We start from the raw sequence: 83193 nt of genomic DNA on the forward strand, positions 1-83193 counted from the left end.
TCCAGTTCTTTAAATTAGTATTATTATAGTGCAATTAACATTATTTGTAACGCTACAAAGCGCCTTAATTTGGAAAAAATAAAATAAAAACAAAATGCTTGCATTCTAAATCGATATAGATTATATTAATTGACATATCAACTATTGATACATCAAACATTTTTATTTTGATTGTAAAGGAGGGTTAATTTGACAAGTTCATGCTCAAAAGAAGCGATTATTTTATATAAATTACACTTTCTAAATAAAGAAGTAAGTTCGAAATTTGAAGGGTGTACGGGTATGAGCCAGTCTCGATTAGAGCTTATACTTCAGTTATATGAAGTAGGTGAAATTAGTCAAAAAGCACTTCAACAAGAAGTGAATATTGATAATGCTGCGATAACAAGGCATTTAAAGCAGCTTGAGGCCAATGAAATGATTGTAAGACGTAAAAATCCAGATGATAACAGAATTACGTTAGTTTCTCTTACTGAAGAGGGACGAAATAAAATTCAAGCATTTCAAGAGGAAAAAGAACGTTTTGCAGCATCTGCATTTAAAGGATTAAGTGAGGAAGAACGCGATAATCTTTTAAATATGTTAAATCACATTCAAGAAAATATAAAAGAATTATAAAAAAGGGAGAATACAACTATGACTAACTCAGTAAAAACAAATGATTTTAACGAAATTTTAACAGGACGTCGTTCAATTCGTAAGTACGACCCTTCAGTGAAAATTAGCAAAGAAGAAATGACAGAAATTCTTACAGAAGCAACACTTGCACCATCTTCAGTAAACATGCAACCATGGAGATTCGTAGTGATTGAAAGTGACGAAGCGAAAGCAACACTTGCGCCACTTGCGAAATTCAATCAATCTCAAGTAGAAACATCTTCAGCAATGATCGCTTTATTTGGTGACTTAAACAACTTTGATAACGCAGAAGAAATTTATGGTACAGCAGTAGAGCGTGGACTTATGCCAGCAGAAGTAAAAGAAGATCAAATGAAAAAACTTTCAGCTTACTTCTCTATGGTTACACCAGAAGTAATGAAAGATACAGTATTAATTGACGGTGGTCTTGTAGCGATGCAATTTATGCTAGCAGCTCGTGCTCACGGCTATGACACTTGTCCAATTGGCGGATTTGAAAAAGAACAAATCGCAGAAGCATTCGGATTAGATAAAGAACGTCACGTACCAGTAATGTTAATTTCAATCGGAAAAGCTGCTGACAGTGGTTACCAATCAGTACGCCTTCCAATTGAAAAAGTTGCTGAGTGGAAGTAATCTAATTAGGTCATAGAAATATATGGAATATGAAAGGGGAAACACCATGATTATTATTCACGCAATATTTCAAGTAGACCCAGCAAAACAACAAGCATTTTTAGAAGAAATTCGTCCGCTCATTCATAATTCAAGAGAAGAAAGTGGAAATGTATCTTATGACTTATATAAAGATACAGAAAAAGAAAATGTATATACAATGGTAGAAGTATGGAAAGATGAAGAGGCAGTTGCGGGTCATAATACGAGTGAACACTTCACATCTTTCGTTAGTAAAGCAGCACAGTTTTTAACTGCTCCATTAGATATAAAAGCTTATAATGGAGAGTTAGTGAAATAATAAGGTAGAAAAGATGACTTTAGCGTATAGCTGAGGTCATCTTTTTTGTATAAGTAGAAGCTACTTTTGACACAATTATGTTGAAATTATGTTCAGTAATAGTGGTGAATTGTATGTTAAATTCGAACATTTCGTTTATTGGAATATTTTTCCGTGTTATAATTTTCTTGAAAATATAAGGTAGAGGGGAGTAAGTGATGGGAGAATTTCAAAGTAATTTGCATAGGGCAACGCAACTTGCAACGAAAATGAGAAATGCTTCAGATCGAATGCAAAGTGCTACTAGTCGCTCTATAAATAAGGCAACGCGTACGACACTATCTGTGAACTCTAAAGCACAAGAAGCAAATCAACAAAATTTACAGATCACGACACAATTTTGCGCTGCTTTTCAACAAACGATTGATAATATCCATTCCGTAGCAAATGAATTTGAGAAAATGGATACCGGACTTCAAAAGACTTTTCAATAATGTAACAGCATACGTAAAGGGGAAAAGGTAGGGAGAAAAGATGAGTCAAGAAATTGAAACGAAAATCAGTCAATGTAATCAAAAATTACGAATTATATTTGAAGAACAAAATGAAAACCGAATGGTGCTGCAAAATCAAGAACGAGCTGAGGCTAGTTTTCATGAATGGAAAAATAAAAATAATCGTTTATTTAACCGAATACTAGAAACTTGGTATGGTGACAAAGAAGCATTTCACTTTTTTACGAATATGCGGCAAGAGATCGGGCAGTATGAAAGAAAACTTACATTCGAATTAGAAAACGAAAAAGAGACGTTGCTTAAAGAAAAACGGCATCTCAGTGAGAAAGAAAACAACCTTTCCTATGAACAGCAGCAACTACAAAGGGAGGCCAATACATGAGTTTAAACATGTATTTGGGAGAAGTACAAAGTCAAACTCAAAGTATGAACGCTATATGTAATGCTACGATTCAAAGTATGGAACAAGCCATTCAATCTATTGATGCCTTTGCGATAGACACAGTATTACAAGGACAAACATACAGTAGTGCAAAAGCCTACCTTGTCCAAACATTTCGGCCATTAGCACAAGGAATCATATGCTTATGTGAAGAATTAATGCGCCAAAACGAAGCATTTCCAAACGATTTTCAAGCAAAAGTTGCTTCAACAGATGTTATCGAACATGAAATAAGACAACAAATACAAGAAATCAATCAATCCATTGCAAGTATAGAAGCAATAGAAGTACTTACACCAATGCCTGGAGTAGACGCAATTATTGCAGTCTTAATTGCAATGAGAAAAAAACTAGAAGAAAAACTAGAGCGTCTATATGAATTCAATCATTCATCCAGCAACAACTACAGCACCGCCCTCCAATTAGCCGCTAGCATCACAGCCGGACTCGCTGAAGTGCAAAGCGGGAAAGGGTTTAGTCCTGTGAGTGGGACGTTTCATAGTGAAAAGTTAAATATGGAATGGGCAAAGCAAATTCAAATAATTATAGAAGAAAAAATACGGAAATCTGACAATGGTATTGGAAAAAGTGTAGATTTAGAGCACAATGTGTATAACGACTTTGAAGGAATAAGCAGCGAAAATCAATCTATCAATAATAGATTTACAAAAGATGAGATACAAGCGACACAAAAATACCTTGAAGGAATTAAAAATGGTACAATAAAAGGGAATATAGGTGAGGATTTCCAAGTTGAAACCGATGATTATGAAATGGAGCATAACATTTTTGGCCAGCCAGTCGGTGGTAGAAGACCAGAACTCGATCCTTTTTTAATCGGTTTGGCGAAGTTTGGATTCGATTTTCTCTTTGGTGACCTTTTCACACTCTTTGACCCAGAAGCTACCTATGGTGAAAAACTCCTAGCAGTTGGGATGATGACTCCATATGGGAAAGGTGTAAAAATAGTTGATAAACTTCATGATTTAAAAAAGGTTGGAGATGTGAAGAAAGCAACGTCTGGGAGTGCGGGGGTTGCTAAGGGGATAGATAATCCTTTACTACCAGGTGAAGGGAAAGTTGGAACATATGAAGAATTAATTGATGCAGGAACACGTGGAGACAATATAACTCCTCACCATATGCCGTCTGCAAAATATATGAAAACAAAAGCAGAGGTACATAAAAATGATGGAGTAAGTATGAATATGGAGCACCCTCATCCAGGGAAAGGGGGCAGGCACCGTCAAACTGAAACATACGGAATGACTGGTAAGAAATTAGATGCCTATCTTAACCTTGAACCACGTGACGCTTTAGCACGTGATATAATTGATGCAAGGAATATTTATATAAAAGAAGGACTTTACACTCCTGAGATACGTTCAGGACTATTGGAAGTAATAAAATTAAATAAAACAAAGTACCCAAATATTTTTGACAGACAATAGGAGGTGGGGAAAGTTGGACATTTTAGTCGAACTTACCGAATTAAAGAATAGTCGTTTATTAAGAGATGAGAATGAAGTAGAAAAATTTGAAAAATCTATTGGGAATATTTTAGAAATGGAGGATGTTAACCATATAGAAGTATTGTGTCAAGGCTTTGATGATTTAACTGAAAATGATGAAGTAATGTTTGGTTTAATTCATGCTATAGAGTCGTATGACAAGATTGTTAGTTCTGAAGTTTCGCTGAAAGTGTTAGCTAATTCTATTCCTAAGATGATTCCTCATGCTAAGGAATGGTTAAAGATACTTCACAAAAGAATATTGAATCATGAACCATCGAGGAATATTTATAAAAAAATCATCCCTACATTAAACAATGATATTCAGAAATATGTTGTTTCTCAATTAACTAGTATTAAAGAAAGAAACCCAAGTCGTTTTGAAGAAAGTGTAAATTCAATATTAGATTTTTTAAAGTAAGTTAAAAACCTTGACTGGCTAAATGCCTTTCAAGGTTTTTTAGTAAACTAAAAGGTTTTACTTTTTGAAAATTTCACATGTAAATCAAAACTTATAATAGTAAATTGATATTCAAATATAGCGACAAAACTTACAGAATAATAGTTATCTATTAAATGAAACTACAATTCATAAGTGTTGATTTCTTTTTCTACCATTTTAAAACAAATATTATATTACTCCTGAGATTAACACAAATAGCTACCACAATATTAGGCGATAAGGCACTAAATAAAGTAGGCCATATCACAAAAGGAGCAAAAGCATCAAGTGGAGTAAGTACATTTGCTAATGCAGTAAAACTAGCAAAAGAATTGAAGCCTACGCTTGAAATGTTACAATCATTTAAGAAAGAGGCTTCCTATGCATTCTCTAATGTTGGTGGAACTATTATAACCAAAATACCACAAGGCGAATTATTAGAAGCTTTTTATAAGTTTGCGAAGTCTAAAGATGGTGGTAAGGGTAAAACTGGTGAAAAACTATCTAAAAAGAAATCAATACCGGACTTTGTGAAAAAGCAATGGGAAGCAGGGAATAGATTTAATAAGGAAAATCGTCCTCGATATCCTTATAATGAAGTAGAGTTAGAGGCAAAGGAAATCAATGGGAAGAAATATGTTGTAGATTCTTATATTCCGGGTGAAGAAATTGTCTCGAGGAAATTTACCCAATTGGCTGAAGTAAAAGAAAAGACGGCATTAAGTTATTTAAGTGAGTTTACTAAAAAGTATTCTTCCGGTTCAGAAGTTTCTTCAGGTAAATTTAATCCTAATGCTTTAAAAGGTGGTCGACTAGATGGAGAGTTAATTTTGGAAATCCCTGTACAAACAAAGCCAGTTCCACAAAAAATTATTGAAGAGGCGAATGAGAAAGGGATTATTATTCGTGATATTAATGGGAAGGTGTATAATTAATGGGAATTTATTATTGTGATAAGTGGTCTAATATAAAAAAGAAGCCTTGGAATATTATTGATGAGAATACAGCCAAGACACTTCATGAAAATCGTCATTCTTATACTGCTGTTCTTAGTGATGGAGAGCAGCCAAAGTATTTAGTAAATGTCACTGAGAAATGGGTATCGGTAAGTTTTTTGGATGATTTTCTTCGTAAATATTTACACTACGATTTTATTGTTAAAGAAGATAATAGACTATTCCTAAGGACAATAATGTATTGGGAATATGACGGGGATACACAGTTAAAAAGTATGATTTTGGGGTATCAAGAAAATGGTCATATTGCTATGGAGCAAAAAGATTCTAAAACTGGAGAAGTAGAAGAGCGAGAGATAAAAGATGATGTATCTAGAAATTGGGATGCATTCCCTAAGTTTGGCCAATACTTATATTTGTGCAAAGAAGAGAGGTAATTCTTTTGAATATAAGAACAATAACTAGGCGAGATAGCTATTAGTGGGCTAAGAATATAAATAAATGGAATAAACATGAAACTAATGAATTCGTAAGTTTTAAAGATATTGTAAAGTTAATTGGAAATTTCCCCAAATAATCCTACTTAATAAACAGATGAACTTAAAGCACTTGATTGCTGAATAAAAGCAACAAGTGCTTTTTATTTCGGAATTACAATATTTGGTACGGTGAATTGTATATTCAAAAATACCAAAACAAAAGCTTCAAATAATGAAGTGCTTCCACAATTCTCTTTCATGATATGAAGAAGTTTTCAACGACTGGATTATCGTAGCAGTTTACTCTACGAGACATGCCAATCAATCGATTACAAGTATAGAAGCAATAGAAGTACTTACACCAATGCCCGGAGTAGGTGCAATTGTAACGGTATTAGGTGCAATGAGAAAAAAACTGGAAGAAAAACTAGAGCGTCTATATGAATTCAATCATTCATCCAGCAACAACTACAGCACCGCCCTCCAATTAGCCGTTAGCATCACAGCCGGACTCGCTGAAGTGCAAAGCGGGAAAGGATTTAGTCCTGTGAGTGGGACGTTTCATAGTGAAAAGTTAAATATGGAATGGGCAAAGCAAATTCAAATAATTTATAGAAGAGAAAATACGGAAATCTGATAATGGTATTGGAAAAAGTGTAGATTTAGAGCACAATGTGTATAACGACATTGAAGGAATAAGCAGCGAAAATCAATCTATCAATAATAGATTTACAAAAGAAGAGATACAAGCGACACAAAAATACCTTGAAGGAATTAAAAATGTTACAATAAAAGGGAATATAGGTGAGGATTTCCAAGTTGAAACCGATGATTATGAAATGGAGCATAACATTTTTGGCCAGCCAGTCGGTGGTAGAAGACCAGAACTCGATCCTTTTTTAATCGGTTTGGCGAAGTTTGGATTCGATTTTCTCTTTGGTGACCTTTTCACACTCTTTGACCCAGAAGCTACCTATGGTGAAAAACTCCTAGCAGTTGGGATGATGACTCCATATGGGAAAGGTGTAAAAATAGTTGATAAACTTCATGATTTAAAAAAGGTTGGAGATGTGAAGAAAGCAACGTCTGGGAGTACGGGGGGGATTAAAAATAGACCAACTTGGAGACAATCTGAAATTGATGTAGAGAAGGATTTCCCAGAGTATAATGCTCAAAAGTCTTTTAAAGATGGTAAAGAAGTACCTTATGGAGAAAAAGGTAGTTCTAGACCGGATTTGTATCAAGTTGGTCATAGTATCGAGGTGAAAAATTATAAGATTACTACCTCAAGTGGGCGGAGCAGATTGGCTAATAATGTGTCAAAACAGGTGGAAAAAAGATTAAGTGATTTGCCTAATGGTACCAAACAATCTGTTATAATTGATATTAGGGGACAAAACGTATCAGATGAAATACTGGATGAATTGTATGAAAAGATTATGAATAAAACAAATGGTAAAGTAGATATAAGATTTAAAACAAATTGATTGAGGTGGAATGAATGGCTGTGGGATTTAAGGTGAAATATTACTGGTATCAAGTTGGGCATGGCGATTTCTTGCACTCTTTTTTCTCTACAATAAGCTATCATTTAGAGAAAAATGGATGGGGCAGTGAATATCCTTTTTTATTAAATGAACTTTATAAAGGGAAACTTGAGAATAAGAATATTGATCGTGCAATAATTGAATTAAATGCAATTAAAAAAAAATTACAGAATTATAGTCCATCACAAGTTATATGGGACATTGAAGATTTATCTAAAAGACCACCTTGGGGTAATAATATTAGTAGGGATATCACAAACTTATCAAATTACTTTATAACAAGTGAAGGAGAAGACTTAATAGAATTGTTAATGAAGGCATTGGAAAATGGGATGAAAACTAATTCGGATGTTTTCATAGAAACCATATAAATAATAATATTTTCATTTGATGAGAGGAACGATAATAAGTTAAGATTAAATAAATTAGTGTATGTTCTAGTTAATTAAAAAAAGAATATGATATTCTAAAAATAATAATTGGTTATGAACCTGCAACTAATGAGGATACTTTGCTATTAGAAATTAATGATAAAGTAAATGATTATGACAAAAAATAGATGGAATATTTTCTTGATTTATGAACCTTAAGGTAATTACCTTAAGGTTTTTTATTGCTCTCAAATAAATATTTTCTTTAATCGAAATCTTTAGGTATGTTATTGTTTTTGTATAAATTAGATAGTGAATGTTAAACTGTACTGCAAGATAATAAACTTGATAGTAGCGGAAAGGTTAAAACATTTAAGATAGATGCAAAGGGTAACATCGTTGGAGAATGGCCATAATTTAGAAGCTAGGAGAAATTGAATGGTATGAGAGATTATTTATGTATAGAAGAAAAATGTAGAGAAGGAATAGAATATAATAAAGAGTTTATTGAGGAAAATAGAGAGGAGATTAAAAGTTTTGAAGAAGATGAAAGGAATGGTATTCAAAGAAAGGCTAAAGATAATAAAAGTCTTATAGAAGGAAGGTATCTATTAAATTTTAATTATGAGTTAGAGGATATTAACGCAAAATATTCCCTAGGAGAAGCTATCCATACAATAGAAGGAGATTTTGACAACGCTCTTATTGATTTGGGGCATATAGGGGAAAGAGAAGTTGGATATTTAAATCTAATTTGGATGATATCTCTAGGAATTTTATTAGAGACGGAGAAAAAGAATCTTGTAAGTTTAGCTAAGCTAGTTGAGAAGGAAAATGTGAATGATGCAGTAATCGATTTCCTCTTATGCGCTAGTGATATCGGATACACAAAAGTGACGAATAGATATTATAAAGAAAATCCATATGCAAAAACAAGAGAGATTATAGAACTTGCACAAACAGATAAAAAAGAAGCATCTAAAAGATTACAAACGTACATGGAGAAAGAATGGTTTAAAGGCCATTATGATTATGAATGGAAAAATGCGCATAAAGAACCTGGATATGTAGGGTATTGGAGCTTTGAGACAGCTGCAATAGTAAAGATACTCGGACTTGATGATACAAGTTTAAAAGATAATAATCATTATCCATATGATTTGGCACATTATAAAAATGAAATGAAATTCAAGCATATAGACCTAAGTGAATATCACTATGAAGATGAGACAGAAGAAATCGAGGATATAGTAGAAGGAATTGAACATAATCCTGCATTGGAAAATATTATTCCGCCAAAATGGCATTCATTGGTCAATGAATTGATTCATGACTATGAGAATATGGATGATAGTAGTTTTTATGAAAAATACAAAAAAACGATAGGAATAGGTCAAGTGTGGTTCTTACCACAAGAGTATGAAGAAGAAAATGAGCAAAAAAATCTATTAGGAAGTTTAATTGTGTTTGCCCTGACGGTAAGAGATTATATATTACAACTGGACTATAAAGAAGATTTAGAAGACTACATTGATAATCTTAAAAATTTCTGGAATGGATCAGAAACAAAGTTAATTCAATTTATTTTAGAGAATGATCAAAATTATTATGCATGGGTACCAAAAGAAGCAAACATCCCAAATATGTATGAAGTGAAGATTGAGAGTGTCGATGTAGAGGAAGTTCTATAATAAGCAAATTAAAACATTGTGTATCATGAGTAATGTTGAAAAACTAATTTATACGGAATTTAATGAATTAAGAGGTTAAAAATAGTGGTAGTTTGGAGAATCCAACTGCCACTATTTTTGTGTTTACGAATGGTTCTGTAAATTAAGTAGAGTATTTCAGAGTGTATATATTATGTAGGAGAAGTAAATAAGTTAAAGGCGCTAAATAAAATCGGTCATATCGCAAAGACATCAAGTGGAGTAAGTACATTTGCTAACGCAGTAAAACTAGCAAAAGAATTGAAGCCTACGCTTGAAATGTTACAATCATTTAAGAGAGAGGCTTCCTATGCATTCTCTAGTGTTGGTGGAACTATCATAACCAAAATACCTCAAGGTGAATTGATAGAAGCTTATTATAAGTTTGCGAAGTCTAAAGATGGTAAGACTTCAGAACCATACGATATAGTACCGTATAGGCCAAGCAATTCACCATTAGAAAATCATCATGGAGTTATGGATGTATGGGCTAAACATAATGTCCCTGATTATGTTAGTAGAGGGGCGAATACTCCAACTATAGCTTTAACTAAAGAGCAACACAATGCTACTAAAGCTGTTTATAGACAATGGCTCTTTGAAAAAACAGGGAAAAAGGTTGGAGGTAAAGTAGATTGGAAATCTGTTTCACCAAAAGAAATACATGAATTGACGGAAAAAATGTTTGATGCTGCGAATGTACCACGTTTAGCTAGACAAGAGTATTATAGGGCCTTTAATCAATATAATTTTAGGGAGTAATTTAGATGGAAAATATTAATCAGTTGATTAAAAAAGTAAAATCATTACCTAATTGTCGAGTTCAGGAGCCTACAAAATTACCGATAGTTGATAAGAATAAGCATATGCTACCAGGTGATTTAAAAGAATTTTATAGTCTTTGTGGTGGTCTAACTTTATTTGAAAATGAGGAATATCCTATTCATATTGTTACCCCAGAGGAGTTTATTTTGGCTAATCCCGTAATTGTAGGAGAGTTATGTGAAGAAGATATTTCATCAAATTGGTATATTATATGCAATGATGGTAAGGGTGAATATTTAACAATAAATCTTAGTGAAGAGAGATTAGGTAGATGTTATGATAGTTTCTTTGATCGACATGGAATAGTTGGGGAGACGCAAATTATCGCAACTTCATTCACTGAATTACTTGAAAAACTTATTAATAACAATGGACAATATTGGTATTGGCTAAAGAGTGAATTTGAATCGCTTGGAGATGCTTATGATGATGAAGAGTGAAAAAGAGAGTCTTTAAGTGGAATAAGAAAGTGAAAGGGTGTTTGAAAGTCAGTACTCTATGATGGTTGAAACATCATAGAGTACTATGTACAATGATAGAAAAGAAAAAGAGGTACGAGCTTAGGCAAGATGATATTTTACTGGGGGATGAATATTAAACTAATGAACTCGTACAAATTCGTAAGTTTTAACGTAGTAGTTGGCACGACATAGAAAAGGTAGTTGGAATGGAGAAAATCCAATTGAAGGTCGAGAATATTATGTCGAGTTAGAAATAGGAAATACAGTAGTGTGGGGAGAAGAGTTTTAATATTAGAAATATTATTGGTGTTTATAGCGAAAGTCTATATAAGGCAAGTTGAGGAATGTAGATTGAGTGAGCAAATTCAATAGAAGTGGAGAACATTTATTTGAAAACAATAATCAAAAATATAGGTAATAAAAATATAAAAGCTAAAGTAGAAGAACCTTTAATTTTTCATGCAGAAACACTATTTAATTTATTATCTAAAGTAGAAGATAAATTAATAGATGGATTTTCAATACAAATTGGATGGTCTGTTTATAGTTTATATAAGTATGAAGAGTATTATCAAATTATTACCCGGGATTATACTAAAAATCCTTTTAAAGATAAGACGGAAGACTTAACGATTGCATTATGGGTACAACTTGAGCAATCACATTGCTTACGCCGATTAAATATGGAGGGGGAATTAATAAAATTTAATGATAAGATTGTGATAGCGAAAGACGTGTTGCAACAAGAAGAGTTTTATTTACAAAGATCTAGTGGTTGTGATGAAGATGATTCGGGTTGGTATATAGGTCCTATCAATGAAGAAGTATCAGGAGAATTAGAGACCATATACGCCTACGAATTATTAAAAATGAAACCTGCAATTATTCAAGTACTAGCTTTACCTTATAATTATTTAGTAGTTTTTGAGAAAGACGAAATTAAATCGATTTTAAATGAAAGTGATATTGATATTTGGAGTGAAATAGAAAGATAGTGAATGTATATAAGGTGTTAAATACCCAATATGAAAATTACGTGAGTTAAGCACCTCATTGTCAATATACGACAATAGGTGCTTTTTTGCGTGCAATGAAGAAAAAATAAAAGATTTATTTTCACTCTATTTCATCTTCGAATTACATGTTATAATTTGGAAAAAATATATTCTTAATTTTTAGATAATTAAAAGGTGGTAGATTACTATATGAGTACATTAAAGAAAATTACTAATAATATTTCGAAGGTTATTATAGGAAAAGACGAATCGATAGAACTAGCAGCCATTGCTCTAATAGCAAGGGGACATATTTTATTAGAAGATGTACCTGGGACAGGAAAAACAACATTAGCGAAAAGTTTGGCTAAAAGTGTGGACGCTAAATTTCAAAGAATACAATTTACAGCGGATACTTTGCCTGGAGATGTTATTGGTCTTGAATATTTTCATGTAAAGGAATCGGATTTTAAAACAAGGTTAGGACCGATTTTTGCAAATATCGTATTAGTGGATGAAATTAATCGAGCTGTACCGAGAACACAATCTTCGTTACTTGAGGTTATGGAAGAGCGTACTGTTACAATTGCGAAACAGACACATTCATTACCAGAACCTTTTTTAGTTATAGCAACGCAAAATCCACTCGAATCAGCGGGCACATTTCCGTTACCAGATGCTCAGTTAGACCGGTTTTTACTCACAATACGCCAAGGTTATCCTACGAGAGAAGCTGAAAAGGAAATGATGAATCGGTTTCAAATGAATGATCCATTAGAAACGTTACATTCTATTATTTCAAGTGAAGAAATTATTACGATGCAAAAGCGTGCAAGAGAAGTGTTAGTAGGGAATGATGTGCAAGATTATCTCCTTGAAATTATTGAAGCAACTCGTAACCATGAGTTAATTGAAATTGGTGTAAGCCCTCGGGGAACGTTGGCATTTATGAGAGCAATTCAAGCACGGGCAATATTAAATGAAAGAGATTACTGTACGCCAGATGATATTAAGACGCTCGCTGCATCAGTTTGTGCTCATCGTTTAACGTTAACGATTGAGGGAGAGATGAAAACGACGAAAGAACAAATTATGAAAGAAATTCTTCATACGATTAGTGTGCCAGTGGAGAATGTACGATGAATCAACAGCTTGTGTATACACCTTTAGCGGAGCCTTTTGTAATGGGGGTTATGTCAGTTGTAGCCGTTATTTTAAGTGTATTTTCAAGTAATCTACTGTTTTTATCTCTCGTATTTTTATATGTAATTTTAATAGGTGCTATGCATGTATATATACGTAAAGTATCTCGTGTTGAATGGGAATACAGTCAAGGGAATTCGAACGTTTTTATAGGTGAAACGAATATGTGCAAAATGAAAATTTCAAACAAGTCGATATTTCCTATTCTTAATATCGTATTTCGATTTAAATGTGAAAATAAGCTAACTTGGAATCATGATGAAATAAACAAAAATCATAGTACAGGTTCAAATTATTATATGAATTTTAATTTAAAAGGAAGGGAGTCAGTTTCATTTGATTTGCAAGCTGTAGCGTTAAAAAGAGGCATCGCGAAATGGGAAGAAGTTGAAATTGTTATTACTGATCTCTTTGGATTTATAACGAACCATATAACATATAAACAAGTTGATACGCCCTCTTATTTAGTCTTACCAGCTGTTCCGAAAATACAAGTTCCTGAATTACAAGAATGGTCACGAGGATTTCGAAAAGCGATGTCTTCACCCTTATATGATGAAACGAAAGTAATGGGAGTAAAGTCTTATGAAAATGAAGATTTTCGTTCCATCCACTGGAGTGCAACAGCGAAAACAGGGACGATAACTGCGAAAAAGTATGAGCGAACACAATGTGATAAATACGCGATTTATCTCAACTTGCAAAATAAAAGTGGTGTTTCTTTGCGAAATGATATAGAGGAACTAATTGAATTAACAGCAGGTATATGCAAACAACTTCTTATGCAAAACTGTTCGTTTGAAGTATGGATCAATAGTGTAAAAGATAACGGTTTGCTACATATAAAAAATGGGGATAATCGGAAACATTTGCAAAATGTATTAAAGGTACTTGCCTCGATATCAGACCAAGATACGCCTATATCTTCTTCTTACTTTTACACAGCAGGCTTTCGTCGAAAGGAACTGGATGCGGTTCCTTTAATTATTGGTACTTCACCAAAGAAATACAGTAGAACGAATAAATGGATTGTAATGAAAGAATAAGAAGGGGCTTATGTCATGGTGAATAAGAAGCGGCATATGAAAGTGAAGTTATGGAGTGTAAGAACTTTAATCATACTTTTCTTTGCGATTAGTGCGATAACGTTATCACAAGGTGTTGTGTATGTACAAGACATAGTAAAAGAGCGTTTTTTCAGTAAGACTAAGACAATATCGGAAAGAAATTATGATTTTACTAGTATAGGTGAAAATTTCGATGATTCCAAAATAGATGAAGATGAATATGAAGAAGTAGAAGATACAGGTATAAGAACGAAAACGGGTAAAAAATTTCAACCTTTCGAAAGAGAAAGTCTATGGAGTGACGTGCTTTCTGTTCTTTCAAATATATGGATTACTATAGCTTTTTATGTGATAATTGCAATATCAATTATATATGCCATCTACAAGTATATTAGGAAAAAATTGACGAAAACAGAAATAGTACAGGAGAAAGAATTGGTTACAAAGCACACTGCGGTAAGAAGCATAAAGAATGAAAAAGTCATTCGTCAGTTAGAACAGCCGTTACCGACAGATAAGATAAGAAAAACGTTAGTTGAATGGGAAAGAACATTACCATTTCATGAACAGAGAAGATCCTATGAAACGATGCAACAATGGTTAAAAAGAATTTGTAGAACAAGGGATATTATCTCGTTATATGAGTCTGTTCGTTATGGTGAAAAGACGTATACGGATTTAGATGTGGAAGAAATAATGAAGTGGGTAGAGGGAGATGGGAAGGTGGATACATAAATATTCACCTTTTCTTTTTTATATGGAAATTTGATTAACATGAATTATTTTCTTATATGAAACCGTATTTAAATAGATAAACAAAATTAACTTTATTTACTTATACTTCATTACATGTTAACCTATACTTAATTTTTATAAATTATAATTAATTTTTAATTTTTTAAGGGTGTGAAAATGTAATGAAATCGGTATTAAAAAGCATACTTATTTCCTTTGTTTTTTCAGCAGTAGGTATGTGTTGGTTACTGTACGTATTATTCAAAGGGGACGGAGACTGGTTATTGTCTTGGATAGGTGTATTAATGGCATATTTATCTTTATATACTTTAATAGATTTATATTGTAAAAATACATACGATAAAAAAATAAATAAATGGCTTATAAAAACAGCGGTGACTAGTTTTAGTTTTTCTGTATTAGGAATCTCATTTTGTATCATACATGAGCTATTAACACCATGGAGTCTTAGTTTAATGGTGTGGTATTGGTTGCTAATGTTAGTATTATTTTTAACAACTATAATATCATTAATCAGTTTAGTATTTGTTAATCGTAAAAATCACAATTTCACCGTTGGATATAGAATGCTCATACTTCTAAATGTATTTCTTACACTAGGACCAGTATTATGGCCGCTATTACTTTCTATTATTGGAAATGGTATGAATGCTAGTGCGGGCTGTTAAAAAGGAATATAAATTAGTTGTGTAAAGAATAGGATGAAAAGTTGATATAGAATTTTAAATGTTTAAGAGAACATGTTTACATAAAAAATGAAAACATGTTCTCTTTTTATTTGCATGCATAACTCTTCCTCAGTTTACCGTATTTAAATTTAAACGTAAGTATTTCGTAAGGAATGGATAAGAAAAAAGAGAGATTTATCATATAGGATGAAAGTATAGCTTGAATCAATCCGATATTAATGGAGGAGAGAAAGCCTTATGAAAAAATGTAATTCAATTAAGTTAGCAAGTTTTGCAGTTTTATTAGCGGGTACTGCTCTATTCACACCTGGTTTTACTGTGACTGCAGAGTCAACTCAAAATATTTCTAGTTCGTCACAAGTACATGATCAAAAGAATCGTAATGGCTGGAAACAAGTAATGCAGGAAACAGTACAGCTTGGTGCTGTAGGAATATTAGCTAAGGCGTCTAATAACGGAAAAACTAGTAGTTTTACTGCTGGCGTGGCGGACTTAAGTACAAAGAAACCGGTGAATTCGGATTATCGCTTTCGGATTGGCAGTGTGACGAAGTCGTTTACTGCCACGACTATTCTTCAATTAGTAGGAGAAAAGCGCTTACAACTTGACGATCCAATTGAAAAGTGGCTACCGGGTCTCGTGCAAGGAAATGGGTATGATGGTAATCAAATTACGATACGACAACTTTTGAATCATACAAGTGGTATCGCTGAATATTTAAAGTCAAAAGACGCGGACATAATGAATTCGAAAAAAACGTATACAGCAGAAGAAATAGTGAAAATAGGCCTTTCGCTGCCTCCAGATTTCTCGCCGGGTAAAGACTGGTTGTATTCAAACACAGGATACGTAATACTAGGAATGCTTATTGAAAAAATAACTGGAAATAGTTATGCGGAAGAAATCGAAAAGCGAATTATTGAACCTTTGGACCTATCAAATACGTTTTTACCAGGAAATTCACCCGTCATCGCAGGAAAGAATCATGCTCGTGGATATGTAAAAATGGAAGGAACAGGCGAGTTGAAAGATATTACTTATTATAATCCGAGTTTAGCTAATGCAGCTGGAGATATGATTTCTAATGCGGATGATTTAAATAAGTTCTTTTCATCTTTACTCGGTGGTAAGTTACTGAAGGAACGCGAGCTAAAAGAAATGCTTACTACAGTTCCTATAGAAGGAAAAGGGGTTGGTGACGCATACGGTCTTGGAATCTATGAGACTAAACTTCCAAACGGTGTTTCAGTTTGGGGGCATGGAGGAGGAATTCCTGGATTTACAACTTTTGCTGGGGGAGTAATTGGAGGCAAACATACATTGGCTATCAGTCTCAACTCTATAGGTGGGGTCGATATTGTTCCGCAGTTTAATAAAATGATGCAAATTGAATTTAATAAATAGATGAAAAGAAAGTGAATGGAATTTTGTTATAGTTATATTTAAAAGAGGTGCTTTTTTAAGTTCGCAACTATGGACAGTAGTTGCATTTATGATATGGCATCAATTGTATTTCAAAGTGAAAATCAATCTTAATGCTTACGATAAAAATAAAAAGGATGTCAGTTACATGACATTCTTTTTATTTTGGATAAAAAAGGTATGTAGTTCTGAAAATTGTTATTTTTAAAATTATTAAATATAATGAAGGATATAGGGGCGCCAATAGGGGAGTTATGAATGGAAAATACTTTAGTTAGTTAATTATTTCTCGTTTTAATCAAAATAATTATGAGTTGATTTGGAGTTGAATACAATGGGAGAAAATCATTATAAATGGAGTAATAAACAATTACGAGAGCATGTTGAAGTAATAGATGGTAAAAGAAGTCCGCACATTTTATGTAAGAACGCAACTTATTTAAATTCCTATATGCGCGAGTGGATGCAAGCAAATATTTGGATCTATGATGACCGGATTGTTTATGTAGGGGAAAAGCTGCCAGTGCAACTGCATGAATGTGAAGTCATTGATTGTGATGGAAAGTATGTAGTTCCAAGTTACATAGAACCTCATGCACATCCATATCAATTATATAACCCTGAAACTTTAGCGAATCATGCGATGCAGTTTGGGACAACAACTTTTATTAATGATAATTTAACTTTATTTTTCACATTAAAGCGTGAAGAAGCATTTCGTTTATTAGATGAATTTGAAAAGATTCCAGCAAGTATGTATTGGTGGTGTCGTTTTGATGGACAAACTGAATTGCAAAACGGGGAAACTTTATTTAATCGTGAAGAAATAATAGAATGGCTTAAGCATAAAGTAGTTCTTCAAGGCGGCGAACTAACAGCGTGGCCAAAACTATTACATGGCGATGATGAAATGTTAACTTGGATGCAGGAAACGAAGCGATTGCAGAAGAAAGTAGAAGGACATTTTCCAGGTGCATCTGAAACGACTTTAGCGAAGTTAAAACTGTTAGGTACAGATTGTGATCATGAAGCGATGACAGGGCAGGAAGCTTTCACTCGTCTTATGCAAGGTTACACTGTTTCCATAAGAAATTCTTCAATCCGCCCAGATTTAGAAGTTTTACTGAAAGAATTGTTGGAACTAGGCGTAAAGCAGTTTGATAGATTCTTTTTTACAACAGACGGCTCACATCCTTCGTTTTATGAGAATGGAATGACAAACGTTATGATTTCTACCGCGATAAAACAAGGAGTGCCAGTAATAGATGCATACGATATGGCAAGTTATAATATTGCTCGCTATTATAATATGGAACATGTACATGGTTCGATTGCGACAGGTAGAATTGCTAATATCAATATTTTAGAAAGTAAAGAAAACCCAGTACCAATTAGTGTCCTTGCAAAGGGGAAATGGGTGAAGCGTGACGGTGTAAATACACATGAGGCATTACATATAGACTGGAGTAAACATAAAGTAACTCCATTATCATTAGATTGGTCAATAGAAAAAGAGGATATGATTTTCTCTAATAAAACGGGGATACACTTATTAAATAACGTTATTACAAAACCATACACTAGTGAAATCAATATAGAATGTGATGAATTGTCCACAGATCATGATGAATGTTTCCTTATCATGATTGCTCGTGATGGCAGTTGGCAAGTGAATATAGCTGTCAAAGGTTTTGCAAAAGAACTAGGTGGGCTTGCTAGCTCTTATTCTGGTACAGGTGACATCATTCTTATCGGAAAAAGAAAAGAAGATATGCTTACAGCTTTTCGTAGAGTAAAAGAGCTCGGTGGTGGAATGGTCATAGTAGAAAACAATGAAGTGTTACACGAAATAGCATTACCATTGCTCGGGATTATGTCTAATTTAAAAATGAGGGAATTAATACAGGAAGAGAAACAGATGGTGAAATTACTACAAGAGCGTGGCTACGCGTATGATGATCCAGCATTTACAATTTTATTCTTTTCTGCGACGCACTTGCCTTTTATACGAGTAACACCTATAGGATTATATGATGTGAAAAGTAGTAAGGTAGTTGCCCCGCCCGTGAATTTGATAAAGCAATATTAAAAGGAAAGATCCTATAAAAATTTTATTTTATAGGATCTTTCTTATTATTAGCATAAGAATATTGTAAGCCTCAAATGATATAGTATCTAAATCATTTGAGGTGATATGTAAATATGAAAAAAATATTTTACATTTTAAGCGTATTTATTCTGTGTGTATCGATACAACACGTTGTACATTCCCAATCAGATGCACCAGAGTTATCTTCGGATTGTCTCGAAGAAAGAAAAGTTAGAGATGAAAAGTATGTGAAGAATATAATACAGGACATTAAATCCACATTTAATTTAAATATTGATGAACATAGTTTTTGGGAAGTAAGTAAAAGAGATCTGGAGGCTGCTCATTTGATGTATGGTGGAAAGGAAAATGATTCTTATTATACTTCGCTAACTAAAATTTATGATAGTGGTGGATTTAGCGAACAGCCCAGCTTATTTGTGAGGGCGCAAGAAGCATTTTTACTTTATAAAGAAAAAGATAATATTAATGTAATGAAACGCCTTAAACTAGACGTTGAAAAAGGGGAATGGCTCGTTATAAAAACGAAAAAGAAGAAAGGGAAAAAAGTGAAATTCAAACCGTTGCAATGTGAAAAAGATTATCTAAAAAAGAGAAATGAATAACAAAATACTTATTAATACTATTTTTATTCAACGATATTTTGCTGTTGATTTGAAATAGAAAAAGGTAAACGAACATATTAGCTTTATGGAATATGTTTGTTTACCTTTTTTTGAGAGATTTAAAAATTGGGGATATTGTTAGTTGGAAATTTTTCACTGGCTAATGAACTTATAACATTCAATGAATTTGTTCTTCATAAACATTAGATTTTGTGTCAAATGATTTATACATTGCCGAAACACCTATGTATATTTTATTCTACAGTATTTATAAAAGAATGTTGGCTATTCGTAAGAAATATGATTGGCACGGTTTTTGCTTGTATTACATGTAAGGAAGGGAGATTGTATGTAAGGAATCTGTACTCGTAATAGTATAAAACAAGCTACTATTGCATTATTAATCATAGTTGTATTTATAGCGGAACTGTAAATACATACAAATAAGTGGTTTTTTTGATTTTAAAATTCTGAATTTTCATTTAAATTATCAGGGGGCAATGGTATGGTTAAATATTCGAAAATTTCTAAGTGGATTCTTGGTGTTGGATTAGTGACAATAACATGTAATGGTTTGCAAATTCAAGCAGAGACAAAAGAGAAAAACGTGAAGAACGTATTACAAATGGAGCCGGTAGGAATACAGAAATCTGTTGATGAATTGGCGCACCCTTCAAAAGTACAAGAAAATGAATCTTTTACAAAACGGTTAAAATTAGCGGATTTATCGCAGCGTCCACTAGCACCAACCGATAATATTAAGCCGTTAGCTGAAGAAAAAAAGTATTCGATGGCTGAGTTAAATCAATTAAATAATAAACAATTAACTGATCTTCTTGTGACAATTAAATGGTATCAAATTCCGGAATTATTTCAGTTTAATAGTGATAGTCTTAAATTCTATCAAGATGATAGCCGAATGCAAGCGATTATTAATAAACTAGCAGAACAAGGACAAGCTTATACGCAAGATGATTCAAAAGGGATTGAAACATTAGTAGAAGCTCTACGTGCAGCGTTTTATTTAGGTTTTTACCATGATGAATTAAGCAAACTAAATGAGCGTAGCTACCATGATAAATGTTTACCAGCTTTAAAAACAATTGCAAAAAATCCAAATTTCAAACTTGGTACATCAGAACAAAATAAAGTAATTGCATCATATGGAAAATTAATTGGAAATGCATCAGCAGATGTTGAAACGGTTTTATATGCAGGTGAAATTTTTAAACAATATAACGATAATCTTGCAACTTTCATTGAAGACCGAACAAAAGGAGACGCTATATATGAGTTGATGAAGGGAATTGACTTTGATATTCAGACGGATATGTACACGACTGGAAAAGAGCCAAAAGATACGATGTGGTTTCGAAATATTGATAACTTTATTAATGAAATAAATCGTTTTGCACTACTTGGTACAGTAACAAATAAAAACGGATGGTTAATTAATAATGGAATTTACTATGCTGGCCGATTGGGCAAGCTTCATAGCACGCCCACAAAAGGACAACAAGTTGTTACAGATGCAATGCGAATTTATCCATATTTAGGAGAGCAATACTTTGTTGCGGCAGAACAAATTACTACAAATTATGGAGGAATAGATGCGAGTGGAAAAACTGTAAATTTAGATCAAATTCGAGAAGAGGGTAAAAAGAAATATTTACCGAAAACGTATACGTTTGATGATGGTGCAATTGTCTTTAAAGCTGGGGATAAAGTTAGCGAAGAGAAAATTAAACGTCTATACTGGGCGGCAAAAGAGGTGCGTTCTCAATTTTATCGTACAGTTGGTAGCGATAAACCACTTGAAAGTGGACATGATGATGATGTGTTAACGATGGTTATTTATAATAGCCCAGATGAGTATCAATTTAATCGTCAACTGTACGGATATGAAACGAATAATGGTGGGATTTATATTGAAGGGACAGGGACTTTCTTTACATATGAACGTACACCAGAGCAAAGTATTTATAGTCTGGAAGAATTGTTCCGCCATGAATTTACGCACTACTTACAGGGAAGGTACGAAGTTCAGGGATTATGGGGCCAAGGGGAAATGTATCAAAATGAACGTTTAACATGGTTTGAAGAAGGGAATGCAGAGTTCTTTGCAGGTGCAACGCGATTAGATAGTGTAGTACCACGAAAAAGTATAATTGGTGGGTTATCTAATGATCCTGCAAAACGTTATACAGCATCACAAACATTAAATGCGAAATATGGAACGTGGGATTTTTATAATTATTCGTTTGCACTGCAATCATATATGTATAATAAGCGCCCAGAAATGTTCGATAAAGTACATGATTTAATTCGCGCAAATGATGTTTCAAGTTACGATGAATACCGTGCTACATTAAGCAAAGATAATAAGTTAAATGAAGAATATCAATCTTATATGCAAATGCTTATTGATAATCGTGATAAGTATACAATTCCACAAGTATCAGATGAGTATTTAACTCAGCATGATCCAAAATTGCTTTCGGACGTTACTTCAGATATTACGAATGAAGCGAAATTAAAAGATGTGAAAGTAACAAAGAATAAATCACAATTCTTTAATACATTTACACTACAGGGGACATATACAGGAAGTGCGGCTAAAGGAGAAGTTGAGGACTGGAAAGTGATGAATGAAGCAACGAATGATATGTTGAAACGTCTTTCAGGAAAAGAGTGGACTGGATATAAAACATTGACTGCTTATTTTGTAAATTACCGTGTAAATAATGCTGGGCAATTTGAATATGATGTTGTGTTTAGCGGAGTGAATACGGAAGAAGGTACGGCTGTAGAAAAAGAACCAAATAATTCATTTGAAACAGCAAACCCACTATCTTTGAATATTTTGTTAAGAGGAACCTTGAGCGATCAAGATCAGGGGGATAAATTTGTTATTGATGTAAAGGATCAAAAAGATTTACAAATTTCTGTTACGAACGAACAAAATCTTGGATTGAACTGGGTATTATATTCTGAATCAGATTTAAATAATTATGTAGCTTATGCAACAAAACGTGATGGAAACAAATTGCTTGGAAATTATAATGCAAAGCCAGGGAAATATTACTTAAGTGTATATAAGTATGGTGGTGGAACAGGGAATTATACGGTACAAGTAAAATAGTTTACTATAGTTTGTTTTGAAAGGCTACTTATTACATTTTTTAGCGAAATAAAGTATTTAATGTTAAACATTAAACTAATTCAACATATCCCTGTTCTAATTATAGAACAGGGATATGTTGGCTTTATATTTTTAATTTAAATAACCTCATTGGATTTTGATAAGAAAATAATTAATATAGATCTGAATTCTCATTCGTAAAGCATGTTTTAATCTTCTTAATGCTCTTTCATTTTTGTCTCAATGCTTGTTTTCAAATCAGTTGATACTTGATTGAAATACCCCAAAACGATCTCCCTAATATCATCGGATATAACTTTCAAATCACTAGCTAAGTTTTCAGCGAGATGTTCTTTTTCTATTGGCTGTAACTTCGTATAAAATTCACCAGCTTGTGTAAAGTCATCCTGTTTCGTTATAGAAGCTCTTTCAAGTTTACCTTCAACGTACCTTCCTTCACCGGTTGTAATTTGATTAGCAGGTGTCCAATCTTGCTGCTGGTTAATCGTTAATTTGCGAAATTCTGGACCAATTCTTCTTCTTTGTGAATCACTGTAAATGTTAGCGCGCCCTTGCAGCATTTTATCATCTGATAGTTCTGCACCATCCAGTAAATTAGAAGGAGAGAATGCGACTTTTTCTACTTGTTCCATAAAATTTTCAGGATTTTTATTTAATACCATTTTCCCGACTGGTATGAGAGGATACGTCTGTTCATCCCATACTTTTGTGTCATCTAAAGGATCATAAGAAAGGTGCGCTTCATCTTTCGGATCCATGAGCTGGACGTATAAACCATACTCCACTGGTTTACCATTTTCAATAGCATCATATAAATCTTTCCCACTATAATCAGGATTTTCGGCAGCTAGTTTAATTGCTTCTTTACTAGTAATGTACTGTACACCTTCAAACGGGTACCAATGATACTTTACATACTTTCGATTACCTTCCGCATTTCTCCATACATATGTATTAACACTATGCCCTGGAATGTGGCGAAGACTTTTGGCCGTACCATTATTAGAGTATAAACGGACAACAAAATGAATAGATTCAGGTGCTTTAGCGACAAAATTCCTAAATCTATTAGGGTCTATTAAGTTATTTTTAGGTGAAGGCAATAATGCTTGAATCGTTTCAGGGAAACGCATCGGATCACGGACAGAAAAAACAGGAATGTGATTACATAAAAGGTCAAAAATGCCTTCTTTTGTATAAAATTTTGTAGAAAAACCGCGTACATTTCTAGCAGTATCCGGTGTTCCTTTCGTACTAACAGCTAACGAAAATCGCACCATAACAGGAACTTTCTCATTAGAATTTTGTAAAAAACTTAATTTAGTATGTTCAGACATCGAATATATCGTTTGAAAATAACCGAACGCACCAAATCCTTTTACATGAACAGGTCTTTCTAAAATTTTTTCATGAATAAATTGTTGTAATGACTCATGTAGTACACTATCTTGCTCTAGTACGGGTCCACGTGAACCAACTGTTTGAGAGTGAAGGGTAGCTTGTTCATTACGTTCGCCTTTTTCATTAAAGTGATTCCCTAGTAAAGATTGCCCCTGTTTATCATAGTTTTCATTCATCGATATAGCCTCCAAATTTATTTCGTCTATTGTTACTAAATATGATTTTATAATCTTGATTATGTATGATATGCAAAGTAGTAACAGACCGCTAGATGAAAAAAACGTGTATGTAGTGGACCTGTTGAAATAGAAGAAATTATGGAAAAATGAATATCGTGAAGAAAATTACTATTAAAATTTTAATCTAAAAAATGAATTTATACATGAGTTTATAGAGAATGAACAGAAATAAACAGGGAAAATAAATAGGAGGAATTTAACATGTCGGATTGGTTTCAATTAGATAAAGAATATATGATGTCTACATATTGTCGTACAGAGGTTGCAATGGAAAGAGGAGAAGGATGTAAACTATATGATGTAGATGGTAAAGAGTATTTAGATTTATTTTCTGGCGTAGGAGTAAATGTATTAGGATACAATCATCCTAAAATTGTACAAACGACAATGGAGCAAGTTACAAAATCGTTGCATCTGCCGTTTCATTTTTTAAACCCAGTTGCGATTGAGTATGCAAAGAAATTAGTGGATTGCTCATTAAAAAACGGAAAGGTCTTTTTTACAAACTCTGGTACGGAAGCGACAGAAACAACTTTGAAATTAATTGATAAATATAGAGCTAATACGAATGAAGAACGTGAAGGAATTGTAGTGCTGAAGAATAGTTTCCATGGGCGTACGTTAGGGGCACTTCATTTTACGAGACAAGAAAATGTATATCAAAATTTCCCTAAAACATCGATTCCTGTATATGAAGTAGAGCGCGAAAATATAGAGCAATTAGAAGAAACAATTATTCATGAAAATCCAATTGCGATTATGCTAGAGCCGGTTTTAGGAAGCGGGGGGATTTATCCTTTATCGCGTGAATATTTACATGGCGTTCAAAACTTATGTGAGAAATACAATCTACTACTTATCGTTGATGAAATTCAAAGTGGTATGGGGAGAACCGGGAAACTGTTTGCGTATCAAAATTTTAATATCACACCGGACATTATTCAAATTGGTAAAGGAGCAGGAGGCGGGATACCGCTAGGAGGAATTATTGTAGGTGAAAAGCTATGTGATGTATTTGCACCTGGAGATCATGGAACAACATTTGCTCATTCATCAATGGGAACGGCTTTAGGGTTAACGGTATTAAACACATTGATTGAAGATGGTTTAATGCACGAAGCGTATGAAACGTCACTATATTTAAATGATAAATTACAAGAAATTCAGAAAGAAAATTCTTATTATATTCAGGAAGTACGTCATGCTGGTATGATGTTTGGAATTAGTTTAAATGATACAAATGAAAATGTGAAAAAATTACAGGTAGAGCTAATGGAGAAAGGGATATTAGTTGACGTAACACAAGGGAATATCATCCGTTTACTTCCTCCATATATAATTACAAAAGAAGAAATTGATACATTTATTACTCAATTTATTACTTGTATGGATAAGGTTGCTACTGTAGTAAGTGCTTAAAAATTAAAAGCTATATTTTATATAAAGTGCACTCTAATTGTTGGGGATAGTTTACAATTGGAGTGCATTTTTTATAGTTGAATTTTGTAAAATACAGTCGTTTGTATATGATAACGGAAAAATAGAAGGAATTTCGTTATATTTGAGTGGTGAAGAAAAGGGAAAGTATAAAGATAGTAGATAAAGCGGGTGGTTTAAATAACTAATGATAGAACGTTTTGAAAATAATAGCATACGAATATATAAATAATAAGAATGAGGTGATATATTGGAAAATAATGATATTCAATTTACTTCTTTACAAATGAGAACGGATAAATATGGTTGGGCTAGTATTCAATATACAAATAAAAAGCAGGCTATCTTATATACTCGAAACGGAGGAGTAGAATGGGATGTTGTCAATCCTCTTAATTCAATTGTATTATTTGGGTATCCAATAAACGCTCGAAGCTCTTGGGCATATGGTTTAACAAAAAAGAATGACGATTTATTGCCAGCTATATTTTATACAGTTAATAGAGGAGAAAGGTGGAGTGAGTTTATTTTACCGGTTGAAGAAGATTGGGAGAAATCGACTGATGTTCAAGTACAATTGCATGCTACGAATATGGATAGTATATGGATTGTATTATCTAGAAAGCTTGCATCAAATAAATTTGAACATAATTTATACTATTTGAAAACGAAAGGGAAAGTTTGGAAAGTAATAAAAAATATAAGTATTAGTGATAGTATTTCAGGGATAACATTTATAAACGATCTAATTGGGTTTATTTCACTACAAAAACATTATGAAACATCAACGGTATTTAAAACAATAAATGGTGGGGAAAGTTGGCATCCTATAAAAGATATTCCAAGTCTTGAAGGAATTAATAATGGGACTGCTATGGCTTATAAAGCAATCTATAAAAATAACTTATTAGTAATACCAACTAAAATGAATGATGATGTATTTTTAATGAATTACTCATTTGATAAGGGGAATTCGTGGCATATTTCAAATAAAACAATAAATACTAGTAAAGTGGCTGTTTCGTTTTTTAGTTCCTATTATGGCTGGGTTATAAATAGTGAAAATGGGAGTGGGTATCAAATAATAAAAAAAGGAGCAAAATGGATTAAAGTATCAAGCAATCCATTATTAAAAAATGTATTTTGTTTGCATTTTTTTAATCGGCGTAAAGGTTGGGCGTGTAATAAAAAAGAAATATTTACTACAAAAGATCGCGGTATAACATGGAAAAAGGTAGTATATAAAATTAATAATATTGATAAATTTATTTAAAAAAGTCCTAAAGAAATTAGGACTTTTTTTGTTTTTTATGGTGAGAGTTGTAACAAACAATGATAAGAGAAAGGAGGTAAGTGCAGAACTTATATTTTTAAAAATAGACGGTTGTTTTTACACAGTATAATTCACTTTTGAATATGTTAATAAAGTAGCAAATTCATAGGAAATGGTAATACTTAATATTTTATGTCACATAATGTGTAAAGGGGGCGTGTAATGAAATCGTTAACGGTTATTATTTTGTACAGTGAAAGAGAGCAAATGTTAGAAGAGTCAATTCAATCTATATGGAAGCTAAATCCTCTTGAAATTATAATTTTCGTTCCTAACGATAGAAGTAATTTGTATGAAATAGCAAAGAAACATAAATGCCATATTGTTTTGATGGATAAATATAGTACGTATTATGATGGGTATGAAGCTTCTGTAAAGGCAGCAAAAGGAGATGTATTGTTATTTGTAGATAGTAATTTTTTATTATCTTCAACTGAAATGAAGAATTTTATTGAGCCAGTTGTTACAAATCAGGCGGATGTAGTATTAAACAGAATAGATAAATTTATAGAAGTTGGTAAATGTCCGAATATGGATATTGTTTGGAGAAAAATGTTAAATGAAATTTTAAGTCGACCAGATTTAAAAAGCAATTCAATACTTTCATTACCATATGCACTTACGAAAGAAGTAGTGGTAAATATCGGCTTTGATTATATAAAAGATATCGTTCTAGCTCATATGAACATAGTGAATCAAGGCTGGCGGATTAACAATCAATATGCAATAAGAACGTTATCTAAAGATGAAATGTTAGAAGAAGAAGGGTATTTATTTAAAAAAGAATTATTAGAAAATGAAAAAGAGAAAGTGGAAAAATATTTAATTGGTATATCCAAATGGATAGAGAAAAAGGGAAGAAGAGTAGGATTTACTGATGCAGGAAAAAGAAGAGATATTATTCAAAGATTAGGTGAAAGCAAGCAGTATCCTTCGTATCATCGAGGCTGGGGAATGCATTCTTCAATTTATAACGGGAAACAACTTTCTGTCATTATACCAGTACAAAATGAAGAAGAGACTATAGAACAAGTAATACTTGAGGCGAGAAAAATAGAACCACTAGAAATAATTGTCGTTGTAAATGGTTCGACAGATCAAACGGCTAATATTGCTAAAAGACTTGGTGTTACTATTATTGAATATAACGAACGACTTGGTCATAATGTTGGACGTGCTATTGGAGCGCTTGAAGCTACAGGAGATATTCTTTTATTTATTGATGGTGATTTTAGTGTTTCAGGAAGTAATTTGCATCATTTTACAAAAGCAGTTTCAGCTGGTGTAGACATAGCATTAAATGATTTGAATCCGATGTTACATCCTCCGTTTTATGTTGTAGACGTCGTAAAATATATGCTTAATTTAGCATATAATCGACCAGAATTAAGCAATGGCTCATTAGTAGCAATTCCACATGCTATGAGTAGATCATGTTTAGATGCAATAGGCTGGGAAAGCTTACTATGCCCTAGTCTTGCACAAGTAAAAGCTATATTACAAGGGTATAGAGTAGAATGTGTACATTACGTTGATGTTGTAAAACCGAATAGAATTCGTTTAATGGAGAATGTAAGTTACAATGGACATCCTCCGGCAGTATTAAGAATAATTGGTGATCACGTTGAAGCTCTCTCTTACTTAATAGAACATCTTGAAATAGATGGAAAGGGTGATTAAACTGTTAGACCAGTACAAAAAAATTAACATTTCATATGAACAATTATGGCAAATGGATTTTCAAATTACAGAACCATTTATACTCAAGGTTGATTGGGATAAAGTAACGTATGAATTTTTAATTCGTATTAAGCCCGATGCTTCTAACACTATTGTTTTTGGATCTGGAGCAGGTGGGTTTCAAGAACAGCCAATTGGTCCACCTATTTTTCATCGACATTCTTGGATGGATGAATTTGAAGATACTGTTATATATTATAATGACCCTACGTTATATCTTGGAAAATTATCTTTAGGCTGGGGACAGGGAGAGTTAAATAGATTTTATTTACAAGATATAGCAAATATTTTAGAAATAGTATTTGCAAAGTTAAAAGTTGATTCGAAAAATGTGTTGTTTTATGGCAGTTCCGGGGGAGGATTTATGTCTTTAATTTTAGCTGGATTCGTTAAGGGCTCCACAGCTTTAATTAATAATCCTCAAACAAATTTATTAAAATGGATACCTGTACCAATAAATCTAGTTTTCGATTTGTCTTATCCAAATTTATCAAGAGAAGAAGTTGAGGAGAAATTTGGCGAAAGAATTAATGTTGTGAAATTTTTTAATCACATTAAATATGTACCGAATATTTATTTTTTGCAAAATTTCGCGTGTGAATTTGATGTGCAAAATCATTTGCTACCATTTATTTCCGAATTAGAGCAACTTGATAAAGACACGGAAGTAAATCAAATTATAATTGACTTATATTTTGATAAAAAAGCAGGGCATGCAGCTGTAGGGAAGAGTGAAACAATTGAATATATAAAAAAAGTAAAACCTAATCAGACTGTAAAAGAAGAACAAAAAGAAGTGGACCTATCAGTCGTTATAGTTTTAGGAGAAGAAAAATCAAAATTGAATCAAATTTTAAATAAAGTGCAGCATATAAAACCGATAGAAATTATTATTGTAGCTGATGATAGAATGAGTGCGATACAATCTATACCAACATTTGTTGAAAGTAACGTTGTTGTGATTGAGGAGAAAAGTAAACGGAAAGCACCAGTTCATGGGGCAAAAATCGCCAATGGTGATGTAGTCTTATTTTTAGATGGGGAAGATGTTATTTTTTCGGTAGAATTAGAGCGATTTATAGAACCGATACTGAAAAAGGAACAGGATGTAATCTTAAATAACATAGACTCCGTATGTTTTGAAAAGATGAGAGTAGAATGGCCAAGTATTGCTATGGTGTATAGAAAAATAGTAAACGATGTATTGGGGCGTATGGATTTAAAATATGATTCGATGTTATCTATGCCATATGCTATTACTAAAAAAGCAATTGAAGACATTGGATATGATATCTTGCAGAACCCTATTCTGTCCCAAGTAACTCTTATTGAGAAAGGGTGGCGACTACAATCCTCGTCAGCCATCACTAACACCTCCTTGAATAATATGCCCGCAAACAAAACCTCTTTCTATAAAAGTGAATTAACTAAATTAGAAGTATATGAGATTAAAGAAAATATAAAAGCTTTGGAGAGTTGGTTACAACGAAAAGATGATAGAGGTAACTATACAGATGGAGGAAGAAAAAGAGAAATTATAGAGCAGTTAAAAAAACAAAAGAATTATTCACGTTTCCATAAAGGATGGGGAATGAATTCATCAATTTATAATGGAAAACAGTTATCAATTATTATACCAGCACAAAATGAAGAATCAACGATTAAAGAAGTTATTCTTGAGGCAAGAAAAATTGAACCGAAAGAAATAATTGTTGTCATTAATGGGTCAACAGATCAGACAGAAGTAATTGCTAAGCAATCAGGGGCAACAGTAATTGTTTATGAAGAAAGATTAGGGCATGATGTAGGACGGGCAATTGGTGCACAAGAAGCCACAGGGGATATACTTCTCTTTATTGATGCTGATTTTGCTATTCCAGCAAAAGATCTTCATCCGTTAACGCAAGCTGTTGCGGATGGTGTTGATATGGTTTTAAATGATTTAAATTTAAATCTTAGATTTCCTCTATATATTGTAAGTTTATATAAATATATATTGAATATTGCTTGTAACCGTAAAGATTTAGGGGTAGGATCTACAATTGCTGTTCCCCATGCTATTAGTAGAAAATGTTTAGAGGGAATTGGCTGGGACACTCTTCACACAGCGTGTGTTGCACAAGTAAAGGCAATATTAGAAGGGTATAAAGTCGAATGTGTCCATTTTGTAGATGTAATGAAACCAAATCGTATTCGTCCAAATGAACACTTTGCAACAGTAGGACATCCACCAGCTGTATTGAGAATTACCGGCGATCATGTAGAAGGGTTTTCTTATTTACTAAAGAATAGGGATTTTAAAGATTTATTTTAATTTGGAAGCTACTTTATTAATCGGCTTGAAATAGCAACGGATAAAGTATGAGTTACGTATTGGGATAAAAACAAAATTTTAAAAATTGCTTTTTTAATTCAGTGTAAGTGAAAAGTAAAAACCTCTTCAAATACATGAAGAAGTTTTTACTTTTTTATTTCAATTTATTATAAGTATATAAAGTAAAGAGTAAATAAAGCAGTAACGAAATTAACTTAATATTAGATGTAAGAAAGGAGAGAATACCTTTTTTTACATCAATAAAAGGTATTTAAAGATTTATTTAGAAACTAAAGTCAATCCAAATGGTGGCGCAGAAATATTCGTAAGGTGCAATGATGAATGTATGTCTAATTTTAATGTAATACCATTTATCGCATGTATTTCTATTGCAGTGAAAGATGATTTGAGTTTCTTAGTTAATTTAGATAGTTTAATCAAACGTTAATTGCCTATAAAACGAATAGTAAAATAGCATCTAATTTATAAAATTTAGTAGGAGAGTCGTGTCCGAATTTAACTAACTGCATATATTGTTAAGAGAAAGGAGGGAGAGTTATGGCATGTACTACGAATAATGTTTGTTTAGATGTGTGTCTTAAAATTACAATTACCCCTGGTAGTGGAATTGATGCAGTAGTCGATTGTGGAGGCACATGTGGGACAAGTCCTACTATTGTAATTAGTCCTAGTGGATCAATTGTTATTACTTTACCATTAGTTGCATGTTTCTCAATTGCACTAAATGATGATTTAAGTGTTGACTCTTCATTAACAAGCCTCTCTTTTCAAACTTCTTAAGAAGATACAGAAATGAAAAACCTGCCTTCTACTTTTCTTTTGAATTGATGTAAAGACAAAAAAGATGGTTACAAACCATCTTTTTTATTCGGTCATATATTTAAAATGAAATAATATATTATTTGGTAGATTGGATGTGTAATTAAAAGCACTCTTTACCTCTTTTTTGTTCAATGAGGTAAGAAATTGCTTCTATATGATCACCAATGATTTGTTGTGTTGCTAATGAAAGGCAACCTTCCTGTGAGAAGTGTTTTTCAGGTCGAACACGATTCAGCTTATCGACGTCGACAGAATGGACATTTTGCACATGAAACCCTGCTAAAATTGTTTTCACTTGACTTAAGGTTGGAGAAAGAAGTGAATCAAACCCAATTGTATGAATGCATTTTCGACTAAAAGCATGAGGGACAGCAGTTGTGGATCCCATACCTAAATCTTTTCGATTACATGCTAAATTAACAGCATATTTACATGCGGTGACGATAGAATACGGTAGACGATACATATAGTAGTGCTCTAGTTTATTTAAAGCTAAGTCTGTGCCATTTTGAATAGATTGTACAAATGGTAATAAATCATGACTAGAAATTAAGAAATCTCCATCTATAAATAATAGTATTTCACCTTTTGCAAAAAAGGCACCAACAGCACGTCCTGTATCATTTCCAAGTGCTTCTTCGTAGCTTATAACTGTTGCACCGCAACCCTTCGCCAATTCCTCTGTTTTATCTGTTGATCCATTAACAATAATAATAATTTCAAAAGGTTTTAATTTTTGTACCTCAAAAATGACAGATTCTATCATTTTTTCTTCATTTTGAACAGGGATGATAACTGATAATTGTTGATCTCCATAAGTATTTGAATAAAACTCTTTACCTGTAATTATTTTTGGAATGGATTTTTGTTCTCCGTTTTGAAGCCCTAAAATAATATCCCGCTTTCGATTATTATCGGTATAGTTTCCTCTTGGATCTTGCATTTTACTTATCCAATTTGCAATGGCTTCAAGATGATAATGAATGAGTTGAGTTGAAGGAAAAGGGAGAACTTGAGGGATAGGAATGTTTAATTGATCGCAAATCCGAAATTTATGTTCAATAATTTTCATTTGTGCCAATATGGGATTTGATAAATTATCTGGATTAATTACCTCAAGTACTTCTTTTGTCATTGCATAGGGAGGAAATAATAAGGAGTTAATATTTAAATCTGGGCGATAAAAAAAATGATTTGTAACTTGCTGCCAAATCATTGCTAAATTGGGCTGTTGTTTTTGATAAAAAAAATCATCTAAATTATTTAATACGACGTCAGCACATCCATTTAGTAATGGTTGAAGAAATTGTATAAGTAAGGAGGGGGGAACCATGTAATTTTCATCTAAAAATAAGAGATACTGCCCCTTTGCTTTTTTTGCACCAATTACATAAAGATTAGGAGATTCTATCGGTTCTTCTAGTGTAATAATTTCACAATTGTAGGAATCTGCACTCCCAATTGAATCCTGGGTATATCCGTTAATAGTAAGGATAATTTCTAAAGGCTGTAGTTGTTCACATGCTTTCAAAATTCCAGTTAAATTTTTTATTTTATGTTGTATAGGGATAATAATAGAAATTGAATGTTTACACATAAGCAGTCTCCTTTTTAATCAGAGGTAGTTGTTAATAAGATTAGATAAAATAGGAGATATATTTTCCTTTTGTTATAAGCATAACAATCATTTGTTTTTATCAGACTCACAATTTTCATTACTTGAATTAGAGTTTTTATTTATTCCAGAAGCGAGCAAATTATTGAGAACACTAAGGTCTAATTGCAACGGGACGGAGTTCTCAGATGAAGTTTTCTCATTTTCTTTTTTTGTAGTTAATATAGTCTTTATATTTTTAATTTCTTTATATTGTTTTAAGGTAATGAAAAATCCAGAAATAATAAAGAGAAAAGAAACAGTAGCAAGTAAAAGTATTATTTCCAACATAAAACAACCTCCTTTAAAACTACAATAATATTAATAGTTGAATGTAATAAAACAGAATTCGAGCTAATGAGTTCACTTTTTAAATATATGCAAATCTTTAGTAAAAGTTACTGATTTCTAAGTTAGAGGAAGCAATTATAGAAACGTTATAAATATAAATAAATGAAAGGTTCATTTATAGTGTAAAGGTATATATTATATAGCCTAAACTTCATTTTATAAAAAGTTAAATAGGGTGTAAATTTATACAAAAAGAGCATTTAATTGGACAAATAATTAATTATGTGAAATAATAATAACAGACAAGGAGACGTTGATTTCCCTTAAGTGCTTCGAATTAATTTTATTCAATAAGAGAAGGTGTGCTTAAAGAAGTTAAATTAAAAAAGGAGCTGTTTTATTATATGCAACAAAATAATGATTTAAATTTTGAACCTCAAGACGTTAATATTGTCAATCCTAAACAAGCCAGGAAAGCAGTAATTGCTACTGGTATAGGGAACGCAATGGAGTGGTTTGACTTCGGATTATACGCGTATTTAGCGGTAATTTTAAGTCAATTATTCTTCTCAGGTGTTGATAATAGTGGATTGCAACTTGTACTTACATTCGGTACATTTGCAGCAGCCTTTCTTGTTCGACCAATCGGAGGTGTATTCTTTGGTAGAATAGGAGATAAGTACGGCCGAAAAATCGTGTTAAGTACTACTATTATTTTAATGGCACTTTCTACATTATTCATCGCATTACTACCAACCTATGAACAAATTGGTGTATGGGCACCAATACTACTTTTAGTTGCCCGAATGATTCAAGGCTTCTCTACAGGCGGCGAATATTCAGGAGCAATGGTTTATATCGCAGAATCTTCTCCAGATAAAAAGCGTGGTATACTCGGTAGTGGTCTTGAAATTGGAACACTCTCAGGTTACATTGCTGCATCGGTAATTGTTACCATTTTGACGTTATTGTTAACAGATGAGCAAATGCTCAGCTGGGGATGGCGTATTCCGTTCTTAGTAGCTGCACCAATTGGTTTGGTCGGTTTATACTTACGCCGTCATCTAGATGAATCTCCAATCTTTGAAGAGATGGAAAAAGCACAAGAGGAATCTGAAGACAATGAACAATTTTCATTTATGGACATTATTAAGTATCACAAAAAAGACTTCTTATTAAGCACAGTAATTGTCGCCTTCTTTAATATTACAAATTATATGATTCTTTCGTATATTCCTTCTTATCTAACTCAAGTACTTAAAGTCGAAGAAACAACAGGCCTATTAATTATTTCTATTACGATGGCACTTATGATTCCACTAGCACTATATTTCGGTAAATTAAGTGATAAAATTGGTAATAAACGCGTTGTGCAAATTGGTTTACTTGGTTTAACTGTATTTGCAATTCCAGCATTTTTACTAATAGGTAACGGACATATTGCAGCTATATTTGCAGGTATTTTCGTATTAGGTTTCTTTTTAAGTGTATATGAAGGAACATTACCTTCATTATTACCATCACTCTTTTTCACTGATGTACGTTATCGAGCACTTTCGATCTCATTTAATATTTCTGTATCGATATTCGGTGGAACAACACCGCTCGTATGTTCATACTTAGTTCATGCAACTGGTAACCCGCTCGCACCGGCATTTTATTTAGCAGGTGTAAGTATTATTGGATTAGTTGTATTTAGTGTACTATTCGTTACGACTTCAGGGCGTGCGCTAAAAGGTTCATATCCTACAGTAGAAACGAAAAAAGAAGCACACCTAATCGCTAAAGAAGACCCTGAAGAAACACTTTGGTGGCATGAAGAGTCATTAGAAATTGAAGCAGGGAAGAATGCTTCCATTTAAAAAGCAACGTAGAAGTATAAAAAGACTCCTATGAAAAAATAGGAGTCTTTTTATTACGTTATTTCTTTCGTTTCTTCAAACTTTTTTGATATGCATAAAGCTTATGAATCTCTTCCTTAAATTCATGTAGAAGTACAGTGTTTGCACCATTTGAATAACGCACAGTATTATAAGCATCTATAATAATATCACTTTGAATATTTACATCTTCTTCATCGTTTATTCTTTCTAGCCAAGTCTCAACAGTTTCTCCCCGTTTTCTATTTAAAGGAGGGGTTAACTTACTCTCTAGCTTGAAAATTTCCTTCCGAATTTCGTTATGTGGCGGTTTATTTCGTTTAAAAGGATTTTGGCTCATTCCTTCTTTATCAGTAATGATAGTAGATTCGAAGGCGGGCATATTTGGTAAACTTAAATGTTTTCGTTTTTTTACTATTTTCCAAACGACGTAAATAGCGATAGCTGTACAGACTATTATTGTAGCGCTATTTATGAGTATTGGATCAAAATCAGGAATTTTTTTTCCGTCTTCAATTTTTGGTTTTAAGAGATGTCCTTTATTTGCCCAAACATCTTCAGTATCTTTTAATTCCGCTGCTTTAATTAATGGCATTAAAGCATAGCCGACGCCTAATGCGACTACTTCCGTTATAAAACCAAAAATAAGTCGAATGAAAGGAAATATTTGAACAATTAATATACTCATTAAGCCAATCGTAATGATAGAAGCAAAACGTAATAGTTGTTGTCTGCGATTTGCCCCGGTTAACCAAAATGTAATCATAAGATGCAAGGCTAACATTAATAGTTTCCACAACGGTGAAAAGGGTGCATAAAATATAACTGAAACGATAAACCATACAATACCACCTAAAGATTTTTGAACTGGATATCCAGGTCCGACCACATGTACGATAAAGAAAAATAGTGGTAATATGATTGTGCCAAAAAGAGAAAAAGGTAAAAATAAAGAGAAAAGAACGATTTGAAGAACTAAAAATATTACAAATCCTGTTGTTTTTTTCTGCATAAATTTATGAATAAGAAATACTCCAATATAGCCTGTTGTTAAAAATATTGCAATACTAATTAGTTCATCTCTTTCTGTTAATAATGAAAGCAGGAGGAGCAGAATGAAATCATGAATGTGATATAGCCAAGTTTTCAACCGATTCCACCATCCCTTCACTAGTAATGAGAAACGTTGGCTGCGAGAGAAGAGGGAGTTCATTTCTTTGTAAACCAATGTATATCATTGTAGACGATCGTTCTCTCTTTCTCTTTACATAATGAAGGAATCCTTGTTTCGGAAGTAACGTACTATCATCTGAAATACGGGCTAATTCTTCTAAAGCTTTTGCATATTGTGTTTGTCCTTCATTTAACGGTACATGTAATGCACCGCCTTCTGCTAATACACTAATAAACAATTCAAACGGAATGTGGTGCTTCGTTGTGTACTGGAAAATGTATGTTGCATATGAAATAAGTTCTTCTACATTATCTTTCCAACCAAATCCACGATCGGCAGCTAAAGAAAGACAAATCGTCCAACTATAATTTTTTACAGGTTCATATTGCTTCGCTTGTAATTCCTGCATTTTAGCAGATGCCTTCCAATGAATAGAGCGGAAAGACTCACGCTCATATCGCTTTACACCGATAATAGATGTTTCATCATTGTAAAAAGAAAAATTCGTTCGATAAAATCCATTCAAAAGTTGCTGAAGTTCTTGCAAACCTGCTACTTCTTTAGGAGAAGGATACACAATAATTTCAGTCCTTAATTTATCAAAAACAGGTAAATGTACAGTTAATAGATGAAATGGATCTTTTAATACACATTCAAACTGTTCAATTTGAAACACACCACGCTTCGTTGCGGTTAATGTTAAACCCCATTTTTGTGCCGAATGTGCAGGTTGTGAAAATGGGAAAGAGAATAATGTTTTTGATATTTGTTCAATGCCTTGCTCTTTATGCGGTATAAGGGACGAATTTAAATGAAAGTAACAAACACCATTAACGAGCGGTATGCTGGCTCCATTTTTTAAATGAATAAAAAACTGTCCAGATTCCTCAGGAAAAAGCCGTGTAGTTTGTTTCTCATTTATGATTTGAAACTTCTTCTCTATGAAAGCCACATATTTATAAATAAAAATCGCAAATATATAATAGAAGAAAAAGAGAAACATAAGCATTCGTTGCGGGAAAAAGAATGTGAAAAGTAACGCGATTGGAACGGTTAGTTGAATAATATGGAGTTGAAAAAATAAAGGTACAGTTACAACACGCTGTCCATTCATGCTTGCTCAATCTCCACAGGTACGTCAACTTCTTTTAAAATACTTTTCATAATATCATTTTTTGTCGTACGTAATGCACCTTCCATTGATAAGACGATACGGTGATTCCAAACAGAAGGAACTAACAATTGTATATCTTCTGGTGTGCAATATTCTCTCCCATGTAAAAAGGCTAAAGCTTGAACAGCACGTACTAAAGCTAATGTGGCACGTGGGCTTACACCGTTAGCGATATAATCATGATTTCTTGTAGCATGAGCAAGTTTAATAATGTAATGTTCTAACGGTTCCGAAACAAATATTTCTTTTACTCGTTTTTGAGATTCTAAAATATCTTCTAATGAGATGACAGATGTGACACTTTCTAATGGTAAATCGTTCCGAAAACGTCGCATCATTTGTAGCTCATCTTTAGGAGTAGGATAACCGATTGAAATCGTCATTAAAAAGCGATCAAGCTGTGCATCTGGAAGAGGGAAAGTCCCTTGTGATTCAATTGGGTTTTGCGTCGCAATAACAAAGAACGGTTTTGGCAGAGGAGTTGACTGCTTCTCAAGCGTCACTTGTCGTTCTTCCATCGCTTCTAACAAACTCGACTGCGTTCTCGGCATTGCACGGTTAATTTCATCTGCTAGCAAAATGTTTGTCATAACTGGTCCAATTCTTAATTCGAATTCGCTTGTTTTTGGGTTGAAGTATTCAATACCTGTTACATCACTTGGAAGTACATCAGGGGTGAATTGAACGCGAGAAAAACTACCACCAATACTTTTGGAAATGGTTTTCGCCAGTAACGTCTTCCCAGTACCAGGCACGTCTTCGAGCAGTACATGTCCATCAGCAAGAAGTGAAACGAGCAGTAGATCAATAACATTTTCTTTCCCAACAAACACAGATCCGATGTTTTCTTTCAATTTATGTATCATATGTACCATTCCTTTCATTATAAAAGAGCTAATATTCCTATATTTTAACAAATTATTCAGAAAGTTTGTATCATTTTTTAATTCAAAGAAATGGATATTTAATTATTAAATTACTCTTGCATATTTTGGAATATGATTATAAAATATCGATATACGATGTATCGCTAGTCGATATATCATAAGGCGATGTATCGGAGGTAGTTATAATGAATGCGAAGGCGCAAAAATATATTCCGTTAACTGAGGCGACATATTACATACTGTTATCACTAGTGAAACCAATGCACGGATATGGAATTATGCAAATGGTAGAAGAGATGACAAATGGGGAAGTAAAGCTCGGTCCTGGTACTTTATACGGGAATACGACGAAATTACTTAAAGAAAAATTAATTGTTGAAGTTGCCTCTACAGATAGAAAGAAGTGCTATAAGTTAACGCCGTTTGGGAGAGAAGTGTTAGAGCTAGAATATAACAGATTGCAGAGATCTGTAAAGAATGGAAATAGTATATTAGGGGAGTGAATGGGAAATGGAGACAAAGAAGGTATTCAAACCTTTTGCGATATGGAGCTTGGAAAAAGAAGAAGCTTTTTTAAGAAAAATGCATCAAAAAGGATGGGCTTTACAAAAGTATAATGTAATGTATACGTTTAAGAAAACTGAACCAAAAGATGTAGTATATAAAGCGGATTTTAGACTGGATTATAAAGATTCAAAAGAAAAACAAAAAGAATATATTGAAATATATGAAATGTGTGGATGGAAACATGTAACGAGTTTTGCGAAGTGGAATTATTTTTGTAAAGAAGTAGACGAGGAAAATGAGTTACCTGATATTTATTCAGACAAAGAAACGAAGATACAAAAATTTGTTGAATTGATACAGTTCGTTGCAATTATGTTTGTAATGTTAATTCCAGTGCTTTACTTATGTTTTCTTGGAGTATCAGAATCAGGATTATATAAAGGTATGGTTGGGTTTTTAGTTTGTATATATTTATATGCGTTTATTAATTTATTTAGGAAGATTAAAAAGTTGAAAAAGGAAATATTTTAACAAAGAGTGATATTCTTAGAGAAGATATTGATGGGAATCAACTTCTCTAATTTCTATATATATTTATTTTGTTCATTCTTTTTTATATAATAAAAGACCAACTTTTTAATTCATAGAACTAACAGTTACAAAGATAATACCATAATACCAGTAACAACACCTAAAAAAATCATAAATGAAGAAGAAATAATCAATAATAACGAACTAGCAATTAATATTAATTTATTAGATTTTTAATTTTTAAAATGGTAGTAAAGTAAAAGACTATAAATAGTAGAAACAAACCATATTGTTAGACCGTAAGGAGTCGTTATTTTCTCCCAATCGAAGATCCAAAAGTAAAAGATGACTATATGGCAAGTTAATAGTAGAAATATTGATAGAAGCGTTATTTTTTTATTATTTGTTTTACCTCGCTTATGTAAACATTTCCAAAAGAGTGCGAAGTTTAACATATAATAAGGAAGAAATACATTTTTAATTAAGTTATTAAACGGAAAAATCCCTTATAGAAAAATCTATTTCTACAAGGGATAATCATGTTTTTATTAGAAAGACTGATTTTGCGCAGGTTTAATAAATTGTTCAGGGTTTTCAACAAGTCCGCATACAGCACATTGGACACGGTATGTAGGTCCTTGATAGGCCATATGAAAAGCATTCATCGTTTCATTTGTGTATTCTTCTTCTACTTGACCAGTTTGTGGATTTATTTTGACTGGTTTTACTTGTTGCTCAAGAATATTAAAGCGAGTACGATTCGTTTTACAGCTTGGACATAGCATTGGTTCCATATGTATACACCTCCATTTGTATCATTTCTTAAAATCTTTAATTTTATGCAAGCAAAAAACTTTCTCAATATAAATAGGTGTTTAATGTATTTAAAATTCAGAAAAAATAAAATATAATAAAAGTACGAACTGGTTATGTCCAAACCAAATCTCCTGTTTTATGCCAATAAGCTGGGGGGCCGAGAAATCGGCCTCATTTTTTTTGCTCATTACTACAAGGAACAAGGTTTTTGTGAGACTTTTGTCGAAATTTTAGGGATAGATACAAAGGGGGATGTAAAATGGATTTGAAAATGAAGTACATCATTTTATATGTAGAAAAGTTTGAGGAATGTTTAAAATTCTATAAAGATATTTTACAGTTACCTATAAAAGCAGAGCACGGTACATATATTGAATTTAATACTGGAACTACCATTTTAGCGATGAATACGCGGCAAGATGTGAAAGAATTAACAGGACTACCGCTTACAGAAGGTAAATTACAGTCTTCTCATTTCGAATTAGGATTCGTTGTTGAGAATGTATTAGAAACGATTGAGCAATTGAGCAATTTAGAGGACAAGGTATTAAGGTTTTAGTTGAACCAATTGTAAAACCGTGGGGGCAAACAATTGCCTACATTGCTGATCCAGATGGAAATTATATTGAAATTTGCAGTTCATTAGAATAGAGGGAGAAAGAGAGATGGGATTTCCGAAACTAGAAACAGAACGTTTACGATTAAGAGAACTTACACTATTAGATGCAGAAACGATGTTCCAATATTTTTCGAAAGAATCAGTTATACGTTATTTCGGAATGGATTCTTTTGAAAATATTGAGCAAGCGAAAACAACGATTCAAACGTTTAAAAATCGTTATGAAGAGGGCAGTGTATTTCGCTGGGGAATCGAGAAAAAAGGGACGGGCCAATTAATCGGAACGTGCGGATTTCATTTAATTAATAATAATCATAAACGAGCTGAAATTGGTTATGAATTAGATGATACATATTGGGGACAAGGATATGCATCGGAAGCATTACAAGCGATTTTAGCTTACGGATTTGAAATGCTGCAACTAATAAGAATCGCAGCGGTTGTATATGTAGAAAATAAATCTTCTCAAAAATTGTTAATAAAAGCAGGATTTCAAGAAGAAGGATTACTTCGAAAACATATGATTCAAAATGGAGTTGCTCATGATACTATTTTATATTCTTTATTAAAAGAAGAGTGGAAGAAGTAATGAGCACAAACGAACTTATAACGATTATGAAGAAGCATAGGGAAAATAGATTCATTTTAGGTATAGATGGTTTAAGCCGATCTGGAAAAACAACATTCGTAACCAATTTAAAAGAAAATATGAAACAAGAAGGCATTCCGTTTCATATTTTCCATATTGATGATCACATAGTGGAGCGTAATAAACGATATCATACTGGATATGAAGAATGGTACGAGTATTATTATTTACAATGGGACATTGAATGGCTAAGGCAGAAATTTTTTCAAAAGCTACAACATGAAACAAAATTGAAATTACCTTTCTTTCATGAAGAAACAGATATATGTGAAATGGAAAAAGTACAGATTCCTATTGTAGGGGTAATTGTTATTGAAGGAGTTTTTCTGCAGCGAAAAGAATGGAGAGATTTCTTTCATTATATGGTCTATTTGGACTGTCCAAGAGAGACAAGGTTTCTACGTGAGAGTGAGGAGACACAGAAAAACCTTTCAAAATTTGAAAATAGGTATTGGAAAGCAGAGGATTATTACTTAGAAACGGAATTGCCGAGGGATAGGGCGGATTTAGTCATTGAATGATTTGAAAATAGAAGGTGAATAGAATGAATATTTTATGGGATTTTGATGGGACGTTATTTGATACGTATCCTGCATATACAATGATGCTTTCTGAAATATTAGGTGACTCAGTAGAAAAACAAGAAATATACAAAAACTTAAAAATATAATACTCTCATGCAATTCAGTATTATAATATTTCATGCGAGCAGGAAGAAAAAATTAAAGTTTTGAAGGAGAAATTCACGCCAAAAGATATGAAACCTTTTGCAGGTGTCGAAGAGGTTTTGAAATTTGCAGATAAAAATGTGATTATGACCCATAAACATAGGGCAGGGGTTATGAACATTTTAAAATATTACGGCTGGGAAAAATACTTTGTAGATATGGTTACAATTGACGATGGCTTTCCCCGAAAGCCCAACTCTTTAGCTTATAATCATTTACATAAAAAACATAATATTGATTTAGCTATTGGAGATAGAGAATTAGATTTATTACCTGCAAAAGAATTAGGTATTTCAACATGTATGTTTCAAGGTGATTGTGATGTAGCGGATTATTCTTTATCACATTACTCGGAGTTTTTTAAGATAGTGAGTGATAGAGAGTTTTCTTTATAAAAAAAGTTATTAATAAAGACTGAATCTTTCATTTTAAAGGTACAGTCTTTATTTTTTAGAACTCTTTCATTTTATTCCGCAATAACGGGCAGCCTGATTGCTTCAACTAATAATCAGTGGAGGGTGAACAAAACCTCCACTGATTAAAGTTTCACTTTATTTTCTGTATATAATAATTACTAGAGGTTAAAGGATAATCGTCCATCTTTAATAAGGAAGTGGCCAGTTTGTTTTAACCAAATTATGGTTATTCATGTTAATATGAACTCATAGCTATATAGAAGGGGTGGGGTTAGTATGAAAACTGAAATAGTTCCTAAAAAGAAGTATAGTATAATAAGTTATGTATCTTTACTCATCGGCATTTTGTGTTTTCTATTCGTTTTTATAACGCCAACAAGGATAGCCAATGCAGGTAATATAGTTGGAGATTATATTACAATTGCCCTGACAGGTGTAGGTATCATGCTTTCAATAATCACAATGACGAAAAGAACAGAGAAGAAGGGAATTGCTATTCTTTCATTAATACTGTCCTCATCATTTTTTATATTTTGGATCATAGCAATTATCCTATTGTTTACTGGTCAAATTAGTTTTGCGCCGTAATGTGTAATAAAAAGAGTCCTTCTCGTATGATATCGGGTTCAGTTACGGGAGAGAAAATATAAAATAACACACAAATTAGGGATGTAAATCACATATGATTTAGCACCCTTTTTTTATTGTTATTATAGTGTTTAAGCACTTTTATATAGTTAAATAGTGTTCTAAATAAAAAGATAAATGGAAAATTATGTTAAAATAGTTGTAGAGATTATGAAAAAATGTTCTTAAACTAACAGTCAGGTTACTTTAAGAAGGTTTTTTCAAAGGAAATGGTAAATATCATATTTTGAAGGGGTGATTGCAGTGGAGTAAGTGATTTTTTTAATCTTAGTTAAATACTTTGAAGGAAGGCATTTATAACTATAAATACAAAACTAATAATAGTAGAAGGGTTACCTGGATTTGGAAAATCAACCACTGCAAAGCTAATAAATGAAATTCTAATCCAAAATAAAATTGAAGTTGAACTATTTTTAGAGGGAAATTTGAACCACCCAGCCGACTATGATGGTGTATCTTGTTTTAATAAATTTGAGTTCGATAGATTATTATCTAACAGTGGAGGTTTTAAAGAAGTGCTCCTTAAGAAAGTGCTAAAAAAAGGAAGCAATTATTTATTACCATACAGAAAGATAAAAAATGAGTTTGGTGACCAGTTTTCGGACGAATTATTTAACATTATTTTAAAAAATGATATATACGAATTACCATTCGATAAAAATGTTGAATTAATTGCTGACAAATGGAATGACTTTGCTGAAACCGCTCTAGAAGACAATAAGGTTTATATCTTTGAATGTTGTTTCATACAAAATCCATTAACTATTGGGATGATTAAATATGGTGAACAAAAAGAAAAAATAATAAATTATGTAATGAAAGTTGCAAAAATCATAGAGAATTTAAATCCAATGTTATTGTATGTAGAACAAGATAATCTTGAATTTTCATTTAGGAAGGCGTTAAAAGAAAGAACTCCAGAATGGTCCACAGGAATTATTGACTATTACACTAACCAAGGCTATGGGAAAGAACATAACCATTCAGGTGTAGAAGGAGCGATAAAAGTTCTTGAAGCTAGAAGGAATTTAGAATTAGAAATATTCGATATGTTAAAAATGAAAAAAGAAAAAATCAATAATACAAAATATGAAATTGACTCATATAGGTCAATGTTAAAAGATAAGTTAGCCATACAAATGGTGAAATAGCTTTTTACACTAACTGGTGCTTTAGTTGAAGAAGGAAATAAAAACGCTCAGAATATCTTCTGAGCGTTTTAGTTTGTTATTCCTAATGGTTATTAGCATTTTTCTCTTCCTACACTGAACCCATTACTCATATGAAGGACTCTTTTTACTCGGTATCTTCAGGTTGATATTCTAAAATATCCCCCGGTTGGCATTCTAATGCTTTACATATTGCTTCTAAAGTTGAAAAACGGACTGCTTTTGCTTTTCCATTTTTCAAGATAGAAAGGTTAGCCATTGTAATTCCAACCTTCTCCGAAAGTTCTGTTACACTCATTTTTCTTTTTGCTAACATTACATCAATATTAATAATAATTGCCATATTATTCACCTCAGACCGTTAAATCATTTTCTGATTTTATATCTATAGCATCTTTTAATAGTCTTTGGAGAACGGCAGCAAAGACCGCGATTACCATTGAAGCAAAAATCATAATCATTCCGATAATAATAATGCCAGGGGCGTCATCTCTCTCTGCCACGAGATAGAAAAGTGGCATACCTAATACATATAATACACTAATTGCCAATGCGCTGTACTTAATATTTTTTAAAGCTTGAACAGATAGCTCTGAGAATGCGTTATTTTTATCAATATAGTTTAAAAGCTTAAATGTTTGGTACAGTGCGAAGTAATAAGGTATTGCTGTTGCGTATAAATTGATAAATACAAGATATTTAATATATGCAATATCTGGATATAATTCTGCGGCAAAATTTCCTATTTTAGGGACTAAAAAAATGCACATAGCAAGAACGGGGATTCCGATCAGAATTACAACGGTCTTTAAAAAGAGTGTGGATCCTTGTTTCATAAAAAGCACCTCATTTATTTAATATCTTATTAATTTAACATGAAATTTATTGTTTAACAATAAATCTTTATTTCTTTTAATCGAGGATTTATTGTTAAACAAGTAATTAATGAAAAGGATGTTAAATCTTTTTTATAAGATAAATGATACATATCGATATTTAATTAAAGAAAGAGAAAGTAACTATTGTTAGCTTTATGAGAATTGGGAACTAATAAAACATATGTAGGTTTTGGTATGGAAAAGGAAATAAGGTGTATTGAAATGAATGCAAAGTTTATGGAGGAACAATCATGTTGAATTATGGTGTGAAGATGAAAAAGTTACTATTGGTGGGAGCTATAATAGTAAGCGTATTAAGTATGGAAAGTATGATGAATTATCATGCGGCCAAAGCTAAGGTGAAAAAAGTAGAACACCAGCCTAAAAATATAATTATGATGGTTATGGACGGAACGAGTTCAACGGCGACAACATTGGCTCGCTGGTATAAAGGGGCACCGCTTACGTTAGATCAAATTGTAACAGGAGGTGTTCGTACGTTTTCGGCGGAATCAGCTATTACAGACTCAGCGCCAGCAGCAACAGCTTTAGCAACTGGAAATAAATCGAATTCAGGATATGTAGGTGTATTACCTTCTATTGTAAGTTCGCCTAGCTTACAGCCAATAAAAGAAGAAGAAAAGTTACGGCCGGTCGCAAACGTATTAGAAGGCGCAAAATGTACTGGTCGTGCAACTGGCATTGTTGCTACATCTGAAATTCAGCATGCTACTCCGGCCGGATTCTCCGCTCACCATGTCAATCGCAAACATTTTGACGTAATTGCGAAGCAGCAAGTATATCAAAATATAGATGTCGTATTAGGCGGGGGAAAAGCGGCGCTGTTACCTATGAAAAGTAATGGAATCCGAAAAGATGGTGAAAATTTAGTAAAGGTGATTCAAGACAAAGGATACGATTTCGTTGAAACGAAAGATGCGTTATTGAACTCCAAATCTAATAAAATTTGGGGCTCTTTCTCACATCATGCTCTTGCGTTTGATATGGATCGTATAGCAACAAATCCAGAACAACCAACACTTTCTCAAATGACAGAAAAAGCAATTCAAACATTATCAAAAGATAAAGATGGCTTCTTTTTATTCGTAGAAGGTAGTAAGCCTGATTGGGCAGCTCATGCTAATGATCCAATTGGGATGATTAGTGATGTATTGGCATTTGATGAAGCGGTAGCAAAGGCGTTACAATTTGCGAAGAAAGATGGGGATACGATGCTCATCGCTTTAACTGATCATGGTAACAGCGGCATCTCTATAGGGAATAGGAATACGACAAAAGGATACAATACTACACCGGTTTCTGCATACATTGATCCATTGAAAAAGGCGAAAATGACACTTGAAGGAACTATAAATAAACTGAAATCTGATTTATCAAATGTAGAAGATGTAGCTAAACTATACGGTTTGGATAATCTAACTCATGATGAAAAAGAAAAATTAAAAGTGGCAAAAAAGAAAATGGATGTAGGACGAATTCTTACTACATTGTTGGCTAATCGTGCAAATATCGGCTTTACGACAGGAGGACATACAGGTGAGGATGTATTCTTACATTCTTATGGACCTCAAAAACCAGAAGGCTTAATCCAAAATACAGACATTGCGAAGACGATGGCGAAAGCGATGGGCTTTAACTTAGAAGAAGTAACGAATAAAATATTTTTAGAGAGTGAACAAGCCTTTAAGAAAATCGGTGCAACTGTAACAGCCGACAAAATCGAAGGAGCAAACCCGTTACTCGTAGTAAAACATAATAAAGTAGAAGCACAATTATTTGGTAACAAAAATATAATTCGTATCAATGGTAAAGGGTATGAATTAAGAAGTATTATTGTAGAGAGTAATGGAAAGTGCTATGTACCAGAAGAAGCAATTCAACTATTTGTAAAGCATTCTCGTTAAAAAATTGCCAACCAGTTAAGCTAACTGGTGGCAATTTTTTGTGTTTATTCTAAATGTAAGTGTTCGAATTGTTTTGTAAAGTTTTCCATATGAGACTTGTATAAATGTTAAAGGGAAATTATATTTTTTCTTACATTAAAAAATTTCATTTTGTAGAATAAGAAGTTATACATATAGTAAAGTCTAATGTGTTATCAATTAATATTTACGAAAAATATATTAATACTTTAGAATTTCTTTAATGTTCATTATTTTTTATTTAAGGTTATCCGTTATATTTATAATATGTTTATTTCAATTTATTGTATTGAAGCTCAGTTTTATATAATTATAAAGCAATCATCAAAATAAAATCTCCACTAGAGTAAATTTATTATTTTTTTGCGGAAATTATTATGCATCTAAGAAAACTGTAGTTTATTGGATTAGAAATATATTAGAATTTACTTGAAGAAAGAGAGAGGGAATAAAATGAATATAGTGCACTTACGTCCTAAACAGCGGTCTAAGTATCGCATTATGCTAGGGAAGTGGTATTACTCTACAAAGAGGTACATTCAGTGGTTGGCAGATGGAAAAACATATGCAAAAAGGTTCCAACAAGAAAAGCTACCTTGTACAGCAATTCAGCACCGAACGATATTACTTCGTAAGCTCAAAGATGTAGATATGTGGTATCAACAGAATAAGGTTGTTAATTTGAAAATTGCTGTTAAAAAACTAAATGGTATCGTCATTAGACCGGGAGAAACATTTTCTTACTGGCGTTTAATAGGTAAGCCAACGAGGAAAAAAGGGTATGTAGAAGGTATGGTATTACATTACGGATCTTTTCAAACAGGTATTGGAGGAGGTCTTTGTCAGCTTTCGAATTTAATATATTGGATGACTTTACATACACCACTGACAGTAACAGAACGATATCGTCATAGCTTTGATGTCTTTCCTGACTCTAGGCGAACTCAACCATTTGGGAGTGGGGCGACTTGTTCCTATAACTATTTGGATTTACAAATTAAAAATGAAACGGACCAACCGTATCAACTTCACCTTTATATGACAGATGAACATTTAGTTGGTGAATGGAGAACAGTCTATCCGCAACTTTATCAATATGAAGTGTATGAGAAAGAACACTCAATTCAACCTGCATACTGGGGCGGTTATATACGACATAATGTGATTCAACGTAAAGTATATAATCAACAGAAACAGTTAATAGAAGATCAATATGTAACAGAGAATCACGCTATAATGATGTACGAACCACTATTAGCTTGTGATAATGAGAATAGTGAGTAATATGGTAACCTATAGATTAAATAGTATTGAAAATATTTAATTCTTATTTTTATAAAAAAGTATGAATCCCAGATTTACTGGATTTTGATTGTAACTAAGAACATATAAAAGTTCACTGTTATTTATAGGAGAGTCTGTTTGTTTTTATATCTTATGTATTTCACCCTGCATAAAAAAATATTTCTCAACATTTTATTTGTTGAAAAAGATTGAATATTCGTATTATAACGAATATTATGTTATTATCGGCAAAAAACGATAATTTGCAGGCACTGGGGAGGAAATACATTGAAAAAGAAAAAGAAATTAAAACCATTAGCGGTATTAACAACAGCAGCGGTACTAAGTAGTACGTTTGCTTTTGGAGGTCACGTAGCGTATGCTGAGACACCAACATCATCTCTACCAATAGATGAGCACTTAATACCGGAGGAGCGTTTGGCTGAAGCGCTAAAACAACGGGGGGTAATTGATCAATCTGCATCACAAGCGGAGACTTCAAAGGCTGTCGAAAAATATGTTGAGAAAAAGAAAGGGGAAAATCCTGGGAAAGAAATCTTAACGGGAGATAGTCTTACGCAAGAAGCCTCTGACTTTATGAAAAAAGTAAAAGATGCAAAAATGAGGGAAAATGAACAGGCGCAGCAGCCTGAAGTAGGCCCAGTAGCTGGACAAGGTGCAGCATTGAACCCTGGGAAATTAAATGGAAAAGTACCTACTACATCAGCGAAGCAAGAAGAATACAATGGAGCTGTTCGAAAAGATAAAGTACTTGTTTTACTTGTAGAATTTAGCGATTTTAAGCATAACAATATTGATCAAGAGCCAGGATACATGTATTCTAAGGACTTTAATCGTGAACATTATCAAAAAATGTTATTTGGTGATGAACCATTTACTTTATTTGATGGATCGAAAATTAACACATTTAAGCAATATTATGAAGAACAATCTGGTGGTAGCTATACAGTTGATGGGACTGTAACAGAATGGCTTACTGTTCCAGGAAAAGCATCAGATTATGGTGCTGATGCGGGTACTGGGCATGATAACAAGGGGCCTTTAGGACCAAAAGATTTTGTGAAAGAAGCATTAAAAGCAGCGGTAGCAAAAGGAATCAATTTAGCAGACTATGACCAATTTGATCAATACGATCAAGATGGTGATGGAAATAAAAATGAGCCAGATGGCATTATTGATCATTTAATGGTTGTACATGCTGGCGTTGGTCAAGAAGCTGGCGGCGGTAAATTGAAAGATGATGCGATTTGGTCACATCGTTCAAAACTAGGTTCAAAACCATATGCAATTGATGGCACGAAATCTTCTGTTTCGAACTGGGGCGGAAAGATGGCTGCATATGATTATACAATCGAGCCTGAAGACGGAGCAGTTGGTGTGTTTGCACATGAGTATGGCCATGATTTAGGCTTACCAGATGAATATGATACAAAGTACTCAGGACAAGGTGAACCTGTTGAGTCATGGTCTATTATGAGTGGTGGTAGCTGGGCTGGAAAAATTGCAGGAACAGAGCCAACGAGTTTCTCGCCACAAAATAAAGAGTTTTTCCAAAAGAATATGAAGGGGAACTGGGCGAATATTCTTGAAGTAGATTATGACAAACTTAGCAAAGGAATCGGTGTTGCAACATATGTAGATCAAAGTACTACAAAATCTAAACGACCTGGAATTGTTCGTGTTAACTTGCCGGACAAAGATATAAAAAATATCGAATCAGCGTTTGGTAAGAAGTTCTATTACAGTACAAAAGGAAATGACATTCATACAACACTTGAGACACCAGTATTTGACTTAACAAATGCAAAGGATGCTAAGTTCGATTATAAGGCATTTTACGAACTTGAAGCGAAGTATGATTTCCTTGACGTATATGCGATTGCAGAAGATGGAACGAAGACACGCATTGATAGAATGGGCGAAAAAGATATAAAAGGCGGCGCGGATACAACTGATGGTAAGTGGGTTGATAAATCATACGATTTAAGCCAATTCAAAGGAAAAAAAGTAAAACTGCAATTTGAGTACTTAACAGATATTGCAGTAGCTTATAAAGGATTTGCGTTAGATAATGCAGCCTTAACTGTAGATGGAAAAGTTGTTTTCTCTGATGATGCAGAAGGTCAGCCAGCAATGACGCTAAAAGGCTTTACTGTGTCTAATGGATTTGAACAGAAAAAACATAATTACTATGTAGAGTGGAGAAATTACGCTGGGTCTGACACTGCGTTACAACATGCACGTGGCCCAGTGTTTAATACAGGAATGGTTGTATGGTATGCGGATCAAAGCTTTACAGATAACTGGGTAGGCGTTCATCCAGGTGAAGGGTTCTTAGGAGTAGTAGATTCTCATCCAGAGGCAATTGTAGGGACATTAAACGGACAACCTACTGTGAAGAGCAGTACACGTTATCAAATTGCCGATGCGGCATTCTCATTTGATCAAACGCCAGCATGGAAAGTAAATTCACCAACACGCGGTATCTTCGATTATAAAGGATTACCAGGAGTGGCAAAATTTGATGATTCTAAGCAATACATCAACAGCGTTATTCCTGATGCAGGACGTAAGTTACCGAAGCTAGGACTGAAGTTTGAAGTGGTAGGCCAAGCTGAAGACAAGTCTGCAGGTGCAGTTTGGCTTCATCGATAAAATAAGGTAAAAAGAAGAGAAGCTGCGATAAGTCGGTGAAACTGACTGATTGCAGCTTTTTTCTTCTTGTGAAAAAACTCGCTGTTTTTTATGTACTTATTGGAAAAATACGAAGTTTCTTTGATACATAAAATGTTCCGTCTGTCCAATTATAGAAGCTATTTTGGACGTAAGAAATTTGTAAGTAATGAGTAAGAAAAAAGAGATTTTCATAGTATAAAATATTTATTATAGCTACTTTTAACACCTGATACTAATAGTGTGCTATAATATGAATTAGCAACAAAAAGGAAAGGAATTAGAACAATGACCTTAGAAAATACTAAAAATTTAAAAAAACAAGTTGCTCCTTTTGAAAAATCAACGATTAAAAAAAGTGTTTGGCAACTGATTAACACAATCGTGCCATTTATTATTTTATGGTACCTTGCTTATAAAAGTTTGTCAGTTTCTTATTGGTTAACATTAGTTCCAGCACTGTTAGCCGCTGGATTTATGACAAGGATTTTCATTATTTTTCATGATTGTACCCATTATTCATTCTTTAAAAGTCGACGTGCAAATAGAATAGTTGGAACGTGTATGGGTGTTTTAACATTATTCCCATTTGATCAGTGGGGGCATGAGCATTCTATTCACCACGCTACGAGTGGTAATTTGGATAAGAGGGGTACAGGGGATATTTGGACGCTTACAGTAGATGAATATGTAGCAGCACCATTTAGACTCCGTTTAGCATATCGTTTATATCGCAATCCATTCGTTATGTTTGGGTTAGGCCCGATTTATGTTTTCTTGCTTAAAAATAGATTTAACCGAAAAGGTGCTAGAAAAAAAGAACGTATGAACACTTATTTAACGAATATTTTAATCGTTGCTATTATAGGGATGCTTTGCTGGGCAATTGGATGGCAATCGTTTCTTTTAGTACATGGTTCTATATTTTTAATAGCAGGTTCAATAGGGATTTGGCTGTTTTACGTACAGCACACATTCGAGGATTCTTATTTTGAAGAAGATAAAGAGTGGGAATATGTGAAAGCGGCAGTGGAGGGAAGTTCTTTTTATAAACTTCCAAAAATTTTGCAATTTCTAACGGGTAATATTGGATTTCATCATGTTCACCATTTAAGTCCAAGAGTACCTAACTATAAACTAGAAGAGGCACACAACAATACCCTTCCTTTAAAAAATGTACCAACGATTACGCTTGCTACAAGCTTGCGTTCACTCCGTTTCCGTCTTTGGGATGAGAAAAGTAACAATTTTGTTAGCTTTAAAGATGTCAAAAATATAATTAAAAATAATGTTTCTGTTCGGGTGAAATCTGAACTATAATTGCATCGTATATAAAATTCCCCTTAATCATTTTCGATTTAAGGGGAGTTTTTGTTTCAAAAGTAGATGCCAGATAAGAAGAAAAATTAAATGATTCAAATTATAATTGAAGCAGATTAGGAATTGCTCGTACGTAAGTACAAATGCAAGATGACAATAAATGCATTATGTTAACAAGTGGAGTTATCATGAATTTTCCATTACGATAACTGTTCATAAATCCGACGAAAATTAATAGCAAAAGGGGGATCGTACAACAGTATATCTAAAAAATTAGAAAAGACTTGAACGGAAATTTCATTCATTTTTCTTGGTGTTCCGCATTCCATACACTTAAATAGGATGCATATTCTAATTCATCTGGATTGTCATGTAACATAGAAATGAATTCTAATTTATTTCTATCACAATCTAGAAAGTATACACTTGCAGCGGGCATCCACCTTTGGACAATTGGCTCTTGATTTCCTTTTCCTTGACTTCCTATCACTTCTATTCCACGCTCCTCTAACCACGCTTTAGAAGTCATTAAAAACTCTAAATTTACACCAAAAGCAAAATGTTTCAGCTCAAAGTCTTCGATATTATTTACTTCCCATAGTCCAAGCATTTGTTTTTTATTTTCTCCGACCCAAAAGAAAGCCACTCTTCTTTTGGAGAGTTTTCTTGCTAACGTTAATCCTAGCTTGTTTTGATAGAAATTTATCGCTTTTTCTAAATTTCTTACATGTAAATGAGTCTCGTATATGTTCTGTATCATTATGATCATTCCTTTCTTTCTTGGTAACTACCAGTTGAGTAATGAATGTAATTCTAATAATGTACAGCTATATCTGATATACCTATTTATTATTATATCGAAATTGAAATACGATAAATCCAACTGAGGTAGCAAGTTCAAATGAAAATTTTACTACTTTTGTAGGAGAAGAGAAAAATCCATTAAATTCAGGTGAACTCATATTTAAATAATGAAAAAAAGACCACACATGAAGTGAAACGCCACGTGTTGTCTTTTTTGTATCGTGCAATATTACGAAGTTTCGCTAATTTTAGTTTCACTTTGAGTGTTAGTTGCAATTCTTTTCTTAACTTTAAAGTGATAGTAGGTATAGCAAAAGATGATAAATGGTACAGTACAATAAATGCCTAGTCTTTGATCTGGGATAAAGATAAGACTTACTAATATAATGCCATACAATCCAAAACCAAGAATTGGTACAAGGGGATAGAGTGGAGTTCTGAACTTCAAGTCTTCTAATTTTCCACCTTCAGCTAAATAGTGTTTGCGGAAAAAGAATTGAGAAACACAAATTGACATCCAAACAATGATTGTTATGACTCCAGAAATGGAAATTAACCATAAGTAAACCGTTTCAGCAGCTACGACGCTTGTTAAAAGAGAAAAAGCAGAAATAGCTATTGTCATGATTAAAGCGTTGAGAGGAATCCCACGTGATGATAATTTCTTTAAAAATGCTGGAGCCATTTCGTTTTTTGATAAAGACCAAAGCATTCGAGTAGCAGCGTATAGTCCTGAGTTTGCAACAGAAAGAACAGCAGTAAGAATAACAAAGTTCATAATATCAGCTGCATATGGAATACCGATATTATCAAAAACAGCAACGAATGGGCTCTTTGTGAGTCCTGCTTCTTCCCAAGGAATTAAAGCAACAAGAACAAAGATTGCTAAGACGAAGAAAAACATTGTGCGCCATATAATATTTCTAATAGAACGAGGTAAAGTTTTTGCTGGATCTTCACTTTCACCTGCTGCGATTCCGACAAGCTCTGTACCTTGGAAGGAATAATTGACTGTAACCATTGTTAATAGAATAGCTGCAAGTCCATTCGGAAATAAACCACCATGATTTACGAAATTTGAAAGGAGTGGAGCTGGTTCGTCGCCTTTTAAATCAATAAAGCCGAACATAGCGGCGCCACCAAGAATTATAAAAGCTATAATGGCAGATACTTTTATACTTGAAAACCAAAATTCTGTTTCTGCATAACTACGAGCAGATAATGCGTTAATAGTAAAGATTGTAACGCCAAATATTAAACACCAAACCCAAACAGGAATATCAGGAAACCAGCGCTGCATTGTAATACCGGCAGTTGTAAATTCAAGACCGGTCGTATTCGCCCAGCTTAACCAATACAACCATCCGATTGTAAAGCCAGTTGCAGGATTGATGAATTTAGTGGCATATTCCTGGAAAGAACCCGAAACAGGCATGGCTACAGCGAGTTCACCAAGACATAGCATAACGAAATACATTAATAATCCACCGGCCATAAAGGCAAGTACGGATCCACCAGGTCCAGCTTGACTTATTATAAAGCCAGATCCGTTAAATAACCCCGTTCCAATCACACCACCGAGTGCAATCATGAATAAGTGTCTACTTTTCATCGTACGTTTTAATTCATTGTTTGTATTGTTTACTTGCGCCATTGTTTTCCTCACTTTCGTAGTTGATAGAATAAAGTTTGATGTTTTTCCGTATTATGGAATGTATTCCGTGATGTGAAATCTTGTTATAATTTTCAGATAATTAAAAAGAAAAGTCAATATTTTTTTGTTTGCGTTTTCAATTCGTTGTTAGTGATATATTTTTATTGTTAGAAAATTGAATAAATAGATTGATTTCATTTCGAATGTTTGCTAAATTGATAGTTAATTAAACGTACTAACATACTACGAGTAAAGTTGAGGCGAGTTATGGTACAGTCCATTGATCGAGCGATAAGTATTATTAAATTATTGAATTCTACAAATGAAAAAGAGTATTGGGCTATTTCTGATATAGCAGATGGAACACATCTCCCAGTTAGTACAGTACATAGATTACTTAACTCTCTAATGGAGCATGGGTTAGTTACACAAATACCAGAGACAAAACAGTACAAAATTGGACCAATGTGGATGGAAATAGGGTTACGTCAATTGGAGAAGGTAGACTACAGATCAGTTGCAAGAGAAGTGATGAAGCGGTTGGCCTTTGAAGTCGAAGAAAGTGTCTATTTAAATATTCCAAACGGAACACATTCTATTATCATTGAAAGAATTGATAGTCCTTTAAAAATTCGAGTTATCGATAATCTAGGGGAACAAATTCCACTTTCAATTGGTGCCGCAAATAAAACGATGCTTGCCAATATGAAAACGAATGAAATGGAACATATTGTAGAACATTTACTTTCTTCATTACCAGAACAAAAGCAAATTCTTCTTAATCAAATAAAGCAAATAAAAAATGAAGGATATGCTGTCAGTTATGGTGAAAAAACAGAAGGGACAGCTTCAGTAGCTGCACCTATTATCGGATTTAATCATAAAGTAGTAGGAGCATTAAGTGTTGGGTTAATTAGTCATCGTATTAATGATGATCGACTATCTTTTCTTATTAGCAAGGTAAAACAAGCAGCTCATGAAATATCAATAAAAATCGGCAGTACATCAGAACTATAATTTTGATAGCTGTCGTCATTTTTTATTCATATACTGGAATTCGTTTTCATAATGCGGAAAAATAGGGGGATTTATATGTCAAAGTGGCAATCAAAAGAACAATTGATTCAATTATTAAGCAGTCTTGTTGAAATTCCTAGTATTACCGGTTCAGAAGCTGAAGTAATATTGCCAGGCTTTGTTGTGGAACAATTATCTGAATTACAGTATTTCAAAGAAAACCCGCATCATTTACAAAAAAATCCGACAGGGGACGGACGATATTTTGTTACAGCACTAGTAAAGAAAAAAGATAGTACAAAAAATACTGTAATTCTAGTAAGTCACTTTGATGTTGTAGATGTACAAGATTACGGAGTGTGGAAAGAAGATGCATTTAATCCTAAAAAGTTAACATCTATGTTTTATTCTCATAAAGATGAACTTCCAGACCATGTGCGTGAAGATATAGAACATGGGGAATGGCTGTTTGGTAGAGGAACAATGGATATGAAATGCGGTCTAGCATTACAAATGGCAATGATTGAACAAGCATGTGAAGGAAGATTCGATGGGAATGTTCTTTTATTGGCTGTACCAGATGAAGAAGTGAATTCTGTAGGGATGAGGGCCGCTGTTCCGAGACTGTTAGATTTAGCTAGAGAGCATAACTTAGATTATAAAACGGTCTTAAACTCAGAGCCTATGTTTTCAAGACATCCTGGTGACCAAAATAAGTATATTTACACTGGCTCTATTGGTAAAGTGTTACCTGGTTTTCTTTGCTATGGAAAAGAGACACATGTAGGTGAACCTTTTGCAGGCTTAAATGGGAGTTATATGGCTTCATTAATAACAGCAGAATTAGAGTTAAACACAGACCTTTGTGATATTGTAGAAGGGGAAGCGAGTCCTCCGCCAACTAACTTACTTCAAAGGGACTTAAAGGAGGATTATTCTGTACAAATTCCGCATCGTGCAGTTACATTATTTAATTTGTTTTTATTAGAAAAATCAATGATAGATGTAGTTTCATTGTTACGTCAAAAAGTAACGAAAGTAGCAGAGAAAATAGAAGAGTCGTATGAAAAACATGCATATCGTTTTTCTAAATATAATCCATTTATACCACCTAATCTCAAAGTAAATGTATTAACGTATGAAGAGCTTATCACATATGCAATTGAGCAACATGGACAAGAAAAAATAAATCATATTCAATCTAATATTATAAAAAATAGAGAAGATAAAGATGATCGTGCGGTAACGATTGATTTAGTAGATAAATTAGCGATTTTATGTAAAGAAAAGGCACCGATGATTGTACTTTTCTTCGCTCCGCCGTACTATCCAGCTGTGAGTTCACGCAACAATCCTTTAATAAAAGAGGTAGTTGTAGAAATGGAAAAGTATGCACACTACAATCATAAGATTACATTTGAAAACCAAAATTATTTTGGGGGGATTTCAGATTTAAGCTATGTAGGCTTGCAGTATCCACTAGATTCAATGAGTTCGCTTGTAGACAATATGCCATTATGGGATAAAGGTTATTCAATTCCGCTTCAGGAATTAGAAGAGTTTGATGTTCCAGTATTAAATATGGGGCCGGTAGGAAAAGATGCACATCAATGGACAGAACGTCTAGATGTAAACTACGCATTTGAAACACTATTAGATATGTTACCCAAATGCATTGAAAAATTATTAGTTTCTAATAAAATTACACAATCATAGTAGGGAATAGGTAAGGGATAAAACAGAACCTTTAAAGAAAATTCGAATGAAATTATTTTAATATAATTAAAAAGTGGAACGGCCAAGCTCAATTTTATATGAGTTTGGCCGTTTATCATGTAGTGAATTTTTAATTAAAATTATGTGAATTCATAGCTAACGTAATCTCTTTTATAGTTTTATTTTTTAGTTTGACCAGATAGTTCAACAGACTTTTGCGTACAACGCTGCATAGCTGAAATAATCGCTGTTCGTAATCCTTTTTCCTCTAATGTTGCAACAGCTTCTATTGTCGTTCCGCCAGGAGAACAAACCATATCTTTCAATTCACCTGGATGTATTCCTGTTTCTAGTACCATTTTTGCAGAGCCTAACACAGCTTGAGCAGCGAATTTATATGCTTGATTTCTTGGCATACCATCTAGTACAGCAGCATCTGCCATCGCTTCTATAATCATATATACATAAGCTGGTGAAGAACCACTTACAGATGTTACAACATCCATTAATTTTTCACTTACGATCTCTGTTTGACCAAAACTATTGAAAATGTTTAGTACATCTTCTAAATCTTTTTCTGTCACCATTTCATTAGGGCATAATGCAGACATTCCTTCTCCAACAAGAGCAGGAGTATTAGGCATTACTCTTACAACCTTTACTTTTTTATTAAATGCATTTTCAGTACTTTCAATACTTTTCCCAGCAGCGATCGTAACGATGATAGCATCGTTTTTGATTACTTCTTTTATTTCATTAATTATTGATGCGTATAGGTCTGGTTTGATTGATAAAATTAAAATATCAGCATTTTTAGCTACTTTATTGTTGTCGGTAGTTGTAGTTAGCCCATATTTTTCACTAGCATTTTTTAAATTAGCAGTGTTTAAATCTGAACAAATAATTTGATTTGAAGACACTATATTTTTGTTTATCATTCCGCCAATCATAGCCATTCCCATATTTCCGCAACCGATGAATCCAATTTGTTTATCCATAATAACTCAATCTTGCTCCTTTTATAATCAATTATATCGGTTTGATATTATTTTCTTAGAATAAGAATAACATCCCTGTGCAATATAAAGAAACATTCTAAGAGAATATATTCCTTTTTGCAACACTAAAAGATAAAAATTAATTATATTCGACATTATGTAAATATATACACTATAATGTAAGGTTTTATGTTTATGAATATGAGTTAAACTTATATCATTTTGTATTTTCATTCAGTAGGGCAATAATTTCATACAAATAACTTGTGGCTCTATTTATTTTTAAAAATACCTCTTGACACCGAATCGAACTATATCGCATAATATAAAAAAATTAGATTGAAAATCGTTGAAGGGAATTAGTACATATGTCTTCTTGCGAAAGAGAGTGGAATTCACCGGCTGAAAGATTCCTCGTATAGAATATATCGAACCTATCCCTGAGTCTTAAATGAAAGTTTAGGCGTTCGCCTGCGTTATAGGCACCAAGTGGATATCTATGTATATCAATTAAGGTGGTACCGCGGAACAATGACCGTTTCGTCCTTTTTATTTTATTAAGGGCGAGGCGGTCATTTTTATTTTGCTCTTAAATACTTCAGTGCAGCATTGATGAGAATAGATATAGTTACAAAGTGAATGAAGTGTAATTTATAAAAAACTTTGATTTTAGACTTGGGGGATAAAAAAGTGAAAAAACAACGAGTTGTTGTAAAGATTGGGAGTAGTTCCTTGGCAGATAGTCACGGAGGCATCTCTACAGAACAGCTTTCAGATCACGTTGCCGCATTGGCTCGGTTGAAAGAAGATGGGCACGAGGTTGTGTTAATTACATCTGGAGCCGTCGCTGCAGGTTTTTCAGCGCTAGGATATCCTAGCAGACCTGTAACGATTAAAGGGAAACAGGCTGCAGCAGCTGTCGGACAAAGTTTGTTAATGCAGGCGTACACGGAGGAATTCCGTAAATATGGCATCGTTACTGCGCAACTTTTGCTGACGAGAAGTGATTTTTCTAGAAAAGAACAATATAGTAATGCTTACGCTACGTTAGGAGAATTATTAAACCGTGCCGCTCTTCCAATTATTAATGAGAATGATTCCATCTCTTTAGAGGAGCTAACGTTCGGTGATAATGATATGCTGTCAGCTTTAGTAAGCGGGCTTGTTTCGGCGGATATGCTTATGATCTTTACGGATGTGAACGGGTTATATGACAAAAATCCTCAGAAAAATGCGGATGCAAAAAAATATTATTTTCTTCCTGAAGTTACGGAAGAAATTTCTTCTCTTGCAGGAGATGCTGGCTCAAAACTTGGGACTGGCGGTATGAAATCAAAAATCGATGCTGCAAAGACAGCACTCTCTCTTGGTGTGAGTGTATTTATCGGAACAGGACGTGGACAGGAAAAGTTTGTAGATGTTTTGAAGGGTAAGGGTGATGGAACGTATGTTGGTAATGCTCCTCAAAAAGAAATGAAGATGAACAAGCAATGGATTGCCTTGCATTCGCTTGTTAGCGGACAAATCGAAGTAGATGCTGGGGCAGCTACTGCCATCATTCAGCATGGGAAGAGTTTACTTCCAGCTGGTGTTACGAATGTATCAGGATTTTTCCAAGTGGGTGAAGTTGTAGAGGTTGTAACGCAACAAGGGCGCGTAATAGGAAAAGGACAATGCACATATAGTGCAGAGGAACTAAGAGATGTAAAAGGTATGCAAAGCCAACATATTCAAGTAAGAGGCGAGAGACATAGTTATGAAGTCATCCATAGGGATCATTGGGTTTCACTTTAAAAAGGAGGAAATAAAAATGAATGAAGTGTTGGCAAAGGGGATAAAAGCAAAAGAGGTTGCTAGAGAACTTGTGCTTAAAACTACAGATCAAAAAAATGAAGCACTTGCTGCAATTGCTAATCAGCTGATAGTAGAAACAGCTTATATTTTAGAAGAAAACAAACGGGATATTGAAGAAGGTAAGGAGAAAGGATTTTCTCATTCACTCCTTGATCGCCTTATGCTGAATGAACAGCGTATTGTTGATATGACAGAAGGGATTAAGCAGCTAATTAAATTACGTGATCCTGTAGGAGAATGTGTAAGTGCATGGGAAAGGCCAAATGGACTATCTATTCAGGAAATGCGCGTACCACTTGGTGTTGTTGGGATGATTTACGAGGCAAGACCGAATGTAACAGTGGATGCTGCTACAATTTGTTTGAAGACAGGAAACGCAGTCATATTACGTGGTAGTTCTTCTGCTATTCATTCTAATAAAGCCATCGTTGCCGTTATTCACAGAGCGCTCAAACAAACAAGCTTACCTCAAGAAAGTGTACAGCTTATAGAAGATACAACGCGAGATAGCGCGAAGCAGTTGTTTACAATGAATGATTATCTAGACGTTCTTATTCCAAGAGGTGGCAAACAATTAATCGATACTGTTGTGAGGGAAGCGTCTGTTCCAGTACTTGAAACAGGTGCGGGGAATTGTCATATTTTCATTGATGAAACAGCGGATAAACAAATGGCATTTGATATTATTATAAACGCAAAAACGCAGCGTCCATCTGTATGTAATGCAATTGAAACGATTGTACTTCATGAGAAGTGGGCAGAGCAATATGGTAGCGAGTTGTTTTCTTCCTTGAAGGAAAGAGGAGTGGAGCTACGTGGTGATAATAAAGCAGTGGAGATTGATCCTTCTATCTTACTTGCGACAGAAGAAGACTGGGAAACTGAGTTTTTATCTCTCACACTAGCAGTGAAAGTGGTTTCCACTGTTGAAGAAGCGATTCATCATATAAATACGTATGGATCTATGCATTCTGAAGCAATTATTACTGAAAACGAGGAAAACGTCAGCAAGTTTTTTACTTCTGTAGATGCCGCGGCACTTTATCATAATGCATCGACTCGTTTTACAGATGGATCCGAATTTGGATTCGGAGCGGAAATTGGTATCAGTACACAAAAGTTACACGTAAGAGGACCAATGGGGCTTCCAGCATTAACTTCTACAAAATATGTGATTCGTGGAAATGGGCAAATTCGAAAATAATAATAAAAGACACTCAATTGGCTTGGGTGTCTTTTATTATAAAAATTATTTACCATACAAATAGCCCAACGAGCATAGCACTTAATAAAGAAACAGCCATCCCGCTAACAAGAAGCTTCCAAACATTTTTACCGATGACTGATGATTTTTCTCCGCCAAATAATGAATTGTAAGTTCCGTAAATCATACCTACTGTACTAAAGTTAGCAAAAGAAGCTAGAAATGTCGTTGCAACCGCAACCGTATGCGGTTGTAACGACTTTAAGTTTGATTTTAAATCCATCATTGCAACAAATTCATTCGTCGTTATTTTGATCCCCATTAATTCAGCTACATACATAGCATCACTGCCTGATAAACCGAGTAAAAATGCAAAAGGACTAAAGATAATGGAGAAGATTTTTTGAATTGTTAACCCCGTTACAAAAAATCCTAAAATCCCATTTAAACATGCTGTTAAAGCTACATAACCAATTACCATAGCTAAAATAACGATAACCATATTCATCCCAACTAACATACTGTTTGAAATAGTAGAAAAGAAATCCTTTTTTTCATGTTTTGAAGGTGTGTAAACAACGTCTTCTTCTTTCGAAACTTCCACAGGATTTAATACATTGGCTAAAATTAATGCGTTAATACAATTTAATGGAATGGCGCTGAAAATATATGTTGCTGGCACCATTGATAAATAAGCGCCAAGAATGGATCCGCTAACGCTACTCATACTCATAATTCCAAAAGTTAATAATCGATTTTCTTTTAACACAGATAATTGATCACGAACAACCGCAAGTGCTTCGGTGTTTCCTAAAAACATCATTTGAATCGAAAAGAAACTTTCTAACTTTGGTAAACGAGAAATCTTTGAAATAACTGCACCTACTTTATCAATAATCCAAGTTAAGATTCCGAAATAAGATAGAATATCGAAAAAAGTAATAACAAAAATGATAGGAAGTAACGCACTAAAGAAGAAATCAATGTGCTGACTTTCCATAGCTGAAGGAAATGCAAATCGAATACCTTCATTCGCACATGCTAGTAGCCAACTGAAAAATGACGCAATTTTATTAATGATAATACTGCCGAGCTTTGTGCCTAACATAAACCATGTAATAAAAAGCTCCAATAGGATGAGAATTACAATTGGTCTCCATTTTATATGTTTTTTATTAGGCGAACATAAGAAAACGATTAATATGACAACGAAAATCCCTAACATATTCAATATGAAATACATGTCAACAACTCCTTGAGGCTTATTATTTGTATATAAAAAAGCCTCTATTCTTCCAAATTTGGATTATGATCAGAAGTTATGAAGAGGGTAAATGATGTTTGGGATTCACGTATTTTAATTTGCTTTATTTTGAGCAATCGCAGTAATTACAAAACAAGTAGCTATTTTCAATTGCTTTGTTGGATATTAAACGTATGCGATTTTAAACATCGTTTATCTCGGATTAACGGGCAGTAAGACTTTTACCTCAAAATTCAGGGAAAGCAAAGAAGTTAGGTGGGAGTGGGCTGCTCGCAAAATCCCGATTGGTAAGAGCTGATTAAAGTTTCACTTTATAAATAAGAACGGTGAGTTGGCCATGAACCTTGAAGTTTCCGAAGCTGTATAATTTGTCCTGTATGATAAGCATCATGCAAAAGGATATTCATATATTGTTGCCAAACTGGTAGAGAAGGACTTAGTTGATCTAGTTCTGCTTCTTGAAGGGCGGTTAATGAAGATTGTAAGGCATCATGTACTTGAAGTGTTCGCTTTACTGTTTGTTGCCAAGCGTTATCATCATTAGGCTCACCTTGGATAAAGGTTTCATCATTATTTTGTGGAGCAACAAATGTATTATCTTCATGTAAGCGGGAAAGTAAGCGCTCTTTAAAAATTAATAAATGGTTCACATTTTCCCAAATCGTATTACTGGCAGCACCTTCTGGTTTCCAACATGCTTGTTCAGCAGTAAGATTTTTTAACGCTTCAGATATCGGTGGGTACCATTCTTCCTCGTAAAAAACTTGTTGGACTCCATTTTGCAACATTTCTTTTCTTCCCATTCTTATAGCCTCCTGTTCATTTTTCTTAATGAAATAATTTCTCTCTTCTCTTTAATAAACCTTCTCTATAGTTGAACAAGAGAGTGAAATACAACGTATAATTGAGCCGTTAAAAAATCTCATTTTTAATATGATATTTAATAATCAAGGCTTTCATTGAGTCAGAATGAAAAGAGTATGAACCTTTTTCTGTTTGCTCATTGATCAAAGTTTTTTTAAAATTGCAAAACGGTTCTAAAAATATAGAAGGTAAAATTCGATAAAAATAGAATATGTTATATAGCAAACAAGGAGGGGATAAAAATGGAGGTCTATCACATAACGAGCAGAAAAAGGGAAACATACAACGTTCAGGTGAAATATTCGATACTTTTCGAATGTGCACTTGGCATTGCTGCGATTACTCATAAAAGGTTAATTGATACACTTGAAAAGACTCAAAGTGAATGGGAAGAAATTAAGGAAGCATTAACAGAAGAAATGAGAGAACACTTACAGTTTGTAGAAGAACATAATACGTGGAAAGCATTACTCCAGTTATTGTATGAAGAGGATTTTCAAGATTTATCGCAGTTTAATTTTAAAATTGATTCATTTTCAGAAGAAGATTTGAAATTTATATGTTTACCGTTTTTAGGAGAGAAGTATGAAGAGAAAAGACGTTTAGCTGCAACGGGAGTTGTATGTGCAATACACGAACTAAAGGAACTAACAGATAATTATCAGTTTTTTTCTACTTATATTAGCTTTATATGTAATGTAGATGTACAAGTGCTGAAATCGCATTTAATCGCTGTTATGACAGGTTGGTATGAGAGTGTTATTAAAAGAGAGGAAGAACAAATACTTTCTATATTAAAACGAGATTATGAAGCAAAAAATGAAATGAATAAAAAGATGAAACCAGAAGAGTTTGTTGAGTGGGCTACTGGTGGCATTAACTATATGCCAGAACCAAGTGTTCATTACGTGCTTCTTATCCCGCAAATGACGTACAGACCGTGGAATATTGAAGCGGATATTGAAGATACGAAAGTATTTCATTATCCAGTTGCGAATGAAAGCATTCATCCTGAAGATCCGTATGAACCGAATTATTTTTTAGTTCAAAAACATAAGGCTCTTGGAGATGAAGCGAGATTGCGAATTGTAAAAATGTTGTTTGAAAAAGAACGTACATTACAGGAAATAACGGAAAGATTACAGCTTGGTAAATCGACTGTACACCATCATTTGAAATTGTTACGTGCAGCGAAGTTAGTTGATATACATGACGGAAAATATGTATTAAGAAAGAAAGCAGTACAGTCTTTAGCGAAAGAATTAGATATGTTTTTGAATAGATAATTAACAACGGGAATGTACATAAAGGGAGGAATATAAAAGAAAAGAGAACAACACAATCCATTCGGAAAACGTGGCTAGAACAGTTTCTTCACGGCTTTACATATTTTTTCACAAAACCAGTTATCGTTTGGCTCAGTGTCTTTCTTACTTTCGTGCAATTTGGAGTTGGGGTTACGCTAGTTACAAACCTTCCTTATATAAAAGATGAGCTGTCAGCAGGGTATGCAGAGTTTGGTTATTTTATGGCTGGTTTCCCGTTTGGCTATGTAGTTGGATCTATACTAGTTGGAAAAGTAACATATAAAAGCCGGCGTATACTTATGCTTGGTGGATTGTTTATAGGAGGACTCACATACATTTCTCTAGCGTTCAATCATAGTATAGTAATTGCGGTGTCCATTGAAGTTGTTGCAGGTATTTGTATTTCATTTTTCAATGTTCATAACACAACAATATGCCAACAAACAGTACCAAACAATATGATAGGACAAATATTTTCAGTGCGTTTATTTTTCATAAGATCCGCTATGCCGTTAGGTGTGTTATTAGGAGGCATACTAAGTGAAATGTGGGGAGTAAGATCACTTTACTTTATCATCGGTGCGATTATATGTATTACTTCTTTAATAGGACTATTACTTCCATATTTCAAATTTTTAGATGAAGCGGTTAAAGAGAAAACAGCATAATGCAAACTTTATAATTGAAAATAATTATCATAATCAATTATAATGGAAGAATAGTAGTATTCGTATTATAAAGAGGGAGTGGGATATATGTTTATTGAAACGAAAACATTTACAGTAAAAGAAGGTACATCAAATATAGTTGTAGAACGTTTCACTGGCGAAGGTATTATTGAAAAATTTGAAGGCTTCATCGATTTAAGTGTTCTTGTGAAAAAAGTAAGACGCGGCGACGAAGAAGTTGTCGTTATGATTCGCTGGGAATCTGAAGAAGCATGGAAAAACTGGGAAACAAGCGAAGAACATTTAGCAGGTCATAGAGCGAGTCGTGGTAAACCAAAACCAGATCATATCATTAACGTGGATCACGCCGTTTATTATGTAAAATCATCGAAAGCGGCTTATCAACAATCGTAATATATATGTAAGGTAGAGGATATTTGTTTAGTAATAAACGAATATCCTCTTTTTTTGATGTGTGGTAAAATATGGATGTTACATATGTTTTATTGTTTCGTTATAAATGGAGGGAAATGAAGAGAAAAAAATGTTTGGAGGTTACAAATGTTAGAAGCACAAACATCTATTAAACATGAGCAACATAAAAAATTAGTGCAAGCAATAGTAGCTGAAATCTTATCAATAGATAAGGTAACTGGATGTATGCTTATCGGTTCTGTCGCAAGAGGTGATGCATATCCTGAGTCGGATTTAGACTTATATATTCTGTTAGAGGACGGACAAAAGAAGAAATTTCATTCTGAAACGAGAGAAGATATTTTAGTTGAATATAAGTATGCAGACGTTAATCAAATACTAGTAAACTTTAAAAATAATCCAATGGAACTATACTCATTTTTAGAAGGGGAAATTTTGTTTGATAAAAGCGGTGAGTTAAAAAAGTTAAAGGAAATAGCTGCATATGAATTTGAAAACTATCGTGTTTCTAGCGACAAAGTGAAAGGTATTTCTCATTGGTTACATAGTTCGCTCATTAAAATTCAGTCTGCTTTGAAAGCAAATGATGAGTTAAAGGCTTCATACATCGTTTATACGTCAATTTGGACATTGTTAGAAGGGATATGGGCCATTAATAACAAACCTACACCGCCAGCTGGATCTGTTTTAAGATATATTCAAACGTTGCCGAATAAGCCAATTCATTTGGAAGCATTACTTCATAAATTATTTTTAGGCGATACGAAAGAACGTATTGAATCGGCAATCGTGTTAATGGAGTGGGTGTTAAATAAATAATAGTGTCTAATGTTGTTGGTAAATCGATATCTCGTTTCTAAGATCCGATATATTGGAAAAATCGTTGATATAAATTTCATATACTACATAACTAGCAACTAAAAGGGCGTAATCTAGTCTAATTTCCAGCTAGATTACGCTCTTTTTAATCCAATTGAATTTCAAACTCAAGTACAGCTTGATCTTTTCTAAACGGCATATTGAGTTCTTTAAATCGTAAGCTTATTCCAGACAAATTATCAGGAAGGGCAGGAGATATAACGAAATGATGACTAAAATGTCCATCAGTGCCGCCACCACCTTCTGACCAGCAGTCATATGTATCATCTATTGATAATTGAAAGAAACTATGAGGCTTATTTTCATTAAAAGCATCATTCGTAGAATCCCAATCGCTATATAAATAAACTACACTAGCATTTGCATATTGCCGAATAAAAGTTACGGTATACATGATACCTTTATGTTCATACGTTTTAAAAATAGGTATATGTTTTTTGAATGTAGTTGGTTCGACGCGAGGTTTAAATTCACCTTCGTCCATCATAGAAGAGAACAGTGAATTTAAATAGTCTGGATAAAATCCGTATTGCTTTGCCCATTTATAAATAGCTTCATCATGTGGAAAACCTGGATCACCACCTGAAAGTTCTTTCCGTTCTTTTAATAGGGCACAAATTTTTTCATCGATAGTATATAATCTTTCATCGTAATAATCAGTAGGGCGTTCAAAATTCATTCGTTGCATAATCATTCCTCCTTTTCTTTATTTTAGCAAAAAAGAAAGGGCAATACATTTTTAAATATTAAGTGTAAATCAAATGTTATAGACTTAAAATGAAGTTTGAAAACAAGTTCTATTTTGCAAAGAAATTGCTTATGCATAAAATAATAATAATGTATGAATCAAGCAGGTTTCCCATATGGTAAAGTACGAAACTATTATAAGTAGTACAGTGATATAAATAGGAGGTTACCGCTATGACAGCTGTTTTTAAAGATATGGCGTTCCAGTTAAAAACGGAACGACTCGATCTGAATATGTGGGAGGAATCTGATGCAGTCTGGCTGAGAAAATTAATTGGTGAACGTGGGGTGGACATGCCAACCATTGAATCTGTTCGTAGCTCTCTTATCGAAATGCGCAAGAAAGCAACTGAAAATGGCATTTCTCTTCTTACTATACGTAGGCGAGAAGAAGGTGATTTTATCGGATACTGTGGCTTAATCATTGGTCGTTCCACGCTTGAAGAGCCAGAGATTGCATATGAGTTGTTTCAACATGCTCATCGCAAAGGTTATGCGACAGAGGCAGCATCAGCAGTGCTAGAGGCAGCGATTGCTACGGGGCGCCAAAGACTTTGGTCTACTGTAGGTGCTTGGAATACTGCGTCTTTTCGGGTGTTAGAAAAGATAGGCTTTAAGCGGCATCATAGTACGTTTGGCGAACGCGGTGAGATTGTTTGGAATGTGCGCTACCTGTAGAAATCTGATCAAATTCGGAACGATAAAAAATATACAAGAAAGCCCATATGTTAGATTACTAAGTAATCTAACATATGGGCTTTTCTTTATGGTAAATATTGATTTTGTTTATATTTTAGCTTAATTTTTTACATCTTCGAATAATTGGAGTGCCTCTTTCACATTCAATCCATTTTTTACAATGCCATGTATTGCTTGGATCATCGCAGCTGGGTGCTCGGATTGCCATATGTTTCGGCCCATGTCTACTCCAATTGCGCCTTCTTGCAACGCATTGTACGTAATGTTTAATGCGTCTTCAATTGAATCTAGTTTGGGGCCGCCCGCGATGACTACTGGGGCAGGGCATGTGCTCGTTATTTTTTCGAATCCTTCGCAGTAATACGTTTTAATAATATCAGCACCCATTTCAACACATACGCGGGAAGCAAGTGCTAGAAAGCGAGCTTCACGTTTTTGTAATTCTTTTGCGACTGCGGTAATGCCGAGTACTGGCAGGCCGTAATCATGAGCTTCAGAAACTACATTTGCGAGATTTGTAACAGTTTGTGTTTCATAGTCTGATCCAATGAAAACAGAAACGCCGACGCCAATTGCGTTTTGTTTTACTGCTTCTTTCACAGGTGTAACAATTGTTTCATTCGCTAAATCTTTACCGACGACAGTAGCGCCGCCAGATACACGCATAACCATCGGTGTGCTGCAGTTTTCAGGAATACAGGAGCTAAGTACACCACGCGTTAAAAAGAGAGAATCCGTGTAAGGAAGTAAGTTTTTAACAGTTTCAAGTGGCTGTTCAAGCCCGTGAATTGGCCCTAAAAAGTAGCCGTGATCTATCGCTAACATTACCGCTCTGCCATCAGGTAAAATTGTATTTAATCGATTTTTAAATCCCCAAGTCATTCCAAATCACTCCTTCGTTAATGTTGGATTTTCCGTTTGTACTGTATCTTTATTTGGTAAATGTGGTGACTTTATAAAAACAGCTTTAAAAGGTTTGTCAGAATGGTTAATCAGATAGTGAGATTCATGAGGACGAACTTGCAGGACATCACCTTGTTTAATTGGAACTCTTTCATTATTCACATAGAAATCAATTTCACCTTCTAATGCATAAAAGACTTCCTCGCACGTCGTATGGTAGTGATTTTGAAACTCTTGCCCAGGCTGAATGACAACAAGGCCAAGATCAATATTCGGACCTTGTATTAAATATTTCGGCCCATTATCACCGAAGCGATAGGAGAAGTCATTTTCATTCGCTTTTAACATACATTTTCACTCCTTTATGTAAGGTGTTACAGAGCACCAGGCGCAATCCACATATGTGAAGTGAGCCCTTTATCAGCTAAAGCGAGTTGACTGTCATACACAGTTTTCCATGTTTCATAGAATTCTTTATATAGTTCATGATTTTCAGTAATTGGCTCGAATGTGTGCTCCCACTGTACAAACTGTTCAGCAGTTTCTTCCATAGATGAATAGATGCCTGCGCCAACTCCAGCAGCAATCGCAGTTCCTAAAGAAGCTGCTTCTTTCACAACGGGTACTTTTACAGGAATACCAAGGACGTCCGCTAGAATTTGTGGCCATAGTTTTCCTTTAGCAGCACCGCCAGCAAAAATGACTTCAGAAGGGAATGTTCCTGTGAGATTTTCTATTAATTTTAAGTTACCAAGTGTAACGAAGGCAGCATTTTCTTCAATAGCACGGAACAGTTCTTTTTTTCCACATTTGTCAGCATCTAAACTTAAATTTAAAAAAGAAGGTGCGGCATGACGCCAAGAAATGTAGTTCATTACGTTTGAAAAAGTAGGGATAATACCATGTGAGCCGACAGGTACGTCTTTCGCTTGTTCTTCTAATAATGCATAAGCATCTACACCGAGCTTATCAGCTAGTTTCTTTTCCTCTTGGCAAAAAGCCTCTCGAAACCAGCGCATAACGAGACCTGGGAAAAAGGCGATTGTTTCATATTGCCAAAGGTTCGGAACGACGTGACAATTTACTCGAATCGCAGCATGTGGATCTGTTATTGGCTCAGTAACATTCACTTCTTGTTGCCAAAAGCTGCCGCCGCATATTAAAGTTTGATTTGGGTTTACGACTCCAGTCCCGAGTGCTGCCATTTGAGCATCACCGCCGCCAGCGACGACAGGAATCCCTTCAAGTAAACCAGTTAGTGTTGCACACTCTTTTGAAACATTACCAATCACAGTGCCAGCTTCATTTACTTTTGGTGAAAATGGCAAATTTATACCACACTCTTTAGCGACATCGTTATCCCAATTCCTATTTTGTAAATCAAAGATTCCGGACGTACAACCGTTGGAAGGGTCGATTTGCAGTACGCCGCTTAATTTATACAAAATCCAATCATTTAACATCGTAAAGGAGTGAATATTGCTATAGACGTCTGGTTCATGTTTTTTAATCCAAAGTAGACGTGGTAAAGCACCCAATGAAAAAGTTTGCCCAGATTTTCTGTATAAATCTTTTTCAAGATGTGAGCGGATTTCTTTTAGCTCACTAACTTCAGCGGATGCACGGCCATCAACATTTGCACATGCCCATATTTCTTGCCCATGTTTATCATATAAAACAAAACCTTCTCGCATACTTGTAGCGCTAATAGCAAGAATAGAAGAGGCAGGGGTATTGCTTTTTTGAAGAACCTCTTTCGTACATTCTTGTACTAGCTTCCAATTTTCTATTACATCAAAGTTCATAGAGCCTGGATAACGAGGGTCAGATTTGTGAATCCATTCTTTTTGACTTACTGCAATTTGATTACCATGTAAATCAAAAAGAACTGCTCGAATGCTCCCTGTACCAGCATCGAAAGCTAATAAATGGGACATTAACAATCACCATCCTTTCGTAATAAGGAGAGGGCAGTTTCCTCATCGGTAATTAATGAATGAATAAACTTTCCTTTTAAGGCACCATAAATTGCATCTATCTTTTCAGTACCTCCAGCAACACCGACGACATGATTCATATTGCGCAAAATAGAGAGGGGCGTGCCAATTAGACGATTGTGATGCGAGAGCTCTAATAAATCGCCATTTGTATTATAAAACTGTCCTAAAATATCGCCAGCACCGTTTTGACTACGAATATATGTCATCTCACGTAGTGTTAATTTTTCTTCTTTTACAATCGTAGCGTCTTGAGATAATCCCCCAATACCGACAACAGCCGTATGAGCAAGTGAAGCGACTTGAAGCATATCTTTTACACTCGGTTCTGATAGAATACTTTGTGCCATTTCGGTTGTAGACGCTAGAAACGGCGTAGGGATAATGTGAAGTTCGCCTTGCATGTAGTGTAAATAGTTTTGTTTTCTCGGGAGATAGTGATTTACCCCGCCTGTTAGCGTTACGATTGAAAGGTTGATAGAACTTTCAAAATGAATGTTTTCTAGCATTTTACTTATCGTTTCACCCCAGCCGATGCCGAGTAAATCACCTTGTTGGAGATGAGTCTCTAAATATTGTGCAGCGGCTTTTCCGAGAGAAGTAGCATAATTGTTTATTGGAGTAGGGATAATGAAAGCATCTTTTAAGTGGAACTTTTTCATTAAGTCACGTTCAATGCTCAAGCAATGCAAACCGGTTCCTTTTACGTGAAATGTAACGATACCTTCACTGCGCGCTTTATCTAATAACCGGACGACTTTATTTCTTGAAATATGAAGAAGTGACGCGATCTCCTGTTGTGTTAATTGGTCTTTATAATAGTACCAAGCTACTTTAGTTAATAAATTTTCTTCAAAGTTCAGCTGAGTCATACTCTTCATCCCTTTCAACAATTGACCACAGCTTAAACATATGTACCATATATTTTGTTTATTCCAGTTGGAACGATTAATAGTACGTAGAAAAAAGTGTTCTAGATATAAAAAAAGGAATATACAATGCTACAAAACAAGTAGAACAAATAATCATTTTCTCAAAAAATGTTCTGGGTAAAGGCAGGTGACATCATGTGGAGAATGTGCCCTTATTACAAGTGAAGAAAATGAGTAAGGCGTTTTCGAATCAACTTGTGCTAAAGGAAGTGAACTTACAAGTAGAGCATGGTGATATATACGCTTTAGTTGGTAGAAATGGCGCCGGGAAATCGACATTAATGAAAATATTAACGGGGTTATATTCGTATGATGATGGAGAGATGTATGTAAAAGGAATGAAGCAACAGTTTTCAAATCCATCAGAAGCACACCGAAAAGGTATTTATTTAATACCGCAAGAACCACTCATTTTTCCGCATATGACTATTGAAGAAAATATATGTATCGGGTTAAAAGAAAAGAAAAAGAAACTAAAAGTACAGATTCAGCAATTGATTAGCAGCTTAGGATGGGATATTGACCTTAATAAACTAGGAGGAACATTATCGATTGCGCAACAACAGTTAGTAGAAATCGTTAGAGGATTAATAAGAGAAGCTGAGATTCTTATTCTAGATGAGCCAACATCGACATTAACAACACACGAAATTAAGAGTCTTTTTGTGTTGATGAAAAGTTTACAAGAAAAAGGAATTGGGATGATTTATATTACGCATCGTTTTCCAGAAATCTTTGAAATTGCCAACAAAGTAGCAATACTAAGTGATGGAATGGTTGTAAGCCAAGGTGATGTATGTGACTATACATATGACATGCTGATGGAGGGACTATTGCCAAAAGGATATAAACAGAAAGAGAAAATAGAAGTAGTTCAAGAGACAGCAAAGACGAAAAAAATATTAGAAGTGGTTGATATAAATGGTCACGCATTCGAAAATATATCATTCACTGTACATGAGGGTGAGGTTGTAGGTGTTGCTGGCATTATAGGATCTGGCAGAACGGAATTAGCAGAAGCGATATTTGGATTGAAAACTATAAAATCAGGGTCTATCTTATTGGGTGGAAAATCAATTGATACGTGTTCTTTGCATAAAAGGCTAGACGAAGGCCTAGTTTATGTGCCAGAGGATAGGGCGAGGAATGGAATTTTCTCAATTGCTTCTGTTAAAGAAAATATTGCAGCAGCAAGTTTATATCAAAATAATCGCTTTTTTATAAATCAAGAAAAAGAAAGCGCTTTAGTTAATTCGTTTATAGAACAGTTCCGAATTGTTGTACAGAATATGAATAAAGAATTGGCATCTTTATCAGGAGGTAATCAGCAGAAGGTCGTGCTTGCGAAGTATCTTGCATGTAATCCGAAAATTATTATTCTTGATGAGCCGACTCGCGGAATTGATGCGAAAGCAAGGCTTGAAGTGTATGAGACGATAAAAAAAATGAAAAGGGAAGGACTCGCAATTTTATTAATCTCTTCAGATGTTGAAGAAATTATCCAATTAGTAAACCGTGTATATGTAATGAGAAATGGGCGATTTGTTTCTCATATGGAAAAAGAACAACTGAGTGTGAATGAAGTTACACGCCTTGCATACGGAGGTGTAACGGAATGAAACGTATGTATAAAATGCACGAAACGTCTATCATACTGTTACTACTAATTTATATAGCTATTGTAGGGATGATAAACCCTAGTTTTATTCAATTTACCTCGTTATCGTTACTGATGAAATCAAGCGTTATTTTAGTCGTGCTAGCAATCGGTCAATCGTTCGTCTTATTTACGAAAAATATAGATGTATCAGTTGGTTCAAGCATGGGATTAAGTGCAGCAGTTTGCGGAATGATGTTAACGAATGGGTATAGTGCATTCTTGTCGATATTTGTAGCTATTATACTTGGGGCCATTATCGGTTTCGTAAATGGTATTGGAGTTGCGAAGTTTCGGGTACCAGCCATTATTATGACATTAGGCATGTTAGGAATTGTTAGAGGTGCAATGTTAATTTTCACAGGCGGAAAGTGGATTGAAGATATTCCAAACGATTTTAAGCAGCTGTCATCTATCATCATTCTTGGTTTACCTATAACTGTATGGTTCGTTCTTATTATTTTACTACTACTATACTTCTTTTTAAGAAAAGTGCCATTGGGAAGATACTTTTATGCGGTAGGTGATAATGAAGATGGCGCGAGGCTTATTGGTATACCTGTTAATAAAGTGAAGATATATGCGTTTATGATTTCAGGCATAAGCGCTGCGCTCGCTGGTTGCATATTTGTTATGAATATCGGGTTCGTTCCAAATCAAACTGGTACAGGAATGGAACTACAGGTGATTGCAGCTGCTGTGCTAGGAGGAATTCATCTAAAAGGAGGAACAGGTTCTATATTTGGAGCTGCACTAGGAGCATTGTTTTTAGAAGTGATAAGCAGTTCACTTATCTTTTTAAAAATACCAGCATTTTGGAATAATGCTATTTCAGGTTTTTTACTATTACTTATTATCATATTAGATAGCGTCATGAAGAAGTGGAAAGCAGAAAGGAGAATGAATCTATGAAGTATTTTTACAGATGGGAAGGTGTGTTAATCATATTACTTCTTATAGAATTCATTCTCTTTAGTTTTATAAACAGCAATTTCTTAAATATTAGTAATCTCCTTTTTAGTACAAATGATTTTCTATTCATAGCAATCGCGGCAATTCCAATGACTTTCGTTATTGTAACAGGAGGAATTGACGTATCTGTAGGATCAATTATGGGGCTAACCTCGATTTTAATTGGTGTGTTTTGGATGAATGGAATTCATATTTTACTAGCAGTAATAATGGCACTTATAGTCAGTTGCTTAGCAGGAGCTTTAAATGGGCTTATTATAAAATTGACAGATGTAGAACCACTAGTCGTTACACTCGGAACGATGTTTTTATACGGAGGAATTGCACTCGTCATTTCAGGAGGGGCAGGTGCTTCTGGATATGAAGGGATAAGCGGTTTACCTGATACTTATGTACAACTAGCAAATGGTAGTTTTATAGGAATACCCAATTTATTATGGCTACTTATTTTATTAACAATTGTATGCACGATTTTGTTTCACCGAACGATATATGGGCGCCACGTAAAATTAACAGGCGCGAATGAAAATGCAGCAAAATACACCGGGATTAAGACGAAGAAAGTAGTAATCATTGCTTACATACTTTCTGGGTTAGGAGGTGGATTAGGAGGAGCTTTCTTAACTGCATATTTCGGTTCTGCACGTGCTGATATAGGAAGCGAAACAATATTACCAATCATTACAGCAGTTGTATTAGGCGGGACACTTATTACAGGTGGAAAAGGAAGTATTTTCGGTACTGTACTGGCGAGTATTTTCATTGGGCTCATGCAGTATGGCTTGCAAATGACGGGTTTAACAAATGAACAATCCAATGTAGTAATAGGTATTATCCTTATTCTTTCAGTTATTATGAGACATTTCAAATTACATCAATTTTTAGCGGGGAAAAGACAGAATTTGCATAAGGGGGAAATGTCATGAAGAGAAAACTAGGGATTGTATTGATTGTATGTATTTGTTTAATCGGTTTAATTGCGTGTTCTAGCCAAACGGCAGATAAGAAAAAGGCTGATGATGTGAAATTTGCATTTATTCCGAAATTAACAGGAGTTGGTTTCTTCACATCGGGAGGTGAAGGAGCAAAGGAGATGGGAGAGAAGCTAGGCGTACAAGTGAAATATGATGGGCCGTCTGAAGCGAGTGTATCAGGGCAAGTAAAGTATATAAATAATTTTATTAACCAAAACTATGATGCACTTATGGTTTCCTCTACATCAGTTGATGGTTTATCGCAATCACTACAACGTGCTAAGAAAAAAGGAATGACCGTCTTAACATGGGATTCTGATGTGAATCCGAAAGATCGTTCTTTTTATATAAGCCAAGGAACACCAGACCAACTTGCTAACTTATTAATAGAAATGACTTCTAAGCAAATTGGAGATAAAGGAAAAGTAGCATTCTTTTATTCTAGCCCGACAGTAACGGATCAAAACCAATGGGTAACGAAAGCGAAAGAAATTATTAAAAAGAAATATCCGAACTGGGAAATTGTAACGACGCAGTACGGTGAAAATAATGCACAAAAATCTTTATCCGTAGGGGAGAACATATTAAAAACGTATCCAGATATTAACGCAGTTATTTGTCCAGATGCAACAGCACTCCCAGCAATGGCGCAGGCAGCTGAAAACTTAAAAATGGATAAAAAAGTAGTGGTAACTGGATTTTCTACACCGAACGTTATGCGTGATTATGTAAAACGAGGAACAGTACAACAATTTGGTTTATGGGATGTAAAACAACAAGGTGCTCTCGCAACGTATGTAGCAAATGAAATTGTTGTAAAAGGGAAGAAGTTAAAAGTAGGGGATAGCTTCGAAGTAAAAGGAATTGGAAAAGTGAAAGTAGAGCCAAACTCCATTCAAGGATATGATTATGAGGCAGAAGGGAACGGAATTATCGTATTACCAGAACGAGTTGTATTTACGAAAGATAATATTGATAAGTATAATTTTTAGTAGACAAAAAAACGTCCGAATATATCGGACGTTTTTTTATTTCTGCATTAATTATGAACAGTTTCTTTTTCGTTTAATCCAAGTGTACGACCAGTAGAAGTGTGAAGGTCTTGGAACAATCTTGGATTTTCAGTTAGTGAAATGCCATATGAAGGAATCATTTCTTTTATTTTTTCTTCCCATTCTACCATGCGGCTTGGGAAACATTTTTCTAATACTTCGAGCATGACGTGAACAGCAGTAGAAGCACCTGGTGATGCGCCTAGTAATGCGGCGATTGAGCCGTCAGCTGCACTTACTACTTCTGTACCAAATTGAAGTGTTCCTTTACCGCCAGCATCAGTATCTTTAATTACTTGTACACGTTGTCCAGCGACTACAATATCCCAATCTTCACTTTTCGCGTTCGGAATGAATTCGCGTAATTCTTCCATACGTTTTTCATGTGATAACATAACTTGCTGAATTAAGTATTTTGTAAGTCCCATTTCTTTTACACCAGCGGCTAACATCGTTAAGACATTATTCGGTTTTACAGAACCGATTAAGTCAAGATTTGAGCCAGTTTTTAAGAATTTAGGTGAGAAGCCTGCGAATGGTCCAAACAGTAAGGCTTTTTTATTGTCTATATATCTCGTATCTAGATGAGGTACAGACATTGGCGGAGCGCCAACTTTAGCTTTACCGTACACTTTCGCATGATGCTGCTCTACAACTTTTTGGTTTTTACATACCATAAATAGTCCACTTACTGGGAAGCCACCGATATGCTTTGATTCAGGGATACCAGTCTTTTGAAGTAGAGGTAGGCTACCGCCACCGCCGCCAATAAAGACGAATTTAGCAGTATGATGCTCAATTTTACCACTATTCATATCGTGTACTTTTACTTCCCATAAACCATTTTTCGTGCGCTTAATATTTTCGACACTATGCTTGTAGTTTAGCTCGACATTTTTTGTTTTTAAGTAATCAAACAACATACGTGTTAATGCACCGAAGTTAACATCTGTTCCAGAGTCAATCTTCGTTGCCGCCATCGGTTCATTAGATGTGCGACCTTCCATAATGAGTGGAAGCCATTTTTTTAATGTTTCAGGAGCATCAGAAAATTCCATTCCTTGAAACAGTGGATTTTTTGAAAGCGCTTCAAAACGGTTTTTTAGAAACTCAACATTTTTTTCCCCTTGTACTAAACTCATATGAGGTAGTGGCATAATAAAATCTTGTGGATTACGAATTAATTTGCTCTTTACAAGATATGCCCAAAATTGTCTTGAAAGCTGGAATTGCTCATTCACTTTTACAGCCTTACTAATATCTATAGATCCGTCAGCTTTTTCGGAAGTATAGTTCAGTTCGCATAGCGCAGAATGCCCTGTACCTGCATTATTCCATTCGTTAGAGCTTTCTTCCCCGGCACTTGCGAGTTTTTCAAAAACTTTAATTTCCCATTCTGGTGCTAATTCTTTTAGTAATGAGCCTAACGTTGCACTCATAATTCCTGCACCAATTAAGATAACGTCTGTTTTTTGCTGCATGTTGCTCATGATAATCTCTCCATCCCCTATATTGGCAAAAAAGTGTAGGTGTTTTCTATGTCTAAGCCGTAAAAGAGAAACACCGCCTAGGCCCCACCTAGGTGTATACCTTTTTTGTCTCAATTATATAACCATCTCATACTCTATTATAATAATTAATAGACTAAAATATCTAGTGTTATCTGATAATTTTAAACTATTTAACGTTTTATTCGCTAAAAATCTTATTTAACAAGCTCTTTTAAGGTGGTAAATAGAAAAAAATTACAGTTTGAAATTATCTCGAAAAAGCTTACGTATCCTTAAGTGACTAAATCGAGTACCTTTTTATGGGATTATTCTTTCTGTAATGGTAAGATTATTCTGAAAAATAAAAAGGAGGGACTCTAATGTGTACAAAAGAACAAATTTCAAACTTATTTCGAAACTTTTCAATAAAGGAATGTAAAGGGTCAAGTGATTTATATGAATATTTATCAATGAAAATTGCTGAAGATGAGGAAGTACTTACACTATCGTCCTATGCTCAGGTAGGTCAACCAGTCCCAAACTTACTATTAGGTGCAGTACATTATTTATTGCTAGCAGGGAAAGAACATCATTTAAAAACGTATTATAGTAGTTTAGTTGAAAATGCTGATACAAATTTAGATAAAGCTTTTAATCATTTTAAAGATTTCTGTAAAGAGTACCGAGAAGAAATCATTACTTTGTTACAAACGAAACTCGTTCAAACAAATGAAGTAAGACGGTGCGCATACTTATACCCAAGTTTCTGCTACATATTTAACAAAGTGAAGAAGCCGTTAGCGTTAATTGAAATTGGGACAAGTTCTGGGTTGCAACTGTTCTGGGACCAATATCGTTATTCGTACGGGACGGATGAAATGTACGGAAATATAAATTCAAATGTGCATGTAACTTCTGAAATAAGAGGGGAGAATGTACCGCATTTTCTAAAAGAAAGCCCATCTGTCGTAGAAAGAATCGGACTGGACTTACATGTGAATGATTTACATAATGAGGAAGATTATTTATGGTTACGTGCTTTAATTTGGCCAGAACATAAAGAAAGGCTTGAGATGTTTGATCAAGCTGCATCTTTAGTGAAAAATGAATCTGTCCAATTAATAGAAGGAGACGGTGTAGAGCTATTATCATCTATTATTGAACAAATAAGTGAAGAAGCTGTTATTTGTATTTTCCATACACACGTCGCAAATCAAATACCAGAACAAGTTAAACATAAATTAGAAAAACAAATACAAGAAATCGGCGCAAAACGTGATGTATTCCACCTGTATAACAATATGTGGGATCGTGACCTTCATATTGATTATTATATTAACGGAAACGAATATCGTGAAACGGTTGGAGAAACAGAAGGACACGGGAGATGGTTTAGCTGGAAGATTGGAAACGAGACGCTTATTTAGATTAATAGGGGCGCCCTCACTTGTAAAAGAAGGGACCATAGGCTCAAGCATTGACTAAATGGTTAAGGAATAAATGTATTAGTAACATACAAAAAATGCTTCGGAGAAATCCTAAGCATTTTTTGAATTACATTTAAACCCCATAATGGATCATGTACTTCTGTTCTGCTGCAGCTTGTACAATGTAAGTTAAATCGTAATTTCTATTTGATTGCCTTCTGGATCACCTATTACACTTTCATAATAGCCATCTCCAGTAAAACGTGGTCCATTTAATAAAGGATAACCAGCATCTTTTATCACCTTTGTCAGTTCATTCACTCGTTCTTCACTACCGACAGAAAAAGCCATATGAGCATAGCCGGTTATGTTTAAATTAGGCTTATTTTCAATCCCTTTTTTACGCATAAGTTCAAGTCTTGCTCCAGATTCGAACGTAATAAAATAAGATTCAAATTGTTTCGTTTTATTATGATATAAAGAGTTTGCTTTACCATTAAAGTATTTCATATAAAAATCACGCATACATTCTAAGTCATTTACCCAAATTGCAATATGTTCAATTTTCATAGGTTTCACCAATCCTATCTGTATCAATTAGGCTTCCACTGTATTAAATTTGCATTTGCATTACAACAATTTTGCTTCGCTATTAAAGCTAGTTGTTAATTTTTGATTGTGTACGTACATACAATATGTAATTAAGTGAATGACCATCATAGTAATTACAGAAAAGGGTGAATACAGTATATGAATCAATTTGAGCAAATGATGTACGTTGGTGTCATCATGTCTATTGTACTATCCGTAATGATTTTAGGGTCCTTATATTATAATCCTCGACTTTCGTTAACTGATTATCCGAAAGATATTCAAAAAGTAGTTTTTCCAAAATCGATTCATGAAAAAAAGCAAACCATTTATTTTAATATTGTATATAATACTATTCTTTTCGGTAGTCCTTTCGTTTCTACATATATACTACATAAGCATGAAAAGTTAATGTATATGGATGCCTATTTACACAATTTTGGTATTTTAATGATTTTCAATTTAGTAGATTTACTTATAATTGATTGGCTAATTTTTTGCTGGATTACTCCAAGGTTTGTTGTGATTCCTAGTACGGAAGGTATGAAAGGATATAAAGATTATAAGTTTCATTTAAGAGGGGCTATTGTCGCTACTCAAATTTTAGCAATCGTAAGTTTATTTTTGGCGGGAATTGCTACAACTATTTAGTGTGAAGAAGAGCATGGAGCTTTTATAAAAGATAAGGAGATTTATAATATATAGAATTAGAAATGAGAATTTGATAGTATTGGAGTAAGGAGTTTTAATAACGGTATATTAAACAATATTAATATACTGTTGCGAATGTTTTGATATTATGTAAAATTATACAATTTTACGGAGACATTTGATAAAATTCGAAAAAATATAATGGAGGCTAATATGAAAAAAGTAATTGGCGCAGCAACAGCAACTATTTTTGGATTGGGGGCGTTTACCTCAACTGCTACCGCAGAAACAATCGTAACAGCAGATGTACTTAACGTACGTGAAAAACCGACTACAGAATCAAAAGTGGTCGAAAAAGTAAAGAATGGGCAAGAGTTAAAAGTCATAAATACCGAAGATGGCTGGTCAAAAATTGAGTTGAATGGTAAAGAAGTGTTTGTAAGTTCGGAGTTTACAAAAGATGTATATCATGTAACGGCGAATTTGTTAAATGTACGTACTGAAGCAAACACGGATTCAGAAATTCTTGGCAGACTAAAAAAAGATGATGTAATTGAATCAACGCATCAAGTAAAAGACGGATGGCTGCAATTTGAGTATAAAGGAAAAACTGCTTATGCAAACGTTTCTTTCCTATCAAGTACAGCACCAACTGAAAAGAAAACCGAAGAGAAAACGAAGCAAGTAGCGAAAGTACAAAAATCAGTTAAAGAAAAGAAAGAAGTAAAGACGCAGAAAGTAGCAAAAGCGAAAGAAACAACGAAAGCACAAGAAATAGTAAAGCCTAAAGAAGAGGTAAAAGTCAAAGAAGAAGTAAAAGTTAAAGAAGAAGCGAAAGTGCAAGAAATAGTAAAGCCTAAAGAAGAAGCAAAAGTCAAAGAAGAAGTAAAAGCGCAAGAAATAGTAAAGCCTAAAGAAGAGGCAAAAGTCAAAGAAGAAGCGAAAGTGCAAGAAATAGTAAAGCCTAAAGAAGAAGCAAAAGTCAAAGAAGAGGCAAAAGTCAAAG

At 33.9% G+C, this 83193-nt stretch carries 72 protein-coding genes, 7 pseudogenes and 1 other annotated feature; of the genes and pseudogenes, 57 read left to right on the forward strand and 22 right to left on the reverse strand.

Features of this window, described 5'->3' with window-relative positions:
• The first annotated feature begins 189 nt into the window (after window positions 1–189).
• The 23 genes and pseudogenes from ACTFRY_RS09245 to colA all read left to right on the forward strand — a co-directional run bounded on the left by ACTFRY_RS09245 (window position 190) and on the right by colA (window position 22841).
• The gene (locus ACTFRY_RS09245) at window positions 190–618 is read left to right on the forward strand and encodes a MarR family winged helix-turn-helix transcriptional regulator (RefSeq protein WP_000204172.1); all 429 of its coding nucleotides are present in this window, start codon (window positions 190–192) and stop codon (window positions 616–618) included.
• Between the two features lie 18 nt (window positions 619–636).
• Window positions 637–1275, forward strand: coding sequence for a nitroreductase family protein (locus ACTFRY_RS09250; RefSeq protein ID WP_098616776.1), 639 nt, complete (start codon window positions 637–639; stop codon window positions 1273–1275).
• 46 nt (window positions 1276–1321) lie between these two features.
• Window positions 1322–1615, forward strand: a complete 294-nt coding sequence (locus tag ACTFRY_RS09255; RefSeq protein ID WP_098616775.1) for a putative quinol monooxygenase — start codon at window positions 1322–1324, stop codon at window positions 1613–1615.
• Between the two features lie 197 nt (window positions 1616–1812).
• Window positions 1813–2088, forward strand: a complete 276-nt coding sequence (locus ACTFRY_RS09260) for a TIGR04197 family type VII secretion effector (protein ID WP_060487227.1) — start codon at window positions 1813–1815, stop codon at window positions 2086–2088.
• 40 nt (window positions 2089–2128) lie between these two features.
• Window positions 2129–2491 carry a DUF3958 family protein gene (locus ACTFRY_RS09265; RefSeq protein ID WP_098616774.1) on the forward strand — a complete coding sequence of 121 codons (363 nt, stop codon included), beginning with the start codon at window positions 2129–2131 and terminating at the stop codon, window positions 2489–2491.
• Complete coding sequence (locus ACTFRY_RS09270; RefSeq protein WP_332278299.1) at window positions 2488–4002, forward strand: T7SS effector LXG polymorphic toxin; 1515 nt, start codon at window positions 2488–2490, stop codon at window positions 4000–4002. Before ACTFRY_RS09265 ends, ACTFRY_RS09270 begins: the two co-directional genes overlap by 4 nt.
• Window positions 4003–4015: 13 nt before the next feature.
• Window positions 4016–4483 (forward strand): Imm30 family immunity protein, encoded by a 468-nt coding sequence (locus ACTFRY_RS09275; RefSeq protein WP_000353837.1) that lies wholly within the window; start codon window positions 4016–4018, stop codon window positions 4481–4483.
• A gap of 227 nt (window positions 4484–4710) precedes the next feature.
• Window positions 4711–5439: pseudogene (locus tag ACTFRY_RS09280) on the forward strand (cytoplasmic protein); the annotation flags it as partial.
• Entirely contained in the window at window positions 5439–5897 is a 459-nt protein-coding gene (locus ACTFRY_RS09285; RefSeq protein ID WP_086413316.1) for a hypothetical protein, read from the forward strand. The pseudogene ACTFRY_RS09280 and the gene ACTFRY_RS09285, both read left to right, overlap by 1 nt.
• A gap of 352 nt (window positions 5898–6249) precedes the next feature.
• Window positions 6250–7426: pseudogene (locus ACTFRY_RS09290) on the forward strand (hypothetical protein); the annotation flags it as partial.
• A 14-nt stretch (window positions 7427–7440) separates the two neighbouring features.
• Window positions 7441–7857: an immunity 70 family protein gene (locus tag ACTFRY_RS09295; protein ID WP_098616686.1), complete on the forward strand. Its 417-nt coding sequence runs from the start codon at window positions 7441–7443 to the stop codon at window positions 7855–7857.
• Window positions 7858–8300: 443 nt separating this feature from the next.
• Window positions 8301–9548, forward strand: a complete 1248-nt coding sequence (locus ACTFRY_RS09300) for a PoNi-like cognate immunity protein (RefSeq protein ID WP_098616685.1) — start codon at window positions 8301–8303, stop codon at window positions 9546–9548.
• Between the two features lie 399 nt (window positions 9549–9947).
• Window positions 9948–10328, forward strand: a pseudogene (locus ACTFRY_RS09305) (sugar-binding protein); the annotation flags it as partial.
• Window positions 10329–10333: 5 nt separating this feature from the next.
• The gene (locus tag ACTFRY_RS09310; protein ID WP_000427922.1) at window positions 10334–10831 is read left to right on the forward strand and encodes an SMI1/KNR4 family protein; all 498 of its coding nucleotides are present in this window, start codon (window positions 10334–10336) and stop codon (window positions 10829–10831) included.
• Between the two features lie 410 nt (window positions 10832–11241).
• Window positions 11242–11847, forward strand: a complete 606-nt coding sequence (locus tag ACTFRY_RS09315; RefSeq protein WP_000848818.1) for an immunity protein Imm33 domain-containing protein — start codon at window positions 11242–11244, stop codon at window positions 11845–11847.
• 210 nt (window positions 11848–12057) lie between these two features.
• Window positions 12058–12990: an AAA family ATPase gene (locus ACTFRY_RS09320; protein ID WP_000105669.1), complete on the forward strand. Its 933-nt coding sequence runs from the start codon at window positions 12058–12060 to the stop codon at window positions 12988–12990.
• Complete coding sequence (locus ACTFRY_RS09325; protein WP_001075943.1) at window positions 12987–14096, forward strand: DUF58 domain-containing protein; 1110 nt, start codon at window positions 12987–12989, stop codon at window positions 14094–14096. Before ACTFRY_RS09320 ends, ACTFRY_RS09325 begins: the two co-directional genes overlap by 4 nt.
• Before the next feature lie 15 nt (window positions 14097–14111).
• Window positions 14112–14852, forward strand: coding sequence for a signal peptidase II (locus ACTFRY_RS09330; RefSeq protein ID WP_136986683.1), 741 nt, complete (start codon window positions 14112–14114; stop codon window positions 14850–14852).
• 182 nt (window positions 14853–15034) lie between these two features.
• Window positions 15035–15541: a DUF3902 family protein gene (locus ACTFRY_RS09335; protein WP_098616683.1), complete on the forward strand. Its 507-nt coding sequence runs from the start codon at window positions 15035–15037 to the stop codon at window positions 15539–15541.
• Between the two features lie 258 nt (window positions 15542–15799).
• Window positions 15800–16966: a serine hydrolase domain-containing protein gene (locus tag ACTFRY_RS09340; protein WP_098616682.1), complete on the forward strand. Its 1167-nt coding sequence runs from the start codon at window positions 15800–15802 to the stop codon at window positions 16964–16966.
• A 352-nt stretch (window positions 16967–17318) separates the two neighbouring features.
• Window positions 17319–19073: an adenine deaminase C-terminal domain-containing protein gene (locus ACTFRY_RS09345; protein WP_440032339.1), complete on the forward strand. Its 1755-nt coding sequence runs from the start codon at window positions 17319–17321 to the stop codon at window positions 19071–19073.
• 113 nt (window positions 19074–19186) lie between these two features.
• Window positions 19187–19699 (forward strand): hypothetical protein, encoded by a 513-nt coding sequence (locus ACTFRY_RS09350; RefSeq protein ID WP_016118136.1) that lies wholly within the window; start codon window positions 19187–19189, stop codon window positions 19697–19699.
• A gap of 505 nt (window positions 19700–20204) precedes the next feature.
• On the forward strand, window positions 20205–22841 hold the full coding sequence (colA, locus tag ACTFRY_RS09355) for a collagenase ColA (protein WP_098616680.1): 2637 nt from the start codon (window positions 20205–20207) through the stop codon (window positions 22839–22841).
• A gap of 218 nt (window positions 22842–23059) precedes the next feature.
• Here the strand turns inward: colA and ACTFRY_RS09360 are convergent, their stop codons facing one another.
• The gene (locus tag ACTFRY_RS09360; RefSeq protein WP_098616679.1) at window positions 23060–24439 is read right to left on the reverse strand and encodes a catalase; all 1380 of its coding nucleotides are present in this window, start codon (window positions 24437–24439) and stop codon (window positions 23060–23062) included.
• Between the two features lie 264 nt (window positions 24440–24703).
• On the opposite strand from ACTFRY_RS09360, the gene ACTFRY_RS09365 reads away from it, so the two are divergent.
• The 5 genes from ACTFRY_RS09365 to ACTFRY_RS09385 all read left to right on the forward strand — a co-directional run bounded on the left by ACTFRY_RS09365 (window position 24704) and on the right by ACTFRY_RS09385 (window position 32127).
• Window positions 24704–25921 carry an aspartate aminotransferase family protein gene (locus ACTFRY_RS09365; protein ID WP_098616678.1) on the forward strand — a complete coding sequence of 406 codons (1218 nt, stop codon included), beginning with the start codon at window positions 24704–24706 and terminating at the stop codon, window positions 25919–25921.
• A 268-nt stretch (window positions 25922–26189) separates the two neighbouring features.
• Window positions 26190–27212 carry a hypothetical protein gene (locus ACTFRY_RS09370; protein ID WP_061664863.1) on the forward strand — a complete coding sequence of 341 codons (1023 nt, stop codon included), beginning with the start codon at window positions 26190–26192 and terminating at the stop codon, window positions 27210–27212.
• 222 nt (window positions 27213–27434) lie between these two features.
• Complete coding sequence (locus tag ACTFRY_RS09375) at window positions 27435–28952, forward strand: glycosyltransferase family 2 protein (protein WP_000839317.1); 1518 nt, start codon at window positions 27435–27437, stop codon at window positions 28950–28952.
• Between the two features lie 52 nt (window positions 28953–29004).
• On the forward strand, window positions 29005–31326 hold the full coding sequence (locus tag ACTFRY_RS09380) for a glycosyltransferase family 2 protein (RefSeq protein ID WP_141541474.1): 2322 nt from the start codon (window positions 29005–29007) through the stop codon (window positions 31324–31326).
• A gap of 558 nt (window positions 31327–31884) precedes the next feature.
• Window positions 31885–32127 carry a hypothetical protein gene (locus tag ACTFRY_RS09385; RefSeq protein WP_016118130.1) on the forward strand — a complete coding sequence of 81 codons (243 nt, stop codon included), beginning with the start codon at window positions 31885–31887 and terminating at the stop codon, window positions 32125–32127.
• Between the two features lie 142 nt (window positions 32128–32269).
• Here the strand turns inward: ACTFRY_RS09385 and ACTFRY_RS09390 are convergent, their stop codons facing one another.
• Together ACTFRY_RS09390 and ACTFRY_RS09395 are read right to left on the reverse strand one after the other, a co-directional pair.
• Window positions 32270–33766 carry a glycosyltransferase family 2 protein gene (locus ACTFRY_RS09390; protein ID WP_016118129.1) on the reverse strand — a complete coding sequence of 499 codons (1497 nt, stop codon included), beginning with the start codon at window positions 33764–33766 and terminating at the stop codon, window positions 32270–32272.
• An 87-nt stretch (window positions 33767–33853) separates the two neighbouring features.
• Window positions 33854–34114 (reverse strand): hypothetical protein, encoded by a 261-nt coding sequence (locus ACTFRY_RS09395; protein ID WP_000889739.1) that lies wholly within the window; start codon window positions 34112–34114, stop codon window positions 33854–33856.
• 404 nt (window positions 34115–34518) lie between these two features.
• On the opposite strand from ACTFRY_RS09395, the gene ACTFRY_RS09400 reads away from it, so the two are divergent.
• A complete protein-coding gene (locus ACTFRY_RS09400; RefSeq protein WP_001186930.1) occupies window positions 34519–35976 on the forward strand; it encodes an MFS transporter in 1458 nt (485 codons plus the stop codon).
• Between the two features lie 58 nt (window positions 35977–36034).
• Here ACTFRY_RS09400 and ACTFRY_RS09405 read toward each other — a convergent pair whose 3' ends face one another.
• Genes ACTFRY_RS09405 through ACTFRY_RS09415 form a run of 3 tightly spaced genes read right to left on the reverse strand, consistent with a single transcriptional unit; the run spans window position 36035 to window position 39208 of the window.
• Window positions 36035–37144 carry a DUF4018 domain-containing protein gene (locus ACTFRY_RS09405; RefSeq protein ID WP_440032340.1) on the reverse strand — a complete coding sequence of 370 codons (1110 nt, stop codon included), beginning with the start codon at window positions 37142–37144 and terminating at the stop codon, window positions 36035–36037.
• Entirely contained in the window at window positions 37116–38282 is a 1167-nt protein-coding gene (locus tag ACTFRY_RS09410) for a DUF58 domain-containing protein (RefSeq protein WP_016118127.1), read from the reverse strand. The genes ACTFRY_RS09405 and ACTFRY_RS09410 overlap by 29 nt, the downstream gene beginning before the upstream one ends.
• Window positions 38279–39208 (reverse strand): AAA family ATPase, encoded by a 930-nt coding sequence (locus tag ACTFRY_RS09415; RefSeq protein ID WP_086392537.1) that lies wholly within the window; start codon window positions 39206–39208, stop codon window positions 38279–38281. The genes ACTFRY_RS09410 and ACTFRY_RS09415 overlap by 4 nt, the downstream gene beginning before the upstream one ends.
• Before the next feature lie 206 nt (window positions 39209–39414).
• Between ACTFRY_RS09415 and ACTFRY_RS09420 the strand changes: the two genes are divergently transcribed.
• The gene (locus ACTFRY_RS09420; protein WP_098616676.1) at window positions 39415–39732 is read left to right on the forward strand and encodes a PadR family transcriptional regulator; all 318 of its coding nucleotides are present in this window, start codon (window positions 39415–39417) and stop codon (window positions 39730–39732) included.
• A 7-nt stretch (window positions 39733–39739) separates the two neighbouring features.
• On the forward strand, window positions 39740–40267 hold the full coding sequence (locus ACTFRY_RS09425) for a DUF2812 domain-containing protein (RefSeq protein WP_000448424.1): 528 nt from the start codon (window positions 39740–39742) through the stop codon (window positions 40265–40267).
• Window positions 40268–40372: 105 nt separating this feature from the next.
• Here ACTFRY_RS09425 and ACTFRY_RS09430 read toward each other — a convergent pair.
• A pseudogene (locus ACTFRY_RS09430) lies at window positions 40373–40722 on the reverse strand (hypothetical protein).
• Between the two features lie 93 nt (window positions 40723–40815).
• A complete protein-coding gene (locus ACTFRY_RS09435) occupies window positions 40816–41061 on the reverse strand; it encodes a hypothetical protein (RefSeq protein WP_000433602.1) in 246 nt (81 codons plus the stop codon).
• A gap of 281 nt (window positions 41062–41342) precedes the next feature.
• Here ACTFRY_RS09435 and ACTFRY_RS09440 point away from each other — a divergent pair.
• The 6 genes and pseudogenes from ACTFRY_RS09440 to ACTFRY_RS09465 all read left to right on the forward strand — a co-directional run bounded on the left by ACTFRY_RS09440 (window position 41343) and on the right by ACTFRY_RS09465 (window position 45294).
• A pseudogene (locus ACTFRY_RS09440) lies at window positions 41343–41734 on the forward strand (VOC family protein).
• 14 nt (window positions 41735–41748) lie between these two features.
• Window positions 41749–42291: a GNAT family N-acetyltransferase gene (locus tag ACTFRY_RS09445; protein ID WP_000506678.1), complete on the forward strand. Its 543-nt coding sequence runs from the start codon at window positions 41749–41751 to the stop codon at window positions 42289–42291.
• Window positions 42291–42872 (forward strand): kinase, encoded by a 582-nt coding sequence (locus ACTFRY_RS09450; protein ID WP_000106120.1) that lies wholly within the window; start codon window positions 42291–42293, stop codon window positions 42870–42872. The genes ACTFRY_RS09445 and ACTFRY_RS09450 overlap by 1 nt, the downstream gene beginning before the upstream one ends.
• A 23-nt stretch (window positions 42873–42895) precedes the next feature.
• Window positions 42896–43474 (forward strand): annotated as a pseudogene (locus ACTFRY_RS09455) (HAD-IA family hydrolase).
• 297 nt (window positions 43475–43771) lie between these two features.
• Window positions 43772–44083 (forward strand): hypothetical protein, encoded by a 312-nt coding sequence (locus ACTFRY_RS09460; RefSeq protein ID WP_000845560.1) that lies wholly within the window; start codon window positions 43772–43774, stop codon window positions 44081–44083.
• 362 nt (window positions 44084–44445) lie between these two features.
• Window positions 44446–45294, forward strand: coding sequence for a hypothetical protein (locus ACTFRY_RS09465; RefSeq protein ID WP_098616675.1), 849 nt, complete (start codon window positions 44446–44448; stop codon window positions 45292–45294).
• Window positions 45295–45439: 145 nt separating this feature from the next.
• Here the strand turns inward: ACTFRY_RS09465 and ACTFRY_RS09470 are convergent, their stop codons facing one another.
• Together ACTFRY_RS09470 and ACTFRY_RS09475 are read right to left on the reverse strand one after the other, a co-directional pair.
• A complete protein-coding gene (locus ACTFRY_RS09470; protein WP_000974619.1) occupies window positions 45440–45655 on the reverse strand; it encodes a helix-turn-helix domain-containing protein in 216 nt (71 codons plus the stop codon).
• Window positions 45656–45665: 10 nt separating this feature from the next.
• A complete protein-coding gene (locus ACTFRY_RS09475; RefSeq protein ID WP_000809118.1) occupies window positions 45666–46148 on the reverse strand; it encodes a DUF2975 domain-containing protein in 483 nt (160 codons plus the stop codon).
• A 293-nt stretch (window positions 46149–46441) separates the two neighbouring features.
• Here ACTFRY_RS09475 and ACTFRY_RS09480 point away from each other — a divergent pair, with 293 nt between their 5' ends.
• The 4 genes from ACTFRY_RS09480 to ACTFRY_RS09495 all read left to right on the forward strand — a co-directional run bounded on the left by ACTFRY_RS09480 (window position 46442) and on the right by ACTFRY_RS09495 (window position 53431).
• Window positions 46442–48115, forward strand: a complete 1674-nt coding sequence (locus ACTFRY_RS09480; protein WP_000935920.1) for an alkaline phosphatase — start codon at window positions 46442–46444, stop codon at window positions 48113–48115.
• Between the two features lie 471 nt (window positions 48116–48586).
• The gene (locus ACTFRY_RS09485) at window positions 48587–49417 is read left to right on the forward strand and encodes a VanW family protein (protein ID WP_061664935.1); all 831 of its coding nucleotides are present in this window, start codon (window positions 48587–48589) and stop codon (window positions 49415–49417) included.
• A 288-nt stretch (window positions 49418–49705) separates the two neighbouring features.
• Window positions 49706–52093, forward strand: a complete 2388-nt coding sequence (locus tag ACTFRY_RS09490) for an immune inhibitor A domain-containing protein (protein WP_086423124.1) — start codon at window positions 49706–49708, stop codon at window positions 52091–52093.
• Window positions 52094–52399: 306 nt separating this feature from the next.
• Window positions 52400–53431, forward strand: coding sequence for a fatty acid desaturase (locus ACTFRY_RS09495; protein ID WP_000171497.1), 1032 nt, complete (start codon window positions 52400–52402; stop codon window positions 53429–53431).
• 301 nt (window positions 53432–53732) lie between these two features.
• On the opposite strand, the gene ACTFRY_RS09500 is transcribed toward ACTFRY_RS09495, so the two are convergent.
• Both ACTFRY_RS09500 and ACTFRY_RS09505 read right to left on the reverse strand, forming a co-directional pair.
• On the reverse strand, window positions 53733–54191 hold the full coding sequence (locus tag ACTFRY_RS09500) for a VOC family protein (RefSeq protein ID WP_000615638.1): 459 nt from the start codon (window positions 54189–54191) through the stop codon (window positions 53733–53735).
• A 273-nt stretch (window positions 54192–54464) separates the two neighbouring features.
• Window positions 54465–55889: an amino acid permease gene (locus ACTFRY_RS09505; RefSeq protein ID WP_000079968.1), complete on the reverse strand. Its 1425-nt coding sequence runs from the start codon at window positions 55887–55889 to the stop codon at window positions 54465–54467.
• A gap of 267 nt (window positions 55890–56156) precedes the next feature.
• Here ACTFRY_RS09505 and ACTFRY_RS09510 point away from each other — a divergent pair, with 267 nt between their 5' ends.
• Entirely contained in the window at window positions 56157–56906 is a 750-nt protein-coding gene (locus ACTFRY_RS09510) for an IclR family transcriptional regulator (protein WP_000250746.1), read from the forward strand.
• A gap of 51 nt (window positions 56907–56957) precedes the next feature.
• Complete coding sequence (locus tag ACTFRY_RS09515) at window positions 56958–58622, forward strand: M20/M25/M40 family metallo-hydrolase (protein ID WP_136986281.1); 1665 nt, start codon at window positions 56958–56960, stop codon at window positions 58620–58622.
• A 179-nt stretch (window positions 58623–58801) separates the two neighbouring features.
• Here ACTFRY_RS09515 and proC read toward each other — a convergent pair whose 3' ends face one another.
• The gene (gene proC / locus ACTFRY_RS09520; protein ID WP_000360727.1) at window positions 58802–59620 is read right to left on the reverse strand and encodes a pyrroline-5-carboxylate reductase; all 819 of its coding nucleotides are present in this window, start codon (window positions 59618–59620) and stop codon (window positions 58802–58804) included.
• 340 nt (window positions 59621–59960) lie between these two features.
• Window positions 59961–60171 (forward strand) — a binding site (T-box leader).
• A 139-nt stretch (window positions 60172–60310) separates the two neighbouring features.
• Here proC and proB point away from each other — a divergent pair.
• Window positions 60311–61414: a glutamate 5-kinase gene (proB, locus tag ACTFRY_RS09525; protein ID WP_000744800.1), complete on the forward strand. Its 1104-nt coding sequence runs from the start codon at window positions 60311–60313 to the stop codon at window positions 61412–61414.
• A gap of 16 nt (window positions 61415–61430) precedes the next feature.
• Entirely contained in the window at window positions 61431–62678 is a 1248-nt protein-coding gene (locus ACTFRY_RS09530) for a glutamate-5-semialdehyde dehydrogenase (protein ID WP_001006622.1), read from the forward strand.
• Window positions 62679–62727: 49 nt separating this feature from the next.
• On the opposite strand, the gene ACTFRY_RS09535 is transcribed toward ACTFRY_RS09530, so the two are convergent.
• Both ACTFRY_RS09535 and ACTFRY_RS09540 read right to left on the reverse strand, forming a co-directional pair.
• On the reverse strand, window positions 62728–63921 hold the full coding sequence (locus tag ACTFRY_RS09535) for a NupC/NupG family nucleoside CNT transporter (protein WP_000273603.1): 1194 nt from the start codon (window positions 63919–63921) through the stop codon (window positions 62728–62730).
• 332 nt (window positions 63922–64253) lie between these two features.
• Entirely contained in the window at window positions 64254–64745 is a 492-nt protein-coding gene (locus tag ACTFRY_RS09540; protein WP_000532722.1) for a DinB family protein, read from the reverse strand.
• Between the two features lie 303 nt (window positions 64746–65048).
• Between ACTFRY_RS09540 and ACTFRY_RS09545 the strand changes: the two genes are divergently transcribed.
• From ACTFRY_RS09545 to ACTFRY_RS09560, 4 genes and pseudogenes are all read left to right on the forward strand, one after another.
• Window positions 65049–66092 carry an ArsR/SmtB family transcription factor gene (locus ACTFRY_RS09545; protein ID WP_098783449.1) on the forward strand — a complete coding sequence of 348 codons (1044 nt, stop codon included), beginning with the start codon at window positions 65049–65051 and terminating at the stop codon, window positions 66090–66092.
• 32 nt (window positions 66093–66124) lie between these two features.
• A pseudogene (locus tag ACTFRY_RS09550) lies at window positions 66125–66781 on the forward strand (MFS transporter); the annotation flags it as partial.
• A gap of 87 nt (window positions 66782–66868) precedes the next feature.
• Complete coding sequence (hmoA, locus tag ACTFRY_RS09555; RefSeq protein ID WP_000469503.1) at window positions 66869–67195, forward strand: heme-degrading monooxygenase HmoA; 327 nt, start codon at window positions 66869–66871, stop codon at window positions 67193–67195.
• Between the two features lie 147 nt (window positions 67196–67342).
• A complete protein-coding gene (locus tag ACTFRY_RS09560) occupies window positions 67343–68035 on the forward strand; it encodes a nucleotidyltransferase domain-containing protein (RefSeq protein ID WP_044797291.1) in 693 nt (230 codons plus the stop codon).
• Window positions 68036–68180: 145 nt separating this feature from the next.
• Here ACTFRY_RS09560 and ACTFRY_RS09565 read toward each other — a convergent pair whose 3' ends face one another.
• Window positions 68181–68783, reverse strand: coding sequence for a hypothetical protein (locus ACTFRY_RS09565; protein ID WP_142345319.1), 603 nt, complete (start codon window positions 68781–68783; stop codon window positions 68181–68183).
• A 233-nt stretch (window positions 68784–69016) separates the two neighbouring features.
• Between ACTFRY_RS09565 and ACTFRY_RS09570 the strand changes: the two genes are divergently transcribed.
• The gene (locus ACTFRY_RS09570) at window positions 69017–69520 is read left to right on the forward strand and encodes a GNAT family N-acetyltransferase (protein WP_044797289.1); all 504 of its coding nucleotides are present in this window, start codon (window positions 69017–69019) and stop codon (window positions 69518–69520) included.
• Window positions 69521–69640: 120 nt separating this feature from the next.
• Here ACTFRY_RS09570 and lsrF read toward each other — a convergent pair whose 3' ends face one another.
• From lsrF to ACTFRY_RS09590, 4 genes are read right to left on the reverse strand one after another with little or no spacing between them, the layout of a single operon-like run.
• Window positions 69641–70423 (reverse strand): 3-hydroxy-5-phosphonooxypentane-2,4-dione thiolase, encoded by a 783-nt coding sequence (gene lsrF, locus ACTFRY_RS09575; RefSeq protein ID WP_044797288.1) that lies wholly within the window; start codon window positions 70421–70423, stop codon window positions 69641–69643.
• A 6-nt stretch (window positions 70424–70429) separates the two neighbouring features.
• Entirely contained in the window at window positions 70430–70792 is a 363-nt protein-coding gene (locus tag ACTFRY_RS09580) for a cupin domain-containing protein (protein WP_000909986.1), read from the reverse strand.
• Window positions 70793–70818: 26 nt separating this feature from the next.
• On the reverse strand, window positions 70819–72381 hold the full coding sequence (gene lsrK, locus ACTFRY_RS09585) for an autoinducer-2 kinase (RefSeq protein WP_016118116.1): 1563 nt from the start codon (window positions 72379–72381) through the stop codon (window positions 70819–70821).
• Window positions 72381–73313 (reverse strand): sugar-binding transcriptional regulator, encoded by a 933-nt coding sequence (locus ACTFRY_RS09590; RefSeq protein WP_000192702.1) that lies wholly within the window; start codon window positions 73311–73313, stop codon window positions 72381–72383. The genes lsrK and ACTFRY_RS09590 overlap by 1 nt, the downstream gene beginning before the upstream one ends.
• Before the next feature lie 197 nt (window positions 73314–73510).
• Between ACTFRY_RS09590 and ACTFRY_RS09595 the strand changes: the two genes are divergently transcribed.
• The 4 genes from ACTFRY_RS09595 to lsrB are packed head-to-tail and all read left to right on the forward strand — an operon-like array spanning window position 73511 to window position 77968.
• Window positions 73511–74992 carry a sugar ABC transporter ATP-binding protein gene (locus ACTFRY_RS09595; protein WP_016118115.1) on the forward strand — a complete coding sequence of 494 codons (1482 nt, stop codon included), beginning with the start codon at window positions 73511–73513 and terminating at the stop codon, window positions 74990–74992.
• Window positions 74989–75942 (forward strand): ABC transporter permease subunit, encoded by a 954-nt coding sequence (locus ACTFRY_RS09600; protein ID WP_044797286.1) that lies wholly within the window; start codon window positions 74989–74991, stop codon window positions 75940–75942. Before ACTFRY_RS09595 ends, ACTFRY_RS09600 begins: the two co-directional genes overlap by 4 nt.
• The gene (locus ACTFRY_RS09605; protein ID WP_044584575.1) at window positions 75939–76928 is read left to right on the forward strand and encodes an ABC transporter permease; all 990 of its coding nucleotides are present in this window, start codon (window positions 75939–75941) and stop codon (window positions 76926–76928) included. The genes ACTFRY_RS09600 and ACTFRY_RS09605 overlap by 4 nt, the downstream gene beginning before the upstream one ends.
• Window positions 76925–77968, forward strand: a complete 1044-nt coding sequence (lsrB, locus tag ACTFRY_RS09610; protein ID WP_000823656.1) for an autoinducer 2 ABC transporter substrate-binding protein LsrB — start codon at window positions 76925–76927, stop codon at window positions 77966–77968. Before ACTFRY_RS09605 ends, lsrB begins: the two co-directional genes overlap by 4 nt.
• A 47-nt stretch (window positions 77969–78015) precedes the next feature.
• Here the strand turns inward: lsrB and ACTFRY_RS09615 are convergent, their stop codons facing one another.
• Window positions 78016–79518, reverse strand: a complete 1503-nt coding sequence (locus ACTFRY_RS09615; RefSeq protein WP_000069138.1) for a malate:quinone oxidoreductase — start codon at window positions 79516–79518, stop codon at window positions 78016–78018.
• Window positions 79519–79898: 380 nt separating this feature from the next.
• Between ACTFRY_RS09615 and ACTFRY_RS09620 the strand changes: the two genes are divergently transcribed.
• A complete protein-coding gene (locus ACTFRY_RS09620) occupies window positions 79899–80945 on the forward strand; it encodes a DUF2332 domain-containing protein (protein WP_016118113.1) in 1047 nt (348 codons plus the stop codon).
• Between the two features lie 189 nt (window positions 80946–81134).
• On the opposite strand, the gene ACTFRY_RS09625 is transcribed toward ACTFRY_RS09620, so the two are convergent.
• The gene (locus tag ACTFRY_RS09625) at window positions 81135–81515 is read right to left on the reverse strand and encodes a VOC family protein (protein WP_000687534.1); all 381 of its coding nucleotides are present in this window, start codon (window positions 81513–81515) and stop codon (window positions 81135–81137) included.
• Window positions 81516–81695: 180 nt separating this feature from the next.
• Here ACTFRY_RS09625 and ACTFRY_RS09630 point away from each other — a divergent pair, with 180 nt between their 5' ends.
• Both ACTFRY_RS09630 and ACTFRY_RS09635 read left to right on the forward strand, forming a co-directional pair.
• Window positions 81696–82187: a hypothetical protein gene (locus ACTFRY_RS09630; protein ID WP_061664871.1), complete on the forward strand. Its 492-nt coding sequence runs from the start codon at window positions 81696–81698 to the stop codon at window positions 82185–82187.
• Window positions 82188–82400: 213 nt separating this feature from the next.
• The coding region (locus ACTFRY_RS09635) for an SH3 domain-containing protein (RefSeq protein WP_440032341.1) at window positions 82401–83193 on the forward strand (793 nt) is incomplete at its 3' end.

It is taken from the genome of Bacillus cereus group sp. MYBK195-1, assembly GCF_051916605.1.
GTDB classification, from domain to species: domain Bacteria; phylum Bacillota; class Bacilli; order Bacillales; family Bacillaceae_G; genus Bacillus_A; species Bacillus_A cereus.

Coding starts and splice junctions, on each gene's coding strand:
- ACTFRY_RS09250 (WP_098616776.1), top strand. CDS start 637: ATGACTAACTCAGTAAAAACAAATGATTTTAACGAAATTTTAACAGGA.
- ACTFRY_RS09255 (WP_098616775.1), top strand. CDS start 1,322: ATGATTATTATTCACGCAATATTTCAAGTAGACCCAGCAAAACAACAA.
- ACTFRY_RS09260 (WP_060487227.1), top strand. CDS start 1,813: ATGGGAGAATTTCAAAGTAATTTGCATAGGGCAACGCAACTTGCAACG.
- ACTFRY_RS09265 (WP_098616774.1), top strand. CDS start 2,129: ATGAGTCAAGAAATTGAAACGAAAATCAGTCAATGTAATCAAAAATTA.
- ACTFRY_RS09270 (WP_332278299.1), top strand. CDS start 2,488: ATGAGTTTAAACATGTATTTGGGAGAAGTACAAAGTCAAACTCAAAGT.
- ACTFRY_RS09285 (WP_086413316.1), top strand. CDS start 5,439: ATGGGAATTTATTATTGTGATAAGTGGTCTAATATAAAAAAGAAGCCT.
- ACTFRY_RS09295 (WP_098616686.1), top strand. CDS start 7,441: ATGGCTGTGGGATTTAAGGTGAAATATTACTGGTATCAAGTTGGGCAT.
- ACTFRY_RS09300 (WP_098616685.1), top strand. CDS start 8,301: ATGAGAGATTATTTATGTATAGAAGAAAAATGTAGAGAAGGAATAGAA.
- ACTFRY_RS09310 (WP_000427922.1), top strand. CDS start 10,334: ATGGAAAATATTAATCAGTTGATTAAAAAAGTAAAATCATTACCTAAT.
- ACTFRY_RS09320 (WP_000105669.1), top strand. CDS start 12,058: ATGAGTACATTAAAGAAAATTACTAATAATATTTCGAAGGTTATTATA.
- ACTFRY_RS09325 (WP_001075943.1), top strand. CDS start 12,987: ATGAATCAACAGCTTGTGTATACACCTTTAGCGGAGCCTTTTGTAATG.
- ACTFRY_RS09330 (WP_136986683.1), top strand. CDS start 14,112: ATGGTGAATAAGAAGCGGCATATGAAAGTGAAGTTATGGAGTGTAAGA.
- ACTFRY_RS09335 (WP_098616683.1), top strand. CDS start 15,035: ATGAAATCGGTATTAAAAAGCATACTTATTTCCTTTGTTTTTTCAGCA.
- ACTFRY_RS09340 (WP_098616682.1), top strand. CDS start 15,800: ATGAAAAAATGTAATTCAATTAAGTTAGCAAGTTTTGCAGTTTTATTA.
- ACTFRY_RS09345 (WP_440032339.1), top strand. CDS start 17,319: ATGGGAGAAAATCATTATAAATGGAGTAATAAACAATTACGAGAGCAT.
- ACTFRY_RS09350 (WP_016118136.1), top strand. CDS start 19,187: ATGAAAAAAATATTTTACATTTTAAGCGTATTTATTCTGTGTGTATCG.
- colA (WP_098616680.1), top strand. CDS start 20,205: ATGGTTAAATATTCGAAAATTTCTAAGTGGATTCTTGGTGTTGGATTA.
- ACTFRY_RS09360 (WP_098616679.1), bottom strand. CDS start 24,439: ATGAATGAAAACTATGATAAACAGGGGCAATCTTTACTAGGGAATCAC.
- ACTFRY_RS09365 (WP_098616678.1), top strand. CDS start 24,704: ATGTCGGATTGGTTTCAATTAGATAAAGAATATATGATGTCTACATAT.
- ACTFRY_RS09375 (WP_000839317.1), top strand. CDS start 27,435: ATGAAATCGTTAACGGTTATTATTTTGTACAGTGAAAGAGAGCAAATG.
- ACTFRY_RS09380 (WP_141541474.1), top strand. CDS start 29,005: ATGGATTTTCAAATTACAGAACCATTTATACTCAAGGTTGATTGGGAT.
- ACTFRY_RS09385 (WP_016118130.1), top strand. CDS start 31,885: ATGGCATGTACTACGAATAATGTTTGTTTAGATGTGTGTCTTAAAATT.
- ACTFRY_RS09390 (WP_016118129.1), bottom strand. CDS start 33,766: ATGTGTAAACATTCAATTTCTATTATTATCCCTATACAACATAAAATA.
- ACTFRY_RS09395 (WP_000889739.1), bottom strand. CDS start 34,114: ATGTTGGAAATAATACTTTTACTTGCTACTGTTTCTTTTCTCTTTATT.
- ACTFRY_RS09400 (WP_001186930.1), top strand. CDS start 34,519: ATGCAACAAAATAATGATTTAAATTTTGAACCTCAAGACGTTAATATT.
- ACTFRY_RS09410 (WP_016118127.1), bottom strand. CDS start 38,282: ATGAATGGACAGCGTGTTGTAACTGTACCTTTATTTTTTCAACTCCAT.
- ACTFRY_RS09415 (WP_086392537.1), bottom strand. CDS start 39,208: ATGATACATAAATTGAAAGAAAACATCGGATCTGTGTTTGTTGGGAAA.
- ACTFRY_RS09420 (WP_098616676.1), top strand. CDS start 39,415: ATGAATGCGAAGGCGCAAAAATATATTCCGTTAACTGAGGCGACATAT.
- ACTFRY_RS09425 (WP_000448424.1), top strand. CDS start 39,740: ATGGAGACAAAGAAGGTATTCAAACCTTTTGCGATATGGAGCTTGGAA.
- ACTFRY_RS09435 (WP_000433602.1), bottom strand. CDS start 41,061: ATGGAACCAATGCTATGTCCAAGCTGTAAAACGAATCGTACTCGCTTT.
- ACTFRY_RS09445 (WP_000506678.1), top strand. CDS start 41,749: ATGGGATTTCCGAAACTAGAAACAGAACGTTTACGATTAAGAGAACTT.
- ACTFRY_RS09450 (WP_000106120.1), top strand. CDS start 42,291: ATGAGCACAAACGAACTTATAACGATTATGAAGAAGCATAGGGAAAAT.
- ACTFRY_RS09460 (WP_000845560.1), top strand. CDS start 43,772: ATGAAAACTGAAATAGTTCCTAAAAAGAAGTATAGTATAATAAGTTAT.
- ACTFRY_RS09470 (WP_000974619.1), bottom strand. CDS start 45,655: ATGGCAATTATTATTAATATTGATGTAATGTTAGCAAAAAGAAAAATG.
- ACTFRY_RS09475 (WP_000809118.1), bottom strand. CDS start 46,148: ATGAAACAAGGATCCACACTCTTTTTAAAGACCGTTGTAATTCTGATC.
- ACTFRY_RS09480 (WP_000935920.1), top strand. CDS start 46,442: ATGTTGAATTATGGTGTGAAGATGAAAAAGTTACTATTGGTGGGAGCT.
- ACTFRY_RS09485 (WP_061664935.1), top strand. CDS start 48,587: ATGAATATAGTGCACTTACGTCCTAAACAGCGGTCTAAGTATCGCATT.
- ACTFRY_RS09495 (WP_000171497.1), top strand. CDS start 52,400: ATGACCTTAGAAAATACTAAAAATTTAAAAAAACAAGTTGCTCCTTTT.
- ACTFRY_RS09500 (WP_000615638.1), bottom strand. CDS start 54,191: ATGATACAGAACATATACGAGACTCATTTACATGTAAGAAATTTAGAA.
- ACTFRY_RS09505 (WP_000079968.1), bottom strand. CDS start 55,889: ATGGCGCAAGTAAACAATACAAACAATGAATTAAAACGTACGATGAAA.
- ACTFRY_RS09510 (WP_000250746.1), top strand. CDS start 56,157: ATGGTACAGTCCATTGATCGAGCGATAAGTATTATTAAATTATTGAAT.
- ACTFRY_RS09515 (WP_136986281.1), top strand. CDS start 56,958: ATGCGGAAAAATAGGGGGATTTATATGTCAAAGTGGCAATCAAAAGAA.
- proC (WP_000360727.1), bottom strand. CDS start 59,620: ATGGATAAACAAATTGGATTCATCGGTTGCGGAAATATGGGAATGGCT.
- ACTFRY_RS09530 (WP_001006622.1), top strand. CDS start 61,431: ATGAATGAAGTGTTGGCAAAGGGGATAAAAGCAAAAGAGGTTGCTAGA.
- ACTFRY_RS09535 (WP_000273603.1), bottom strand. CDS start 63,921: ATGTATTTCATATTGAATATGTTAGGGATTTTCGTTGTCATATTAATC.
- ACTFRY_RS09540 (WP_000532722.1), bottom strand. CDS start 64,745: ATGGGAAGAAAAGAAATGTTGCAAAATGGAGTCCAACAAGTTTTTTAC.
- ACTFRY_RS09545 (WP_098783449.1), top strand. CDS start 65,049: ATGGAGGTCTATCACATAACGAGCAGAAAAAGGGAAACATACAACGTT.
- hmoA (WP_000469503.1), top strand. CDS start 66,869: ATGTTTATTGAAACGAAAACATTTACAGTAAAAGAAGGTACATCAAAT.
- ACTFRY_RS09560 (WP_044797291.1), top strand. CDS start 67,343: ATGTTAGAAGCACAAACATCTATTAAACATGAGCAACATAAAAAATTA.
- ACTFRY_RS09565 (WP_142345319.1), bottom strand. CDS start 68,783: ATGCAACGAATGAATTTTGAACGCCCTACTGATTATTACGATGAAAGA.
- ACTFRY_RS09570 (WP_044797289.1), top strand. CDS start 69,017: ATGACAGCTGTTTTTAAAGATATGGCGTTCCAGTTAAAAACGGAACGA.
- lsrF (WP_044797288.1), bottom strand. CDS start 70,423: ATGACTTGGGGATTTAAAAATCGATTAAATACAATTTTACCTGATGGC.
- ACTFRY_RS09580 (WP_000909986.1), bottom strand. CDS start 70,792: ATGTTAAAAGCGAATGAAAATGACTTCTCCTATCGCTTCGGTGATAAT.
- lsrK (WP_016118116.1), bottom strand. CDS start 72,381: ATGTCCCATTTATTAGCTTTCGATGCTGGTACAGGGAGCATTCGAGCA.
- ACTFRY_RS09590 (WP_000192702.1), bottom strand. CDS start 73,313: ATGACTCAGCTGAACTTTGAAGAAAATTTATTAACTAAAGTAGCTTGG.
- ACTFRY_RS09600 (WP_044797286.1), top strand. CDS start 74,989: ATGAAACGTATGTATAAAATGCACGAAACGTCTATCATACTGTTACTA.
- ACTFRY_RS09605 (WP_044584575.1), top strand. CDS start 75,939: ATGAAGTATTTTTACAGATGGGAAGGTGTGTTAATCATATTACTTCTT.
- lsrB (WP_000823656.1), top strand. CDS start 76,925: ATGAAGAGAAAACTAGGGATTGTATTGATTGTATGTATTTGTTTAATC.
- ACTFRY_RS09615 (WP_000069138.1), bottom strand. CDS start 79,518: ATGAGCAACATGCAGCAAAAAACAGACGTTATCTTAATTGGTGCAGGA.
- ACTFRY_RS09620 (WP_016118113.1), top strand. CDS start 79,899: ATGTGTACAAAAGAACAAATTTCAAACTTATTTCGAAACTTTTCAATA.
- ACTFRY_RS09625 (WP_000687534.1), bottom strand. CDS start 81,515: ATGAAAATTGAACATATTGCAATTTGGGTAAATGACTTAGAATGTATG.
- ACTFRY_RS09630 (WP_061664871.1), top strand. CDS start 81,696: ATGAATCAATTTGAGCAAATGATGTACGTTGGTGTCATCATGTCTATT.